This window comes from Asanoa hainanensis (genome assembly GCF_900188485.1).
Lineage (GTDB): Bacteria > Actinomycetota > Actinomycetes > Mycobacteriales > Micromonosporaceae > Asanoa > Asanoa hainanensis.
In genome coordinates, this window is the sequence record NZ_FZPH01000006.1 from 379,770 (window position 1) to 466,906 (window position 87,137).

The window sequence follows — 87,137 nt, forward strand, 5'->3', positions numbered from 1 at the left end:
GGACTCGCCGGTTAGTAAGCGTTTACTAACCGGCCTGCGCACCCAGGTGATCTCGCTCGACCGGATCGAGGGGAAGTTCCCCGACCAGGCCACGGGCCACGGCCTGCACACGATGCTGGTCACCCGGGTGATCCTGGGCGGGCTGGTGATCGGCAGCCTCCAGTCGTTCTACCGCGAGGTCGAGGACCTGCCGACCATCGAGCACCACACGCTGATCGAGTTCGTGGCCATCAACCTGGCCCACATGTACGGGCACCAGGCGGGCCTCCCGGTGCACGGCGACGGGCCCGTGGTCGCCGCCCTGGCCGACGGTCTGGCGATCATCGACTTCGACCGCAAGGTCCGGCTGTGGAACCCGGCCGCCGAGGCGGTCACCGGGCTCAGCACGGCCGACGTGCTCAACGCGACGCTCCCGTTCCCGATCCCGGTGCTCGGCCAGACCCTCGACCACCGGCTCGCCGACGGCCGCTGGCTCAAGATCACCGCGAGCGAGCTGACCGGTACCGTCGACTCGGTGGTCGTCACCTTCCGCGACATCAGCGACCAGCATCGCCGCGAGGGCGACCGCGACCTGTTCGTCGCCCTGACCAGCCACGAGCTGCGCACCCCGGTCACGGTGATCAAGGGGTACGCGGACACGCTGAACAGCCACTGGGACGAGCTCCCGGAGTACGAGCGGCGGCACGCCACCGACGTGATCGGCCAGCGCGCCGGCGAACTGGCCAAGCTGGTCGACCGGCTGCTCTCCGCGGCCGACCAGAGCGGGCCGAGCGCCGGCTCCCCGCCGACCCCCTTCGACCTCGTCGAGTCGCTGCGGGTGGCCGAGCGGGACCTGCCCACCGCGTTGCGCCGGCGATTGCTGGTCCGGCTGCCCGTCGAGCTGCCCAAGGCGGTCGGCGACCGGAGCACGATCACCACGATCCTGACGGAGCTGGTGACCAACGCCGACAAGTACAGCATCGACGGCACCGCGATCGAGCTGACCGCGCAGAGTGACGAGCGGACCGTCGTGTTCCGCGTTTCCGATCGGGGCATCGGGGTACGACCCGAACATGTGGAGCGCGCGTTCGACCGGTTCTGGCAGGCCGAATCGGGTGACCGGCGCCGGTATCCGGGCGCCGGATTAGGGCTTTACCTGGTACGAAGGGTCATAGAGCGACAGAACGGATGGGTGTCGCTCCGCCCACGGGAAGGTGGCGGCACGGTCGCGGAGGTCCGACTCCCCCGCGGCTGACGGTCGCGAACGCGCGACGGTGGTCTTTTCAGGAGGCGGGGAGTGACGACGGCGGTGGCCGAGCGGTCCTGGCACGTGGTCGTGCCACACCACGCCCGCGGTGCGCGCGCCGCGCGCCACCAGCTGACCACCGAACTGGCCGGCACGGTCCCGGCGGACCTGCTCGACGACGTGGTCGCGGTGGTCGGCGAGCTGGTCGTCAACGCGGTGCGGCATGCCCGCCCGCTGCCCGGCGGGGTGATCCGGGTCGACTGGGGCGTCAGCCCCGACGGGGTGGTCGAGGTGCGGGTCACCGACGGCGGCGGCCAAGTGCGCCCGAGCCCCCGGCCCGCAGGCCCCCAGGCCCTCGACGGCCGCGGCCTCCAGATCGTCTCGGCCCTGGCCGACCGCTGGGGCGTGGACCAGGGCGGCCAGGGCCAGAGCGTCTGGGCCGAGCTCGGGGAGCGCGCACACTCCCTGGCGTGAAACGCCACCCCGCGACCGGGTGCGCCGGCGGCAATGGCAATAGGCTGTCTCCCCATGAGTAAGAAGCGCCGGATCAGGAACGACGGCACCCCGAAGCGCGAGAAGCTCGCCGACATGTTCTCGGCGCGCCCGTTCGAGGGCTTCGCCGACGAGGTCGAGTGGATCGCCCTACGCGAGCTGGTCCCGGCGGCCTCCACGCCGCTGACCCTCACGCCGCAGCTGATCGAGGAGTTCGGCGACCGGCCGGTCACCCTGGCCACGGTGCTGCCGATGGCCTGGCCGGCGATGACCAAGCCGGACGGCCGGATCTTCCTGGGCCTGCAGCGGCACGTGCAGTCCGGGCACGCCTCGCGCGACCTCGCGGTGGCGCTGATCCGCGCGCTCCAGACCACGCCGGGCAGCCCGGTCTCGGTCCCGGGCCACGCCGGCGTCGGCCCGGTGCTCCAGGACCTGATCGTCGACGGTCCGCTGGACATCACGCTGCACGACGGCTTCGACTTCTGGCTCGACGAGGACGCGGGCGACGACGCCAACGTGAAGGCGTCACTCGAACGGGCGAACGCCTCGATCTACCCCACCGTGCGGCTGGCCGCGGCCAAGGCGGCGTACTGGTGCCGGGTCCCCGACCGCGGCCACGTCCGCTGGGTGCTGCCCGACGACGAGGACGCCGCGCTGGGCGCGCTGGCCCGGCTCGCGGCCAGCGGCGACCTGCTGCTCGGCGAGGGCACGAAGTTCGCCGGCATGTTCCGGGCACACGGTCGGCTCGTCCCGGTCTGGGACATCCCCCGCGACCCGGAGGCGGCCGACTGGGAGGCTCCGCTGGAGTCGTTCGCCAAGCGCTACGCGGACGCCCTCGCCGACTCGTCGCCGCTGGACGCCGCCGCCCGCCGCTCCCGCCAGGGCCTGGTCGGCCGGCAGCTCACCCTGCGCTAAGCGACCCCGACCCCGTTACGCAGCATCGGGCACGACATACAGCGTGGTCCGCCCCGGCCCGAGCCCAGCTCGGAGCCGGGGATCCGGATCACCTCGATGCCGGCCCGTTCGAGTTGCGCGTTGGTCTCCACGTTGCGCTCGTAGGCGACGCACAGCCGCGGCGCGATCGCCAGCGTGTTGTTGCCGTCGTCCCACTGCTCGCGTTCGGCGGTGACCGGGTCGAGCCCGGTGTCGATGACCCGCAGCATGCCGATGTCCATGGCGTCGGCCGCCGCGCGCAGGAACGGCGCCGGCCCGTCGATCTGCGGCTCACCGTCAGGACCGGCGATCACGGTGTACGCCTGCAGCGTGTCCGCATATTTCGGATACATGATGACGGCATCGGCGTCGACCATCGTCACGATGGTGTCCAGGTGCATGGTCGCCCGCTCCTGCGTGATCGGCACGACCAGGATCGTGTGCGCCAACCCCGCCTCGAACACCCGGCGGGCCAACCGCTCCGCGCCGGCCGGCGTGGTCCGCTCGCCCACCCCGATCGCGATCACGCCCTCGGCCAGCAGCAGCACGTCGCCGCCCTCGACCGGCTCCAGGCTCGCGTCGTACACGAACTGGGTGCCGACGAACCTCGGGTGGAACCGGTAGATCGCGCCCGTCAGCGTGGTCTCCCGCCGCCGGGCCGGCATGGCCAGGCTCGTCACCGCGGCCCGGTCGCGCACCCAGACCGACGAGTCCCGGGTGAACAGCAGGTTGGGCAGCGGGTCGATGACGAAGTCGTTGCTCGCCATCAGCGAGTAGACCAGGCCGCCGGGCCGGTCCACGCTGGTGCGCAGCTCGTCGTGGGCCAACCCGCCGATCAACACCCCGGCGAGGGCCGACGGGTCCAGATAGGTCAGATGGTCGGCGACCCGGCGGCGCAGGGTGTCACCGAGCCGGGGATCGTCGACGACGCTCGCGGTGATCTCCGCGCGCGCCTCCGGCACCGACAGCGTCTCGGCGAGCAGTTGGGACACGTAGAGGACCTCGACACCACGTGCGCGGAGGGCCGCGGCGAAGGTATCGTGTTCCTCTTGGGCCCGGCCCACCCAGGGGATGCCGTCGAAGAGCAGCGAATCGTTGTTTCGCGGGGTCAGACGGGCCAACTCCCGCCCGGGCCGGTGCAAGAGCACAGTCGCCAACCGGCCTACTTCGCTTCCGACGTAGTTCGTCACAAGGCCCGAGCCTAGGCCGTGGTTGTCACCATCCGGGAAAAGAGCCGCACCGTGAATGCGGCATTCATCCCCACTCATTCCCCGGGTACGTCTTGCGACAGTACTGGTGTCACCACGTACGGTAGTTAGACAGCCAAAGCTCGCCCTTGCCGGAGGCAGCGATGACCGTATTTCCTGCGCGTCGAGCCGTCCCCCTCACCCCCCGACGAGCTCTGCCGAGCGCAGAATCCCCCCAGCCCGACCTACTCGAAGCCGCACGTCCACGCCCGATGGACTGGGCCCGCCGCCGGCGGGCCGAACGAGACGCCCGCCGCATCGAAGCGGCCGGCGCACGCGCCCTCAACCGCATCGAGCACCTCGGCCCCTCGTGGCACGTGGTGGAGTGGCCCCGCACCGACTCGTTCGACGCGCTGTTCACCGGCGCCGACGACCAGGCCGGTTTCCTGGTGATCGGGCCCAGCGGCCTGTTCGCCGTGACGATCGCCGACCACGGCCGGTCCCGCGTGATGGTGGCCGGTGACGTGGTCCAGATCAGCGGGAAGCGCCCGCCCTATGTCTCGGAGGCCATCCGCGACGCCAAGCGCGCCTCCAAGGCGCTCAGCGGCGCCACGGGCCGCAGCATCCCCGTGACACCGGTGCTGACGTTCGTCGGTTCTGGCGTCATCAGCGTCTACGGGCTACCAAAGGACTGCCTGGTGGCGACCCACCGCGAGCTGGACCGCCTGCTCGTGGCCGGGGGCGACCGGATCAGTGCGGCCACCGCCGAAAAGCTGTCGCACGTCGCGAGCCAACCCAGCACGTGGCTCAACATGGCACACAGCGGCGGCGGCTACCGGTGGTACGAGGACGGACGCACAGCTTCGACCAAACTGGCCACCCGCCGTTGACCGCTGCGGCGCTACCATCCGCAGCACTGGCCGACTGGAGGGTCGTCGGCACGCGAATCACCGGTTAGCGTGACGGTGGGGCAACTGCCGGCGATGCACAGGAGGCGCGGTGGCGCACGTCGAACTCGAGCTCGAGGCACTGACACCTCGCGAATCCGAGGGTGTCGAGCCGACCACTGGCCCGCCCGCGGGCGCCGCCTGGACAGCGGCACCGTGGTCGACCAGCTTCGACCGCTGGGCCGAGACAGTGTTCGCGGCAGACGAGCCCTGCCTGGTCATCGACAGCTCGATGACCATCGTCGCCGCGTCCACCTCGTGTTGCGCGCTGCTGGGCCTGGCCGACCCGCGCACCGCCGTCGGTCTCCCGCTGCTCGACGCCGGCCTGCGCCTGGTCGACTTCACGGCGGCCCGCAGCGAGCTCACCGAGACCGAGATCGAGAAGATCCCGCCGTTGCTCGCGGTCACCTCCGGCCGCCAAGCGAGAGGGCTGCTGCGGGTCACCCTCGACAACACCGACGCCACGGTCGACGCCATCGCCACACCGCTACAGCGCGAAGGCGAAACCGTCGGAAGCCTCACCTTCTTCGCCACGGTCTAGAACAACTTCGGGATCTTTTCCCGGGTTCGCAGTGGTTTCGACCGTTGCTCCCGCCGGAGATCGCTCGCTTCGCGTCGCTTGCCATGTCCGCGACGCCGGACCTCACGGCTATGCCATTTCCGCTCGGTAGCGAAGCAAGGTCCCGGCGCTCCGGGCCCGACGTGGCCAGGCTCAACGCCTCACGACCCCGCCGTTTCCACGCGGCGGCGCACTAGGTAGCGGCGCTCGGGGTCTGATGTGGTCAGGGCCAGGGCCTCGTCGTATGCGCTGGCCGCCTCTTCGCGGCGGTTCAGGCGGCGTAGCAGGTCGGCTCGGGTGGCCGGGAGCAGGTAGTAGCCCCGTAGGGCTCCCGTCGCGGCCAGGCGGTCGACCAGGGCCAGGCCTGCTTGGGGGCCGTCGGCCATCGCTACCGCCACTGCTCGGTTTAGCTCGACCACCGGTGACGGGGTCAGTTTGGCCAACTCCCGGTAGAGGCCCGCGATCTCCGTCCAGTCCGTGTCGGCCGCGGTCGGGGCCGTCGCGTGGACGGCCGCGATGGCGGCCTGGATCTGGTACGGGCCTGGGCGGCCGCGGCGCAACGCCCGGCGTAGGAGCACGTCGGCCGCCGCGATCCGGGTGGTGTCCCAGCGCGAGCGGTCCTGGTCCTCCAGCGGCACGAGCTCGCCGGCCGGGTCCAGGCGGGCCGCCCGGCGGGCGTCGTGCAGCGTCATCAGGGCCAGCAGGCCGGCCGCTTCGGGCTCGTCGGGCATCAGCGCCACCAGCACCTCGGCCAGCCGGATCGCCTCGGCGGTCAGGTCGACCCGGACGAGGTCGGAGCCGGCCGTCGCCGCGTACCCCTCGTTGAACAGCAGGTAGACCACCGCGAGCACGGCCGCCAGGCGGTCCGGCAGCAGGTGGTCGGGCGGCACCCGGAACGGGATCCCCGCATTGCGGATCTTGCCCTTGGCCCGGAACAGCCGCTGGGCCATCGTCTTCTCCGGCAGCAGGAACGCGCGGGCGATCTCCGCCGTCGAGAGTCCCGCCAGCGTGCGCAGGGTCAGCGCGACCTGCGCCTCCTGATCGAGGGCCGGGTGGCAGCACGTGAAGATCAGCTCGAGCCGGTCGTCCGGGATGCCCTGTGGCACGAGTGGCGAAGGCTGACTCATCCGGACCACCTCCCGCAGCTTCTCGGCCTCGACGGCGGCCCGCCGCACCCGGTCGAGCGCCCTGTTCCGCGCCGTCACCACCAGCCAGCCGCCGGGGCGCGCCGGCACACCCTCGTGCCGCCAGCGCTCCAACGCCTTCGCGAACGCGTCCTGGGCGCACTCCTCCGCGAGGTCCCAGTCACCGGTCAGCCGGATCACCGCCGCCACCACGCGACCCCATTCCGCGCGGTAGACGGCAGCGACCTCGGCGTCGACGTCTGTCATTCGGTCCAGTACGGCCGGACGTCGACCATGCCCATCCAGGCCATCTCGTGCTTCGAGGCGATCTCGATGGCCTCGTCGAGGTTCGCCGCCTCGATGATGTCGAAGCCGGCGATCTGCTCCTTGGTCTCCGCGTACGGCCCGTCGAACACCACCACCTCCCCGTTGCGCACCCGCACCGTGGTGGCGTCCGACGCCGGCCGGACCCGGTTGCCGTCGAGCCGCGCGCCCCGCGCGTCCATCTCCGAGACCCAGTTCTCGACCGGCATCGGCCCGCCGGCCGCCGCGACGGAGTCCGCGCCCGGTTCGTTGCCGGGTGCCTCGACGCAGATCAGAAACAAGTACTTCATCTCCGGTTCCTTTCCATTTCGCGTCAGCTTCCACCTCTACGACGAACGGGTTGGCCCGCCCACTACCGAGCGGGAAAAAGTTCTTCCGAGCGCCGATCTGGTCGTACGCTTCCTGTCATGCCTGCTCTTGATCTTTTGCCGGAGGACTACGCGGTCTGCCGGCTCCCGGCCGGCTCGGCGCTCCCGCCGGACCTGGTCGACGGCAGCGCCGGCAAGGACGCCGTGGTGTCGGTGACCTGGACGGCCGACGAGGTCTCCGTGATCTGCCGGGCCGACCGCGTGCCCGACGGCGCCACCGCCGAGGCGCCCTGGCGCTGCCTGCGGGTCGCCGGCCCGCTCGACTTCGCCCTGACCGGCATCCTGGCCTCGATGGTCGCCCCGCTGGCCGCGGCCCGCGTCAACATCATGGCGTTCTCGACCTACGACACCGACTACATCCTCGTGCCCAGCGTGCGCCTGGCGGAAGCGGTCGCGACGCTCGACCAGGCCGGCCATCCGGTGACCGTCTGACCGGGCATACGATGATCTGGCCCTCACTCCAGTCGATGCCCCACCCCGAGGTACCGTGCGCCGCCCCATCCCCCTTGGCATGCTTGCCGCGTCCGCGACGGTCGCCCTGCTCGCGGCCGGTTGTGGCACGCCGCCGGAGTTGAACCCGCCCGGTACGACGGTCCCCCGCCCCTCCGGCACCCCCAGCCCGACCGCGATCACGCTGCCACCCCAGCCGCCCCCACCGCCGCCGCCCAGCCCGACCGCGACGACCGGTTTCCCGGACAGCCCCGCGGTCTCCTGCGGCGGCCGACCGTCCGCGGCCCAGGTGATCACGCTACTCAAGCGACGCGGGATGCTGCCCTCGTCCTACCGGGGCAAGGTGACGGTCGGCCCGATGTGCGCCGGCACCTGGCAGTGGAGCGTGCTGGACACGAGCAACGGCCCACTGCAGGCGGTCAGCGAGATCCGGAACAACACCCTGCGCCTGATCACCGCCGGCACGGACGTGTGCAGCATCGAAGTGCGCGCCGGCGCACCGGCCGGCATCCGCTCGGCGGCCTGCGACGCCCTGCCGCCGTCTCTTTAACCCTCGCGGATGCGGGCCAGCCAGGCCGCGGCGTCCGCATAGTCCACATCGGACTGGCCGGGCGGCGCCGGCACCGGGCCGTCGCCCTCCGATCCCGTCCACCGGTGCCGCGGGTACGAGCCCAGGAAGCGCACCTCCGCGCTGACCCGGCGCAGCCCGCGCAGCGCCTCACCCATCCGGTCGTCGGCCACGTGCCCGGTGCAGTCGAGGAAGAACGCGTAGCGGCCGAGCGCCTCGCCGGTCGGGCGGGACTCGATGCGGGTCAGGTTGACCCCGCGCACGGCGAGCTCCATCAGCACGGCGAGCAGCACGCCGACCCGGTCGTGGGCGATGTAGACGGCCAGCGAGGTGCGGTCGTCCCCGGTCGGCGGCGGCGGGGTGCCCGGCCGGGAGACCAGCACGAACCGGGTCACCGCGTCGCCGTGGTCGGCGATCTTCTCGGCCAGCACGGTGAGCCGCTGCTGCGCCGCGCCGATCGCCGCGCAGATCGCCGCGTCGTGCTCGCCGGTCGCGGCACTGCGCGCGGCGGCGCCGTTGGACAGCACGTCGACGACAACCGCGTCCGGCAGGTTGTCGCGCAGCCAGCCCCGGCACTGGGTGGACGCCTGCGGGTGGGCGGCGACCGAACGGATGTCGGCGAGGCTGACCCCGGCGCGGGCGGCCAGCACGAACTCGACCGGCAGCACCACCTCGCGGGTGATCACCAGCGGTGAGCCGGCCACCATCTCGTCGAGGGTGACACCCACGCCACCGCCGATCGAGTTCTCCAGCGGCACCAGAGCGGCGTCGGCGTCGCCCGAGCGCACCGCGTCGAGGGCCTCACCCACGCTACGGGCCGGCGTGCGCTGGCCGCGCTCGGCGGCCGGAATCGTGCGCAACGCCTGCTCGGCGAAGGTCCCCTCGGGCCCGAGGAAGACGTACCTGGTAGGCGGCGTTCCCGGCATAAAGCCCAGCCTACGGAAACAGCGAACGGCCCACCCCGGGCGGGGCGGGCCGTTCGCCGATCAAAGATCAGTTGCCGAGCAGGCCACCGAGTACGCCGCCGCTTTGCTGCTGGCCGCCGCCGGAGCCGGCGATGCCGCCCGGGGGCTCTTCCGAGGGCTGCACGACGACGAAGCCCTGGCCGGCGAAGCTCATCGTGAAGGCCTCACCGGTGCTGCGGCCGAGCAGCGTGCCGATGCCGAGCTGGTCGGCGCGGTGGTAGCCGGTCTGCAGGTTGTGCGACCAGCAGATCGCCGCCTGCGGGTCGACGTAGGTGGGCTGGTCGACGTTGAGGACGACCGGGGTGCCCTTGGTGGTGATGGCGATCCGGCCCTGGCCGGTGAACACGCAGTTGAACAGGCCGGCGGAGGACATCATTCCCATGCCCTGGACCATCTTGATGTCGTACTGCAGCGACGAGTCGAAGGCCAGCACGTTGGCACCGTTGATCGACAGCGCGTCGCCGTGCTCGAGGTCGACCAGGTGGATGTCGGCGGCCCGGTCGCCCAGGAACACGTCGCCGCGGCCGCTGACCTTCATCAGCGGCACACCCTCGCCGGTCAGCTTCTGCTTGAGGAACTTGCCGATGCCGCCCGAGCCGAGGGCCTGGAACTGCACCTGGCCCTGATAGGCGACCATCGAACCGGTGCGCGCCATGCACTCACCGTTGAGCTCGATCTTGAGCATCTTGGAGTTCTGCAGCCGCATGCCCGGCTGATCCGACTCCTTCTCCAGGTTCTCCGCGGAAAACAGCGCGCTACGCATCTGTGCGTTCCTCCATCGAGTGGTGAGTGCTGCCCAAGAGCGTAGGTAGCCTGCGCAAACGCGATGTGCCGACTGTCGTCAAACCGACCTTGACGTACGCCGAATCAACCCCAGCCGAGCTCGTGGAGGCGCTCGTCGTCGATGCCGAAATGGTGGGCGATCTCGTGGACGACGGTGACCGCGACCTCGTCGACCACGTCCTCGTCGGTGTCACAGATCGACAGGATCGGCAGCCGGTAGATGGTGATCCGGTCCGGCAGCACGCCGGCGTAGTTCCAGCCGCGGTCGGTCAGCGCGTGCCCCTCGTAGAGGCCCAACAGCCGGGTGCCCGGTGGCGACCGGTCCTCGACCAGGATCACCACGTTGTTCATCAGGTCGAGCAGCTCCTGGGGGACCTCGTCGAGCGCGTCGGCGACGAGCTCCTCGAAGCGCTCGCGACTCATCTCGACCGGCACGGCTCCCATTGTGCCGTGCCGGTCGCGACGGATGACCTACTCAGGCGAGCCGAGCGGTCATGGTGATCTCGGCGCCGGGGGACAGCAGGCGCGAGATCGGGCAGTTCTCCTTGGCGCCCTGGGCGATCTTCTGGAGCTCGCCGTCCTCGATGCCGGGGGCGTCGACGACGCTGTCCAGGTCGATCCGGGTGACGGTCATGCCGGCGTCGGTCTTGTCGAGGTGCACCTTCGCGGTGGTCTCGACCGAGGTCGGGGTGTGGCCGGCGTCGGCGAGGCCCTTCGAGAAGGCCATCGAGAAACACCCAGCGTGCGCGGCGCCGATCAGCTCTTCGGGGTTGGTGCCCTCACCCTCCTCGAAGCGCGACTTGAAGCTGTAGTTCCCCTCGAAACCGCCCTTGCCGGTGCGGATCGTGCCGGAACCTTCGGTCAGGTTGCCCGACCAGCGGGCGGAAGAAGTGCGGATTGGCATGCCTCGACGCTAGTCCACCGTCCGGCATGATTGCTGGATGCGGATCGGCATCCTCGGCACCGGCGCGGTTGGTCAGACGTTCGGCACCCGGCTGCGCAATCTTGACCACGACGTCACGCTGGGTGCGCGCGAAACGGGCAATCCACGCGCGCTGGAGTGGGCCGAAGCACACGCGGCCCAGTGCGGCACCTTCGCCGAGGCGGTCACCGGCGCCGACCTGGTGATCAACGCCACCGCCGGCCAGTACGCGGTCAACGCGCTGGAGATGGCCGGTGGCAACCCGGTCCTCGCCGGCAAGGTGGTGCTCGACGTCAGCAACCCGCTCGACTTCTCCACGGGCGAGCTCCGGCTGAGCGTCTGCAACACCGACAGCGTCGGCGAGCAGCTGCAGCGCGCCTTCCCGGACGCCCGGATCGTCAAGAGCCTCAACACGGTCAACGGCACCGTGATGGTCGAGCCCACCCTGGTGCCCGGCCAGCACACGATCTTCGTCGCCGGCAACGACGCCGACGCCAAGCGCGTCGTGACGGTGCTGCTCGGCGAGTTCGGCTGGGCCGCCAGCAACGTCCTGGACCTGGGCGGCATCGAGGCGTCGCGCGGCATGGAGATGTACCTGCCGCTCTGGGTCTCGATCCTGCGCGCCCTCGACGGCAACCTGGCCTTCAACATCAACGTGATCCAGGGCTGATGGCCGCGTACGACGTCATCGTCATCGGCGGCGGCCACAACGGACTGGTGGCGGCGGCGTATCTGGCCCGCGCCGGCCGCCGGGTGCTGGTGCTCGAACGGCGCGACACGGTCGGCGGCGCGGCGGTCTCCGAGCACCCGTTCGGCCCGGACTTCACCGTCACGAGCCTGTCCTATGTGGTCAGCCTGCTGCCCGTCGACATGGTCCGCGACCTGCGGCTGGTCGAGCACGGCTATCACGTCTACCCGCAGGGCCCGTACTTCGCGCCCCGCGCGGACGGCCGCTACCTGGCGCTGCCCGACGACCCCGCCGCGCGGCACCGCGAGATCAGCAGGTTCTCCGCCCGCGACGCCGACGCGTACGAACGCTGGGATGCCTGGCTCTCCCACCTCGGCCGGCTGGTCGGCCCGCTGCTGCACGAGATTCCGCCGAAGCTGGGCTCGAAGCGACCGCTGGACCTGGCCGCGCAGGCCGGGTTGGCCGGCCGGCTGCGCCACGTCGACGTGCGCGCCGCCGTCGACCTCACCCGGCTGTTCACCGCGAGCATCGCCGACCTCGTCGAGGACCGCTTCGAGTCCGACGCGATGCGCGGCCTGCTCAGCGTCTCCGGTGTGATCGGCACCTGGGCGGGCCCACGCAGCCCCGGCACCGGCTTCGTGACCCTGCACCACCACCTCGACCAGACCGGCGGTCAGCAGGCCGGCTGGGGCTTCCCGCGCGGTGGCATGGGCGGCGTCACGCAGGCGATGGCGGCGGCCGCCCGCGCCTTCGGCACGGAGATCCGGACCGGGTCGCCGGTCGCCCGGATCGACACCCGCGGCGGAGCGGTGCTCGGCGTCACCCTGGCCGACGGTACGGAGCTGCGCGCGCCGACCGTGATCACCACCGCGCACCCGCGGATCTCGTTCCTGGAACTGCTCGACCGCGCCGAGCTGCCGGGCTCGTTCGTGGCGGACATCGAGGCGTGGCGCAGCCGCTCGGGCACGGTGAAGGTGAACTTCGCGGTCGACCGGCTGCCGACCTTCACGAGCCATCCGGCGTACGACCCGCAGGTGCACGGCGGCACGATCGTGCTCGCCGACTCGCTGGAAGAGATCGAACGTTCGTTCACGGAAGCGGCCGCGGGCAGCCCGGCCACCCTGCCGTTCGCCGACATCTGCATCCCCTCGGTGCTCGACCCGACGCTGGCCCCATCGGGCAAACACGTCGTCAGCGCGTTCACCCAGTGGGTGCCGCACACCTACGCCGGCGCTCCGCACACCGCCGAGCTCGACGCGTACGCCGACCGTCTGGTCGCCCGCCTGGAGACCGTGGCGCCCGGCTTCACCGAGTCGGTCATCGGCCGCCAGGTCATCGGTCCACACACGATGGAACAGGAATACAGCCTGGTTGGCGGCAATATCTTCCACGGCGAGCTGACGCCCGGGCAGATGTTCCACGGCCGCCCGGCGGCGGGCTACGCCGACCTGCGTACGCCGATCAAGGGCCTCTACCAGGCAGGCAGCGCGACCCACGGCGGCGGTGGCGTGACCGGCATCCCGGGCCGCAACGTGGTCCGCCAGATCCTGCGCGACCGCCGGCGTCGCTGAGCACTCCGGCGCTGGCCGGGGCGTGGCATGCTGATGCGCATGTCCGCAGAGCCCTCCGGCCCGGCCGTCGTGGCGTTCGGTGGCGGCGACGCCAAGGCCGACGGTTCCTGGCCGCCGCTCGCGCGGCTGCTCCGCGTCTCCGCTGACCGGCGGATGCTGACCACGGTCACCGCGCTGCTGGCCGGCGCCGCCGGCTGCGCGGCGCTGATCGCACCGTGGTTCTCGGTCATGCTTCCGCTGGGCGAGACCGATCCCAACAGCGGGCAGCAGGCCGAGCGGCTTACTGAGTTCCACCTCGGCGACCTCGGCACGCTGGCGGTGGGCTTCCTGGTGTGCCTGCTGTTGCTCGCCGTCGCCTGCGTGCTCGCCGCCGCCGGCCCACCGGCGGCGCGCTCGGTCGCGCGGCTGACCGGGCTCACCCTGGCGGGCGGCGCACTCGCGCTGCTGGTCGCAATGACCGTCAACATCGAGAACTACATCCTGCGCAGCTTCTTCTTCCTCTTCCAGGAAGAGATCGACGTCGACAACCGCGGTGGCCTCACCTTCGCTTTCCTGGGGGTGCTCCTCGCGGCCCTGGCGCTCTACCTGAGCGGCGGCGCGCAGCGCACGCCTCCCCCGCCCGAAGCCACGTCCGACGTGGCGTGGGGCTGGCAGCCACCACGCGCGGCGCGCGACGAGACGGCCGCGGCGGTCGCCGCCGCCGCACCGCTCGACCTCACCGTCCAGCCCGCCCGGCCGTTCGCCCTCCCGGACAGCGACGACGACCGCGACCGCTGATATCCGCGCGACCACCGTCCGGGGGCCCCGGTAGGCTGATTCACCGTGATTGACCTTCGACTGCTTCGTGACGATCCGGATGTTGTGCGCGCCAGCCAGCGGGCCCGCGGTGAGTCCGAGTCCGCGGTCGACGACCTGCTCGCGGCCGACGAGACCCGCCGGACCACCGTGCAGCGCTTCGAGGCGCTGCGCGCCGAGCAGAAGCAGCTGGGCAAGCTCATGCCCAAGGCGAGTGGCGACGAGCGGGGCACCCTGCTGGTGCGCACCAAGGAGCTCTCGGGCGAGGTCAAGGCGGCCGAGACGGCCGTGACCGAGGCCGAGGCCGGGCTGCGCGAGGCACAGCTGCGCGTCCCCAACGTGGTCGAGGCGGGCGCACCGGCCGGCGGCGAAGACGACTACGTCGTGCTGCGCGAGGTCGGCACCAAGCCCGAGATCGAGAGCCCGCGCGACCACCTGGAGCTCGGCGAGCTGCTCGGCGCGATCGACGTCGAGCGCGGCGCCAAGGTGTCGGGCAGCCGGTTCTACTACCTGACCGGCGTCGGCGCCCTGCTCCAGCTCGGCCTGCTGCAGATGGCGATCGCCCAGGCGGTCGAATACGGGCTGACCCCGTCGATCGTGCCCGCGCTGGTCAAGCCGGAGGCCATGGAAGGCACCGGTTTCCTCGGCGCGCACGCGAGCGAGGTCTACCGGCTCGAGGCCGACGACCTCTACCTGGTCGGCACCAGCGAGGTGCCGCTGGCCGCCTATCACAGCAACGAGATCCTCGATCTCGGCGAGCCGGTCCGCTACGCGGGCTGGTCGAGCTGCTTCCGCCGGGAGGCCGGCTCGTACGGGCGCGACGTGCGGGGCATCATCCGGGTGCACCAGTTCGACAAGGTCGAGATGTTCTCGTACTGCCGGCCCGAGCAGGCGCACGAGGAGCACCTGCGGCTGCTCGCCTGGGAAGAGGAGATGCTGGCCAAGGTCGAGATCCCCTACCGGGTGATCGACACGGCCGCCGGCGACCTCGGCAGCAGCGCCGCGCGGAAGTACGACTGCGAGGCGTGGGTGCCGTCGCAGGGTCGCTACCGCGAGGTGACCTCGACGTCCAACTGCACGACGTTCCAGGCCCGCCGCCTCAACATCCGCTACCGCGACGAGGCCGGGAAGCCGCAGACCGCCGCGACGCTCAACGGCACGCTGGCCACCACGCGCTGGATCGTGCCGATCCTGGAGAACCACCAGCAGCCCGACGGGTCCGTGGTCGTACCCCAGGCGCTTCGACCTTATCTGGGTGGTCGGGCGGTTCTGGAGCCCGTCAAGCGCTCCTGACCTGGGGTTTTCAGCCGGCGCGGCCACACCTGAGTGGCCGCTGCCCGGCTGCGACGATTTCTCCCAAACGTCATGGCTGGGCTACCCAGTGCGAGGTACGGTTGCTGCCCGGCCGTTCGCGGCTTCCTCCCGGCGGTCGTCACCGGTCGGGGCGAGGAGGAGCCATGCCCCGACCGGGCCTGCCAAAACTGGTCGCCACCGACCTCGACGGCACGATCGTGCGCAACGACGACACAGTCTCCGCTTACACCCATGAGGTGCTCGACCGCGTACGAGCGGCCGGCATCCCGATCGTCGGCGCCACCGGGCGTGGCCCCCGCCTGACCGAGCTCACCCGCAACGACATCCGCGACGCCGACTTCCTCGTCATGGCCAACGGCGGCCGGGTCGTCGACCAGACCGACCCGGCCGACCCGATCGTGCTGCGCGACGCGCGCCTGCCCGGCCGCGTGCTGGCCCCGGTGATCGCCGAGCTGGAGGCCGCGGTCGGTCCGCTGACCGTGATGGTCGAGGCGTTGGACGGGCACGACGACCCGCTGTGGGGCGACCGCGACCCGGCCTGGCGCTACCCCGACCGCCTCGAGCCACGCGCCCGGGCCGACTGCTTCACCGGCGACGTGATCAAGGCCTTCGCCCGCGCGCCGGGCCACGACGTCGACGAGCTGCTCGCCGCCGCCGCCCGGATCGTCCCGCCGGCCACCGCCACGGTCACCCAGGCCGGGCTCGGCTTCATCGAGATCCTCCCGCCCGGCGTCGACAAGGCGACCGGCCTCGCCGTGGTCGCGGAGGCGATCGGCGTCGACCCCGCCGACGTGCTGGTCTTCGGCGACATGCCCAACGACCTGCCGATGTTCGGGTGGGCCGGCTGGGGCCGGGTGGCCGTGGCCAACGCGCACCCGCTGGTGCGGGCCGCAGCCGACGAGCTCACCGGGAGCAACGAGGACGACGGCGTGGCCGTATACCTCGACCGGCTACTGTCTAGATGATGTTGATCGCCACCGACCTCGACGGAACCCTGCTGCGCGCCGACAAGACGATCAGCCCTCGCACGATGGCGGCCCTCGAACGGGCCGCCGCCGCGGACGTGCCGGTCGTGCTGGTGACCGGGCGCCCGATCCGCTGGCTCCGGATGGTCTACGAGCAGCTCGCCATGCCGCTGCCGGCCGTCTGTGCCAACGGCGCCGTGGTCTACGACCCGATGCGCGACCAGGTGCTGCGGGCCGACCCGCTGGCGCCCGAGGCGCTCGAAGAGATCGCCCGCCGGCTGGCCGACGAGGTGCCCGAGGCGGTGCTCGCGGTCGAGATCATGGACGGCCGGCACATGCGGCACCACATCGACTACCCGATGCGGTGGGACAGCGAGCACGGCGGCGTCCAGGCCGTGCAGGCCGTCGCCGAACTGCTCACCGACCCCGCGGTCAAGCTGCTCGTGCGGGCCGGCGACCGCGATCCGGACGAGTTCGCCGACCAGGTCGGCAAGGCCCTGGCCGGGGTCGGCGAGGCGACCCACTCCTCCACCTCGGGCCTCGTCGAGGTGTCCGCGGCCGGTGTCACCAAGGCGGCCGGGCTGGCCTGGTACTGCGACCGGCTCGGTGTGCCGGCCGCCCAGGTGACCGCCTTCGGCGACATGCCCAACGACGTGCCGATGCTGGCCTGGGCCGGGCACGCGGTCGCCGTGGGCAACGCGCACCCGGCGGTGAAGGAGATCGCCGACGAGGTGGTCGCGAGCAACGAGGACGACGGCGTAGCGACCTACCTGGAGCAGTTGCTTCCCTAGAGGTATTGGCCGGTGCCCCGGCCGCCTTCCTGCGGCGGGTTGGTGCCGGGCATGCCCGGGATCACGCCGGGTGCGGCGCCGGGCGGCAGCGCGGGGCGGCCGCCACGCATCTGCTCCAGCTGCATGCGGGCGGCCATCTGCTGGGCCACCAGGGCCGCCTGGATGCCGTGGAAGAGCCCCTCCAGCCAGCCGACCAGCTGGGCCTGTGCCACCCGCAGCTCGCCCTCGCTCGGGGTCGACGTCTCGCTGAACGGCAGCGAGAGCCGCTCCAGCTCGTCGCGCAGCTCCGGCGACAGGCCGTCCTCGAGCTCGATGATCGAACGCTGATGTATGTCGCGCAGGCGGACCCGGCTGGCCTCGTCGAGCGGCGCCGCCCGTACCTCTTCCAGCAGCTGTTTGATCATGCTGCCGATCCGCATGACCTTCGCCGGCTGCTCGATCTGGCGGCCGGGGTCTTCCTCGCCGCCGTTGTCGGTGTCGACCGTGCCGACTGGCCGGCCGTCCGGCCCGACCACCACCACGGTGCCCGACCGCCGGTTGGGCTCGACCTGCTCGTCCGGCGCCTCTGGGGTTTCGGTCATGGTCCCATCTTTCCCCAACGCCGGCCGTCGTTGCTCCCCGGACCCGGCAAGCTAGCGTTCCGCACATGCCCGCACGCGAACCGGACCCACGCGACGTGCTCGTCCTGCCGGCACCACCGCCGGACGCCGTGGTGCGCTACGGACCGCACGCCGATCACGTCGCCGACGTCCGCCTGCCGTCGCGTGGCCCAGGGCCGCTGGTGGTGGTCATCCACGGCGGGTTCTGGCGCGCCGAATATGACCGTGCGCACACCGGACACCTGGCCGCGGCGCTGGCCGACCTGGGATACGCGGTCGCGCAGCTCGAATACCGGCGGACCGGGGCCGACGCCGAGGGTGGCTGGCCGGCCACCTTCGAGGACGTGGTGGCCGGCGTGGGTGCGCTGCCGGCACTGGTCGCCGCCGCCGCGGACGCGCTCGGCCGGCCCGCGCCGACCGCCGGGCCACCGATCGTGGTCGGTCACTCCGCCGGCGGCCACCTGGCGCTCTGGTACGCCGCGCACGCCCCTTCGGACGCCGTACCCGGTGGCGTGTTGGCTCTGGCACCGGTCGCGGATCTCGTCGAGGCCCATCGGCTGGATCTCGACGGTGGCGCGGTCGAAGCGCTGCTCGGCGGTGACCCCACGGCGCGGTCCGCGGCCTACGCGGCGGCGGACCCACTCCCGTCGATATCGTTACGGTTACCGACGGTGATCCTTCATGGAACGACGGATGCGCAAGTTCCGATCGACCTGAGTCGCCGGTTCGTCGCGGCCGCGGGCACCGTTGATAGCCAAATCACGCTGCTGGAACTCCCCGAAGTAGGGCATTTCGAGCTGATCGACCCGCGATCGGCCGCGTGGGGAAAGGTGACGGAGGCGTTGCGGTCCTTGCGGCGGTGATCATATTTATTGACGCAGCGTCGTCCAGACGGTAGGAACCCCGGGGGAGTGTGGCAATCAGCCCACCGGTCGGGGAGGGTCGTTTCCGTGTCGCAGATTGATCGCCGGCAGGCGTTGCGGTTGTTCGCGGGTTTGGGCGCCGCGGGCTTCCTCGCCGCATGCGGCAGTGACGACACCGCAGACGCGGGGGACGGCAACCGGCTGGTCAGCGACGAGCCGATCAAAATCGGCCTGATCGTGCCGCAGTCGGCCGGCGACAAGGCCGTCGGTGACGAGCTCACCCGAGGCTTCAACCTCTACCTGGAGATGAACGACCAACGGCTGGGCGGCCACCAGGTGCAACTGGTCGTGGCCGACGAAGGTGAGACGGTCGAGTCCGGCAAGGCCGCCCTCGACGGGCTGCTCAAGCAGGGCGTGCTGGCGTTGACCGGCGTCGTCAACTCGACCGTGATGCTCGGCATCCGCGACACCGTCGAGCAGGCCCGGATCCCGCTGATCGGCTCCGCCGCCTCGCCGTCCGCCCTGCAGAGCGTGGTCTACATCTGGCGCACGTCCTATGTGAACAACGAGGCCGGCCAGGCGCTCGGCCGCTACGTCGCCGGGAAGGTCGACGGCAAGGTCGGCATCATCGCGCCGAACTACGAGGCCGGCCGCGACGCGGTCGAAGGCTTCCGCACCGAGTTCGGCGTCAACGACCCGCGGCTTGGCGCCGGTCCGGTGTGGACGGAGTACGCCACCGAGCCCACCAAGACGTTCTTCAAGAACGAGATCGACAAGGTACGCCAGGGCGACCCGGACGCCATCTACTGCTTCTACAGTGGACAGGCGGCCGTCGAGTTCCTGCGCCAGCTGCACAAGGACGGCTACCGCGGCCAGGTCTACGCGCCCGGTTTCCTCACCGAGGGCGAGGTCCTCGGCGACCTGAAGAGCAACGAGGCGAACGACGTCTTCACCGCGCTCAACTACTCGCCCGACCTCAACAACGCCGCCAACCGCGAGTTCGCGACCCAGTTCCGCAACAAGTACGGCGCGACGCCGACCACCTACGCGGTCGCCTCGTACGACGCCGCCCAGGTGATCGACAAGGCGGTGCGGCTAGCCGGCGCGAACCCGTCACCGCAGGCGGTCAACCTCGCGCTGGGCAAAATCGGCCTGATCGACAGCCCGCGCGGCGAGTGGCAGTTCAACCAGACCCGCACACCGCAGCAGAAGTGGTACCTGCGTCAGGTGCGCCGGGACGGGCCCGTGCTGTCGAACGTGGTGATCAGCGAGCTGGCGACGCTGGGCTGACGGCTTACTGGGCCGCGGCCGCGGCCCGGCTTACGGGCGTAGTTCCGCGACGCAGCACTTCACGCTGCCGCCGCCCTTCTTCAGCTCGCTCAGCTCCACCGGCACCGGTAGGTAGCCCGCGCTCGCCAGCTTGGCCGCCAGGCCGGTGGCCTCGGCGTTGAGCACGACGTTGCGGCCATCGCTGACCAGGTTGAGGCCGAAGGCCAGGGCGTCGGCCTCGTCGGCGACCAGGGCGTCGGGGAAGAGCTGGGCCAGCACGCGCTGCGAGCCGGCGGAGAAGGCGCCCGGGTAGTAGGTGATCGTCTTGTCGTCGAGCGCGGCCAGCGCGACGTCGAGGTGGTAGAAGCGCGGGTCGACGAGCTGCAGTGAGATAACCGGACGGCCCAGCGCCTCCTGGGCGTGGCTGTGCGCCACGGCCTCGGTGCGGAAGCCGTGACCGGCGAGGATCATCCCTCCGTACGCCTCGGGCAGGTAGGCGAAGTCGCCCTCGCCCTCGTTGATCTCGGTCGGCTCGACGTACGCCCAGCCCTGCTCGGCGTAGAAGGCGCGGTGGGCGTCGGCCTCCAGCGCGCGCTGCGGGTAGCGGAACCGGGCGCCGAAGGCCGTGCGGTCGACGGTGAACGCGCCGTTGGCCGCGTAGACCATGTCCGGGAGCCCGTCCTCGGCCGGGAGCACGTGCACCGTGTGGCCGAGCCCGGTGAGCGTCTCCCGGAGCAGCTGCCACTGTTTGAGGGCGAGCTCGGCGTCGACCGGCGCGCTGGTGTCCATCCAGGGGTTGATCGCGTACGCCACCGTGAACCGCTCTGGCGGGCACATGAGATATGTCCGCTTACGCGACATCCGCTCGTCCTTCACGATCACCATGATCAGGTACTCTTCGTGGTCAAGACAGCCGAATCTCTTGCTTGCGAGAGGCGAAACGTTGCAGATCGACGACGTAGACCAGCGAATCATTGCGTCGCTCGTCGCTGACGCACGAGCCTCGTACTCGGAGATCGGTGAGCGGGTTTCGCTCTCCGCCCCCGCCGTAAAGAGGCGCGTCGATCGCCTGCGCGCCGCCGGGGTCATCCGGGGCTTCACCGCGGTGGTCGACCCGGCCGCGGTCGGCTGGACCACCGAGGCCTTCGTGGAGCTCTACTGCACCGGGCGCACCACTCCCGCCCAGCTCACGGTGGCCACCCGGCGCCACCCGGAGGTGGTGGGCGCCTACACGGTGTCGGGCGAGGCGGACGCGCTGGTGCACCTGCGGGCCGCCGACATCGCCCACCTGGAGCAGGCGCTGGAGCGGCTGCGGGCCGAACCCTTCGTGACCTCGACCCGCAGCATGATCGTCCTGAGCCGACTGGTCGACTCGCCCAACATCGTGCCGGCGCCGAACTGAACTGTTGGGGAACGATGCCGGCGGTGGCGGCGTCCAACCCGGCATGACTCTCGCCCGCCGCGCCGCGTACACCGTTGTCGCCGTGTTGCTCGTGTCTGGGTGCACCTCGCCGTCGGACCCGCCTGCGGCTCCGTCTGCTGCTCCGCCTGCGGCTCCTCCCGCCCCGGCCTTCCGCCTCGTGGCGTTCGAGTCGTGCGACGACGTGCTGGCCGGGCTCAAGCGGGCCGCGAAGGACGTCGTGACGCCGTGGGGGTTCGAGGACGGCTTCCGCCGCGGCATCGCCGCTCGCACCGGTGTCGAGGACCTCGCGGGCGGCGCGGTCGGTGCGGCCGCTGACGCCGTCGCCAAGCAGGCGCCCGGGTCCGAGCAGTCCGGATACTCGGGCACCAACACCCACGAGGCCGGGGTCGACGAGCCGGACCTGGTCAAGACCGACGGCCGCCGGATCGTGACGGTCTCGGGCAACACGCTGCGGGTGATCGACCCGACGACCCGCCGGTTGACGGGCAGCGTCTCCCTGGCCGACGACGCGGGCTCGTTCGGCGAGCCGAACCTGCTGCTGTCGGGCGACCGGGCGATGGTGCTGATGCCGGCGGTCGCGCCGTTCTCGGCCGGTGTGATCAAGAGTTTCGCGCCCTGGACGGACACTCTCGTCCGGCTCGTGACCGTCGACCTCGCCGGCACGCGGCCCGCGGTGGTCGGCTCGTACACGATCGACGGCTCTTTGGTCGACGCCCGCCAGGTGGGCGACACGGCGCGGCTCGTGGTGCGCAGCCGGCCCCGTCTCGACTTTCCTTACCGCGAGAACGCGACCGACACGCAACGGCTGCGGGCGAACCGGGCTCTCATCGACCGGTCCACGATCGCCGACTGGTTGCCTCGGTGGACGGCGTCGAACGGCGGCTCCGACAACAGTGGCCGGATCGACTGTGGCGCGCTGCGCAAACCGGACGCGTTCTCGGGCACGTCGCTGATGACGGTGCTGACCTTCGACATCGGCGGCCGTTATGGCACCGGCGACCCGACCACGATCGTCGCCGACGGCGATTTCGTCTACAGCAACGGCACGAGCCTGTACGTGGCCAACGACCAGCGGTGGCGCCTCATGCGGGCGGACCTCGGGCGCCCGGCCGCCTCGCCGGCCGACCTCGCCACGGTGATCTACCGCTTCGACATCACCGGCTCCGGAGCACCTCGGTTCGTGGCTTCGGGTTCGGTGCCCGGCAACCTGATCAACCAGTACGCGATGTCTGAGCACGAGGGTCATCTGCGCGTCGCGGCGACGCTGTCGCAGGACTCGTCGTCCGTGTATGTGCTGCGTTCCGCCGACATGGTCCGCACCGGGGTGGTCAACGGCCTGGGCAAGGGTGAGCGGATCTACGCGGTGCGGTTCGTGGGGCCAGTCGGTTACGTCGTGACGTTCCGGCAGACGGATCCGCTCTACACGCTGGACCTCGCTGATCCTGCCGCACCCGTGGTGCGGGGTGAGCTGAAGATCAACGGGTACTCGTCGTACCTGCACCCGCTCGACGCGGGTCGCCTGGTCGGCGTGGGGCAGGACGCTGATTCGCAGGGCCGGGTGAGCGGGGCGCAGATCTCGGTGTTCGACGTGAGCGACCTACGGGAACCGCGCCGGGTCGCCCAGCACCGGGTGAAGGACGGCTGGTCCGAGGCCGAGAGCGATCCGCACGCCTTCCTGTACTGGCCTGACTCGAAGCTCCTCGTGGTGCCGATGAGCGCACCGGCGCACCTTGGGGTGCTGGCGTTGCGGGTTTCGGAGTCGGGGCTGGAAGAGGTCGGCACGGTGCGCCACCCTCGGAACGAGACCCAGGGCTACGAGCCGATGATCCGGCGGTCGCTGATCGTCGACGGGACACTGTGGACCATCTCCGACACCGGCGTGCGTGCGACCGACTCGGGATCGATGCGCGACCAGGCCTGGATCCCGTACACGTAGCCCCTTTTCGGTGGTCTAGAGGTACATGCCCGTCTTCGGTTCCTGGGAGCCGCGGTTGGCGGGCTTGTCGCCTTCGCCGAAGAAGCGCTTGCCGCCGAACTCGCCGTGCAGCCGGTCGTCGAGCTCGTCGGCGAGGCCGGTCATCACCTGGACGGCGAGCATCAGGTGAGTCGCCTGGAAGTTGCGGCCGAACACCGGGATCGAGGCCCAGACGGTGTCGTTGGTGCAGTAGAGGCGGCCGATCGGCATGCGGTTGGTCAGCTCGGAGAGCTTCACGTAAAGCTGCTCGGTCGGCTCGACGTCGGTCAGCACCGGCGAGAAGACGTCGACGAGGGGCGGGTTGTCGCGGACGCGTACGAACACCATCGCGGAACCGGCCCGAATGCCGATGTCACCGTCGGAGTCGACCTTCAGCGCCTCGGCGTCGGACTTCATGAGCGCGGCCACCACGGTGCGCACCCGCTCCTCGAGCGCGATGGTGTCGTCCTCGGCGGCCTCGTCACCGCGGGCGGCCACCTCCTGGCCGGCCTTTATCGCACTGTCGAGGTCGAGGCTGCCGGCAAGCTCGGGCCGCGCGGTGGCCAGGGGCTCGACGGGGATGGGCTCGTCCTCGGAGTCGTGCACGAGGTAGACGAGGAAGGCCGGGTGCGGAGCGCCGTAGACGTCGCGCAGCGTGCGCGAGACGGTAGTGGCGATCCTGGACGCGTCCTTGGTCGGCGCGTGCAGCCCGAACTGCTCGCCCGAGTCGGGAAGGACGCCGGGCGGCGACCACCCGAGCGCGACGAGGTCAGCCACCGCACCACGATCGAGCCGGTAACCCTCCGGCAGCCCGGCGTTGCCAACCGCGAGCGCGCGTACCATCCCGTCGCCGATGACCTGGATCTCGACGGAGTAGACGGCCGCCCCGGTGCCCGACGCGGTCGGATCGAGGGTCAACTCGACCCGCGCGCCAACCGGCAACTCGGGAAGCACCTTCGACAACGCACGCGCGAAGTCACGCCAAGCCTCGATGACCTTGCCCCGCAGGTCGGCGGTACTCGCCTCGTCCAACAGGATGGCATCGGTAAACCCGTCGTCCCCCGTGCTCGCTAGCTGCGCTGACGTCATGATCGCCTCCGTCCGTCAGGCACACCCTACCCAGGCCACCGGTCCCCACGGATAGGCCGGTGTGAGTCGGATAACCGCATTACACCGCGCTTACACCCGGTCCGCTCGCGTACCCCCGTTCGAGCTTCCAACCTGCGCACCCGATCGACCAGGGATGTTTCGACATCCGAACCAACGCGAGGATTGCGGGGGTTACCTGCGAGCCCGAGCCAGATGCCCCTCGGCGTCCCGCTGCGTCATCGGTCGGCCCGAGCTCCCACCAACGCGGTCAACCTTGCCGCGGCCTCGCGCGGATCAGCACCGCGCCCGACGGCAAGCCCCAACAGGTAAGCGGTAACCGGCGCAGCCGGCCGCACCGCGTTGTGCGCGACATCCCGAGCCAGATCGAGCACGAGCGAAACCGGAGCATCAGCGGGCGCGATACCCAACTCCGCACAGGCGGCCCGCACCCATTCGTCGAGCTTCATCCCGCTGTTCTCGCTGTCAGCCATTCCCGCACCCTACGGAGGTCGTCGTCGGTGTCACAGTCGAACCACGGCGGCGGCCCGTCGCCGACCCACGCCACCTCCACAACGTGCAGCGGCTCGATAAGTGCACGCATCGAGGCACCGCGCACGCCTCCGCGGCGGGTCACCAAGCCGGCGCCGACGCCAGGGCCAGAGTCGGCGTCCGGGCCGGGGCCGGGGTCCGCGTCCGCGCCAAGGCCAGGGTCCGCGTCCGCGCCAAGGCCAGGGTCCGCGTCCGCGCCAAGGCCAGGGTCCGCGTCCGCGCCAAGGCCAGGGTCCGCGTCCGGGCCAGGGCCGGGGCCGGGGTCCGCGTTCGGGCCGGGGCCAAAGTCCGAGTCCAGGCCTGTGTCGCGGCCAGCGCCAGCACGAGAGGCATGGCCAGCCTCAGAGCCGACAGCAGGGCTTGCGCCAGAGGCCGAGTCGCGACGGGAGAACACGTCGACGCTCGTGCCGGCGTCAGCCTCACCGCCACGGCCCGCGCCCACCTCAAGGCCCATGCCTGCGCCAAGGCCCGTGCCCGCGTCGACCCGGGGGTGACTTCCCGCGCCTGCGTCAACGCACGCACCGGCGTCCACGTTGAGGCCTGCGCTCACGTCAAGCCCGCGGCCCTCGTCCGGGCCGAGCTGAGGGCCCGCGCCAGAGCCTTTTTGCGCGGTCATGCCGGCGCCAGCGCCCGACATCATCTCCGCGAGGCGGCTCCGCAAGGCCTCGGCTCGCCACACACCGCACAGGAACTGTCGGCGTCCGTCACGATCGACGAAGAGCGCACCGTCGGCAGTGGACAGACGGTCGCGGAGCGCACGCACGGCGTCCGCCGTCAACAACGGCAGGTCACCGGCGACGATCGCCACCTCGGCCGCGTCCGAGCCGACCATCGCCAGCCCGGCCGCGATGGCCGCGACCGGGCCACCGCCTGGCGGTTCTTCGCGCGTGTAGCCCACCCCCGCCGGCACATCGCCGGTCCCGCCGACGACGACCCTCGGTTCGGCAGCGCCCACCGCGTCGAGGACGCGGTCGCGCATCGAGCGCCCGGCCACGACCACCGACGGCTTGTCGTTGCCGCCCATCCGCCGAGCCGATCCGCCCGCCAGCACGACGGCCGCAAACCCCGCCACAACGCTCCTCCCGACCGCGAACCTCCTCCACGACCCTACGGCGATCACCGCCCACTACCCGCGAACTATCGGAGTCCCTTCTGTCCGCACTGTCCGACGAAACTCACCCACCTCCCCGAGTCGTCGGCCAGGCAGCCCAGTCGGGTTGGCCCCGCGGAGCCCAGACCGAGCAGGACCGAAGACCGAAGGCCAGTCGCACCCGCACGGCGTTTGCCCGACATCCCTCGGCGGCGGGGCCAGTCTGGGGGCAGGATGATGGCGTGGGACGTGTAACCGACCGGCGCGAGATCGTCCGTATCGACCTCTCGGCCGGCACCACGGTGCGCCGGATGGACTCGATCTCCGGCGAGGAGCCGCTGGAGATCCGGGTGGGTCGCCGCGCCGACGGATCCGCGCCCCGCCGGCCGCTCGCCGTCACCATGCGTACGCCGGGGGACGATATCGATCTCGCGATCGGCTTTCTGCTGACCGAAGGCGTCATCCGCGACGCCGGCGACATCGTCACCGCCCAGCTGTGTGCTGGTACGGATACTCCCAACACCTACAACGTGGTCGACATCGTGCTCGCCGAAGGGGTGCCCGCGCCCGACACGGATCCCGCCCGCGCTTTCTACACGACCAGCTCGTGCGGCGTGTGCGGCAAGGCGAGCATCGACGCGATCCGCACCCGGTCGCCCTGGCGCCTCGTCGACCACCCGATGACCGTCAGCCCACGTGTGCTGGCCGCGCTGCCCGACCGGCTGCGGGCAGCCCAGCAGGCCTTCGACCGCACTGGCGGTTTGCACGCTGCCGGCCTGTTCACTGCGGACGGTGAGCCGGTGCTGGTGCGAGAGGACGTCGGACGTCACAACGCCGTGGACAAGGTCATCGGGCGGGCAGCCGCTGAGCATCGGTTGCCGCTGGTTGACCACGTGCTGCTGGTTTCCGGTCGGGCGAGCTTCGAGCTCACCCAGAAGGCCTGGATGGCCGGCATCCCCGTACTCGCGGCGGTGTCGGCTCCCAGCTCGCTTGCCGTCGACCTGGCGCAGGAAGCCGGCATGACGTTGATCGGCTTCCTGCGCGGCCCGACGATGAACGTGTACGCGGGCGCCCACCGGATCTCCGAACCCGACCCGTACCGGGCGGCGTCGCCAGCCACGCACTGACGCGCGCCCGATCGCGCCAACCGCCAGCAACAGGAAGGCGACGGTCTTCGAAGCGCTCCGAACCACCCGCGACAACGGCAGGGCGCACCCGAGAGTGCTGGTACCGACAGAACGCACCACAACTGCCGCGGAACCCGCCTGAACCGGCGCCGCCGAGACCGAACGCAGTGCCGGAACGGCCGGCACCGGCCTGGGTGACGAGACCGGCCAGACAGCTGGAACTGCCGCTGCCTCCCCCGAAGGCGATGCGGGAGTCGGCTTGGCCGGATCGGGGCCCCGCGTTGACATCGCCATCCTCAGCTCGCCTGCTCGAGCCCGACGTGCGGACCGATCCAGCGACGCCGCACGCGGCGAGTCGGCGCTCGATCCGGTTGCTCCTCCGCGTCCACCATGATCGACGGCGGGAGGCACTGGTCCAGGACTTCGTCGACCATGCGAGCCAGCGCGTAGTCGGGGTCGACCGCCAGCGCTCGTTCGACAGCGATCGCCGCCAACGCGCCGTGTCCCGCTCGCCAAGCCGCGAACGCCAGCAAACTCGCCGGAGCGGCCGCGAGTGGCGGGTCGACCCGCCGGACCAGGTCGCTCCAGAGGTCGACCTGCCACTCGTCGTCGGTGGTGTGCTCCCACGCGTGGTCGCGTACCGGCAGGTGAACGAGCAGGACGCTGAGCCACGCCACCTCGTCGTCACTCAGCCGCCGCCCGGCGCGATAGCGGTCGACGGCGTCCTCGACCGCCTCGTTGCCCGCCGCCCGCAGCGCCTTGGCCACCCGGGCGTTAGCGCGCACGGCAGCGCCGGCGGCGTGCGGCGAGATCGGCCGAAGCCGCGGCGGATCGCTGTCGCTGGCGGCGCGGGCACCGTCGACGAGCGCGGTCAGGCGCACGTCGGCCCGTGCCGTCGCATCGGTCATCGCCGCTCGGGCCGCTCCCTCGACCGGCGCGAGGGATGCGGCAACGGCTTCGCGGTCGGGGAGCGCGACCCGGCCCGCGTAGACCGCGGAGGCACCCACGCAGGTTGTCGTCAGGTCGAAGGGCTTGCCTTCCGGCGGGCAGCAGGCCGGGTTCGCGCAGACATACGACCAGTAGCGACCTCCGTCGACGCGCAGGACGTCGAGAGTGGCGATGTCGGTCGACCGCAATGCCACACACACCGCCTCGGCGACCGGAGTCACCGAGCTCGACGGCCCGTAGCCCACGATGGCGATCGCGTCGACCGGATCACGGAGCAGCAGCGCGACCAGACGCCGGGCGACGTGATCCGAGGTGATCGCATCGGGTAGGTCCCCACGCGCCACGAAGCGCACCCGGTCGTCGACGATCGCGACGACCACGATGCTCTCGGCCGGATGGAAGCCGAGCAGGTAAGGCACCGACGCGATGAGGTCGGCGCAGGAACGCAAGGTGATGGGTGGCGCCTCGGTAGCGGTCATGGCGCGGAAGCGTGGTCGATCCCGGTGTGTGATCGCCACCCCACGAAGCGCGACTGTGGATAACTTCGTGCGGGCGAATTCGGCGCACAAAGTTATCCACAGGCAGCCGCCAAGATCCCTGCCGCTGCCCGCAGACCCGGCACACTCAGCCCCTGAAGCGCAGCCCGTGCAGATCGATCTCGACGTCGTCCACGGTGGACGGCGACGAACGCAGGTCAAGGCTGAGCTCGACAGCGGAGAGGAGGTCGAAACCAGCAGCATGAAGCGACTTCAGAGCTTCGACGTTGCGCGACTCCGGTCGGATGGTGAGGCGCGCCAGCGACCGCTTCTTCGCCTCGCCGGTGACGTGCTTCAGCAGCGCGGCACCCACACCCGATCCGCGGCGGCTGGCCGAGACCACGATCGGCTCCACCTCGCCGCTGGTTCCGAACATCAGCAGCCCGACCAGGCCGATGATGGTCTCGTCGGAATCTTCGGCAACCCAGATCCCCGACAGGTCGAGCCGGGTCAGATAGTCCTCGAAGCCCGCGCCCGGGTCGGCGCCGGCCGACCTGCCATAGAGACCACTACGCCGCTCCGCGAGTTCGACCCACAGTGCCCGACCCGCGGAGTGGTCCTGGGGACGATAGGGGCGGACCACCACATCCGTCATGTCTTCATGCTTACTCTCCGAAGCGACCCGGCGGAACCCGATGCACGACAGGGGTCCAGACTTGAGCCTCATGGACCTGGCCTACCTCCGGTCACATCCGCAACATCTGCCGACGTTTCTCAAGCATCAGCGGATCCGCGAGACCCCCGTCGCGGGCGGCAGCATCTCGGCCGCCTCCCGTCTGACGCTCGACGACGGTGCCTCGTTGTTCGTCAAGACCTGGCCCGAGCGGTCGCCGGACCCGACACCCGAAGGCTTCTTCACGTCGGAAGCGTCCGGCATCGAGTGGCTGCGCACCGCAGGCGGTCCCCCGTTGCCCGAGGTCCTGGTCGCCCTGCCCAACCTGTTGGCGCTCGAATGGGTCGACCCCGGGGAGCCGACCAGGGCGGGTGCCGAGCGCTTCGGCCGACAACTGGCAGCGATGCACCGAGCGGGCGCTCCGTCGTTCGGCGCGGAATGGCCTGGCTTCATCGGTGCGCTGCATCAGGACAACGCGCCCTCCGCGCAAGCCTGGCCGCAGTGGTTCGCCGAGCGACGGCTTCAGCCCTACTTGCGGCTGTCGGTCGATGGTGGGGCGCTCTCCTCGGACGACGCGACGGCGACAGAGCGAGTCATAAACCAGATCGAGGTGTACGGCGGCGCGGAACCCCCATCGCGCATTCACGGCGACCTGTGGCCGGGCAACGTGCACTGGGCGGCCGACGGCCAGGCCTGGCTGATCGACCCCGCCGCGCACGGGGGTCATCGGGAGACCGACCTGGCCCAGCTCGCACTCTTCGGCGGGGCACCAGAGCTGGCAACGACCACCGACGCTTACCGCGAGGAGTGGCCGCTCGCGGAGGGCTGGCAGCAACGAGTGCCGCTGCATCAGCTACATCTCCTGCTCGTGCACACGGCGCTCTTCGGTTCGACCTACCGATCCGCGGTCCGCCAGGCCGTCGACACGCTGCTGCGCACCTAAGCCGCCGGGTCCTCGGGTCGTGGCGGGTCAGGCGCTGGCCGGCGCGAGCCGCGGCCGAGTCGGCTAAACCGCCACGCCGTCGGGTCGTGGCGGGTTAGGCGCTCGCCGGCGCGTTCCGCCGTGATCTGGCGCGGGTTGCGGGTGGAGTCGGCAATGTTCTACTGCCCGGCCACGATGGTCGACGGCGCCGCAGCGCTGCCGTGGGCCTTTCGACGACCAACTCGCGGGCGCTACTGCGCTGCGCCGGCGTGGCCGGCGCGGTCGACCCGAGCTCCCTGACCCGTCCGCGCCACGCGCACGGCTCGCCCGCAGGGGATCGCACGCGGGTTGGCCGGCGGCAAAGTTTGCATCTCCGGATGGCCTGTGAGCGGCGTCGATCGCAAGCGGACGCTAGGGCACGTTGGGGTCGGCCTTTGCGGGCATCCACGGAAGGGGGCATCACGCGATACGGTCGAACGGTGACGATATCCGAGGTCCGCGCCACGAATGGGGTGCTCGGCGACCGCTTCGGGCGGGTAGCTACCGATCTGCGGGTGTCGCTGACGGATCGGTGCAACCTCCGGTGCACGTACTGCATGCCCGCCGAGGGGCTCGCGTGGCTGCCGCGCGAAGAGTTGTTGAGCGACGACGAGATCGTGCGGTTGGTGCGGATCGCGGTCGAGTTGTTGGGTGTTACGAATGTCCGGTTCACCGGAGGAGAGCCGCTGATCCGGCCTGGGTTGGTCGAGATCGTTCGGGCGTGTGCCGATCTGCGGCCTCGGCCGAAAATGTCGGTCACTACCAACGGGATCGGGCTCGAGCGGCTGGCACCCGCGCTGAAGAGCGCCGGGCTCGATCGGGTCAACGTTTCGCTCGACACGTTGGACCCGGAACGGTTCAAGACGCTGACCCGGCGGGATCGGCATGCGTCCGTGGTGTCGGGGCTCAAGGCGGCGGCCGACGCCGGGCTCGTGCCCGTGAAAATCAACTCCGTGCTGATGCGCGGCGTCAACGACGACGAAGCGCCGGAGTTGGTGCGGTTCGCGCTGGAGCACGGCTACGAGTTGCGGTTTATCGAACAGATGCCGCTCGACGCGCAGCACAGCTGGGATCGCGCCACGATGGTCACCGCCGACGAGATCCTGGAGGCGTTGCGGGCCAGCTACACGCTGCTGCCGGATCCGGTCGAGCGCGGCGGGGCGCCGGCCGAGACGTGGTTGGTGGACGGCTACCGGGCCAGTGACGGCGGGCCCGCGCGGGTCGGCGTGATCGGCAGCGTGACGCGGCCGTTCTGCGGTGACTGCGATCGCACCCGCCTCACCGCGGACGGCCAGATCCGCAACTGCCTGTTCGCGACCGACGAATCCGATCTACGCGGTGCGATGCGCGGCGGCGCTACCGACGAGGAGCTCGCCACCCGCTGGCAGGCCGCGATGTGGGTCAAGCGCGCCGGCCACGGCATCGACGACCCGTCCTTCCTGCAGCCGGCCCGGCCGATGTCCGCCATCGGCGGCTGACAAACCCGACGTCGGTGACCACCGGACGCGCCTCCGACGTGCCTGGCCCGCCGGCACTCTCATCGCCTCGTCGCACCCGCGCTTCCCTCGCAGGCGGGTGCGGTGCCTGGCTCCTTGGTGTTGCGGTGTGTTCGTCGCTCTCCGCGTCGGACCGTTTTGGGTGGGAGATAGGCTGATCGTCATGGGTGATCCGGTCGACGGGGCGGCGTCTGGGGTCGTCACCGTCCGGTTCTTTGCCGGTGCGCGGGCGGCTGCCGGGGTCGCGGAAACCAGCGTGGCCGCCGGGTTGACGCATGACGGCTTCGTGGCGACGCTGGCTGAGCGGCATGGCGACCGGTTGGCGACCGTGCTCAAGGTGGCGAGTTTTCTCGTCGACGGAGTTGCTTGGCGGGACGGTCAGCGACCGCTTCCGGCCGGGGCCGAAGTTGACGTCCTTCCGCCGTTCGCAGGTGGGTAAGTGGGCATCGTTCTGCTGGTCGTCGTCGCTTTCGCTGTCATCGCTCTGATCCACTTCTACATCTGGAAACGGCTTGTCCGGGACGCGACCCGTCCCGGGCTGGTGCGGCGGGTCGGTGCCGTCCTGGCCGTCGTGCTCGGGTTGCTGGTGCCCGCCACGTTGATCGGCACGCGCACCGGGGCCACCGTGCTCGCCTGGCCCGGGTACCTGTGGATCGCCCTGATGTTCTATCTGCTGGTCGTGCTGCTCGTGCTCGAGATCCCGATGCTGCTCGTCCGCATCGCCCTCCGCCGCAGCACGGCTGCCACGGCGGAAGCCGCCCCAGCGGCTGGCGTCCCAGGGGGACCCGCCGCCATGGCCACGCCCGCACAAACCGCGACGACAACCCGACCACGCGGAGCCGACCACCCCGAACGGCCCGCAGTCACCTCGACCTCGACCGCGACCACAGCGGAGGCACCGCCGCGCGAAGGCGCACAAGAACAACCCGCCGCCGCCTCGACCGCGACCGCAGCCGCGCCACCGTCGCGCCAAGGCGCACAGCAGCCCGCCGCCGCCTCGACCGCGACCGCAGCCACGGCACCGCCGCGCGAAGCCGCCCAAGGACTGCCGGCCGCCGTCACGACCACGACGGCGCCTGCGGCCCCTCCGCGCGAAGCCGCGCAAGAACAACCCGCCCCCGCCCCCGCCACGGCCACTGCTACGGCACCGCCACACGAAGGCGCCCAAGGACAGCCAGCCGCCGGCACGAACACGACCGCCGAGCCGGCGGCGCAGGACGTGGGTCCGCGCGGGATTGAGCGGCGGCTTCTGCTTGCTCGCGGTGCCGCTATCTTCGCTGGGCTCACCGCTACCGGAATCACCGCCTACGGTGCGCGGACCGCGCTCAGTGCCCCGCGGCTCGACCGCGTCCAGATCACGCTCGCGAAGCTGCCCCGCAGCATGGACGGCTTCCGCATCGCGACCGTTTCCGACATTCACCTCGGCCCGCTCGCCGGGCGCGCCCACACCGAACGCGTCGTCGCCGCCATCAACCGGACTCAGGCCGACATCGTGGCCGTCGTCGGTGACCTGGTTGACGGTAGCGTCGCGGAGCTTGGTGGCGCCGCCGCTCCGCTGCGGGGGATCCAGTCGAAGAACGGTGCCTTCTTCGTGACCGGCAACCACGAGTACTACTCCGGCGCCGAGGAGTGGCTGGCCGAGGTCGAACGCCTGGGCATCCGCACGTTGCGCAACCAGCGTCAGCTGATCACCGCGCGCGGTGGTGCGATCGACCTCGCCGGAGTCAACGACATCGCCGGCGAGGGCACCAGCACCGGTGGGCCCGACATCGCGGGCACGCTCAAAGACCGCGACCCGGGCATACCCGTCGTGCTGCTCGCGCATCAGCCCATCCAGGTGCACGACGCCGCCGACAACAACGTCGACCTGCAGCTCTCCGGGCACACCCACGGCGGGCAGATGGTGCCGTTCAACCTGTTGGTCAAGCTCGAACAGCCGGTTGTCAACGGCTACGCGCGGTTCGGCGACACCCAGCTCTACGTCACCAACGGCGCCGGATTCTGGGGGCCGCCGGTTCGGGTCGGCGCACCACCACAAGTCACTCTTGTGGAGCTTCGTAGCCCATAGGGCCTGTCCGGTGGGCCAGGGTGGTGCTCCGGCGAGGTCCAGGTGGCGACCGGGCGTGCGCGGAGAGTGGTCGGATACCGGTGTTGTATCTGGCCGCTCTTCGCGTGCGGTCGGTCGCCACCTGGGCCCGGCGGAGGGCCGCCCTGGCCCACCGGAGAGGCCCTTGGCAGTGCGACACGCCGCACCACGGTGGACGGTCACCGCATTCGTCGGCGGGGCATGGCACTATGCGGCGTGCTCCCGTACAGCGCCGCACCCTTCGTGGCGGACCTGCACATCCACTCCAAGTACTCCCGCGCCTGCAGTCGCGACCTAACCCTGCCCAACCTCGCGCTGTGGGCCCGTCGCAAAGGCGTCACGCTCCTCGGCACCGGCGATTTCACCCATCCGGCCTGGTACGACCACCTGAAGGAGACCCTTCAACCGGCCGAACCCGGACTCTTCCGGCTGAGCCGGGACGCCGAACGGGCCGCGACGCAGCAGCTCCCACCGCGGCTCGCGAGCTCCGAGGAGCAGGTCCGCTTCACGCTGTCGGTCGAGATCTCCACGATCTACAAGCGCGACGACCGCACCCGCAAGGTGCATCACCTGATCTACCTGCCCGACCTCGACGCCGCCGCGCGGTTCAACACGGCGCTCGGGCGGATCGGCAACCTCGCCTCCGACGGCCGGCCGATCCTCGGTCTCGACTCGCGCGACCTCCTCGAGATCACGCTGGAGGCGAGCCCGGACGGCTACCTGGTCCCGGCGCACATCTGGACCCCGTGGTTCTCGGCGCTGGGCAGCAAGTCCGGTTTCGACGCGATCGCCGACTGCTACGCCGACCTCGCCGACCACATCTTCGCCGTGGAGACCGGGCTGAGCTCCGACCCCGCGATGAACTGGCGGGTGTCGAGCCTCGACCGCTATCAACTGGTGTCCAACTCGGACGCCCACTCGCCGCCGGCCCTGGCCCGCGAGGCCACCGTGCTGGCCACCGAGCTCGACTACTTCGCCGTCCGGGAAGCCCTCCGCACCGGCCACGGGCTGGCCGGCACGCTGGAGTTCTTCCCCGAGGAAGGCAAGTACCACGCCGACGGCCACCGGCTCTGCGGCGTCAACTGGCAGCCGCACCAGACCCAGGAGGCCGGCGGGCTCTGCCCTGAATGCCACAAACCGCTGACCGTGGGCGTCCTGAGCCGCGTCGAAGAGCTGGCCGACCGACAAGACGGACAAATCCGAAACGACCCCAAGCCGGTCCAGCACCTGCTCGCCCTGGCCGAGATAATCGGCGAGATCGCCGGCGTCGGGCCGCGATCAAAAACCGTCGAAGGCAAGCTCAACACCCTGGTGGCCGCCCTGGGCCCAGAGCTGACCATCCTCCGCGACACCCCGCTCGACGACATCAAGAAGGCCGGCGGCGACCACCTCGAAGAGGCCATCCGCCGCCTACGCCGCGGCGAGGTGCACCGCATCCCCGGCTACGACGGCGCCTACGGCATCATCCGCGTCTTCGACAAGCACGAGCTGCCGAGCAAGGAACCCCAGGCCGACACCCTCTTCGACGTGCCGCCGCAAACCAAGCGCAAAGCCACCAAGCCACAGCCGCCGGACCGTCCGTCCGAGGGATCCGCCCGCCGCGGCCCGGTCAAGCGCGTCGAGCCCGCGATCCCCCCACCGCCACCGCAGCAGGCCTCCCCGCACGAGCCGTTCGAGCCGATGCTCGCCGGCATGGAAGAGGTCGGCACCGGCCTGCTCGACCGCCTGGACGCGATGCAGCGGGTCGCAGCGTCGGCACCCGGCGGACCGATGCTGATCGTCGCCGGCCCGGGCACCGGCAAGACCCGCACGCTCACCCACCGGATCGCCTACCTCTGCGCCGAGCTGGGCGTCTACGCCGAGCACTGCCTGGCGATCACGTTCACCAGGCGAGCCGCCGAGGAGCTCAGGACCAGGCTCGACGGCCTCATAGGCCCGGTCGCCGCCGACGTCACCGTGGCCACGTTCCACTCGCTCGGCCTCACGATCCTGAGAGAGAACGCCGCCGCCGCCGGCCTGCCGAAGGACTTCCGCATCGCCGACGACACCGAGCGGGAAGCCGCCCGCAAGGAGGCGGGTGACGACGACGCCACCTATCAGAAGATCCTCCGCGGCCAGGACCTGGTCGACCTGGACGAGCTGGTCACGCTGCCCGTCAAGCTGCTGACCGAGGACGCCGACCTGGTCGACCGCTACCAGGGCCGCTGGCGGTGGCTGTTCGTCGACGAGTACCAGGATGTCGACGAGACCCAGTACGAGCTGCTCCGCCTGCTCTGCCCGCCCGACGGCAACCTGTGCGCGATCGGCGACCCCGACCAGGCGATCTACTCGTTCCGCGGCGCCGACGTCGGCTACTTCCTGCGCTTCGCCGAGGACTTCATCGACGCCCGATTGGTCCGGCTGGCCCGGAACTACCGGTCCTCCGCGCCGATCCTGGCCGCCGCCGTCCAAGCGATCGCGCCCTCGTCACTGGTCAGAGGACGGCGCCTCGACCCCGCCCGGCTCGATCCCGAGGCGCCGCTCGTCGGCCGCTATCCGGCGAGCTCCGCCACCGACGAGGCCGACTTCGTCGCCCGTACCGTCGACGACCTGGTCGGTGGCCTCTCCCACCGGTCGCTGGACTCGGGCCGGATCAGCGGCAACGCGGCCGGCATCTCGTTCTCCGACATCGCCGTCCTCTACCGCACCGACCAGCAGGCGGCCCCGATCGTCGAGGCACTGGCCCGCGCCGGCATCCCCGTCCAGAAGCGCTCGCACAACCGGCTCCGCGACCGGGCGGGTGTCGCGGCGATCGCGCGGGAGATCAGACTCGCGGGGAGCGAAGGTCAACTGACCGCCCGCGTACGCCGTGCCGGTCAACTCCTCGCCGAACGGTTCGCGACGCCCACCCTGGACAGCACCGGCAGCAGCCCGAGCCCGGCGGACGTGTGGTCGGCCGTCGAGGTGCTCACCCCGCTGGCGCAGCGTTGCGGCAACGACGTGGAGCAGTTCCTCGCGCAGCTCGGCACCGGTGCCGAGGTGGACGCCCTGGATCCGCGCGCCGAGGCCGTCACGCTGCTCACGCTGCACGCCGCCAAGGGGCTCGAGTTCCCGGTGGTCTTCCTCGTCGGCTGCGAGGACGGCCTGCTTCCGCTGCGCTTCTTCGATGGCCGCACCAGCGACGACGACCTCGCCGAGGAGCGCCGGCTGTTCTTCGTCGGGCTGACCAGGGCACAGGATCGGCTGTACGTGTCGCACGCCCAGCGCCGCTTCCGGCACGGCACGGAGCGTGACACCGGCCCGTCGCCATTCCTCGACGCGATCGACGCCGGCCTGTTCGAGCGGCTCGGTGTGACCGAGGAGCGCCGGCCGAAGGACCGTCAACTGCGCCTGATCTGACCCGTACGCTGGGCCGGCGGTAGGTTTGGCGCGGTTCCGGGAGGTGAGCACCGCCCGGTAAGCGGCTACGGTGGCCAGAGCAACGCGCCGCAACCGATGAGAACTCCCCTCGGCCAGGAGGAACGTCCATGTCGAACTACGGACCGCCCAACGGTGGACCGTACCCCGGCCAGCCGCAGGAGCCTTGGCAAGGTCGTTCGTCGAACGACCCGTACGGCCAGCCATCGGACCCTTGGGGCGGACAGGACCCGTGGGGCGGCCAGCCGCAGTCGAGCCCGCCCGGCGGACCCGGTTCACCGAGCTACGGGGGCGGCGGAGGCGGAGGCGGGGACTACGGCAACCCCGGCTACGGCGCCCAGCCGACGTACGGAGGCCAACCCGGCTACGGCCAGCAAGACCCGAACTACGGCGGCCAGCCGACCTACGGCGGCCAGCCTGGCTACGGAGACCAGCCGGGTTACGGGGGCCAGCCCGGTTACGGCCACCAGCCGACCCAGTACGACCAGAACTTCCCCCAGTACGGCACCGAGCCCGCCTGGACCACTCCCGAGGAGCCGCCGCGCAAGAAGCGCTTCAGCCCGGTCCTCGCGCTGGTCATCGCGCTGACGGTGCTGGTGTGCGGCGGCGGGGCGGCGGCCGTCTACTTCGTCGGTCGCCCGGACCCGGCCGACAAGCAGAACGTCGCCACCGAGCAGACGGGCACCCCGTCGCCGGAACCGAGCGAGACCGGGAAGCCGTCCGCGCAGCCCAACGCCGAGTCGTCGGCCGATGCCCGCTTTGTCAAGAAGGGCCAGTGCGTCAAGAACGTCGGCTCGGTCGAGGACCCGAAGCTCGAGATCGCCAAGTGCGCGGCGAAGACGTACCAGGTGCTGGCTCGTTTCGACGCCGCCACCACCGGCCAGGACGATGCCGAGAAGAAGTGCAAGGACGTCGAGGGCTACACCGACTGGTACTTCTTCGACAGCCCGCTCGACCTCAACGACTACGTGCTCTGCCTCAAGCTCCGCGGCGCCTAGCCAAAGCTAAGCGAAACTAGGGCCGTCTAGCCCGAAAGCTAGACGGCCCTAGATCAAGAAAGACACGCCGTACCCGCATCTACGCATTTCTAGGGTCTTTCCTAGATCGACCGATACGGTCATCGACATGGATCCGGTGCGCAACCCCTACGCACCCGGTGCCGGCCAGCGGCCACCGGAGCTCGCCGGGCGCGACCGCGAGCTCGACGTCTTCGACGTGGTGCTCGAGCGGGTCGCCCGCGGCCGTCCGGAACGCAGTCTGGTGCTCACCGGCCTGCGCGGCGTCGGCAAGACCGTGCTGCTCAACTCGCTGCGCTCGCAGGCGATTGGCCGGCTCTGGGGCACCGGCAAGATCGAGGCCCGCCCTGACCAGTCGCTGCGCCGGCCGGTGGCCGCCGCGCTGCACATGGCCGTCCGTGAGCTGGCTCCCCGGCACCGCGCGCCCGACCGGATCGACGACTTCCTCGGCGTGCTCAAGGCCTTCGCGCTGCGGTCCAACCAGGCCAACGCCAAGCTGCGCGACCGCTGGCAACCCGGCATCGACGTGCCCGTCAAGGCCGGGCGGGCCGACTCGGGCGACATCGAGATCGACCTGGTCGAGCTGTTCACCGACGCCGCCGCTGTGGCCACCGACGTGGGCACCGGGGTCGCGCTGTTCATCGACGAGATGCAGGACATCCCGCCCGACGACATCTCGGCGCTGTGCGCGGCCTGCCACGAGTTGTCGCAGCTCGGCGCCCCACTGATCGTGGTCGGCGCCGGCCTGCCCCACCTGCCGGCCGTGCTGTCCGCGGCCAAGTCCTACTCGGAGCGGCTGTTCCGCTACCAGCGGATCGACCGGCTCGACCGGATCGCGGCCGACCAGGCCCTGGCCGCGCCGGCGGAGCGCGAAGAGGTCGAATACAAGGCGAAGGCCCTCGACCTGCTCTACGAGAAGTCCGGCGGATACCCCTATTTCGTCCAGGCGTACGGGAAGGCGACCTGGGACCACGCCCCGCGTACGCCGATCACTCCTGATGATGTCCGGGTGGCCGCTCCCGAAGCCGAGGCGGAGCTCGCGGTCGGCTTCTTCGGCTCCCGCTTCGAGCGCGCGACGCCGGCCGAGCGCGAGTACATGCGCGCGATGGCGAGCCTGTCCGCCGAGGACATGGACGTCGCGGTGGCCACCTCCGAGGTCGCCCAGGCCCTGGGCCGCAAGCCGGCCAGCCTGTCGCCGGCCAGGGACGCGCTCATCAAGAAGGGCCTGATCTACTCGGGCGAGCGCGGGACGGTCGCCTTCACCGTCCCCCACTTCGGACGGTATCTGCGCACGCAACCCTGAGTCGCACCGTTTGGGGGATACGGCTGGCCCCGACGGGGTAAGAACTAAGCCATGAGTCCCGTACGCACGGTCGCGCGTCTGTTCCTCAGCACGATCTTCGTGGTCAGCGGCGCCCGCTCGGCCGTCCGCCCGACGCCGTGGGTGCCCACGGCCAAGAAGGTCAGCGAGAAGGTCGGGCCGCTGTTCGAGAAGGCCAACCCGCGCCTGCCGACCGATCCTGCGACGCTGGTGCGGATCAACGGCGCGGCGCAGGTGGCGGCCGGACTCATGCTGGCGACGGGCCGGTTCACCCGACCCGCCGCGCTGGTGCTCGCCGGCACGCTGGTGCCGACGACGCTGAGCGCGCATCCCTTCTGGACGATCAAGGATCCGCAGGAGCGGCAGCACCAGCAGTCGCATTTCATGAAGAACCTGGGCCTGTTCGGCGGGCTGCTGCTCGCCGCGGCCGACACACAGGGCAAACCGGGCCTGGCGTGGCGGGCGAGCCACTATGCGGGACACGGCCGACACGCCATCGAGCACGGCCGGCACAACGTGGAGCATGGTCTGCACTCGATCGGGCACAGCGGACAGTCGCTGCGCCGGGCCGCCAAGACCGCGAAACGCGAAGCGAAGATCGCCGTCCGCGCCGCGGCTGCGGGCCGTAAGCTACCGAGCTGAATCAGACAGTAACTACCCGAAGCACATGAACCAGTCGCCCCGCGTTAACGCGGACGAAATGTCGCGAACTAGTGTGGGATCGGACACGGTCAGATAACGCGACGGGTGACGAATGACGGGCCCCTCTAGGCTCGTGGACGGACCTGGACGGCACGTTACAAAGGGTACGGGGGTGGCCACGCCATGCCGGCGACCGTCGGAAGACGGATGGACCGCCTCGTCCAACCCAACAGCACTGTCCGTGGGATCTACAGTCGAAACGTCGTGCGCCTCGTCGTCCTCGCGGGAGCGTTCGTTACGGCCTGGTACGCCATCGGTGCGTTCGGTAGGCCGTACAACTTCTTCGACATGAAGATCTACCACGGTGCGGCTGTGTGGTGGGCGAGCGGACACGATCTCTACGCGTATGCGGCGCCGGACACGGGGCTGGGTTTCACGTACCCACCCTTCGCCGGTCTGCTCATGTCACCGATGGCGCACGTGCCGTTCGCGGCCGCCGCCTGGATCAACGTGGTCGCCAGCCTGCTGGCCCTCGCGGTGGTGATGTGGGCGCTGCTGGGCCCGATCTCCCGGCGTTACGGCTGGTCACGCTGGTTCGCGACCGGCCTCACGGTGGCCGCGGCCGCGGCGATCGAGCCGGTCCGCGAGACCCTCGGCTATGGCCAGATCAACCTCCTGCTGTTCCTGCTGATCATGGCGGACATGGTGGCCCTGCGCTGGCGTGCCCGCGCCAGCGCCGGCTTCCTGCCGACCGGCGGCGCGCTGGTCCGGTTCGTCCGCGGTGGTGCGTGGGCCGGTGTCGGCATCGGCCTGGCCGCCTCTATCAAGCTGACGCCCGCGCTGTTCGTCATGTACTTCCTGGTCACCCGCCAGTGGCGGGCCGCGACCACGGCGGTGGCCACGGCCATCGCCGTCACCGCCGGCACGTTCATGGTCGCCGGCAAGGACTCGGCCGCGTACTGGCTGGGCGTGGTCTTCGAGACCGAACGCGTCGGCGCGGCGGACATGACGCCGAACCAGTCGCTGGCCGGGGTCCTGGCGCGCCTCTACGACACGGTCGAGGCGCCGACGCTGCTCTGGCTCTCGTTCGCGGTGCTGATGCTGGCGCTGGGCCTGTCCCGCGCCGCCCGCGCCCACGCCGACGGCGACGAGCTCACCGCGTTCGTCTTGGTCGGACTGACCGCCAACGTGATCAGCCCGATCTCGTGGACCCACCACCTGGTCTTCGTGATCCCGGCCATCGTGGTCCTGGCCGACGCCGCGATGCGCAGGCGCGACGCGAGCCGCGGCCTGGAGAGCGGCCGTCGCCTGACCCGCCGCGGCCTGACCCCGAGCGCCAACATGGGCGGCCTGGCACCGCTACGCACGCCGATCTGGTTCCCGGCACTGACGGGCCTCCGCCACGCGAGCGCCGCGGTCGGGGTCTACCTGCTCTTCCTGTACTCGCCGATCTGGCCCTACGAGCACCAACTCCCGGAGTACTCGCACTACGAGGACGGCCTCTGGGGCGCCCTCATGGAGAACTCCCTGGCGCTCGCCCTGATCATCCTGGTCGCCACCCTGCCGTGGCGCCCGGGCGCGGAACCCGCCTTCTACCCGGAGACCATTCGCATCGACCGGCGGGCGATCCACCAGCGCTAAGTCCTCAGCAAGATCCGGCCCCGTCTGCAGCGCACCTCTCGCGCCAGACGGGGCCACTTCATTTCTGGCAAAGACAGAACGAGCAAGAAGATGTCCCGGGTCCGCCGGGGGCGCGACCGTCGCTCCCGCCGGGGACCGCTTCGCTTGCCAGGTCCGCCGCCGGTTCCGCTTAGATCAAAAAAATCGGCGCGCCCGCGGTGAGCTCCGCTCGACGAACACCGGATCAGCAGCCGCGACGAAGCGTTCTGATCGCCCGTCTCGCGGCACGCGGCAGCGCGGCTCCGGGGCACTTTGCGGCAGCCGGACCGGTCTGGCGGACAGCTCGGCTGACCATGATCGGGTGCGCGAGGTCTGGGAGATCAGCGGTGTCGTGGGTGATCGGGTGTGTCTGGTCTGGTCGACACGCCGGGCGGCGACCCGACCAGGCACACCCGATCATGCTCTCGGCCGTCGGGGATCTCGATGAGCCGCACACGATGACCGACCTGGCTGCGGCGAGGTCCCGGTCTGCTGCGGTCATCGCGCCCACGACACCCCGCGGTCCGGCGCAACCGGTATCGGGTGGCCAGATCGAAGCGCCGGAGGTTGTCACGCGGTCTCACCGGAGTCGTCACGACGGGTGTTGTGTTCCACGTGGAACTGATCGTGACGCACCTTCGGTCAAGACAAGGCGGGCGGTCCGGGTCCACTGCTGGGAGACGGGTCCTCGACCCTAAGCCGGACCGGCCAGCGGAGCCGGTCCGCCGCTCACGACCTCCAAGCTGCGGTGCCGAATTGAAACCCCCACGCCGGTCCCGGCTCCCGGCGCGGAGTTCGCACACCAGCCCGGGGGTCGCCGTCATCGCGCCAGGTTGATCCGTTGGGTGACGGCATGCCGACTAGGGGCAGTTGACCCATTCTGCGGTGCCGGGTCGAAACCCCCCACGCCGGTCCCGGCCCCCGGCGCGGAGTTCGCACACCAGCCCGGGGGTCGCCGTCATCGCCGCCAGGTTGAGCCGTTGGGTGACGGCATGCCGACGCTAGGGGCAGTTGACCCATTCTTCGGTGCCGTCCGCGAAGACCTGGCGCTTCCAGATCGGTAGGCGGGCCTTCGCCTCGTCGACCAGGCGGCCGCAGGCCGCGAAGGCCGCGCCGCGATGGGCCGTGCTGACCGCTGCCACGATGGCGACGTCGCCGATCTTCAAGGGGCCGACGCGGTGGGAGACTGCCACCGCGTACACCTCGGGCTCTTTGGCGATCTCGGCCGCGACCTCGCGTAGCACCTCGAGCGCCGACGGGTGGCCCTCGTAGTCGAGGGAGACCACCGAGCGCCCGCCGTCGTGGTCGCGGACCACGCCCTGGAACGACACGATGGCGCCGGCTCGCGGGTCGGCTACCGCCGCCTCGTGTGCGGCCAGGTCGAGCGGGTCCGACGTCACGCTGACGATCACGGTCGTTCTCCCGGTAGTAGCGGCAACGGTACGAACGGTACCCGCGCGCCGGCTTCGCCGGACGTGCCTGGGGCAATCGCGGCGAAGCCGTGTGCGGAGGCGAGCCCGCGCAGCATCGCCGAGCCGACGTGGCGCACCGGCCTGGCCGTGCCCGAAGCCGCGTCGACGTGGACGAGCGCGAGGTGGGTGTAGTCGCCGCGGCCCGGCACCGGTTCGGCCAGCCGCACCGTGCCGAGCGCCGGCAGCGCGCGCCCGCGCAGGCCGGCGAGCAGCGGCTCCACCAGCGAGGCCAGCGCGACCAGCGCCGACTGGGGGTTGCCGGGCAGGCCGGCGATGAACCGGGCCCGACCGTCGTCGCCGGTCACCCGCGCGACCAGCATCGGGAAGCCCGGGCGGACGGCGACGGTGTTGACCAGGTATTCGGCACCCAGGGCGGCCAGCGCCGGGTGCAGGTGGTCGACCGGGCCGTGCATGGTGCCGCCGGTGGTGCAGACCAGGTCGGCTTCGGCGAGCGCGGAGCGGATGGCGGCGACGTGCGCGTCGAGAGTGTCTTCGACCGGGCCGACCACGGCGCCGGGCGCGACCTGGCACCCGTAGCGGCGGAGCAGCGCCGGGACGTTCGGCCCGAGCGCGTCGCGGACCCGGCCGTCGCCGGGCGGGCCCTGGACGAGCAGCTCGTCGCCGAAGATCCGGACCGCGGCGCGCGGGCGCGGGCGCACCGCGAGGGTGTCGTAGCCGCACGACGCGGCGAGCCCGAGCACGCCCGGGTCGACCGGGGTGCCAGCGGGAATCAGCAGCTCACCGAGCTCGGCCTCTTCGCCGGGCCGCCGCCACTCGACCGTCTCGCGCAACCGGCCGGTGATCCGCCCGTCCGGCGTGCGGGTCGACTCCTCGACGCGGAGCACCGCGTCGGCGCCGGGCGGCAGCATCCCGCCGGTGGCGATCTCGACGGCGGTGCCGTCGTCGGCGAGTGGGGCGGGGGAGTTGCCGGCCAACACCTTGCCGACCACCCGCCACGGCGCCGGCCCGCGCACCGCGAAGCCGTCCACACTCGACGTGGGGAAGGCCGGCAGGCTGGTCAGCGTGACCAGGTCCTGCGCCAGGGTCAGCCCGTCGGCATCGTCGACCGGCACCTCGACGGGAGCGAGCGCGCCGGCGCGACCGGCCTCGTGCATCAGCGTGCGGGCCCGGTCCCACGCGGTCGGCGCGGTGGTCGCGACAGTTTCGGCGGTCACCCCGCGAGCCTATCGCCGCCGGGTCCGGCGGGGCGGGTCCTGTCGATCAAGCCGGCGTCACCGCCAGGTGGCCCGGGATTGCCGGGATACCGGTGTCTCAGTGGTCCGGGACGCCGCCAGGCGGCGGCCGCGCTCGGCGTGGTCCGCGATGATCGGCAGGGCATGTCCTAGATGTCGGACGCTTGATGATCTCCGCCGCGGAGTTGGTCGACCGCGTGCACCAGGATCGGGCCGAGGACGGCCAGGCCGTCGCGGGCGCCACCCTTCGAGCCGGGCAGGTTGATCACCAGGGTCCGGCCGGCCACGCCGGCCACGCCGCGGGACAGGGCCGCGGCCGGGATCTGCTCGCGGCTGTGCGCCCGGATCGCCTCCGCGATGCCCGGCACCTCGTAGTCGAGCAGCAGCTTGGTCATCTCGGGCGTCTGGTCGGTCGGGGTGATGCCCGTGCCGCCGCTGGTCACGACGACCTCGATGCCCTCCGCGATGGACATCCGCAACGCCTGCGCGACGGGCTCGCCGTCCGGCACGACGATCGGGTCGCCGACCTCGCAGCCGATCTGCCGAAGACCCTCGACCAGGATCGGGCCACTGGTGTCGGCATAGACGCCGGCGGCCGCCCGGTTGGAGGCCACGATGACGCGGGCGCGGATCACTGCTCGTCCTCCCTGGCCCAGAGGCCGGTCTTGCCGCCTTCTTTGCGCAACACCCGGATGTCGGTGATGGACGCGGCCGGGTCGACCGCCTTGACCATGTCCACCAGCGCCAGGCCGGCGGTGGCAACAGCGGTGAGGGCTTCCATCTCCACACCGGTGCGATCGGCGGTACGCGTCACCGCGGTGATCCCCACCGTGGTCTCGCCGAGCGCGAAGTCGACGGTGACGCCGGTCAACGCGATCGGATGGCACAGCGGCACCAGATCGGGCGTCTTCTTGGCGCCCATGATCCCGGCGATCCGCGCGACCGCCAGCGCGTCGCCCTTCGGCAGTCCGTCGCGGCGCAGCAGGTCGATCACCTCCGCGGTGGTGCGGAGCTCGCCCGCGGCGGTCGCCCGCCGGGCGGAGACGTCCTTCGCGGAGACGTCGACCATGCGGGCCGCTCCGCTCTCGTCGACATGCGTCAGGTTGCTCTCACCCACGCCCTGAGCCTATCGGTGCCAGGTCGGACACCGTGTGTGGCGGACGCTTTCCCGCGCAGTTATATCGTTCTCGTACTATCGCACAAATTTTGTCCGCTTCGAGAGCGATTTGCTAATGCGTTGACGGAATGGGGCACGTGGCTATTCGTGGTCGCCGCATGGTGCATGGCCTGTCGACTGATCGGCTACGCAGAGTGGCACTTTGACACGGCGAGAGCGGCAAATTCTCCGAGGTTATGGAGATTTGTCGAAGTATGCAGATGCGGAGCGTTGGCCTAAGTCACGCGACCAGGGCTGGCTCCTTACCGCATCTGGCCGGAGAATATCCGTGGCTGGCCCATTGCCCACGCACCGCACTCATTCGCTGACAGCACGGCGGAGTCCGATTCGCGACGCCCTTCGGACTGAATAGTACAAACCGCTCCACGTCGAATGCGCAGCGCATTCGGGCCGGGACAGATCGTGACAAACCGTCGCGCAGTTAGCGAATCCTGCTCATATTGACATTTCTCGGTTCAAATCCCGCCGATCTCAACCTACGCTTGTCCCCATCGCCGGAACAAGCCGGCCCGGGGGTCACGAGGCGGGAGTGGACATGCGCACCAACGAATGGACCTGACGAGCAGTAGCAAAGAGGTCACGTTCCGGTATGCTGGCGTCACTCTTACGTGTCGCTGCGATGGAGACCGATTGACCGGCAAATCAAAAGCTCACCACAACGCGACCGATCGGCAGCTACGGCTGCTAGTCGGTCTCGTGGTGTTTCTGGCGGTTGGCCCGATCGTCGCTTCCGTCTTTGGCATCGTCACGGGCCACGCGGAGACACCGTCGATGCTCGCGATCGCTGGGCTGGTCGTCGCCTCGATCGCCTCGTCCCGCGTCGTGCTGAACGTGCGCATCCGCTCCAACAACTGGGGCCAATCCTGGACGGACATCGTCGTCCTCATTGGCCTGACGTTCGCTCCGCCGCCCTGGGTCGTGCTGTGCACCGCCGTAGGCGGCATAATCAGCCGGCTGATCGGCCGAATAAGCCCGCTCAAGATGACGTTCGCCGTTGCCAAAGACATCGTCTGGGCATCGGCCGGAGCCGCCGTTCTCTACGCCGCCGGAGCCGATTTCCGCGGTGGCGCCCCGCAATTCAACGTCACCGTGCTGGCCCTCGCCTTTTTGGCGCTGACGCTGGTCGACGAATTACTCGCCCACCCGGTCATCGCGCTCGCCACTCATACGCCGCTACGTCAACAATTCAGCCGTTATGTCGACATCCGCATCGGGTTCGGCGCCGCCCGCCTGGTGGTCGCGCTGTTCATCGTCTGGTTGCTGTCCATCAACCGTGATGCCCAACTCCTGCTCGTCGCACCGCTGCTGATCCTGAGCCTGCACCTGTGGTATTCCGGGCGAATCCGCAAGCGCGACGAGCGCATCTCGTGGCAACGTCTGGCCAGCTCAGCCGAGGCGCTCAACGATGTCGACCTGGGCCGGGTCATGGAGGTCGCGGTCGAATGGGCGCCCGACCTCTTTTCGGCCGACGGCGCCGAAGTCGAGCTGTTCAGCGATCCGCCCCGACTCGTCCGCGGCGCCGGCGGGAAGATCGACACCGAGGCCGAGTGGCCGACCGACGCGTTCGTGATAACCACCGTCCTCGAGGGCCGCGCGGCAAAACACCCGATCGGCGAGTTCCGACTCCGTTTCCGTGGTCCGGTCACGCTGAACGAGATGGAGAACTACAAACTCCGCACATTCGCGTCCGCGTTGAACACGGCGATACACAATGCGACGGCGTACACCGAACTCGAACGGGTCGCGATCGTGCACGCCCACGACGCGGCACACGACGCACTGACCGGCCTCGCCAACCGCCGACAACTGCTCGACCAGGGCAAGAAGCTGATCAGCGAGGGTCACTCCGACGGTGTCGTCGCGCTACTGCTGCTCGACCTCAACCATTTCAAAGAGGTCAACGACACGCTCGGCCATGCCGCCGGTGATGAGGTGCTCAAGGAGGTGGCAGATCGGCTCCTGGCTGTCGCCCGGGAGGGCGACCTGGTCTCTCGGCTCGGTGGCGACGAGTTCGCCGTGCTACTGACCGCCCTGCCCGCGCCGGCCGTCGCCACGCATCGGGCCGAGCGGCTGATCGCCGCACTGCAGGAGCCGATCGAGGTCGAGGGCATGTGGATCACTGTCGAGGCCAGCGGCGGCATCGCGACGCCGACGGGCACGGGGGGCATCGCGGAGCTGCTGCGGCGGGCCGACGTCGCGATGTACCAGGCCAAGCGCTCCGGCCAGCGGATCGCGACCTACTCCCACGCCCGCGACACCGCGGACCTCGGGCGGTTCGCGATCGCCGGTGGGCTGAGCAGCGCGGTCGCCGACGGCACGCTCACCGTCGACTTCCAGCCGATCGTCGACCTGGCCAGCGGTGAGGTGCTCGCGGCCGAGACGCTGGCACGCTGGCACCATCCCGACCACGGCACCGTCGATCCGTTGCGGTTCCTGGAGACCGTCGAGCGCAGCGGCCTGCTGCCGGCGTTCGCCGAAGCCGTGCTCGACCAGGCCCTGCTGACCTGTGTCTCCTGGCGCGAGGCCGGCTTCGACCTGCCGGTCGCCGTCAACGTCGCACCGCGCAGCCTGCTCGACCCGCGCTTCCCGGGCTCCGTGATGACCCGGCTGCGCACCCACGACCTGCCGCCCGACCGGCTCATCCTGGAACTCACCGAGACGCTGACGATCAGCCAGCTCGAGGTCGTCGACCGGGTCCTCGGCCGGCTCCGCGACGAGGGTGTGCGGCTGGCGCTCGACGACTTCGGCACCGGTTACTCGTCGCTGTCGGTGCTGTCCCGGATCCCCGTACACGAGTTGAAGATCGACAGTGAGTTCGTGAGCGCGATGGAGACCTCGCCGGAGGCCGGGGCGGTCATCCGGTCGACGGTCGACCTCGGCCGCAGCCTCAACCTCGCCGTCGTGGCCGAGGGCGTCGACAGCGAACCGCAGCGCCGCGCGCTGTGGGAGCTGGGCTGCACCGCTGGTCAAGGCCACCTGTTCGCCCGCCCGATGCCCGCCGCGCGACTGCTCGCGCTGCTGCACCGCGGTTCCGGCGGGCGACCGGGCGCGCTGGCGCCCGCTTTGCACGACGAGGGCGCCGTGATCCGCCTCAGCCCGCACCGGCGAGCGGTGCCGCGGCAGCGCAGCGAGCGTTTGCCACACTTGGGCGGGTGATCACCTGGGCCCGGCTCGACCGGGCGGCCGGCGGCCTGGCCTTCGACCTCGCGCTCTACGCGCTGTCCGCCGGCTTCGCCGTGGTCACCGCGGCCACCTCGACCCTGCTGCCGCACCGCGGGTGGGGTTCGGTCGCGGCCTACGGGTACGCCGCCGCGACGGTCGCCGTCCTGGTCCAGTGGCTGGCCGGCAACCGGGGCCCACGGCTGCGCGCGGCAATCACCGGGCTCGCCTGGCTCGCCACCGCCTGGCTGCCGACCCTGGTCCAGAGCGTCGAGCGGGCCGGCGGGCGCACCGACCGGGCGCAGGAAGAGGTGCTCGTCGTCGAAGACGGTGGCAGCCGGCTGCTGCACCACGCGACGCCCTATCTCTCCGACGACACCATCGCCCGGTTGCCAGCCGACGAGCGGCTGCTCGGCTATCTCCCGTACCAGCCGGGCATGTCGTTGTTCGGTCTGCCCCGCGCGGTGGCCGGCGACGCGTGGTGGACGGACGCGCGGATCTGGTTCCTGCTGGCCACCACCGCCGCGCTCGCGGTCGCGGTCTCGTTGACCCGCGGGCCGCACCTGCTGCGCGCGGTGCAGCTGACCACGGTGCTGCCGGTCTGCGCGCTGACGATGGCGACCGGCGGCGACGACCTCCCGGTGCTCGCGCTGTGCCTGCTGGCGCTGGCCTTGTGCGCCCGGGAGCGCTGGGGATGGGCCGGCGTCGCGGCCGGGCTGGCCGGCGCGCTCAAGCTGTTCGCCCTGCCGATCGTCGTCGTGCTGTTGATCCACGCGCTGACCCGGCGCCGGCTCGGACCGTTCGCGCTCGGCGCGCTCGGGCTGCCCGTGCTCGCCGTCGTCCCGCCGCTGCTGCGCGACCCGGGCGCGCTGTTCGACAACGTGATCGGCTTCCCGCTCGGACACGGCGTGGTCAGCAGCCCGGCCGCATCGCCGTTCCCCGGCCACCTGATCGCCGCCGGCCTGCCCGGCGGACGGTTGATCGCCGCCGGCCTGCTCGGGCTCGCGGGCCTGGCCATCGCGGTCTGGATCGTCCGGCGCCCGCCACGCACCGCGGCCGCCGCGGCGATGATCAGCGGGTACGGGCTGCTGGCGGCGATCCTGCTGATGCCCGCCACGCGGTTCGGCTACCTGCTGTACCCGGTCGCGCTGCTGGCCTGGGCGCCCGCACTGGCATCGGCCGGCGCGGGCGACTCGCGCGATCAGGTGGAAGAGGCGACGGACGGGCGCGCGACGGCGTACACCTGAATGGGTGGAGGGTTCGTTCCCGAACCGGGCAGCGGCCGGCGCGGCGCTCGCTGAGGCGCTGGCCGATCATGCGCGGCGGCCCGACACAGTGGTGCTGGGCCTGGTCCGCGGCGGCATCCCGGTCGCCGTCGAGGTGGCCAACCGGCTCGGTCTCACCCTCGACGCCCTGGTCATCCGCAAGCTGGGCGTGCCGTGGGCGCCGGAGGTCGCGTTCGGCGCCGTCGGGCCCGGCGGCGTCGTGGTGCGCAACGAGGACGTGGCCGCCCGGCTCGAGCAGCGCGACGCGGACGCGGTGCTGGCCCGCGAGTCCGCGGAGCTCGTCCGGCGCGAGGTGGCCTATCGCGGCGGGCGCCCGCCGCTTTCCCTACGCGGCCAGGTCGCGGTGCTCGTCGACGACGGTTTGGCGACGGGTGCGTCGGCGCGGGCCGCGGTCGGAGTGGCGCGCGCCCTCGACGCGACGCGGGTCGTGCTCGCCGTCCCGGTCGGCTCTCCCCGCGCGCTGAACGCGTTGCGGTCACTGGTCGACGAGCTCGTCTGTCCGTTGCGACCGGCGGCATTCGGCGCGGTCAGCGAGTTCTACGACGACTTCCACCAGGTGACCGATGCCGAGGTGGCCGCCGCGCTGGACTCGGCCGACGTGCGTCCACCCGGTACCGTCTAATGATGCAGATGACCTGTCCGAAGTGTCGCGGCGAGATGCGTACCTACGAGCGCAGTGGCGTAACCATCGACCAGTGCACCGAATGCCGTGGGATCTTCCTCGACCGCGGCGAGCTCGAGAAGCTCTTCGAGGCCGAGGCCAACTGGAACCGTCAACAGGGCGCACCGGCCGCGCCGGCTCAGCCGGGTGCCTACGCGCCGCCGCCCCCGCCCCCGCCGGGCGGTCACGGGCAGCCTTACGCGCAGCCGGGCCACGTGCCGCCGCCCCCGCCGCCGGCGCACTACCCGCCGCAGCCGGCCTACGGCCAGCACGGCGGGCACTACGGCTACCACGGCCACTACCGCAACAAGCGCCACAAGGGCTTCCTGGGCGAGCTTTTCGACTGAGTCGCCGTACGCGCACGGGGGTCGGTGGCCGTTTGTGGGCTGCCGGCCCCCGTTACGCGTGAGATCGTCTAGATATGACGGCCGACGCCGGCGCTGCCGCGCTCGCGGCGGCCTACGAAGCGGTGACCGCTACGGTGCTGCCGCTGACCGACGACGACCTGCTGCGCGGCACCCGATGCCGGGGCTGGGTCGTCGCCGACGTGCTGCACCACCTGCTCGAAGACGCGCGGCGGGCGTTGGTGACCTTGACCAGCACGGTTCCCGGTCCGTCTGATGTGGACTACGCGAGCTACTGGTCGGCGTACCCGGGCAGTGGCGATCCGGCCCTGAGCCGCCATCACGCCTGGCTGACCCGGCGGGCGGCGAGCGCGTACGACCGGCCGTCGGCAATCGTGGCTGATTGGGCGGAGACGGCACCGGCGGCCGTGCGGGCCGCGACTTTCGCGGACCCGAGCGTTTTCGTGGCGACGCAGGGGCACGTGCTGACGGTCGCCGACTTCGTGGCGACGCTGGTGACCGAGGCGGTCGTCCACCATCTCGACCTGTCGGTCGACCTGCCGTCGCCGGTCGAGCCGCCCGAGGTCGCCCTGGCCGTAGCTGTGTCCACGATGGACGGGCTGTTGAGCGACGAGGTGGTGCGGCCGATGAGCTGGTCGCCGATCGACTACCTACTCAAGGCCAGCGGTCGAAAGTCACTGACCCAACGCGACCGGGTGGCACTGGGCGAGGCGGCGGGCTGGTTCCCGCTGCTGTCGTAACTCAGATCGCCATGTCGACGAAGCGCGACAGGTGCAGCTGCGCGGCCACGGTCACGGTGTCGGTCGGACCGTTTCGGTGCTTGGCCACGATGAAGTCGGCCTCCCCAGCCCGCGGCGACTCCTTGTCGTAGTAGTCGTCGCGGTGCAACAGGATCACGACGTCCGCGTCCTGTTCGATAGATCCACTTTCGCGAAGGTCGGAAAGCTGCGGGCGCTTGTCGGTGCGCTGCTCGGGGCCACGGTTGAGCTGCGACACCGCGATCACCGGGCACTCGACCTCTTTGGCGAGCAGCTTGAGGCCACGGGACAGTTCGGCGACCTCCTGCTGGCGGCTCTCGGTGCGCTTGGGCGAGCTCATCAGCTGGAGGTAGTCGACGACGATCATCTTGAGGTCGTGGCGCTGCTTGAGCCGGCGGGCCTTGGCCCGGATCTCCATGAGGTTCATGTTGGGCGTGTCGTCGACGAACAGCGGGGCTTCGCTGATCTCACCCATGCGGCGGGCCAGCTTGGTCCAGTCGTCGTCGGAGAGCTGCCCGGAACGCAGCACGTGCAGCGGCACCCGCGCCTCGGCCGAGAGCAGTCGCATGACGATCTCGACCTTGCTCATTTCCAGCGAGAAGATGGCACTGGCGCAGTTATGCCTGATTGCCGCATTGCGGGCAAAGTCCATAGACGCTGTGCTGTTGTGGGTCGGGATCATGGCCCGCCCAGCGAGGTAAAGGTGGTCGGCGTTGTCGACCGTGACGCATCGCACCGGCACGGATGCCACCGGACGGACGTCGACGACAAACCTGGACGCGGTGCGGGCGGTGGTCAGCGAACGCCGCCGCTCCTTGTGGAGGAGATGTTTGCGCCCGAGCCTGAACAGGTCGTCGACCGTCGTGAAGTTGAGCGTGTAGGCGATGGAGCTCTCGGGTCGCCGGCCCTTGACGCGGCGCGTTGTCATCGTGCACCGATAGCCGAGGCTGACAACCAGCTCGCGCACGTCTTCCGCGAGACGGCGTGACGTGACACAGAACTGCGCGTTGCCGGTCGTGGTCACCGTGCCGTCGGTGTCGAGCAGACCTGCGAGCAGCTCGCGACGCTGGCGCTCGGAAGCGCGCAGGTATCGGGACGGTATGTGCTTGTCGCCCAGCACGCTGAGCTGGCGCAGCAGGGCGGTGAACGAACCTCCCGCTCGATGACACGACGAGCACCGGCGGGATCCGTTGGCCGTGCCGCCGGTGATCTCACCGCAGTCGACGCACTGCCCAGTTGGCGCCGCTTCGTTCAGCAGATGGATCGAATATGACGGCGTAACACCTGGACGGACAACGAAACCGTCAGCTTCCACGTACGCGACGATTTCGGGATCAACTGTGGTGAAGCGCGCCCCGGCCGAGTGCCCGTCGCCCAACCACACACCCAACGTGTACGGCGGCACCAGGAGGTCATCGCGATCGGGCAGCGTCAGCGGTGCCGCGTTCTCGACGGCGTGGTTGAGCCGACGGTCGCCGTCGCAACGCAGCGTCTCGCGAATCTCGGCCGTCGTCACCGTCGACTGATGAGTCGCGGTGGTTTCCGCGTTAATGGCGCGGTTGACCCGGCGGGCCAGGCCCTCGAGCAATGCCTGGCGCGGGTACGCGCCGATCTGTCTGCTCCAGGGCTTCCCGTTGCGGACGTACTCACGCGTGACCTGACCTGCGACGCCCACCTCGGCCGCGACCACGTGGAGCACGTGCCGGAACCGGACACCCACTATGGCCAGCGCTTCGCCAAAGGTGACCAGCCCGTCGGGCTGCGCGGCGTATGCGGCCACCGCGTCAGCGACGGCGGCGCGAGCATCCGCCGGCCATTGCGGGGAGCGCTTGCCTTCGGCTCGCTGCCGTCGACCCGCGCGTGTGCTGGTTTTCCACAGGTGTTCAGCGTCGGCGACCAACACCGAACCGTCGGAGAACTCGACCTCGAAACACGGCCGATCGTGCAGCACGTCGAACGCGTGTGTCACCCGCGTGGGTCGGCCGGAGGCGTCGACGAGGAGGTCGCCGGCACGAATCTCGCCCATCGTCGTCCAGCCGTCGGGCGTCGGCAGCGGCGTGTCGAGGGCCAACGCCTTTCCCAAACCAGGTCGGCCGGCAACGATCACCAGTTGGCCCGGGTGGAGGCCGTTGAGCAGGCGGTCCAGGTCGGTGAAGCCGGTCGGGACGCCGGTCATCACGCCGCCCTGGGCGCCGACGGCCTCGATCTCGTCGAGGGTCGGCTGCAGCATGTCGGCGAGGATCGCGAAGTCTTCGCTGACCCGCTTCTCGGTGACGTCGTAGATCGCCTGTTGAGCCAGGTCGACCACGTCGTCGACGTCGCGGCCGGCGCCCGAGGCCGAGCCGTAGCCGAGCTGGACGATGCGCGTGCCGGCCTCGACCAGGCGGCGCAGGACCGCGCGCTCGGCGACGATGCGGGCGTAGTAGCCGGCGTTGGCCGCCGTCGGCACGCTCGCCATCAGCGTCTGCAGGTAGGGCGCGCCGCCGATGCGCAGCAGGTCGCCGGAGTCGGCCAGCGCGGCCGACACCGTCACCGCGTCGGCGGGCTCGCCGCGGCCGTAGAGGTCGAGGATCGCGTCGAAGACGGTCGCGTGGATCGGGCGGTAGAAGTCGGGGGTCTTGAGGATCTCGATGACGTCGGCGATCGCGTCCTTGGAGAGCAACATGCCGCCCAGCACGCTCTGCTCGGCCGCGACGTCTTGCGGTGGCGTCTTGTCGAAGCCGCCGCCTTCGCGCTGTGGCGGAGGGGAGTCTTGCTGCGGCGGGCCGGCTGGGCGGCCTCCACGCACGTCGTCGCTGATCGCCACGGGAGCCCCCCTCTCGTACGCATGTACTATAACCGACACGTGATCGGTCTGCCCCCGACACGACCGGGGGATGCCGCGCCGATTTTGTAACGAACCGAACGGCCACCATATGAGCCCGCGCCGCGACTGGGCAAAAGGGCTCGTGGACGAACCTTTGGACAACCTGTGGACAGCAGGCCAGAGGGTGTGCAAAGAGCTGTGCACAGCCTGTGTATGACCACTGTGAACCGCTGCACAGCACGCGTCTGACGTGCGGATCCTCGGTCCCCAACGTGTGGAGGAAAGAAATCCGAGGCAACCAGAAGCACCGACCACTCGTTGGGTCGACTACCATCTCTACGCGTCCGTTGCTCGAGATCTGCGCGTGTTGCCGTGACGGACGATTGCGATCCGATACAGGAAGGTCACGCTCCGGCCGTGGACTATCGGGATTGGGCGCGCGGTGACGAACCCTCGGCGACGTCGCCGAGGTCCCGCTCGTCCCGGTCCGAGGACCGCCCGCGCCGCACCGGCGGCCGACGGGGCAACCGGCCTACGGCCGCCGAGCCCAACCCCGACGCGGTGTCCCAGTGGGACCCGTTGGGTGCGTCCGGCGGCGAGCTCGCGGCCATCACGCAGCTCGAGGACACGGCGTCGCTGAAACTCCCCAAGGAGTTCTGGAAGGACGAGCCCGGGTCCGACGACGATGACATGGTCGTCGTCTCGACCGGTGGCAGCCGCGGTTCCCGTCGCGGTGACGACGACTTCGACGACGACATCGAGCTCTCCAGCGGTGGACGGCGCCGGCGCGACGTCAGCGACTCCCGCGCACGGCGGGTTCGGGACGACGAGATCGAGTTGTCCAGCGGTGGGCGGCGTTCGCGGGACATTTCGGATTCGCGTACGGGTCGCGACTACGACGACGAGATCGAGCTCTCCAGCGGCGGCCGACGCCGACGCGACATCAGCGACTCCCGCACCGGACGCGTGCGCGACGACGACATCGAGCTGTCCAGCGGTGGGCGACGTGCACGGGACATTTCGGATTCGCGTACGGGTCGCGACTACGACGACGAGATCGAGCTCTCCAGCGGCGGCCGACGCCGACGCGACATCAGCGACTCCCGCACCGGACGCGTCCGGGACGACGAGATCGAGCTCTCCAGCGGCGGTCGGCGGCGCCTCGACGCGAGCGACTCCCGCGCCGGACGCGTCCGCGACTACGACATCGAGCTCTCCAGCGGCGGTCTGCGCCGGCGCGATCCGAGCGATTCCGGGCGCGTCAGCGCCGACGACTTCGAGCTGACCAGCGGCGGCCGGCGGCGCCGCGACGACCTCACCGACTCGCGCACCCGGCTCGAGCTGCCCAGCGGCGGACGACGCCGGGCCGACGACGACGTTTCCGAGCCGGCCAGCCGTGGTCGCCGTCGGCGCGACGAGGCCGACCTCGAACCAGGTACCGGCCGGCGGAGCTGGCAGGACGAGGTGACCGACGCGGCGCTGCCCAGCGTCGGCTACTCGACCGGCACGGCCGAAACCGGCGGCCGGCGGGCCCGGCGCGACGAGGCCGCCGACAGCGAGCCGGTCGGCCGCTCCCGGCGCCGGCGGGTCGCGGACGACGCGACCGGTGCGCCCAGCTGGCAGACCGAACCCACCGACACCGGGTTGCCGGGCATCGCCCGGCACACCGACACCGGCTCCATCCAGGTGCCGCTGCGGGGACGGCGCAACCGGCACTCCGACGACGCGGATCCGGCCGACCAGCCGATCCAGTCCTGGCACAGCGAGCCGACCGGCCGCGGCCGCCGGTCGCGCGCCGACGGCGACGTGACAGGGTCCAACGGCTGGTCCGCCGGGACCAGCTACGCGGACCCGGCCGACACGTCCGCCGGCCGGCGCAGCCGCGCCGACGACGAGCCGCGCGGCCGCCGGTCCCGGCGCGACGATGCCGACGCTCTCGACTCCACCGGCCGGCGTGGCCGCTACAGCGAAGCCAACCCGCTCTCCGACACCGGACACGGCAGTTGGAGCGAAGGGCTCGATGACACCACGCGCCGCCGCAGCCGGCACGCGGAGACCGACCCGGTCGACCCGCCGAGCCGGGGTCGGCGCGCCCGCACCGACGAGCCCGACGCCGACGAACCGGTCAGCCGCGGTCGGCGCGCCAGGACCACCGACCCCGACCCGACGGACTCCGCAGGCCGCACGCGGCGCGGGCTCGCCGACGAGTCCGACTTGATCGACCCCGCGGGCCGCACCCGCCGCGGGCGCACCGACGACACCGGTTCGATCGAGCCCGGCGGCCGCACCCGGCGCGGGCGGATCGACAACACCGGTTCCATCGACTCCGAAGGCCACACCCGCCGTGGGCGCACCGACGAGTCCGACCCGATCGAGCCGGCCGGCCGCACCCGCCGCGGCCGCACCGACGAGACGGGCTCGATCGAGCCGGTCAGTCGGTCCCGCCGCGGCCGGACCGACGACGCCGGCACCGACGTTCCGGCCCCCCGCGGCCGCGGCGACGAGCGTGCTCCTGGTGTGCCGGCGGCCCGCGACTGGCGCGACGAAGCCGACGGCACCCGGCGCGGCCAGGCCGTCGACCCGGCCGCCCGCGGCTGGCGGGACGAGGCGGCCGACGTGCCCGCGCAGCGGCGCCGTGGTCGTGACGACGAACCCGACCTGCCCGGCCGCCGCAGCCGAGACGACGAACCCGGCGATCAGGCGGGCCGGGGTCGTGGTGGGCGGCGCTCGGCTCCAGACTCGCCCGATCGCGGCTCCTGGGCCGGCGAGCCCGACACCGACCGCTGGCGGCACCCGGACATGACCGGCGAATGGTCCCGGCGGGCCATGGCGCCGATCGAGCCCGGGCCTGACCGCGGCGGAGACCGCCGTGGCCCTGGGCCGGACGACCGCGACGGCGGCCGGCGCGGGCAGCGCGACGCGTCCGGCGACAACGGCGGCGCCGACACCGGCAGTTGGCGCTCGGACGAGCGCGACCGGCGTGGCGATTCCGGGCGGCGCGCGGGCAGCACCCGCGACGACGCCCGTGACGCCAGCCCGTGGGAACGGATGACCGACACCGGCCAGTACGACAGCACCACCTCGACGGGAGAGTGGGATCGACTGGTCGGCAGCGTCGAAGACGAAGAGGCCGAGGAGAAGTTCGAGGCCTTCTGGTCCGGGCATCGGCTGGCCGGTGACGACCCGCGCTGGGTGGAGACACCCGCGACGGCGCCGCGCTCGCCTGCCGTCGGGTTGCCGGAGCCACGCCGTCCAGAGCCGGACGACTACGACGAGGGTCCGCGTCGCGGGCGTCCTGGCGCCGAGGGTGGGCGCCCGGACGCGCTGGCCCGCGCGGCCATGCCGGCCGTCGACGCCACCGACCCCGGCTGGGGTGCGCCGGCCCGCTCGACCGCCCGCCGTGAGTCGGTGCCGGCGGCGCCGCAGCGGCAGCAGTATCAGCCGCCGCGCCGGACGATGGGCTGGCAGCAGGAGGAGTTCGAGCAGCTCGATCCCGACAACGGCGGGTTCATGGCCGCAGTGCTCTATGCCGCTGCCTGGTACGCCGTACCCGTGCTGGCTTTCGGCATCTGGTTGATGACCCTGCCGGCCGTCGCGATCGACGACTGCGTCAGCGACATCACGGGCGGCGGCTGTGAGTCGCCGCGCGCCCAGGCGCTGGAGGGGCTGCTCTCCGGGGTGCCGCAGTTCGGCATCGCGCTCGGGATCAGCCTGATCGCCGCCATCCTGTTGCGCTGGCTCGGCCATAGTTGGCGTGCCGGCAGTGTCGGCCTGGCCGCAGCGGTCGTCGGTGGTGGGCTGGCCACGGTGTTCAACAGCATCTTCACCGGCCAGCCCCTCGGCTGAAGAAACACGAAGGGCGCCGCACCGTGGCCGGTGCGACGCCCTTTCGCGGTGTCGCCTTACTTGCTGCGGTTGACGGTCACGTCGAAGTTGGCCGTCACCTCGGGGTGCAGCTTGACCTTGACGGGGTAGCTGCCGATCGACTTGATCGCGCCAGGCAGCTCCAGCCGGCGCCGGTCGAGCGACGGGCCACCCGCCGCCTTGACGGCGTCGACGATCTCAACCGGGGTGACCGAGCCGAACAGGCGGCCGCCGTCGCCGGCGCGCACCTGCAGGCTGACCTTGAGGCCCTCGAGCTGGGCCTTCACCTCGTTGGCGTGGCCGAGGTCGCGGATCTCACGAGCCCCACGGGCCCGCTTGATGTTGGTGACCTCTTTTTCCGCACCCTTGCTCCAGCGGATGCCGAAGCCCTGCGGCAGGAGGTAGTTGCGGCCGTAGCCGTCCTTGACCTCCACCACGTCGCCCGGCGTGCCGAGACCGGACACCTCCTGAGTCAGGATGACCTTCATGTCGGTGCCTCCTCTCAGCGAGCCGTTGCGGTGTACGGAAGGAGCGCCATCTCGCGCGCGTTCTTCACGGCACGCGCGATCTGACGCTGCTGCTGGGACGTCACACCGGTGACCCGGCGGGCACGGATCTTGCCCCGGTCAGAGATGAACTTGCGCAGCAGCGCGGTGTCTTTGTAATCGATGTAGGTGATCCCCTCCTTGTCGAGCGGGTTCACCTTCTTCTTCGGCTTGCGTAGCGCGGCAGCCTTAGCCATTGCTCGTGCTCCTGGTGATCTTTAGAACGGGGGCTCGTCGTCGGAGTAGCTGTTCGACCTGCCCGAACCGCTGGAGGAGGCGCCCGCCGGTGCGGCCGTCGCCCAAGGGTCGTCGAAGTTGCCTCCGCCGCCACCCTGGCCGCCGCCACTGCCACCGCCGGAACCGAAGCCACCGCCACCACCGCTGGAGCGGTTCATCTTCTGCACCTTCGCCGTGGCGTAGCGCAGAGACGGGCCGATCTCGTCGACCTCGAGCTCGATGACGGTGCGCTTCTCGCCCTCACGGGTCTCGTAGGACCGCTGCTTGAGCCGGCCCGAAACGATGACCCGAGCACCGCGCTGTAGCGACTCGGCGACGTTTTCGGCCGCCTGCCGCCACACGGTGCAGGAGAGGAAGAGTGGCTCGCCGTCCTTCCACTCGTTGGTCGAGCGATCCATGATCCGCGGGGTCGAAGCCACGCGGAACTTGGCAACCGCCGCGCCCGACGGAGTGAAGCGCAACTCGGGGTCGTCGGTCAGGTTGCCGATGACCGTGATGGTGGTGTCTCCTGCCATGACCGTCTCCTCGTGCACTCATCGAGTCTCTGCCGTAAGGCTTCCAGAGCCGTACGACAGAAATAGTGAGGCTTGGTTCGGTAGGCCGCAGAGAACGCGCTCAGCGCGTCTCGGGCCGGATGACCTTCGTGCGCAGCACTGACTCGTTGAGTCGCAGCTGACGGTCCAGCTCAGCCACCGCCGCGGGCTCCGCCTGCAGATCGATGACGGCGTAGATGCCTTCGGCCTTCTTGTTGATCTCGAACGAGAGGCGCCGGCGGCCCCACACGTCGAGCTTCTCCACCGAGCCGCCCGCGGTCCGAATCACGTTGAGATACGTGTCGAGCGACGGGGCGACGGTGCGCTCCTCGAGACTGGGATCGAGGATCACCATGACTTCGTAATGACGCAAGACGTGCTCACCTCCTATGGGCTTGGCGGCCGCGGTCCTTCCGCGGCAGGAGGTCGTGCGTCGTTGCCCGAGCACCCTGCTGGTGCGGACAACCCCACCACAATACCGGAGCCCCTGGGTACGGGTCGGTCCGGGCGGGCGTGGTAGGGGCCCCTTCACTGAGAGAAGGGGCCCCTGGTGCTGAGCCGCGGAGCGCCTTTGGTCCTCATTCTTTGGGTGGGACCTGGGGAGGAACGACCACACCGACGAGGTTGGACGCAGGCGCCCCGCGGAGCCTTGTGATGATATTTAGTTTACGCGGCCCGAGTCCGGCTTGCACGTTGAGCGACAATAGCCCGAATTGCCCCAGCAGACACACCGACCAGGCACACCGTCGCGATCAGCGCGAGCAGGCCCGTCGGACCGCTGTCGCTGACCGGATCGACCGAGGCCAACGGCTCGGCCGCCGCACCGGCGACGGTCGTCGCGCCGTCCAGGCCCGTACCCCCGTTGGGGTTGGCGAAGGTGTCCACCGCGAGCGCCGCGGCGTCGGGGTTGGCCGGGTCGTCGGGGTTGGCCGGGTCCGCCGGGTCGGCGTCCGGGTTGTTCGGGTCGACCGCGCCCGGGGAGGCCGCCGCGGCCGGGTTGGCGTCGTCGCCGTTCGCGCCGGGACGCTGGTTCTGGTCGCCCTGGTCGTCGCCCGCGTTCTGGTCGTCGCCGGAGTTGCCGCTGTTGCCACCGCCGAACGGGAGCGTCGGCGGGTTGGCCGGGGTGTCGTTGCCGGTAGCCGCGGGCGGCGGAGGCGCCATCACCTCGACGCGCACCGACTTCTCGTCGGCGAGCATGCAGTCCGGCTTGAGCGCGAGCTCGACCGGGCCACGGTGGAACAGCACGTCTGCCGTCGCGCCGGACGCCACCTCACCGCGGGTCGCGCCGTCGAGCATCAGCTTGGCCTTGCGACCGGTGTTGTTGACGACCCGCAGCGTGCTCTCGGCCGGCACGGTCACCGACGACGCGCTCGGCTTGGCGCCGCAGGCCACCCCGAGCAGCCCGTCGCCGCTGAAGGTGACCTGGCTGTTGGTCTCCTGCGCCGGGTCCGCGAAGGCGGCGCCGCCGACGGCCAGCGGTGCCGCGACGAAAAAGGCCGCGACAACGGACGCGACGGTACGGCGTCGGATGGCGTGCAACGTTCACAACTCCCGTGGTCGGCCGGTGCCGCGGGATGCGTACCCCCGGCTGGTCTATCGGGGTAACGAAGCGGGACGGGCGCCGGTGACGCAGGCCACTGGGCGATTTGCGAGGAATTCCGGAAGCAGGCACCGTTGCGCGGTTGTCGTACCCGCGACGTAGGCTCGCCTCCATGCGAATCGGAGCCCACGTCGATCCGACCGACCCGTTGGCAGCAGCGACGGCCCGGGAGGCCGACGCGGTGCAGTTCTTCCTGACCGACCCGCAGGGCTACAAGTCGCCCAAGCCCCGCGCCGACGCCGCGGCGCTCAAGGCGTCCGAGGTCGACATCTACATTCACGCGCCATACCTGGTCAACGTCGCGACGCTCAACAACAAGATTCGCATCCCGAGCCGCAAGCTGCTGCTCGCGCACGCCGCCGGCGCCGCCGACGTCGGCGCCAAGGCGCTGATCGTCCACGGCGGACACGTGGGCGCGGTCGACGAGTTGGCGACGGGTTTCGACAACTGGCGCAAGACGTTCGCGTACGCGCAGGAACAAGGTGGTTTCCTCACCCCCGTGCTGATCGAGAACACGGCGGGCGGTGACCACGCGTGCGCCCGCAAGCTCGACATGCTGGCGCGGCTCTGGGACGCGATCGGCGACTACGAGGTCGGCTTCTGCCTCGACACCTGCCACGCCCACGCCGGCGGCGAAGACCTGCTCGGCCTGGTCGACCGGGTCAAGGCGATCACAGGACGCATCGACCTGATCCACTGCAACGACTCGAAGGACCCGTTCGACTCGGGCCGGGATCGACACGACAACCTAGGTTCCGGAATGATCGACCCAGAGCTGCTCGTCGCCGTCGTCCGCGCGGCCGGTGCACCGGTCATCGTGGAGACTCCGGGCGACGCCGAAGGCCAAGCGGCCGACATCGCGTTTCTACGCGGCAAGGTGTGACGTTAGGCGCCACTAGGAGGTGCTTCGTGCGGTCACCGGCGGAGCCCGGCCTTTGGTCGGTCTAGAGAAAGAGCGGCATGAACTCGGAACAACCGCCGATGACCGCGCGACACGCGGCGCCCGGACCCGAGCCCACCCGCAGGCCCTCCATCGCCAGTGAGGAGGAGCCCGACGAGCCGTACGTGGCCGAGTCGGCAGCCGACGCGCCGGCACAGGCCCGCGGCGAGGACGCGAGTAACGGGCACGCCGCGCGTGCCGGCGCGTCGTCGAGTGATCGGCCGGTCCCGGGGTCCGCTGGTGCCGAGTCGGGTCCCGACGCGGCTGCCTTGGGTGGCGGGGAGCCGGTAACCGCCGATGACCTGACCGCCTCGGCGTCGACCGACGAGACGCAGCCGGCCGCGGGCGGCGCGTCCGGTTCGGCCTCCGCCGGATCGGCCGATCCTGCCTCGCGTGCGACGACGTCGGCTGTTGGTGGCGGTGACGACGCCATTCCGACGCCGAAACGCAGCTCGCGAAAGCGCGGTTCGACCGCCGCTGGCGGGTCTGTTTCTGGCGCGGCCGCCATGGGCGCCGCCGCTTCCGACATCGCTGGCTCTGGCTCAGCCGCCACCAACATGGCCGCCGCAGGCGGGCCCGCTCCAGGCGCGGCGACCACGGGCGCTGGCGCTTCCGGCGGGGCCGCCTCTGGGACGGCCGCCACCCACACGGCCGCCACAGGCGGGGCCACCACGGACGCCGCCGCTTCCGGCACCACTGCTTCCGGCACCGCCGCGTCTGGCACCGCCGCGTCTGGCACCGCCGCGTCTGGCACCGCCGCTTCCGGCACCGCCGCTTCCGGCACCGCCGCGTCTGGCACCGCCGCCACCAACACGGCCACCACAGGCGGGACCACCACGGACGCCGCCGCTTCCGGCACCGCCGCTTCCGGTGGTGCTGTCACTGGTGCGGCCGCCAAGGGCACCTCAGCCTCCGGCACCTCAGCCTCCGGCGCGGCCGCCTCTGGCGCCGCCGCCGTGGAGGCTGCCGCTGCGGTGGGTGCTGTTGGGGCCGTGGTCGCATCGGCGCCCAATGGAGATGACGCGACGGTGGCGGGCGTCGACTCAGCCGCCGGGCGGGCGAGGAAGCGCGGAGCTCGCACTACCCCCGACGCCGAAGGCGCAGTGGATGGGCCGGTCGATGGTCCGCCGGCGGACGTGGTCCCCGCGCCCAAGGCCCGGAGCCGCGCTCGTCGCGGCAGTTCGGCCTCCGCGGTCAATGTGGAGGCACCGTCCGCCCCGGTAGCCAGCGCCGCGGACGCGCCCGCACCTGGCACTGTCACCAGCGAAAGCGCGCGCGTCGAGGCGGCTCCGTCGAAGACGCGGAGCCGGCGTTCCGCCACGAGCAAAGGCAAGCCGGTCGAGGCTGATGTCGCGGCCGGTCAGGCCACGGAGACAACGCCGTCGGTCGTGACCCCGCAACAGCGGACCGGCGCGGAGCCGCACACCGAGGCAGAGACCAGCGGCACCGACCATGGGCAACCGTCGGCCGTCGTCGCGGATGCTCCGGCCTCGGTGGACGACGCTGTCGTCGGCACCAAGCCGGAAAGCGACACCCCCGTCGCGGCGCCCAAGGTGCGGTCTCGCCGGTGGTGGCCCTTCCGGCGGTCGACGCGCGACGTCGCCGACGCGGCTGGCGGTGTTGCGGCAACGAGCGTCAACGTCGGGAGCGCTGCGGAAGCTACGCCCAGCACCGCGAAGGACTCCGCGTCGTCCGGCGACACTGCGACCGACAGCAAGGGCGCGGCCGCCGCCGTCGGCACGACCGAAGCGAAGTCCGAGACCGCGCCAGCAGTGCCGGCCAGTCGTGATCTGGACGCGGGCACGTCCGGCCGGCATGCCGCCGCGTCGGAGGGCGTCGACGCGGGCACCGCCAGCGCGGCCGGCAGTGATCGCGCCGGGCGGCATGCCGCCGACGACCAAGCAGCCGCGAAGACGAAGGTCGACGACGAAACCGCTAAGGCGGCCGACTCGACCGGCAAGCGGGCCGCCGAAACGACAGACACCTCGGCAGGCAAAGCAGCGGGCACCACGGTGGCCGACAAGGCCGCCGTCGACGGCAAGGCAGCCGGCACCGCAGTGGACGAGAAGGATGCCGCTGACAGCAAGACGGCCAGCACCAAGGTGGCCGAAAAGGATGACGACGACGCCGAGGGGCCCGATCGGTGGGCCGAGTTCGCCGGGCGGACGGAGCCGCCGCCGAATGTCGCGGTGCGGGTCGGGCGACGCGTCGGACGGTTCCTGAGGCACGAGTTCACGCTGGCCGCGCTGATCTCGATGGCGGCGGCGGTCGTGATGACCTGGCCGACGCTGCGGTACCCGCGGCACACCATCCCGCAGGACACCTGGGATCCGACCCTCCAGGCCTGGCAGATGTCCTGGTCGGGGCACAGCCTGCTGACCGACCCGGGACGGATCTGGCACTCGAACGCCTTCTACCCGGAGCTGTGGACGTTCGCCTTCTCGGACTCGCTGCTCGGCTACGCGCCGCTCGGCATGATCGGTGAGGGGCCGGTCGCGGCGGTCGTCCGCTACAACATCGTGTTCGTGTTGGCGCACGCGCTCGCCGCGTTCGGGGCGTACGTGCTGGTGCGCCAGCTCGGCGCCGGCCGCACCGGCAGCGCGGTCGCTGCGGCCGGCTACACGTACGCGCCGTGGCTGCTCGCCCAGGCCGGGCACCTGCACATCATCTCGAACGGCGGCATCCCGCTGGCCCTGGCGATGCTGGCCCGGGGGCACGGCTTCTCGTTCCGGCACGGCTACCGGCCCGAGCGCCGGCACGCCGGGTGGGCGCTGGCCGGGTGGTTGGTCGCCGCGTGGCAGCTCAGCCTGGGCTTCGGGATCGGGCTGGTTTTCGCGTACGTGCTGGCTCTGCTCGCCGTTGTCGCCCTGCTGACCTGGCTCTTCAAGCGTTTCCGGGTCTGGAGGGAGCGCCGCCCGTTCGGCCGCAAGCTGTTCTTCGCGGACCTCGGCGGCGGTGCGATCTTCGTGGCCGTCGGTGGGCTGCTGGCCATCCCGTACTTCGAGGTCGCGGACGCGCACCCGTACGCGCGGCGTGGTGCCGAAGAGATCCAGCTCTACTCGCCGCCGTTGCGTGGCTTCTTCACCGCGCCGCCGGAGTCGTGGCTGTGGGGTGGCCTGCACGACCCGTTGCGCAACTCGCTCGGCTGGCCGCCGGAGATGACGCTGCTGCCCGGCTTCGCGCTGATCGGCCTCGCCCTGGCCGGCCTGTTCTTCACCATCTGGACGGTCCGGCAGCGCCTGCTGCTCACGCTCGGCGTCGTGGTCGCCGCGGTCCTCGCGATGGGCAGCGAGTTCGAGGGCGGCCGGTTCACCTACCTGCCGCTGCTCGAACACGTACCCGGCTGGGACGGCATCCGCACCCCGGGCCGGCTGATGTTGTGGGTGACGTTGCTGCTCGGCATCCTGGCCGCCGGCACGGTGTGCGCGTTCGTCGACCGGGTGAAGGAGATCTCGGCCAACCGGATCCCGCCGTGGCCGAGCCCGTGGCTGCGGCTGGTCACGCTGATCCCGCTGGCCCTCGTGCTGGTCGAGGGCATCAACACCACGCAACATCCGATCGTCCCGGCTCAGCCGGCCGCGATGCGTACCCTCGAAGGTCCGCTCCTGGTCCTGCCCAGCGACCAGCTCCACGACGAGAACGTGATGCTCTGGTCGACGACGAAGTTCCAGGACATCGTCAACGGCGGCAGCGGTTTCGTGCCCAAGAAGCTCGAAGAGGTACGCCAGGTCACCGCGACGTTCCCCGACCAGAACAGCATCAACTACCTGCGCCAGATGGGCGTACGCAACGTCGTCGTGGCCCGCGACTTCATCCCGTCCGGATCGCCACTGCTGACGGCGATCGAGCTGCCGGTCGACTCGCTCGGCATCACCCGCGAGGACGTCGGCTCCGTGGTGGTCTACCGCCTTTAGCCCGGCCGCGCGGGCCGTGGCCGGACGGCTCGGCCCGCGCTTCGGACCGCGATCAGGTGCGGAGCTGGGCGCAGAACTCGGATCAAGATCTAGATCAAGATCGGGTCCCGGGTTCGTGGTGGTCCGGACCGTTGCTCCCGCCGGGGACCGCTCGCTTCGCGTCGCTGCCAGGTCCGCCGTGGGTTCCTTTGATGGAGGTCCCGCGCTGCCAGATTGCTCAATCACACGCGAAGACATCGGCTCCGTGGTCGTCTACTACCGCGGCCGCGCGGGCCGTGGCCGGACGGCTCGGCCCGCGTTCCGGACCCGTGGGCCCGGCCCGGGCGTGAGGCCGTCGGACCTGGACTGATCGGTCAATCGGTCGCGGGCAGGTAGCGCACTTGGCCGTCAGCAGGGATCAGGTAGCCGATCCGGCGGCGCGTCGGCCGGTCGCCGGCAAGGGTGGCGGCGTCGGTCTGACCAGAAACCTCATTGCCGATCAGTCCCAGCCGGAAGCCGGCTCCGTCGTACACCCGGGCGCCCAGGTCGGCCAGCCAATCGTCGATCGGCCTGCGCCAGGTCAGCGAGGCGGAGCCGCCGGTCGGGTCGCCAACCATGTGCTCCTCGGAGCGTGGCTCCGCACGGCCCAGCGCGCCCAGCGGCAGGTAGAAGTCCAGCCAGTCAGGGCCGTTGTCCTCGCGGACCGCCACTACGCCGCAGACGACCGGTGCGCCGTTGGGCAGCCGGACCACGCCATGGAGATGACCGAACCGCAGCAGCGACATCAGGCTGCAAGGCACGCGCTCTTGTTCGGATGGCGCGATCTGGTGGTTGCCGTAGCAGCCTTCGACCTCGGCGGCCGACCACAGCACCCGCAGCGCGGCCTCGAGCCGGGTGTCGTTGGTGTCACCCAGCTCGAGCGCCAACTCGTAGAACCCGCCGTGCCAGTTGTCGGCGAGCGTGAAGTCCGCGGATTCGACCATCTGTTGATCATCTATTACGAACGCTCACCCAGAAAACCTCGCTAAAAACGCGCGGCGGGGCCTGCGGACCAGGCTCGGGCCCGCGGATCCCGGCCAGGGCCCAGACCGCAGACCATGCCGGGCCTCAGGACCGGGCACCAGACCCGGGCCGCTAAGCGCGAGCCGGCACCGGGTCCGCAGCCGGTTCCGGGAAGCGGTCGCCCGGGTCCGGGGCGCCGTCGAAGTCGCCGCCGTCCGGGTCGTCCGCGTAAGTCGCGCGGACCGGGTCGAGCTCTGGGCGCAGGATGTCGCGGACCACGAAGTAGCACAGGGCCACCACGCCGGCGAGGCGCAGGGTGGCGGCCAGCACGAAGACGCCCTCCGGGAAGACCTGTTTGCCGGAGGCGCCGAGGAGCTCGCCGTAGAAGGCGACGAAGTACAGGACCTCCGTCACCTGCCAGAAGAGGAACGCGCCCCAGCGTGGGCGGGCCAGGATCGCTAGGGGGAGGAGCCACAGGACGTACTGCTGGGACCAGACCTTGCTGAAGATCAGGAAGGCGGCCACCACCAGGAAGGCCAGGGCGGCCAGGCGCGGGCGGCGCGGGGCGTAGACGGCCAGCCCGGCGATGGCCAGGCAGGCGATGCCGAACAGGGCGTACGTCAGGAAGTTCAGGGTCGAGATGTTGTCGCTCAGCCACTGGAACGGGCCCGCCGAGTCCGGTGACCACTTCGTGTCCAGGTAGCGGCCGATGTACCAGAGCGTGCCCCAGTCGACCGGCCTGGTGCTGTTGAGCTCGAAGAAGCGCTTCCAGCCATCGGGGAAAGCCAGCGCGATCGGGATGTTGACCGCCAAGACCGTGGCGGCGCCGACCCAGACCGTGGTCATCGCCGCCCGCCAGCGTTTGGTGCGGAACGCCAGCACCAGGATCGGGCCGAGGATGAACAGCGGCCAGAGCTTGGCCGCGCAGCCGAGACCCAGCAACACACCAGCCGCGACCGGTCTGTGTCGGGCCCAGGCGAGCATCCCGAAGACCGCGAGCCCGATCGCCAGCAGGTCCCAGTTGACCGTCGCGGTGACCAGCAGGGCGGGGGACAGGGCGAACATCGCCGCGTCCCAGGGACGTCTCTTGCGCAGGGCGAGCAGCGCGCCGACCGCGCCGACGCCGATCGCGCCGAGGACCAGGGCGTTGATGTTGTAGAACCACTGGCCCTGGTTGATCTCCGGGCGGCCCTTGCCGAGGGCGTGCACCGGCAGGCCGAGCGCGCCCATGAAGGCGCCGGTCAACACCGGGTATTCCACCGGGTGGTCGGCGTAGGGGACCTTGCCCTCGTTGAGCCCTTCGGCGTAGTAGAGGGCCAGCACGTCGGTGTAGCAGAACCGGGTGTACTGCCGGTGGTTCTCCCACGCTCCGTCCTGACACGGTGACTTCTGCACCCAGTGCAGCGCCAGGGTCAGGCACATCAACGCCAGTACGATCCGAGAGACGGTCCAGAAACCGCCGCCCGTGCGCGCGCCGCCGGCCCGTTCGACCGCGTGCTCGCCCACCGGCCCGCCGATCGACTCGGAGAGCCCGCGGACGAAGCCGTCGGATCGCGACGGCAGGTCGACCGGTTCGGCGTCGTCACGCATCAGGTTTGCACCCACGAAGACGCATCTTTCCGCATCCCACCCGGTGTGCCCCATCCGGAGCGCCGATTTTGTCGGATCGGGTGCCTGGCAGAGCACCGAGCGGCCGGACCGTGAGGCCCGACCGCTCGGCAAGGAGAACCACTAACCGCCTGGCGGTGGGATCACCGTGAACGGGTTCTGATCGGCCGGCCGGTCGTTGTTGCGACCGGGCCCGCCGTTGCCGTTGCCGTTGCCACCGTTGCCGTCGCCGTTGCCACCGTTGCCACCCGCGTTGCCGCCGGGGAAGCAGCCGGCCTGGCCCGGGAAGCAGGTGGGCTGTTCCTGCTGCTTCTGGCCGTTGCCGATGTCCGGGTCACCGATGTGCGTGCCCGGCTTGAAGCGTTCGATGTCCATGCCCTTGGAGGCGTCGTTCATGAACCGCTTCCAGATGTCCTTCGGCAGCGTGGCGCCTTGGATCTTGTTGCCGTTCTTGTCCTTGATCGCCTTCTCGCCGCCGACGTTGCCCACCCAGATCGCGGTCGCGATCTGCGGCGTCGCACCGAGCATCCAGGCGTGCGCGTTGTCGGAGCTGTCCTCGTTGAGCTCCCAGGTGCCGGTCTTGCCGGTCGCCGGCCGACCGCCGTTGAGTCCGCCGGAGATCTCCTGCAGCACGTCGTTGACGTCGTCGGCGACCTCGGTCCGGATCATCTGGCGCGGCTTGCGCTGCTCACCGCCGACGGTCTCCCACGCACCGACCTCGTTCTTCTTCTGGACCGAGATGACGAAGTGCGCCTTGTTGTAGACGCCGCGGTTGGCCAGCGTCGCGAGGCCGTTCGCGTGGTCGAGCACGGTGATCGGGTACGCGCCGTACCCGATCACGTAGTAGAACGGCGAGTTCTTGGTGATCTTGGTCTTCTTGCTGTTGAGGTCGTACGCCTTGACCGGCGAGTTGCTCCAGATGGTGGTCACGCCGGCGCGGCGGGCCATCTCTACGACCTTGTCGGCGCCCACGTATTCAGCGATGTGGTAGAAGGGCACGTTGTACGACTGAACGGTCGACTCGCGCAGTGTGCAGCTCTTGCCACATGCCGGTTGCCGACCCGCGTTGACGATCGGGTTCTTGATGCCAGGCGCCTTGTAGTCGCTCGAGTCCCACCGGGAGTCGAGCGAGATGCCCGCTTCGAGCGCCGCCGCCAAGGTATAGATCTTGAAGGACGAACCCGCCGTGTGACCGCCGGTCAGCTGGCCTTCTTCGACGTTCTTGCCGGCGTAGTCGTGACCCGTGCCGTTGTCACCGCCGTAGTAGGCGAGGACCCGACCGGACTTCGGGTCGATCGAGACGCCCGCCGCCATCAGGTTCTTCGGCTGGCCCTCGAGCTCGGAGCCCTTCTTCTTGCGCTGGATCGCCGATTCCATCTCGCGCTGCATGTTGATGTTGATGGTCGTCTGGATCTTGAAGCCGCCATCCTTGATCAACCGCGCGCAGTTCTCCGCGTCGCAGCCGGGGATGTCCATCGCGATCATCTCGTCGCGCACGTAGTTGATGACGTTGCCGAGCGGGGTGTTGACGCCGCAGTCGGTGAAGCACGCCTTGTCCGAAGGCAACGGCTTGGTCTTCGGGAACTCCGTCGGCTTCTCGGCGGCGTTGAGCCAGCCCTTGTCGATCATGCCGTCGAGCACGTAGCCCCAACGCGACTTGGCCTCGTCGGGGTTGTAGCCCGGGTCGAAGCCCTTGGCGGTCGGCGACGGCACCGGCTGCTTGATCACACCGGCGAGCACCGCGCCTTCGCCGACCGTGAGCTTGCTGACCGACTTGCCGAAGTAGGTCTGCGCCGCCGCCTCGATGCCGTACGCACCCCGACCGAAGTAGATCGTGTTGAGGTACATCTCCATGATCTGGTTCTTGTCGAACTCGTCGTTGAGCTTCGACGCCATGACCGCTTCTTTCACCTTGCGGCCGTAGGTCGCGTCGTCGAGGCCTTTGATCGCGTTCCGCGCGTACTGCTGCGTGATCGTCGAGGCGCCCTGGCGCTCGCCGCCGGTGAAGTTGTTCCACGCGGCGCGGGCGATGCCGACGTAGTCGACGCCGTCGTGCTCGTAGAACTTGCGGTCCTCGGCCGCGGCCACGGCGTGCTGCACGTATTCCGGGATCTGCTTGATCGAGACGAACGTGCGGTTGTATTCGCCGAGCTTCGCGATCTGGGTCTTGCCGTCGGACGCGTAGATCGTGCTCGCGAGCGGCAGGTCGATCTTGTCGGGCAACGCGACGTTGGTCGTGTAGTAGGTGCCGCCCACCAGACCGGCGCCGGCCAGGATGACCATCACCGCGAACCCGGCTATGGCCCAGTTGATGATCTTCTTCTTGCGGGTGCGCTTCGGCCGGCTGCCACCGGAGCGGCTGCGGCCACCCGGCCCGCCCGGTCCGTTGGGCCCACCCGGACCGCTCTCGCCCGGGCCGCCCGGACCACCGACCGACGCGCGGCCGACCCGCGCCCGGCCGGCGCTGCCGACCGACGCACTGCCGACCGACGCGCTCCCGACGGACGCACTGCCGACCGAAGCGCTGCCGACCGAAGCGCTGCCGACGGAGGCACTGCCGACCGAGGCACGACCGGAAGAACCGGAAGCGGGGCTCGACGGTACGGCGGCGGAAGCGCGACCGACCGTCGCGCGACCGGCCGACGACGGCACCGAGGCCGAACCGCCGGCGGGGGAGGAAGGCACCGACGCCGAGGCCCGGGGCACCGACGCCCGACCGCCCGAGGCGGAGCCGCGCGCGCCAGACACCTGGTCGCCGTTGCCGGGCCACCCGCCCAGGCCGTCGCCACTCTGCCAGTGGCGATCGTCGCCGGACCCTGGTCCGCTGTTACCACTGGGGCCCGTGGGGCGGGCGTGGCCGCGCGCGGAACTGGATTCGTCGTACGAGTTCATTCGTCACACCCTGCCGGTCGCGGTGACGCGCGTCTGCGCTGCCACCGGGTTGCCGTGAGTTGGACCACGTCGTGCGGTAGCCCGGTTGAGTCGGCCCGCCACAGACATATCTGAAAAAACCGGACTTATCCGGTTAACGATTCGCCCATCGGCCGAAGACGGCGCATGCGATGAGCGAACGGTGGTCACCGTTGAGCCTCTCTCCTTCGCCCGGTTGCCTCGGGGTCGGCCACGACCAGACCGTCGCGACCAAGGAGGAACTGCTCGACCAGATGGTTCCAGGAGCAGCCCTGGCAAACCTCCACCACGTAGACCTGGAACTCACGGAGAGTCATCGCGAGCACCGGCAACTCGGCCAAGGTGCGCGCTTGTCCCGCGGACTGCTTGAGTTCATCGCCGTAAATGTAGTGGACGTGCGTCAGGTTTTCCCGCCGACAAATCGGGCAGCGCTGCTCGGTCGGCTCACCGTGGAAGCGAGCGGCGCTTTTCAGGTAGGGCGAGGCGTCGCAGACCTCATAGGTCCCCACCCGGCCGGAATAGACGTCACGCAGGACCGCTCGCTTCTGGAGCGAGTAGTCGACGACCTGGCGCTGCGTGCGCATGCGGAAGAGGGTACGCGGTCGAGGCCAGGAGAGCGACAACGCTTACGGAGCGTAGTTCCCCGGGCGCGGTGAGGGGTTTGCGTGAGCCCTGATCGTGTCTTACCGTTGGCCGAGACGATGTATCGGCGCGATACATCGAAGGCCACGAGGGAGGTCGGTGTTGCTCGAGTTCGCGATCCTCGGCCTCCTCCACGAGTCGCCGATGCACGGGTACGAGCTGCGCAAGGAGCTCGCCGCGAAGCTCGGGTCGATCCGCGCCGCGATCAGCTACGGCTCGCTCTACCCCACTTTGCGCCGGCTGCAGTCCGCCGGCTACATCACCGAGGCCGGCGAGACCCCGCCGACCACTCCCGAGGTCCCGGTGCTGACCAGCAAGCGTGGCCGGGTGGTCTACAAGATCACCGCAGAGGGCAAGGAGCGGTTCGCCGACCTCATCGCCCAGGCCGGGCCGGAGACCTACGACGATGCCGGCTTCGGCATCCACTTCGCGTTCTTCGCACGCACCGACCAGGCGACCCGCCTCCGGATCCTCGAAGGCCGCCGCCGCAAGGTCGAAGAGCGCCGCGAAAGCATGCGTGACGTGCTCGCCCGCGCGGGCGAGCGCCTCGACGCGTACACCCTCGAGCTGCAGCGTCATGGTTTGGACGCCTGTGAGCGCGAGGTGCGCTGGCTGGAGGAGCTCATCGTCAACGAGCGCTCCGGCCGCGCTCCCGAGCCCCGTTCCGCGGGCTCCGGGACAGCAGAAACCAGCCCGCACGTCCAGGACGAGCGGCCGTAATAAGAAGGAGGCAAACGCGATGGGCTCCATCCGCGTCGCCATCGTCGGTGTGGGTAACTGCGCCTCGTCCCTGGTCCAGGGTGTGGAGTACTACCGCAATGCCGACCCGAACGACCGCGTCCCGGGTCTCATGCACGTCACCTTCGGCGACTACCACGTCTCCGACGTGGAGTTCGTCGCGGCGTTCGACGTGGACGCCAAGAAGGTCGGCATGGACCTCGCGGAGGCGATCGTCGCCAGCGAGAACAACACGATCAAGCTCTGTGACGTGCCGCCGACCGGCGTGCTCGTCCAGCGTGGCCCCACGTTCGACGGTCTCGGCCAGTACTACCGCGAGATCATCGAGGAGTCGGACCAGGCGCCGGTCGACGTGGCCCAGGCGCTGCGTGATGCCCGCGTCGACGTCGTGATCGCGTACCTGCCGGTCGGTTCCGAGCAGGCAGACAAGTACTACGCGCAGGCCGCGATCGACGCCGGTTGCGCGTTCGTCAACGCCCTGCCGGTGTTCATCGCGTCCGACCCGGTGTGGGCGCAGAAGTTCACCGACGCCGGCCTGCCGATCGTCGGCGACGACATCAAGAGCCAGGTCGGTGCCACCATCGTGCACCGCGCGCTGGCCAAGCTGTTCGAGGACCGCGGTGTCGAGCTGCTGCGCACGTACCAGCTCAACTTCGGCGGCAACATGGACTTCATGAACATGCTGGAGCGCACCCGCCTGGTCTCGAAGAAGATCTCGAAGACCCAGTCGGTCACGTCCCAGGTGCCGCACGAGATGGCCAAGAGCGACGTGCACATCGGCCCGTCCGACCACGTGCCGTGGCTGGACGACCGCAAGTGGGCCTACATCCGGCTGGAGGGCCGCTCGTTCGGCGACACCCCGCTGAACGCCGAGCTCAAGCTCGAGGTCTGGGACTCGCCCAACTCGGCCGGCGTGATCATCGACGCGCTCCGTGCGGCGAAGATCGCCCTCGACCGTGGCATCGGCGGACCGATCCTGTCGGCGTCGAGCTACTTCATGAAGTCGCCGCCGGTGCAGTACGCCGACCACGACGCACACAACGCCGTGGAGTCCTTCATCAAGGGCGACATCGAGCGCTGACCCACGTCGCACGCGAAAAGGGCGGGACCCCCGAGGGGGTCCCGCCCTTTTTCAGCGTCTTACTTGGCCCACTTGGGCTTCTGACCCACGCGCTTCGCGAAGCCGGACATCGGCTTGGCCGCAGCCGCCTTGCTCACCCGGGCGGAGGCCGCGCCGCTGCCGTCGTTGACGAAGCCGAAGCCCCAGATAATCGTGAACGCGCTGACGTCGAGCAGCACGTGCGCGGCGTTGCCGCTGTTGAAGATGGAGATCACGTCGGGCGTGTCGCCGACCTGGCCGACGCCGGACACCACGTGGTTGGCGATCGCCGTGAGCTTGGTGCTCGCCGCGTAGTTGATGACCGAGGTCACCGGGCGGCTGGCGCCGCCGGGCCAGATGGTCAGGTAGCCGTCGCCGAGGGCTCCGGTCACCGTCACGTTGCCGTGCATGGCGACCGCGTTGAACGCGAGGTCGCCGACGTAGAGGTGGATCGTCTTCCCGGAGAGCAGCCGCCCCGCCGAGTCGAAGTTGCCCGAGGGGTTGACCACGTTGGCGCGACCCTCGGCGGTCTTGGTGTTGAGCACCCGCTGCGGGACGATCGGCACGAGCTGGGTCGCGGTGAACGAGGTGTGCACCATCTCCGGCAGGCCCGGCACGGCCAGGGTCCAGATGTTGCCGAACTCGTCGACGCGGAGCGAACCGACCGGCGCGTCTTCCGCGATCGCGCCCGACGGGGCGAGGTTGAGGGCCGGACCATCCGGGTTGTCGAGCGTGACCATCGGGTCGGTGCCCGCGCCGGTGTTGATGCCCTCGACGATCGGGTCGCCGGCCGCGGCCTGGGCGGGACCCGCGACGGCGGCGCTCACCGCGCCCGCGCCGACCACACCGGCGGCCACGGTGCCGGCGCGGCGCAGCAGGCGGCGACGGCCAAGCGAGGAGTCAGACGTCTCTTTGGACATGGGTGGATCCCCCGTCTATCTGTTGCAGGAGGCTGAAAAGACGGATGGATCATGCAGGGCCGGCACAAGGATCGCCATTGACCGATCGGTCCATCCTTGCGCCCCGAACTAACTGATCTTGTGCTAGGCGGTGGCCCAGGCGCGTTGCCAGGCGACGCCGGCCTCGAGCTCCAGCAGGAAACGCTTGGCGGGCAACCCACCACCGAAGCCGACCAGCTTGCCGCCGGCGCCGACGATGCGGTGGCAGGGCACGACGATGGCGATCGGGTTGCGGTTGCAGGCGACGCCGACCGCCCGGGCCGCGCCCGGATCGCCGACCACCGCCGCCACCTCGCCGTAGGTCTCGGTCTCGCCGTAGGCGATGGTGGTCATCCGCTGCCACACGGCCCGCTCGAACTCGGAGCCGCGCTGCACCGACAGCGGTAGGTCGAAGTCGGTGAGCTCACCGGCGAAGTAGCCGGCCAGCTGCTCGGCCGCGGCCGCCAGCACGCCCGCGGGCGGCGTGAGCTCGACACCCTCGACCGCGCCGAACCGGAGCCGGCACAGGCCGGCGTCGTCGGCCGCCAGGGACAGCTGGCCGACGGGTGAGTCGACGACACTCCACCTCATGACACCCATTCAACCTCGGGGGTACGACATTCAGCGGCGGCGGTAGCCGACCACCAGCACGCCGTCGTCCTGGGTGAGCGCGTCGCCCGCGCACGTCAGCCGGTACGACGCCGCCGGCTCGTCCCGGAACTTCACCCGCGACCCGTAGGCCACGCCGTCTATGTACAACTGGCTCGTCGCGTCGTTGCCGGCCGGGGTGACGACGATCGAACCGGGCCGCAGCTCGTAGCGGAACCGCACCGGACCGGCGGCATCCAGCCGGATCGGGCGACCGTCGGGCGCCGAGGCCGTGAACCGGACCCCGGTGCCGTAGTCGGTCTCACCGGTCCCGTCGGCCCGCAGCCGCAGGATCGTCCCCGCGCCGCCCGTGAAGATCACCGGCTCCGGCAGCGCGGCGACCGGCACGGCCTCGCGGTAGCTGACCACGTCCCACTCACCGACCGGGCAGCGCAGCGCGGCACGTTCGCCGGCCCGCGACGCCTGCACCACGACGATCGCGCCGACCAACAGGAACAGCAGCACCGCGAGCACCACGATCGGCACCCGATAGGAGCGCGGCGCGACGCCGGGGTCGCTCTGCATGCCCGAGACCGTAGCGATCCGAGCGCTCCGTGTCATTCGGGAGCGACGATGCCTTCCGCCCGCGCCCAGCGCAGCAGCTCAGCCTCCGCCTCGTCGCGGTCGAGCGGGCCGTGGTCCAGCCGCAGCTCCTTGAGGTGCCGCCAGGCCCGGCCGACGACCGGCCCGGGTGGCACGCCGAGCAGCTCCATGATCGCGTTGCCGTCCAGGTCGGGACGGACCCGCGCCAGGTCCTCCTCGGCCGCGATCCGGGCGATCCGCTCCTCCAGCGCGTCGTAGTCGGCGGCGAGCTGCGCCGCCTTGCGCCGGTTGCGGGTGGTCACGTCGGAGCGGGTCAGCTTGTGCAGGCGGGACAGCAGCGGCCCGGCGTCGGTGACGTAGCGGCGCACCGCGGAGTCGGTCCACTCGCCGCGGCCGTAGCCGTAGAAGCGCAGGTGCAACGCCACGAGCTCGACCACGTCGGCGATGACGTCCTTGGGGAAGCGCATCGCCTTCATCCGCTGCTTGGTCATCCGCGCGCCGACCACCTCGTGGTGGTGGAAGCTGACCCGGCCGTCGGAGGTGACCGCCTTCGTGGCCGGCTTGCCGACGTCGTGCATCAGGGCAGCGAACCGGAGCACGAAGTCGGGACCCTCGGACCCCTCCAGGCGTACGGCGTTGGCGACCACGATCAGCGTGTGCTCGTACACGTCCTTGTGCTGGGCGTGCTCGTCGATCTCCAGCTTGAGCCCGGAGATCTCCGGGAGGAACCGGTCGGCGAGCCCGGTGTCGACCAGCAGCCGCAGGCCGTAGACCGGGTCGGCACCGCACATCAGCTTGACGAACTCGTCGCGGATTCGCTCCGCGGTGATCCGGTCGAGGTCGGCGGCCATGGCGACCATCGCCGCCCGCACGCCGGGGTCGACCGCGAACCGGAGCTGCGCGGCGAACCGGGCGGCCCGCAGCATCCGCAGCGGGTCGTCGCCGAAGGACTGCTCCGGCGTGCCCGGCGTGCGCAGCACCTCTTCGGCCAGGTCGTCGAGGCCGCCGTGCGCGTCGGTGAAGACGTGGTCGGGGAGGCTGACCGCCATCGCGTTGACGGTGAAGTCCCGCCGGCGGAGGTCCTCGGCCAGGCTCGAGCCGTACTGGACCGTCGGGTTGCGGCTGACCCCGTCGTACACGTCGGCCCGGAACGTGGTGATCTCCAGGCGCAACCCGTCGCGCTGGGCGCCGATCGTGCCGAAGTCCCGGCCGGTCTCCCAGGTCGCCTCCGCCCAGCCCTTGAGCACCGCGAGGGTCTGGTCCGGGTGGGCGTCGGTCGCGAAGTCGAGGTCGTTGCCGAGCCGGCCGAGCAGCGCGTCGCGCACCGAACCGCCGACCAGGTGGAGCTCGTGGCCGGCTTTGGCGAACCGGCGACCCAGCTCGTCGGCGACCGGCGAGACGCGGATGAGCTCCGCCACGGCGGTCTCCTGAGCCTGGGTCAGGCGGCGGGAGGAGGATGTTCCGGACATGGGACCGCCAGCCTATCTGCCTGTCCGGGGTCGCCGACGCCGTGGGGCTGGGTTCGCCAGGTTAGGGTCGGGCGTACGTCGTAACCCTCGACTGGAGGTCCCGTGAGCAGCGGCCTTTACCGCAGCGCGCACGCCGCGCACGGCGACGGCATTGTCCGGGCCGATCCGGTCGACATACCGCCGCCGGCCGGGCCACCGGCGATCGAGGAGCCGTCGTCCGACGGCGGCAGCGCCGCCGGCAACAGCGCGGTCATGGCGGTGGGCAGCCTGGTCAGCCGCGGTACGGGCTTCCTGCGCACGCTGGTCATCACGGCCGCGCTGGGTGCCGCGGTCGGCGACGCGTACACGACCGCGCAGATCCTGCCCGGCATGGTGTTCGAGTTCCTGATGGGCGGCGTGCTGACCAGCGTGCTGATCCCGGTGCTGGTCCGCCGCCGGGACACCGACCGGGACCGGGGCGAGCTCTACACCCAGCGGCTGCTGAGCCTCGTGGTCCTGGCGCTGTTCGTGGCGACCGTGCTCGCGCTGCTCGCCGCTCCGCTGCTCACCCTGCTCTACATCGACGGTGACACACCCGGCGACACCCGCGACCTGATCAACATCCTGGCCCTGCTGATGCTCCCGATGATCTTCTTCAGCGGGCTGTCGGCACTGATGAGCGCGATCCTCAACGTCCGGGGCCACTTCGCCGCCCCGATGTTCACGCCGATCCTCAACAACGTCATCGTGATCGCGTCGTTCGGGCTGTTCATCGGGCTGTACGGCGCCCGCGAGGACCTGAAGACCGGCGACATGAGCGCCACGATGATCCTGCTGGTCGGCGGCGGCACCCTGCTCGGCATCATCGTCCAGGTCGCCGGTCTCATACCGGCGCTGCGCAAGGTCGGCTTCCACTACCGCTGGCGCGGCCAGTGGCGCGAGCTCGGCCTGCGCGAGCTGGCCCAGCTCGGCGGCTGGATGTTCTGCTACGTCGCGGTCAGCCAGCTCGGCCTGATCGTCGTCTTCAAGCTGGCCAACGCGGCCAGCGCCAAGGGCGACCCCGGTCCGCTGATCTACAACAACGTCTTCCTGCTGGTGATGACCGCGCACGGGATCATCGCCGTCTCGATCATCACCGCCCTGCTGCCGAGGATGAGCGCGGCGGCCGCCGAGGGACGGTTCCACGACTTCGCCGACGACGTTTCACGTGGAACACGCACAGTGACGGCGGTCCTGGCGCCGATCGCGGTCTGTTACGCCGTGCTCTCGTACCCCATCTCGGTGGTGCTGTTCCACTACGGCGCGTTCACCGAGGACAACGCGACGTCCACGGGGGTCGTGCTGACCACCGGCGCGCTCGCGCTCGTGCCGTTCGCGATCAGCCAGCTCTTCACGTTCGCCTTCTACGCGCTGCCGGACACCCGCACGCCGGCCCTGGTCAACATCCCGGTCGTCGGGCTGCGGGTGATCGTGCAGGTGGGCCTGTTCCTGGTGCTCTCCACCTCGACCGTGGCGGCGGGCCTGATGTTCGGCAACGCGGTCTCGTACGTGGCCGCCGCGATCGTGTTCGCGATGCTGCTGCGCCGCCGGATCGGCCCCATCGGTGCTGGCCGGATCATGAAGACGTTCGGCAAGGTGCTGGTGGCGGCGGCCGGCGCGGCCCTGGTCGGCTACCTGGTGCTGCTGCTCCTGCCGAACAGCGACTCGGCGGACCGGATGATCGCGATCGCCCGGCTCGTGGTCGGCGGTTCGGTGATCTGCCTGAGCTACCTGGCCCTGGCCATGGCGCTGCGGATCACGGAGGTGACCAGTGTCGTCGGCATGGTCCGGCGGCGGCTGGGGCTGGCCCGTTAACGCTGGTCGCACGGCGGGACACGCGACGCGCCGAACACGAATTCGTACCTTTTTCGGGTTCTCGTCTTGTCGCTGCAAAGGCTGATTTGCTGCCGTTTTCAGTGCTCAAGGGCTCGCATCCGCCGCTGTGAACGGGGGAGCAGGGCCTGTGGAGGTGTGGCCGGTCCCAGGTAAGGTCGCTCCCGACAGATGCGCCGAGCCCCTACGCTATTGAGAGTGGCACCGCCCTTCGGTTCCTCACACGGGGCGCAGCGCGCTGCCCCCGGGTGACTGCGAGACGGCGAGCGAGTCAGCATGACGAGCGAGAACAGCACCGAAGGAGGACCGGTGACCCAGGTCGGCGAGGGCCAGGAGGCCGAAGAGGCCACACCTCCCGTGCTGACCGTCGGTGCGCCGAGGGTGGGCGAGGTGCTCGCGGACCGCTACGAGCTGGCCGAGCACATCAACGACGACGCCGCTGGGCGCCAGGTCTGGCAGGGCATCGATGTGGTGCTCCGCCGCCCCGTCGCGGTCGTGCTGCGCTATCCCGGCGGCGACTCCGCCCAGGAGATGCTCCAGGCCGCGGTCACCGCCAGCCGGGTCATCCACCCCAACCTCGCCGGCGTCTACGACGCGATCGACGAGGGCGGCCGGGCGTACGTGGTGCGCGAGTGGATCGACGGCGAGGCGCTCCGGCAGCTCGTGGTCGACGGCCCGCTCGACGCCGAGCGCGCGACCTCGATCGCCCACTCGGTGGCCAGCGCGGTTGCCGCGGTGCACGCCACCGGCATGGTGCACGGCAACGTCCACCCCGGCACGGTGATGGTCGGCGACGACGCCCGGGTCGTGCTCGCCGACGCCCGCGCGACCGAGGGCGACACCCCCGACACCGACGTCCGCGCGATCGGCGGCATCCTCTACTTCGCGTTGACCGGCCACTGGCCGCACGCCGAGGTCGGCCCCTCCTCGCTGCCCGACGCCGTGCGCGACGGGTCCGGAGCCATCGCCGCGCCGCGGATGGTGCGCGCCGGCGTTCCGGCCTACCTCGACGACCTGACCATGGACCTGCTCGACGACCGGCTGGCGCTGCCGTCGGCCGACGTGCTGGCCGCCGAGCTCGACCGCCTCGACGTGGCCGCCGACGAGCCGTTCATCGTCGAGGCCGGTCCGCTGCGCTTCTCCGCCGTCGAGGAAGGCCTGCCCGAGCAGCCGCCGGCCACCCGGCGCAAGCTGCTGCTGGGTGTGGCGAGCCTGCTGGTCGTCGCCACCCTGGGCCTGTTGATCGGCATCCGTGTGCTGGCCGACCGCGGCGACACCGACGACGGTGCCACACCGGGGCCCGGTTCGGCGGCGACCGCGACCAACGAGCCTGCCGGTGAGACCACCAACCCGCCGGCGCCGAAGACGGTCGCGCTCTCGAAGGACCAGGTCCGCATCGTCGACCCCGACGGTGACCGCACGGAGCTCGGCGACGCCGCGCTGATGGTCGACGGCAAGCGCGACACGGCGTGGGAGAGCGACACCTACAAGAACCTGCCGTTCGGCGACAAGACCGGCATGGGCGTGCTGATCAAGTTCGCCGAGCCGACCGATGTCAGCTCGGTGCAGGTCAACCTGTCGGCGACCGGTGCGTCGGCCGCGCTGTTCGCCGGCCAGGGCGACGCCGGCAGCACCCGGGCGGGCGACAAGAAGGTCGTCGCCGACTACAAGACGCGCATCGGCGAGCCGTTCGAGAACCACGAGGCCACGACGCTGACGTTCCAGGGTTTCCCGCCGGACGTGAAGCACCAATACCTGCTGATCTGGTTCACGAAGCTGCCGACCACCTCGGACGGTCGGATGCGGCTCGAGATCCAGGAGATCACGGTCCAAGCACGGGGCTGAGCTGGGCCACGCGGGGATAGCGCCGCGACGATAAGGTGCAGCCGTGACCCCCGGCCGGCGCGACCCCGCCGACCCCGATCCCCTCGACGCACGAGACGACGAGGCGCTGCTGCGCGCCCACGTCGCGGGCGACCCGGATGCCTTCGCGGAGCTGGTCCGCCGGCACCGCGACCGGCTCTGGGCGGTCGCCCTGCGCACCCTGGGCGAGCGGGAGGACGCGGCCGACGCGCTCCAGGACGCGCTGCTCTCGGCACATCGGGCGGCACCGCGGTTCCGGGGCGACGCGGCGGTCACCACCTGGCTGCACCGGATCGTGGTCAACTCCTGCCTCGACCGGATCCGCCGGCGGCAGGCACACCCGACCGTCCCGCTGCCCGACGGCCACGGCGATCCCGACCGGCCCGGCGGCGTCGAGCCCGCGGCGCCGGTCACGGATCATGACACCGCGCTCGTCGTCCGGCAGGCGCTGGCCCGGCTGCCCGAGGACCAGCGGGCCGCGCTGCTGCTGGTCGACGTGCAGGGTTACCCGGTCGCCGAGGCGGCCGTGTTGCTCGGGGTCGCCGAGGGCACGGTGAAGAGCCGGTGCTCCCGGGGCCGGGCCCGGTTGGCGATGCTCCTGGGGCACCTGCGACCAGGCGGCGGTGGTGCCGGCATGCCGTCCACCACCGCACGGAACCGGTCGACCGGCGGTGACGTCCGATCAGTGTCGGGCAGTCCGGTGCCTGACGTCAGCGGGGAGGGGGTGTCATGAGCGAGGTCGACTTCGATCTGCTGGCCGACTACGTCGGCGGCGCGCTCGACGGCACTCCCGAGCACGAGCGGGTGGCCGCGCTGGTGGCCACCGACCCGGGCTGGGCCCGGGAGCACGACCTGCTGGTGGCGGCGCTCTCGGCGACGGCCGACGACCTGGCCACCTTCGCGGAGCAGACGGCCGAGCCCATGCCCGAAGAGGTGCTGACCCGGCTCCTGGCCGCGCTGCCGGCCCCGGCCGCGGCGGAGTCGGACCGCGCGGCGGCCTCGGACCATGCGGCAGCCTCGGACCGCGCTGCGGCCTCGGACCATACGGCGGCCGCGGATCACGTGCCGGCCGGCCCGCGCGGGCGGCGGGCAGAGTCTCGCGGGCGGCGGGGCGGCGCACGGCCGGCTGGTCGGCCCTTGCGCCACCGGCCACGTTGGCTGGCTTGGGCCGCGCCGGCGCTGGTCGCGGTGGCTGTGGCGGCCTTCGCGGGGTTCTGGATCAGCCAGTCCGTCGGCTCCGGCACGACCGCCACCCAGTCGGCCGGCGGAGCCGCCGACACCGCTGCTCAGGCGCCGAACGCGGCCGGCGGGGACGCCGCCACCCTGGCGATCCCGCGCTTCGCCACCGGCCAGGACTACACGGGTGACGCCGTCGCCCGTGGGTTGGCCGCCGGCTCGGCACGGGCGTCGGTGAAGGCGTTGCAGAGCCCGGGTGTGATGTCGGCCGAGGGCGACCAGCCGGAAGGCGCCAGCGCCAAGGCGGTCGAGCCCGAGCTGTTCCGGCTCAACGGCGCGGCGGCGCTGGCCGTGTGCGTCGACGCGATCGCGCAGGCACACGGTCAAGGGCCGATCACGGTGTCGGCCGCCGACTTCTCCTCGTACCAGGGCCGCCCTGCCGTGATCGTGTTCTTCACCGACTCCGCGGGGGTCCGGTGGGGCTGGGCGGTCGGCCCCGATTGCGGCCCGGGCGGCACAGACGAGCTGTTCCGCACCCGAGTAGGGTGACCGGTAACAGCCCCGGACAGACCGGACGCGCGGCGTGAGGTTGTCCACCCACGGGAATCCTTGGCTCGTACCATGACGTTCTTCCTGGTGCGAGCAACGCCATAACTTCGGGAGACGGCAGTGGACGACGTCCGCAACTTGATCATCATCGGCTCTGGTCCGGCCGGTTACACCGCCGCGGTGTACGCCGCCCGCGCCAACCTGAACCCCCTGGTGATCGAGGGTGTGCAATCGGGTGGCGCACTGATGACCACCACCGAGGTGGAGAACTTCCCCGGTTTCCCGGACGGCATCCTGGGCCCCGAGCTGATGGACGCCATGCGCAAGCAGGCGGAGCGGTTCGGCGCCGAGTTCCTGACCGACGACGTGACCCGGGTGGAGCTGGTCGACAGCGGGCAGCTCGGGTCCGGCGTGACCCAGGCGGTCTACGTGGGCGAGACGGTCTACCGGGCCAAGGCGGTCATCCTGTCCACCGGTTCGGCCTGGCGCCCGCTCAACGTGCCCGGCGAGCAGGAATACCTCGGCCACGGCGTCTCGTCGTGTGCCACCTGTGACGGCTTCTTCTTCCGCGGCATGGACATCGTGGTCGTCGGCGGCGGCGACTCCGCGATGGAGGAGGCCAGCTTCCTCACCCGCTTCGCCTCCAGCGTGACGATCGTCCACCGCCGCGACTCGTTCCGGGCGAGCAAGATCATGGCCCAGCGGGCGCTGACCAACCCGAAGATCAAGGTCGAGTGGAACTCGATCGTGACCGAGGTGCTCGGCGAAGACGGCAAGGTCACGGGCGTGAAGTTGCACAACGTGCACAACGGCGAGGCCAAGGAGCTCCCGGTGGCCGGCGTGTTCGTGGCGATCGGCCACGACCCGCGCAGCGAGCTGTTCCGCGGCCAGGTCGACATGGACGAGAACGGCTACGTCAAGGTGTCCGCGCCGACCACGCACACCAGCCTTCCGGGCGTGTTCGCGGCCGGCGACCTGGTCGACCACACGTACCGGCAGGCGATCACCGCCGCCGGCACCGGCACATCGGCGGCGCTCGACGCCGAGCGGTTCATCGCCGCGCTCGAGGTCTGATCTTCGGCCGGGCGTGAGTCCGGACACGACATGCCGCCGGGCGTTCCCGGAAACTACATACTCGATTCAGCATTCGTTGGCCCGGAGGAGGGTTTACAAGTGGGAGCGACCAAGTCGGTGACGGACGCCAACTTCGTCAACGATGTCCTGCAGGCGGAAACGCCCGTGCTCGTCGACTTCTGGGCCGAGTGGTGCGCGCCGTGCCGCAAGGTGGAGCCGCTGCTCGAAGAGATCGCCGCTGAGATGGGCGACAAGGTGCGGATCGTCAAGCTCAACATCGACGAGAACCCGGAGACGGCGCGCGCCTACCGGGTGATGTCGGTGCCGACACTCACTGTGTTCAAGGGCGGCGAGCCCGTGCAGTCGGTAGCCGGCGCCCGACCCAAGGGTGACCTGGTCAAGCTCATCGAGGCCGCGTTCTGACCCACGCGCAACACGCCCCCGCATCCGCCTGGGTGCGGGGGCGTTCTTCGTCTCACGATCCTTCCGGCCCTGGCCAGGCGGCCACGATAGGCTCCGGAAGCGCGGCTCGTGTCACCCGGAGGAGGTAGTCCGTGCGTGTTGTCCGACGTGGAGACCGTGGTCCCGCGGTTACCGAGATCCGTGGCATCCTCGTCGGCCTCGGGTTGATCCCGGGCGCACACGCCGCCTCCTCGGGCTCGGAGTTCGAGTCCAGCGACTTCGACGACGCCACCGAGCAGGCGGTGCGGGCCTTCCAGCAGAGCCGCGGCCTCAGCGTCGACGGCGCGGTGGGCGCGGAGACCTGGCGGGCCCTGGTCGCGGCCCGCTGGCGGCTCGGCTCGCGCACCCTCTACCAGGCCATCCCGGAGCCGCTGATCGGCGAAGACGTGCGAACCCTGCAGGAACGACTCCTGGAGATGGGGTACGACGTCGGCCGCGCCGACTCCGTGTACGGCGCCCGCACCGCCCACGCCGTGGCCCAGTTCCAGCGTGAGGTCGGGCTCGCACCCGACGGCGCCTGCGGCCCGCAGACCATGCACGCGCTGCGCCGGCTCGGCCGCAAGGTGACCGGCGGGCGCCCGCAGTGGCTGCGCGAGTCGGACGCGTTCCGGCACTCCGGCCCCAACCTGGTCGGCAAGACGGTGATCGTCGACCCGGGCCACGGCGGCCCCGACCCGGGCGTGGTCGTCCCGGAGGGCGAGCTGCGGTGGACCGAGGCGGAGCTGGCGTACGACATGGCGGCGCGGCTGGAAGGCCGACTCGCCGCGGCCGGGATGCGGGTGCACCTGACTCGCGGGCCGGCGCCGGCGGGGGAGCTGACGGACCTCGAGCGGGCGCAGCTGGCCAACGAGCTCGGTGGTGACCTGTTCATCTCGCTGCACATCGACGGCCACGTCAACCCGGAGGCCGACGGGGTGGCGACGTACCACTACGGCACCGACCACGGCGCCGCTTCCACCGTAGGTGAGCGGCTGGCCGGTCTGGTGCAGCGCGAGATCGTCGTGCGGACGGGGTTGCGCAACTGCCAGACGCACGCCAAGACGTGGGAGCTGCTGCGGCTGACCAAGATGCCCGCCGTACGGGTCGAGGTCGGTTATCTGACGTCGCCGCTCGACCGGGCGAAGCTGGTCGACCCGCGCTTCCGCGACCAGGTGGTCGAGGCGGTGGTGGCCGCGGTGCAGCGGATGTACTACCCGATCGACCAGGACGTCCCAACCGGCTCGATCGACGTCCGCGAACTGCGAGCGGCATTGGCGGCTGGCGCGCTGTAGAGCGGTCGGACCTCCCGACCTGAGACCCGGTCGATCGCCGCACCCTCGCGGCGCTCCGCCGACTCGTCGTCGGTCCGGACTGGGCCGCGCGGCCTCGGCCAATCGCGGTGCACAAGGCGCGCCCTCCGCAACCCGCCGTCGGCAATGCCCGCACCGCTTACCCCGGCCTACGGGCCGATCGCCGTGCGCGAGGCACACGCTCCGCAACCCGCCGACGCACCCCCGTCGGTAACCACCGCAGCGCGCTCACCCTTGGCCTGAGGGCCAATCCCCGCGCACGAGGCGCGCCCTCTGCAACCGACCGACGCACTCGCCATCCGAAATGCCCGCACCGTTTTACCCCGGCCTACAGGGCCAATCGCCGTGCGCGAGGCGCGCCCTCCCCACCCGACCGACACACCCGCCGTCGGCAGTGGCCGCGCCGCTCAACCGCAGTCTGCGGGCCAATCGCAACGCAGGAGGCACACGCTTCGCAGCCGGCCAACGCACCCACCGTCGGCAGTGGCCGTGCCGCTCAACCGCGGCCCACAGGCCAAACGCCACGCACGAGGCGCGCGCTCCCGACCCGGCCGACACACCCGCCGTCGGTAGCGGTCGCGCCGGTCAACCATCGCCTCCGGGCCACCACTTGCGGGTGCGCGCCGCGCGCCCGTGGCCTTTCGGGTTGTGTGCCGCGGACCTGGCAAGCGAAGCGATCCCCGGCGGGAGTGTCCTGTGTCAACCCTCGGGTTGTTGATCTTGGTGGAGGAGGGTTTGGAGGGCGCGGTGTCGGTTCGGGTCGTAGGGGGTGTTGGTGGTCCAGCATTTCCAGATCACGGCGAGCCAGGCGCGGGCGAGGATTCTGACGGCGTGGGGGTGGCGGTGGCCGCGGGCGCGGGCGCGGGCGTGGTTGTAGAGGTGCGCGGCCCAGGGGTTGGTGTGGCGGGAGTCGGCGGCGAAGTCGCAGACCGCGCCGCGGAGTTGTTTGTCGACCGCCCAGCGGAACGTGACCACGCGGACCTGTCCTGATTGGCGGGTCGATGGGGTGACGCCGGCCAGGCCGGCCAGGGATGCCGGGGTGGGGAACCGGCCGCGGGCGTCTCCGATCTCGGCTAGGAGCCGGGCGGCGCGGACGGTCCCGGCGCGGGGCAGGCTGGTGAAGATGTCCCGGTCCGGATGCTGTGCGAGGGTGTCGGCGATCTGGGTTTCCAGGGCGTT

Annotated in this window: 77 protein-coding genes and 2 pseudogenes (1 of these 79 only partly in view); 46 read left to right on the plus strand and 33 right to left on the minus strand. The window is 70.8% G+C overall.

What is annotated here, in order from left to right; translation table 11 throughout:
• The 3 genes in view from CHC05_RS17985 to CHC05_RS17995 are tightly spaced (at most 54 nt apart) and all read left to right on the plus strand, a layout consistent with a single transcriptional unit that may run on beyond the window.
• Positions 1–1,234, plus strand: partial view of a sensor histidine kinase gene (locus CHC05_RS17985; RefSeq protein WP_089250198.1) — the 3' portion only. It extends 227 nt beyond the left edge of the window; only the last 1,234 of its 1,461 coding nucleotides appear in the window; its start codon lies off the left edge, out of view; it ends in the stop codon at positions 1,232–1,234.
• A gap of 42 nt (positions 1,235–1,276) precedes the next feature.
• Complete coding sequence (locus tag CHC05_RS17990; RefSeq protein WP_089250200.1) at positions 1,277–1,699, plus strand: ATP-binding protein; 423 nt, start codon at positions 1,277–1,279, stop codon at positions 1,697–1,699.
• A gap of 54 nt (positions 1,700–1,753) precedes the next feature.
• The gene (locus CHC05_RS17995; protein ID WP_089250202.1) at positions 1,754–2,632 is read left to right on the plus strand and encodes a DUF5926 family protein; all 879 of its coding nucleotides are present in this window, start codon (positions 1,754–1,756) and stop codon (positions 2,630–2,632) included.
• On the opposite strand, the gene CHC05_RS18000 is transcribed toward CHC05_RS17995, so the two are convergent.
• Positions 2,629–3,840 (minus strand): arginine deiminase, encoded by a 1,212-nt coding sequence (locus CHC05_RS18000; protein ID WP_245870977.1) that lies wholly within the window; start codon positions 3,838–3,840, stop codon positions 2,629–2,631. The genes CHC05_RS17995 and CHC05_RS18000 overlap by 4 nt on opposite strands.
• A gap of 161 nt (positions 3,841–4,001) precedes the next feature.
• Here CHC05_RS18000 and CHC05_RS18005 point away from each other — a divergent pair, with 161 nt between their 5' ends.
• Entirely contained in the window at positions 4,002–4,727 is a 726-nt protein-coding gene (locus CHC05_RS18005) for a hypothetical protein (RefSeq protein ID WP_089250206.1), read from the plus strand.
• Positions 4,728–4,836: 109 nt separating this feature from the next.
• Positions 4,837–5,325, plus strand: coding sequence for a transcriptional regulator (locus CHC05_RS18010; RefSeq protein WP_089250208.1), 489 nt, complete (start codon positions 4,837–4,839; stop codon positions 5,323–5,325).
• A 179-nt stretch (positions 5,326–5,504) separates the two neighbouring features.
• Here the strand turns inward: CHC05_RS18010 and CHC05_RS18015 are convergent, their stop codons facing one another.
• Together CHC05_RS18015 and CHC05_RS18020 are read right to left on the minus strand one after the other, a co-directional pair.
• Positions 5,505–6,734: an RNA polymerase sigma factor gene (locus CHC05_RS18015; RefSeq protein WP_089250210.1), complete on the minus strand. Its 1,230-nt coding sequence runs from the start codon at positions 6,732–6,734 to the stop codon at positions 5,505–5,507.
• Positions 6,731–7,081, minus strand: a complete 351-nt coding sequence (locus CHC05_RS18020; RefSeq protein WP_089250212.1) for a YciI family protein — start codon at positions 7,079–7,081, stop codon at positions 6,731–6,733. The genes CHC05_RS18015 and CHC05_RS18020 overlap by 4 nt, the downstream gene beginning before the upstream one ends.
• A gap of 117 nt (positions 7,082–7,198) precedes the next feature.
• Here CHC05_RS18020 and CHC05_RS18025 point away from each other — a divergent pair, with 117 nt between their 5' ends.
• Positions 7,199–7,591, plus strand: coding sequence for an ACT domain-containing protein (locus CHC05_RS18025; RefSeq protein WP_089250214.1), 393 nt, complete (start codon positions 7,199–7,201; stop codon positions 7,589–7,591).
• Between the two features lie 79 nt (positions 7,592–7,670).
• Positions 7,671–8,159, plus strand: a complete 489-nt coding sequence (locus tag CHC05_RS18030; RefSeq protein ID WP_089250216.1) for a hypothetical protein — start codon at positions 7,671–7,673, stop codon at positions 8,157–8,159.
• Here CHC05_RS18030 and pheA read toward each other — a convergent pair.
• The 4 genes from pheA to CHC05_RS18050 form a co-directional block, all read right to left on the minus strand.
• Positions 8,156–9,103: a prephenate dehydratase gene (gene pheA, locus CHC05_RS18035; protein WP_089250218.1), complete on the minus strand. Its 948-nt coding sequence runs from the start codon at positions 9,101–9,103 to the stop codon at positions 8,156–8,158. The two genes, CHC05_RS18030 and pheA, sit on opposite strands and share 4 nt — an antisense overlap.
• A gap of 67 nt (positions 9,104–9,170) precedes the next feature.
• The gene (locus CHC05_RS18040; RefSeq protein ID WP_089250220.1) at positions 9,171–9,905 is read right to left on the minus strand and encodes an AIM24 family protein; all 735 of its coding nucleotides are present in this window, start codon (positions 9,903–9,905) and stop codon (positions 9,171–9,173) included.
• 104 nt (positions 9,906–10,009) lie between these two features.
• Entirely contained in the window at positions 10,010–10,369 is a 360-nt protein-coding gene (locus CHC05_RS18045) for a metallopeptidase family protein (RefSeq protein ID WP_179266243.1), read from the minus strand.
• Positions 10,370–10,400: 31 nt separating this feature from the next.
• Positions 10,401–10,829 carry an OsmC family protein gene (locus tag CHC05_RS18050; RefSeq protein WP_089250222.1) on the minus strand — a complete coding sequence of 143 codons (429 nt, stop codon included), beginning with the start codon at positions 10,827–10,829 and terminating at the stop codon, positions 10,401–10,403.
• Positions 10,830–10,866: 37 nt separating this feature from the next.
• On the opposite strand from CHC05_RS18050, the gene CHC05_RS18055 reads away from it, so the two are divergent.
• From CHC05_RS18055 to CHC05_RS18080, 6 genes are all read left to right on the plus strand, one after another.
• A complete protein-coding gene (locus CHC05_RS18055; RefSeq protein WP_089250224.1) occupies positions 10,867–11,517 on the plus strand; it encodes an NADPH-dependent F420 reductase in 651 nt (216 codons plus the stop codon).
• Entirely contained in the window at positions 11,517–13,106 is a 1,590-nt protein-coding gene (locus tag CHC05_RS18060; RefSeq protein ID WP_218824581.1) for a phytoene desaturase family protein, read from the plus strand. The genes CHC05_RS18055 and CHC05_RS18060 overlap by 1 nt, the downstream gene beginning before the upstream one ends.
• A 39-nt stretch (positions 13,107–13,145) precedes the next feature.
• A complete protein-coding gene (locus CHC05_RS18065; RefSeq protein WP_144022645.1) occupies positions 13,146–13,883 on the plus strand; it encodes a hypothetical protein in 738 nt (245 codons plus the stop codon).
• 45 nt (positions 13,884–13,928) lie between these two features.
• A complete protein-coding gene (gene serS, locus CHC05_RS18070) occupies positions 13,929–15,194 on the plus strand; it encodes a serine--tRNA ligase (RefSeq protein ID WP_089250228.1) in 1,266 nt (421 codons plus the stop codon).
• A 164-nt stretch (positions 15,195–15,358) separates the two neighbouring features.
• Positions 15,359–16,180, plus strand: coding sequence for an HAD family hydrolase (locus CHC05_RS18075; RefSeq protein WP_089250230.1), 822 nt, complete (start codon positions 15,359–15,361; stop codon positions 16,178–16,180).
• Positions 16,180–16,971 carry an HAD family hydrolase gene (locus tag CHC05_RS18080; protein ID WP_425426787.1) on the plus strand — a complete coding sequence of 264 codons (792 nt, stop codon included), beginning with the start codon at positions 16,180–16,182 and terminating at the stop codon, positions 16,969–16,971. Before CHC05_RS18075 ends, CHC05_RS18080 begins: the two co-directional genes overlap by 1 nt.
• Here the strand turns inward: CHC05_RS18080 and CHC05_RS18085 are convergent.
• A complete protein-coding gene (locus CHC05_RS18085; RefSeq protein WP_089250234.1) occupies positions 16,968–17,552 on the minus strand; it encodes a bacterial proteasome activator family protein in 585 nt (194 codons plus the stop codon). The two genes, CHC05_RS18080 and CHC05_RS18085, sit on opposite strands and share 4 nt — an antisense overlap.
• 65 nt (positions 17,553–17,617) lie before the next feature.
• Between CHC05_RS18085 and CHC05_RS18090 the strand changes: the two genes are divergently transcribed.
• Positions 17,618–18,433, plus strand: coding sequence for an alpha/beta hydrolase family protein (locus CHC05_RS18090; RefSeq protein WP_089250236.1), 816 nt, complete (start codon positions 17,618–17,620; stop codon positions 18,431–18,433).
• 87 nt (positions 18,434–18,520) lie between these two features.
• Positions 18,521–19,723, plus strand: a complete 1,203-nt coding sequence (locus CHC05_RS18095) for an ABC transporter substrate-binding protein (protein WP_089250238.1) — start codon at positions 18,521–18,523, stop codon at positions 19,721–19,723.
• A 30-nt stretch (positions 19,724–19,753) separates the two neighbouring features.
• Here CHC05_RS18095 and ddaH read toward each other — a convergent pair whose 3' ends face one another.
• Complete coding sequence (gene ddaH, locus CHC05_RS18100; protein WP_089250240.1) at positions 19,754–20,587, minus strand: dimethylargininase; 834 nt, start codon at positions 20,585–20,587, stop codon at positions 19,754–19,756.
• 58 nt (positions 20,588–20,645) lie between these two features.
• On the opposite strand from ddaH, the gene CHC05_RS18105 reads away from it, so the two are divergent.
• Together CHC05_RS18105 and CHC05_RS18110 are read left to right on the plus strand one after the other, a co-directional pair.
• Positions 20,646–21,104: an Lrp/AsnC family transcriptional regulator gene (locus CHC05_RS18105; RefSeq protein ID WP_089250242.1), complete on the plus strand. Its 459-nt coding sequence runs from the start codon at positions 20,646–20,648 to the stop codon at positions 21,102–21,104.
• A 178-nt stretch (positions 21,105–21,282) separates the two neighbouring features.
• Positions 21,283–23,061: a beta-propeller domain-containing protein gene (locus tag CHC05_RS18110; RefSeq protein ID WP_245870978.1), complete on the plus strand. Its 1,779-nt coding sequence runs from the start codon at positions 21,283–21,285 to the stop codon at positions 23,059–23,061.
• Between the two features lie 15 nt (positions 23,062–23,076).
• Here the strand turns inward: CHC05_RS18110 and CHC05_RS18115 are convergent, their stop codons facing one another.
• The 3 genes from CHC05_RS18115 to mobA form a co-directional block, all read right to left on the minus strand.
• Entirely contained in the window at positions 23,077–24,168 is a 1,092-nt protein-coding gene (locus tag CHC05_RS18115) for a T3SS (YopN, CesT) and YbjN peptide-binding chaperone 1 (RefSeq protein ID WP_089250247.1), read from the minus strand.
• Between the two features lie 236 nt (positions 24,169–24,404).
• A complete protein-coding gene (locus CHC05_RS18120; protein ID WP_342745651.1) occupies positions 24,405–24,659 on the minus strand; it encodes a DUF6457 domain-containing protein in 255 nt (84 codons plus the stop codon).
• A complete protein-coding gene (mobA, locus tag CHC05_RS43445; protein ID WP_425426788.1) occupies positions 24,632–25,837 on the minus strand; it encodes a molybdenum cofactor guanylyltransferase in 1,206 nt (401 codons plus the stop codon). The genes CHC05_RS18120 and mobA overlap by 28 nt, the downstream gene beginning before the upstream one ends.
• A gap of 212 nt (positions 25,838–26,049) precedes the next feature.
• On the opposite strand from mobA, the gene fdhD reads away from it, so the two are divergent.
• Positions 26,050–26,934: a formate dehydrogenase accessory sulfurtransferase FdhD gene (gene fdhD, locus CHC05_RS18130; RefSeq protein WP_089250249.1), complete on the plus strand. Its 885-nt coding sequence runs from the start codon at positions 26,050–26,052 to the stop codon at positions 26,932–26,934.
• A gap of 296 nt (positions 26,935–27,230) precedes the next feature.
• Here fdhD and CHC05_RS18135 read toward each other — a convergent pair whose 3' ends face one another.
• A complete protein-coding gene (locus CHC05_RS18135) occupies positions 27,231–28,361 on the minus strand; it encodes a DUF4192 domain-containing protein (protein WP_179266244.1) in 1,131 nt (376 codons plus the stop codon).
• A gap of 145 nt (positions 28,362–28,506) precedes the next feature.
• Positions 28,507–29,013 carry a GNAT family N-acetyltransferase gene (locus CHC05_RS18140; RefSeq protein ID WP_089250253.1) on the minus strand — a complete coding sequence of 169 codons (507 nt, stop codon included), beginning with the start codon at positions 29,011–29,013 and terminating at the stop codon, positions 28,507–28,509.
• 70 nt (positions 29,014–29,083) lie between these two features.
• Between CHC05_RS18140 and CHC05_RS18145 the strand changes: the two genes are divergently transcribed.
• The 10 genes and pseudogenes from CHC05_RS18145 (at position 29,084) to CHC05_RS18185 (ending at position 41,590) form a co-directional block, all read left to right on the plus strand.
• The gene (locus tag CHC05_RS18145; RefSeq protein ID WP_089250255.1) at positions 29,084–29,974 is read left to right on the plus strand and encodes a fructosamine kinase family protein; all 891 of its coding nucleotides are present in this window, start codon (positions 29,084–29,086) and stop codon (positions 29,972–29,974) included.
• A gap of 464 nt (positions 29,975–30,438) precedes the next feature.
• Complete coding sequence (gene moaA, locus CHC05_RS18150) at positions 30,439–31,470, plus strand: GTP 3',8-cyclase MoaA (protein ID WP_089250417.1); 1,032 nt, start codon at positions 30,439–30,441, stop codon at positions 31,468–31,470.
• 181 nt (positions 31,471–31,651) lie between these two features.
• A complete protein-coding gene (locus tag CHC05_RS18155) occupies positions 31,652–31,927 on the plus strand; it encodes a MoaD/ThiS family protein (RefSeq protein ID WP_089250419.1) in 276 nt (91 codons plus the stop codon).
• Complete coding sequence (locus tag CHC05_RS18160) at positions 31,928–33,556, plus strand: metallophosphoesterase (protein ID WP_245870979.1); 1,629 nt, start codon at positions 31,928–31,930, stop codon at positions 33,554–33,556. It abuts the gene before it with no gap.
• Between the two features lie 234 nt (positions 33,557–33,790).
• A pseudogene (locus CHC05_RS43450) lies at positions 33,791–35,108 on the plus strand (endonuclease Q family protein); the annotation flags it as partial.
• A gap of 77 nt (positions 35,109–35,185) precedes the next feature.
• Positions 35,186–36,952 (plus strand): annotated as a pseudogene (locus CHC05_RS43455) (ATP-dependent helicase); the annotation flags it as partial.
• 128 nt (positions 36,953–37,080) lie between these two features.
• Positions 37,081–37,968, plus strand: coding sequence for an LppU/SCO3897 family protein (locus tag CHC05_RS18170; protein ID WP_089250259.1), 888 nt, complete (start codon positions 37,081–37,083; stop codon positions 37,966–37,968).
• Between the two features lie 127 nt (positions 37,969–38,095).
• Positions 38,096–39,289 (plus strand): ATP-binding protein, encoded by a 1,194-nt coding sequence (locus CHC05_RS18175; RefSeq protein WP_089250260.1) that lies wholly within the window; start codon positions 38,096–38,098, stop codon positions 39,287–39,289.
• A gap of 51 nt (positions 39,290–39,340) precedes the next feature.
• Positions 39,341–39,949, plus strand: coding sequence for a DoxX family protein (locus CHC05_RS18180; protein WP_089250262.1), 609 nt, complete (start codon positions 39,341–39,343; stop codon positions 39,947–39,949).
• 183 nt (positions 39,950–40,132) lie between these two features.
• Positions 40,133–41,590, plus strand: a complete 1,458-nt coding sequence (locus CHC05_RS18185) for a glycosyltransferase 87 family protein (RefSeq protein WP_089250264.1) — start codon at positions 40,133–40,135, stop codon at positions 41,588–41,590.
• A gap of 1,019 nt (positions 41,591–42,609) precedes the next feature.
• Here CHC05_RS18185 and CHC05_RS18190 read toward each other — a convergent pair.
• The 4 genes from CHC05_RS18190 to moaC form a co-directional block, all read right to left on the minus strand.
• Positions 42,610–43,020, minus strand: a complete 411-nt coding sequence (locus CHC05_RS18190; protein WP_089250266.1) for a molybdenum cofactor biosynthesis protein MoaE — start codon at positions 43,018–43,020, stop codon at positions 42,610–42,612.
• On the minus strand, positions 43,017–44,195 hold the full coding sequence (locus tag CHC05_RS18195; RefSeq protein ID WP_089250423.1) for a molybdopterin molybdotransferase MoeA: 1,179 nt from the start codon (positions 44,193–44,195) through the stop codon (positions 43,017–43,019). The genes CHC05_RS18190 and CHC05_RS18195 overlap by 4 nt, the downstream gene beginning before the upstream one ends.
• A gap of 227 nt (positions 44,196–44,422) precedes the next feature.
• Positions 44,423–44,908: a MogA/MoaB family molybdenum cofactor biosynthesis protein gene (locus CHC05_RS18200; protein ID WP_089250268.1), complete on the minus strand. Its 486-nt coding sequence runs from the start codon at positions 44,906–44,908 to the stop codon at positions 44,423–44,425.
• Complete coding sequence (gene moaC, locus CHC05_RS18205) at positions 44,905–45,390, minus strand: cyclic pyranopterin monophosphate synthase MoaC (RefSeq protein ID WP_179266245.1); 486 nt, start codon at positions 45,388–45,390, stop codon at positions 44,905–44,907. Before moaC ends, CHC05_RS18200 begins: the two co-directional genes overlap by 4 nt.
• An 831-nt stretch (positions 45,391–46,221) precedes the next feature.
• Between moaC and CHC05_RS18210 the strand changes: the two genes are divergently transcribed.
• The 5 genes from CHC05_RS18210 to CHC05_RS18230 all read left to right on the plus strand — a co-directional run bounded on the left by CHC05_RS18210 (position 46,222) and on the right by CHC05_RS18230 (position 51,661).
• Entirely contained in the window at positions 46,222–48,606 is a 2,385-nt protein-coding gene (locus CHC05_RS18210; RefSeq protein WP_245870981.1) for a putative bifunctional diguanylate cyclase/phosphodiesterase, read from the plus strand.
• Positions 48,603–49,856, plus strand: a complete 1,254-nt coding sequence (locus CHC05_RS18215) for a glycosyltransferase 87 family protein (protein WP_089250272.1) — start codon at positions 48,603–48,605, stop codon at positions 49,854–49,856. Before CHC05_RS18210 ends, CHC05_RS18215 begins: the two co-directional genes overlap by 4 nt.
• A gap of 4 nt (positions 49,857–49,860) precedes the next feature.
• Positions 49,861–50,517 (plus strand): phosphoribosyltransferase, encoded by a 657-nt coding sequence (locus CHC05_RS18220; protein ID WP_089250274.1) that lies wholly within the window; start codon positions 49,861–49,863, stop codon positions 50,515–50,517.
• Positions 50,517–50,903: a TFIIB-type zinc ribbon-containing protein gene (locus tag CHC05_RS18225; RefSeq protein ID WP_089250276.1), complete on the plus strand. Its 387-nt coding sequence runs from the start codon at positions 50,517–50,519 to the stop codon at positions 50,901–50,903. Before CHC05_RS18220 ends, CHC05_RS18225 begins: the two co-directional genes overlap by 1 nt.
• 74 nt (positions 50,904–50,977) lie before the next feature.
• Entirely contained in the window at positions 50,978–51,661 is a 684-nt protein-coding gene (locus tag CHC05_RS18230) for a maleylpyruvate isomerase family mycothiol-dependent enzyme (protein ID WP_089250278.1), read from the plus strand.
• A gap of 1 nt (position 51,662) precedes the next feature.
• Here CHC05_RS18230 and dnaB read toward each other — a convergent pair whose 3' ends face one another.
• A complete protein-coding gene (gene dnaB / locus CHC05_RS18235; RefSeq protein ID WP_089250281.1) occupies positions 51,663–54,485 on the minus strand; it encodes a replicative DNA helicase in 2,823 nt (940 codons plus the stop codon).
• A 417-nt stretch (positions 54,486–54,902) separates the two neighbouring features.
• On the opposite strand from dnaB, the gene CHC05_RS18240 reads away from it, so the two are divergent.
• Positions 54,903–58,331: a hypothetical protein gene (locus CHC05_RS18240; protein WP_089250283.1), complete on the plus strand. Its 3,429-nt coding sequence runs from the start codon at positions 54,903–54,905 to the stop codon at positions 58,329–58,331.
• A 56-nt stretch (positions 58,332–58,387) separates the two neighbouring features.
• On the opposite strand, the gene rplI is transcribed toward CHC05_RS18240, so the two are convergent.
• The 5 genes from rplI to CHC05_RS41525 form a co-directional block, all read right to left on the minus strand.
• Positions 58,388–58,837: a 50S ribosomal protein L9 gene (gene rplI / locus CHC05_RS18245; protein WP_089250285.1), complete on the minus strand. Its 450-nt coding sequence runs from the start codon at positions 58,835–58,837 to the stop codon at positions 58,388–58,390.
• Between the two features lie 14 nt (positions 58,838–58,851).
• On the minus strand, positions 58,852–59,091 hold the full coding sequence (rpsR, locus tag CHC05_RS18250) for a 30S ribosomal protein S18 (protein WP_089250287.1): 240 nt from the start codon (positions 59,089–59,091) through the stop codon (positions 58,852–58,854).
• Between the two features lie 21 nt (positions 59,092–59,112).
• Positions 59,113–59,664 (minus strand): single-stranded DNA-binding protein, encoded by a 552-nt coding sequence (locus CHC05_RS18255; protein ID WP_179266246.1) that lies wholly within the window; start codon positions 59,662–59,664, stop codon positions 59,113–59,115.
• 82 nt (positions 59,665–59,746) lie between these two features.
• Positions 59,747–60,037 (minus strand): 30S ribosomal protein S6, encoded by a 291-nt coding sequence (gene rpsF, locus CHC05_RS18260; RefSeq protein WP_089250289.1) that lies wholly within the window; start codon positions 60,035–60,037, stop codon positions 59,747–59,749.
• A gap of 293 nt (positions 60,038–60,330) precedes the next feature.
• Entirely contained in the window at positions 60,331–61,203 is an 873-nt protein-coding gene (locus CHC05_RS41525) for a hypothetical protein (RefSeq protein WP_089250291.1), read from the minus strand.
• A 173-nt stretch (positions 61,204–61,376) separates the two neighbouring features.
• Here CHC05_RS41525 and CHC05_RS18270 point away from each other — a divergent pair, with 173 nt between their 5' ends.
• Together CHC05_RS18270 and CHC05_RS18280 are read left to right on the plus strand one after the other, a co-directional pair.
• The gene (locus tag CHC05_RS18270) at positions 61,377–62,147 is read left to right on the plus strand and encodes a deoxyribonuclease IV (protein WP_089250293.1); all 771 of its coding nucleotides are present in this window, start codon (positions 61,377–61,379) and stop codon (positions 62,145–62,147) included.
• A 1,847-nt stretch (positions 62,148–63,994) separates the two neighbouring features.
• Positions 63,995–66,118 (plus strand): hypothetical protein, encoded by a 2,124-nt coding sequence (locus CHC05_RS18280; RefSeq protein ID WP_425426792.1) that lies wholly within the window; start codon positions 63,995–63,997, stop codon positions 66,116–66,118.
• A gap of 353 nt (positions 66,119–66,471) precedes the next feature.
• On the opposite strand, the gene CHC05_RS18285 is transcribed toward CHC05_RS18280, so the two are convergent.
• From CHC05_RS18285 to CHC05_RS18295, 3 genes are all read right to left on the minus strand, one after another.
• The gene (locus tag CHC05_RS18285) at positions 66,472–67,080 is read right to left on the minus strand and encodes a hypothetical protein (RefSeq protein ID WP_089250297.1); all 609 of its coding nucleotides are present in this window, start codon (positions 67,078–67,080) and stop codon (positions 66,472–66,474) included.
• 151 nt (positions 67,081–67,231) lie between these two features.
• Positions 67,232–68,689: a glycosyltransferase family 87 protein gene (locus CHC05_RS18290; RefSeq protein WP_089250299.1), complete on the minus strand. Its 1,458-nt coding sequence runs from the start codon at positions 68,687–68,689 to the stop codon at positions 67,232–67,234.
• A gap of 141 nt (positions 68,690–68,830) precedes the next feature.
• On the minus strand, positions 68,831–70,990 hold the full coding sequence (locus CHC05_RS18295) for a transglycosylase domain-containing protein (protein WP_245871004.1): 2,160 nt from the start codon (positions 70,988–70,990) through the stop codon (positions 68,831–68,833).
• A 28-nt stretch (positions 70,991–71,018) separates the two neighbouring features.
• On the opposite strand from CHC05_RS18295, the gene CHC05_RS42510 reads away from it, so the two are divergent.
• The gene (locus CHC05_RS42510; RefSeq protein ID WP_245870985.1) at positions 71,019–71,657 is read left to right on the plus strand and encodes a hypothetical protein; all 639 of its coding nucleotides are present in this window, start codon (positions 71,019–71,021) and stop codon (positions 71,655–71,657) included.
• Positions 71,658–71,784: 127 nt separating this feature from the next.
• Here CHC05_RS42510 and CHC05_RS18300 read toward each other — a convergent pair whose 3' ends face one another.
• Positions 71,785–72,201 (minus strand): DUF5318 domain-containing protein, encoded by a 417-nt coding sequence (locus CHC05_RS18300; protein ID WP_089250303.1) that lies wholly within the window; start codon positions 72,199–72,201, stop codon positions 71,785–71,787.
• 160 nt (positions 72,202–72,361) lie between these two features.
• On the opposite strand from CHC05_RS18300, the gene CHC05_RS18305 reads away from it, so the two are divergent.
• Both CHC05_RS18305 and CHC05_RS18310 read left to right on the plus strand, forming a co-directional pair.
• A complete protein-coding gene (locus tag CHC05_RS18305) occupies positions 72,362–72,979 on the plus strand; it encodes a PadR family transcriptional regulator (RefSeq protein ID WP_089250429.1) in 618 nt (205 codons plus the stop codon).
• 19 nt (positions 72,980–72,998) lie between these two features.
• A complete protein-coding gene (locus tag CHC05_RS18310) occupies positions 72,999–74,078 on the plus strand; it encodes an inositol-3-phosphate synthase (RefSeq protein WP_089250305.1) in 1,080 nt (359 codons plus the stop codon).
• 59 nt (positions 74,079–74,137) lie between these two features.
• Here CHC05_RS18310 and CHC05_RS18315 read toward each other — a convergent pair whose 3' ends face one another.
• The 4 genes from CHC05_RS18315 to CHC05_RS18330 form a co-directional block, all read right to left on the minus strand.
• The gene (locus CHC05_RS18315; protein ID WP_089250307.1) at positions 74,138–75,016 is read right to left on the minus strand and encodes a hypothetical protein; all 879 of its coding nucleotides are present in this window, start codon (positions 75,014–75,016) and stop codon (positions 74,138–74,140) included.
• A 123-nt stretch (positions 75,017–75,139) separates the two neighbouring features.
• Positions 75,140–75,625: a methylated-DNA--[protein]-cysteine S-methyltransferase gene (locus tag CHC05_RS18320; protein WP_089250432.1), complete on the minus strand. Its 486-nt coding sequence runs from the start codon at positions 75,623–75,625 to the stop codon at positions 75,140–75,142.
• A gap of 30 nt (positions 75,626–75,655) precedes the next feature.
• Positions 75,656–76,207 (minus strand): hypothetical protein, encoded by a 552-nt coding sequence (locus tag CHC05_RS18325; protein WP_089250309.1) that lies wholly within the window; start codon positions 76,205–76,207, stop codon positions 75,656–75,658.
• 32 nt (positions 76,208–76,239) lie between these two features.
• A complete protein-coding gene (locus tag CHC05_RS18330) occupies positions 76,240–77,694 on the minus strand; it encodes a CCA tRNA nucleotidyltransferase (RefSeq protein WP_089250311.1) in 1,455 nt (484 codons plus the stop codon).
• A gap of 102 nt (positions 77,695–77,796) precedes the next feature.
• On the opposite strand from CHC05_RS18330, the gene murJ reads away from it, so the two are divergent.
• From murJ to CHC05_RS18365, 7 genes are all read left to right on the plus strand, one after another.
• Positions 77,797–79,527, plus strand: a complete 1,731-nt coding sequence (murJ, locus tag CHC05_RS18335; protein ID WP_089250313.1) for a murein biosynthesis integral membrane protein MurJ — start codon at positions 77,797–77,799, stop codon at positions 79,525–79,527.
• Positions 79,528–79,821: 294 nt separating this feature from the next.
• Positions 79,822–81,390 carry a protein kinase family protein gene (locus tag CHC05_RS18340; RefSeq protein ID WP_089250315.1) on the plus strand — a complete coding sequence of 523 codons (1,569 nt, stop codon included), beginning with the start codon at positions 79,822–79,824 and terminating at the stop codon, positions 81,388–81,390.
• 43 nt (positions 81,391–81,433) lie between these two features.
• On the plus strand, positions 81,434–82,141 hold the full coding sequence (gene sigM, locus CHC05_RS18345; RefSeq protein ID WP_089250317.1) for an RNA polymerase sigma factor SigM: 708 nt from the start codon (positions 81,434–81,436) through the stop codon (positions 82,139–82,141).
• Positions 82,138–83,133, plus strand: coding sequence for a hypothetical protein (locus tag CHC05_RS18350; protein WP_089250319.1), 996 nt, complete (start codon positions 82,138–82,140; stop codon positions 83,131–83,133). Before sigM ends, CHC05_RS18350 begins: the two co-directional genes overlap by 4 nt.
• 120 nt (positions 83,134–83,253) lie before the next feature.
• Complete coding sequence (trxB, locus tag CHC05_RS18355; protein ID WP_089250321.1) at positions 83,254–84,207, plus strand: thioredoxin-disulfide reductase; 954 nt, start codon at positions 83,254–83,256, stop codon at positions 84,205–84,207.
• A 99-nt stretch (positions 84,208–84,306) separates the two neighbouring features.
• Entirely contained in the window at positions 84,307–84,630 is a 324-nt protein-coding gene (gene trxA, locus CHC05_RS18360; protein WP_089250323.1) for a thioredoxin, read from the plus strand.
• A gap of 131 nt (positions 84,631–84,761) precedes the next feature.
• Positions 84,762–85,940 carry an N-acetylmuramoyl-L-alanine amidase gene (locus CHC05_RS18365; protein ID WP_089250325.1) on the plus strand — a complete coding sequence of 393 codons (1,179 nt, stop codon included), beginning with the start codon at positions 84,762–84,764 and terminating at the stop codon, positions 85,938–85,940.
• A 717-nt stretch (positions 85,941–86,657) separates the two neighbouring features.
• Here CHC05_RS18365 and CHC05_RS18370 read toward each other — a convergent pair.
• Positions 86,658–87,137: transposase (locus CHC05_RS18370; RefSeq protein WP_144022646.1), on the minus strand; the 480-nt coding region annotated here is incomplete at its 5' end.

What these genes read in the sequence shown, in the direction of transcription:
- CHC05_RS17995 (WP_089250202.1), top strand. Translation starts at nt 1,754, where the DNA reads ATGAGTAAGAAGCGCCGGATCAGGAACGACGGCACCCCGAAGCGCGAG.
- CHC05_RS18005 (WP_089250206.1), top strand. Translation starts at nt 4,002, where the DNA reads ATGACCGTATTTCCTGCGCGTCGAGCCGTCCCCCTCACCCCCCGACGA.
- CHC05_RS18015 (WP_089250210.1), bottom strand. Translation starts at nt 6,734, where the DNA reads ATGACAGACGTCGACGCCGAGGTCGCTGCCGTCTACCGCGCGGAATGG.
- CHC05_RS18020 (WP_089250212.1), bottom strand. Translation starts at nt 7,081, where the DNA reads ATGAAGTACTTGTTTCTGATCTGCGTCGAGGCACCCGGCAACGAACCG.
- CHC05_RS18025 (WP_089250214.1), top strand. Translation starts at nt 7,199, where the DNA reads ATGCCTGCTCTTGATCTTTTGCCGGAGGACTACGCGGTCTGCCGGCTC.
- CHC05_RS18030 (WP_089250216.1), top strand. Translation starts at nt 7,671, where the DNA reads ATGCTTGCCGCGTCCGCGACGGTCGCCCTGCTCGCGGCCGGTTGTGGC.
- pheA (WP_089250218.1), bottom strand. Translation starts at nt 9,103, where the DNA reads ATGCCGGGAACGCCGCCTACCAGGTACGTCTTCCTCGGGCCCGAGGGG.
- CHC05_RS18040 (WP_089250220.1), bottom strand. Translation starts at nt 9,905, where the DNA reads ATGCGTAGCGCGCTGTTTTCCGCGGAGAACCTGGAGAAGGAGTCGGAT.
- CHC05_RS18045 (WP_179266243.1), bottom strand. Translation starts at nt 10,369, where the DNA reads ATGGGAGCCGTGCCGGTCGAGATGAGTCGCGAGCGCTTCGAGGAGCTC.
- CHC05_RS18050 (WP_089250222.1), bottom strand. Translation starts at nt 10,829, where the DNA reads ATGCCAATCCGCACTTCTTCCGCCCGCTGGTCGGGCAACCTGACCGAA.
- CHC05_RS18055 (WP_089250224.1), top strand. Translation starts at nt 10,867, where the DNA reads ATGCGGATCGGCATCCTCGGCACCGGCGCGGTTGGTCAGACGTTCGGC.
- CHC05_RS18060 (WP_218824581.1), top strand. Translation starts at nt 11,517, where the DNA reads ATGGCCGCGTACGACGTCATCGTCATCGGCGGCGGCCACAACGGACTG.
- CHC05_RS18065 (WP_144022645.1), top strand. Translation starts at nt 13,146, where the DNA reads ATGTCCGCAGAGCCCTCCGGCCCGGCCGTCGTGGCGTTCGGTGGCGGC.
- CHC05_RS18075 (WP_089250230.1), top strand. Translation starts at nt 15,359, where the DNA reads ATGCCCCGACCGGGCCTGCCAAAACTGGTCGCCACCGACCTCGACGGC.
- CHC05_RS18080 (WP_425426787.1), top strand. Translation starts at nt 16,180, where the DNA reads ATGTTGATCGCCACCGACCTCGACGGAACCCTGCTGCGCGCCGACAAG.
- CHC05_RS18085 (WP_089250234.1), bottom strand. Translation starts at nt 17,552, where the DNA reads ATGACCGAAACCCCAGAGGCGCCGGACGAGCAGGTCGAGCCCAACCGG.
- CHC05_RS18090 (WP_089250236.1), top strand. Translation starts at nt 17,618, where the DNA reads ATGCCCGCACGCGAACCGGACCCACGCGACGTGCTCGTCCTGCCGGCA.
- ddaH (WP_089250240.1), bottom strand. Translation starts at nt 20,587, where the DNA reads ATGGTGATCGTGAAGGACGAGCGGATGTCGCGTAAGCGGACATATCTC.
- CHC05_RS18115 (WP_089250247.1), bottom strand. Translation starts at nt 24,168, where the DNA reads ATGACGTCAGCGCAGCTAGCGAGCACGGGGGACGACGGGTTTACCGAT.
- CHC05_RS18120 (WP_342745651.1), bottom strand. Translation starts at nt 24,659, where the DNA reads ATGGCTGACAGCGAGAACAGCGGGATGAAGCTCGACGAATGGGTGCGG.
- CHC05_RS18135 (WP_179266244.1), bottom strand. Translation starts at nt 28,361, where the DNA reads ATGACCGCTACCGAGGCGCCACCCATCACCTTGCGTTCCTGCGCCGAC.
- CHC05_RS18140 (WP_089250253.1), bottom strand. Translation starts at nt 29,013, where the DNA reads ATGACGGATGTGGTGGTCCGCCCCTATCGTCCCCAGGACCACTCCGCG.
- CHC05_RS18145 (WP_089250255.1), top strand. Translation starts at nt 29,084, where the DNA reads ATGGACCTGGCCTACCTCCGGTCACATCCGCAACATCTGCCGACGTTT.
- CHC05_RS18155 (WP_089250419.1), top strand. Translation starts at nt 31,652, where the DNA reads ATGGGTGATCCGGTCGACGGGGCGGCGTCTGGGGTCGTCACCGTCCGG.
- CHC05_RS18170 (WP_089250259.1), top strand. Translation starts at nt 37,081, where the DNA reads ATGTCGAACTACGGACCGCCCAACGGTGGACCGTACCCCGGCCAGCCG.
- CHC05_RS18175 (WP_089250260.1), top strand. Translation starts at nt 38,096, where the DNA reads ATGGATCCGGTGCGCAACCCCTACGCACCCGGTGCCGGCCAGCGGCCA.
- CHC05_RS18180 (WP_089250262.1), top strand. Translation starts at nt 39,341, where the DNA reads ATGAGTCCCGTACGCACGGTCGCGCGTCTGTTCCTCAGCACGATCTTC.
- CHC05_RS18185 (WP_089250264.1), top strand. Translation starts at nt 40,133, where the DNA reads ATGCCGGCGACCGTCGGAAGACGGATGGACCGCCTCGTCCAACCCAAC.
- CHC05_RS18195 (WP_089250423.1), bottom strand. Translation starts at nt 44,195, where the DNA reads ATGCACGAGGCCGGTCGCGCCGGCGCGCTCGCTCCCGTCGAGGTGCCG.
- CHC05_RS18210 (WP_245870981.1), top strand. Translation starts at nt 46,222, where the DNA reads ATGCTCGCGATCGCTGGGCTGGTCGTCGCCTCGATCGCCTCGTCCCGC.
- CHC05_RS18225 (WP_089250276.1), top strand. Translation starts at nt 50,517, where the DNA reads ATGATGCAGATGACCTGTCCGAAGTGTCGCGGCGAGATGCGTACCTAC.
- CHC05_RS18230 (WP_089250278.1), top strand. Translation starts at nt 50,978, where the DNA reads ATGACGGCCGACGCCGGCGCTGCCGCGCTCGCGGCGGCCTACGAAGCG.
- rplI (WP_089250285.1), bottom strand. Translation starts at nt 58,837, where the DNA reads ATGAAGGTCATCCTGACTCAGGAGGTGTCCGGTCTCGGCACGCCGGGC.
- rpsR (WP_089250287.1), bottom strand. Translation starts at nt 59,091, where the DNA reads ATGGCTAAGGCTGCCGCGCTACGCAAGCCGAAGAAGAAGGTGAACCCG.
- CHC05_RS18270 (WP_089250293.1), top strand. Translation starts at nt 61,377, where the DNA reads ATGCGAATCGGAGCCCACGTCGATCCGACCGACCCGTTGGCAGCAGCG.
- CHC05_RS18285 (WP_089250297.1), bottom strand. Translation starts at nt 67,080, where the DNA reads ATGGTCGAATCCGCGGACTTCACGCTCGCCGACAACTGGCACGGCGGG.
- CHC05_RS18290 (WP_089250299.1), bottom strand. Translation starts at nt 68,689, where the DNA reads ATGCGTGACGACGCCGAACCGGTCGACCTGCCGTCGCGATCCGACGGC.
- CHC05_RS18295 (WP_245871004.1), bottom strand. Translation starts at nt 70,990, where the DNA reads ATGGTCATCCTGGCCGGCGCCGGTCTGGTGGGCGGCACCTACTACACG.
- CHC05_RS42510 (WP_245870985.1), top strand. Translation starts at nt 71,019, where the DNA reads ATGATCTTCTTCTTGCGGGTGCGCTTCGGCCGGCTGCCACCGGAGCGG.
- CHC05_RS18300 (WP_089250303.1), bottom strand. Translation starts at nt 72,201, where the DNA reads ATGCGCACGCAGCGCCAGGTCGTCGACTACTCGCTCCAGAAGCGAGCG.
- CHC05_RS18310 (WP_089250305.1), top strand. Translation starts at nt 72,999, where the DNA reads ATGGGCTCCATCCGCGTCGCCATCGTCGGTGTGGGTAACTGCGCCTCG.
- CHC05_RS18315 (WP_089250307.1), bottom strand. Translation starts at nt 75,016, where the DNA reads ATGTCCAAAGAGACGTCTGACTCCTCGCTTGGCCGTCGCCGCCTGCTG.
- CHC05_RS18320 (WP_089250432.1), bottom strand. Translation starts at nt 75,625, where the DNA reads ATGAGGTGGAGTGTCGTCGACTCACCCGTCGGCCAGCTGTCCCTGGCG.
- CHC05_RS18325 (WP_089250309.1), bottom strand. Translation starts at nt 76,207, where the DNA reads ATGCAGAGCGACCCCGGCGTCGCGCCGCGCTCCTATCGGGTGCCGATC.
- CHC05_RS18330 (WP_089250311.1), bottom strand. Translation starts at nt 77,694, where the DNA reads ATGTCCGGAACATCCTCCTCCCGCCGCCTGACCCAGGCTCAGGAGACC.
- CHC05_RS18340 (WP_089250315.1), top strand. Translation starts at nt 79,822, where the DNA reads ATGACGAGCGAGAACAGCACCGAAGGAGGACCGGTGACCCAGGTCGGC.
- CHC05_RS18350 (WP_089250319.1), top strand. Translation starts at nt 82,138, where the DNA reads ATGAGCGAGGTCGACTTCGATCTGCTGGCCGACTACGTCGGCGGCGCG.